The sequence below is a fragment of the Streptomyces sp. GESEQ-4 genome (assembly GCF_017948455.1).
In the GTDB taxonomy this organism is placed as follows: domain Bacteria; phylum Actinomycetota; class Actinomycetes; order Streptomycetales; family Streptomycetaceae; genus Streptomyces.
In genome coordinates this window covers 1-114,307 of sequence record NZ_JAFFSU010000019.1, presented here as the reverse complement: position 1 = coordinate 114,307, position 114,307 = coordinate 1, and the positions used below count along the sequence as shown (strand labels likewise).

Annotated in this window: 100 protein-coding genes and 1 pseudogene (1 of these 101 cut by a window edge); 47 read left to right on the top strand and 54 right to left on the bottom strand. The window is 70.0% G+C overall.

Annotated elements, in window-relative coordinates:
- Positions 1 to 107 carry the 3' portion of a 2'-5' RNA ligase family protein gene (locus KCH48_RS30450; protein WP_210578166.1) on the top strand. 472 nt of this gene lie to the left of the window's left edge, so only the last 107 of its 579 coding nucleotides appear in the window; its start codon lies beyond the left edge, outside the window; it ends in the stop codon at positions 105 to 107.
- A 9-nt stretch (positions 108 to 116) separates the two neighbouring features.
- On the opposite strand, the gene KCH48_RS30445 is transcribed toward KCH48_RS30450, so the two are convergent.
- Positions 117 to 872, bottom strand: a complete 756-nt coding sequence (locus KCH48_RS30445; protein ID WP_210578164.1) for a decaprenylphospho-beta-D-erythro-pentofuranosid-2-ulose 2-reductase — start codon at positions 870 to 872, stop codon at positions 117 to 119.
- 19 nt (positions 873 to 891) lie between these two features.
- Positions 892 to 2,241 (bottom strand): FAD-binding oxidoreductase, encoded by a 1,350-nt coding sequence (locus KCH48_RS30440; protein WP_210578157.1) that lies wholly within the window; start codon positions 2,239 to 2,241, stop codon positions 892 to 894.
- A 148-nt stretch (positions 2,242 to 2,389) separates the two neighbouring features.
- Between KCH48_RS30440 and KCH48_RS30435 the strand changes: the two genes are divergently transcribed.
- From KCH48_RS30435 to KCH48_RS30420, 4 genes are read left to right on the top strand one after another with little or no spacing between them, the layout of a single operon-like run.
- On the top strand, positions 2,390 to 2,881 hold the full coding sequence (locus KCH48_RS30435) for a phosphatase PAP2 family protein (protein WP_210578293.1): 492 nt from the start codon (positions 2,390 to 2,392) through the stop codon (positions 2,879 to 2,881).
- The gene (locus KCH48_RS30430) at positions 2,874 to 3,878 is read left to right on the top strand and encodes a decaprenyl-phosphate phosphoribosyltransferase (protein WP_210578155.1); all 1,005 of its coding nucleotides are present in this window, start codon (positions 2,874 to 2,876) and stop codon (positions 3,876 to 3,878) included. Before KCH48_RS30435 ends, KCH48_RS30430 begins: the two co-directional genes overlap by 8 nt.
- Entirely contained in the window at positions 3,872 to 4,303 is a 432-nt protein-coding gene (locus tag KCH48_RS30425) for a GtrA family protein (protein ID WP_210578291.1), read from the top strand. Before KCH48_RS30430 ends, KCH48_RS30425 begins: the two co-directional genes overlap by 7 nt.
- Positions 4,291 to 5,199: a YihY/virulence factor BrkB family protein gene (locus KCH48_RS30420; protein ID WP_210578153.1), complete on the top strand. Its 909-nt coding sequence runs from the start codon at positions 4,291 to 4,293 to the stop codon at positions 5,197 to 5,199. The genes KCH48_RS30425 and KCH48_RS30420 overlap by 13 nt, the downstream gene beginning before the upstream one ends.
- Here KCH48_RS30420 and KCH48_RS30415 read toward each other — a convergent pair.
- A complete protein-coding gene (locus KCH48_RS30415) occupies positions 5,147 to 6,433 on the bottom strand; it encodes a D-alanyl-D-alanine carboxypeptidase family protein (protein ID WP_374104728.1) in 1,287 nt (428 codons plus the stop codon). The two genes, KCH48_RS30420 and KCH48_RS30415, sit on opposite strands and share 53 nt — an antisense overlap.
- A 91-nt stretch (positions 6,434 to 6,524) precedes the next feature.
- Here KCH48_RS30415 and KCH48_RS30410 point away from each other — a divergent pair, with 91 nt between their 5' ends.
- From KCH48_RS30410 to KCH48_RS30400, 3 genes are all read left to right on the top strand, one after another.
- The gene (locus KCH48_RS30410) at positions 6,525 to 6,767 is read left to right on the top strand and encodes an SCO4848 family membrane protein (RefSeq protein WP_210578149.1); all 243 of its coding nucleotides are present in this window, start codon (positions 6,525 to 6,527) and stop codon (positions 6,765 to 6,767) included.
- 45 nt (positions 6,768 to 6,812) lie between these two features.
- Positions 6,813 to 8,072 (top strand): metallophosphoesterase, encoded by a 1,260-nt coding sequence (locus KCH48_RS30405; protein WP_210578136.1) that lies wholly within the window; start codon positions 6,813 to 6,815, stop codon positions 8,070 to 8,072.
- Between the two features lie 216 nt (positions 8,073 to 8,288).
- Positions 8,289 to 8,690: an ATP-binding protein gene (locus tag KCH48_RS30400; RefSeq protein WP_210578134.1), complete on the top strand. Its 402-nt coding sequence runs from the start codon at positions 8,289 to 8,291 to the stop codon at positions 8,688 to 8,690.
- 42 nt (positions 8,691 to 8,732) lie between these two features.
- Here KCH48_RS30400 and KCH48_RS30395 read toward each other — a convergent pair whose 3' ends face one another.
- Together KCH48_RS30395 and KCH48_RS30390 are read right to left on the bottom strand one after the other, a co-directional pair.
- Positions 8,733 to 9,395, bottom strand: a complete 663-nt coding sequence (locus tag KCH48_RS30395) for a response regulator transcription factor (RefSeq protein WP_210578132.1) — start codon at positions 9,393 to 9,395, stop codon at positions 8,733 to 8,735.
- Positions 9,370 to 10,542 (bottom strand): sensor histidine kinase, encoded by a 1,173-nt coding sequence (locus tag KCH48_RS30390; RefSeq protein ID WP_210578130.1) that lies wholly within the window; start codon positions 10,540 to 10,542, stop codon positions 9,370 to 9,372. Before KCH48_RS30390 ends, KCH48_RS30395 begins: the two co-directional genes overlap by 26 nt.
- 175 nt (positions 10,543 to 10,717) lie before the next feature.
- Here KCH48_RS30390 and KCH48_RS30385 point away from each other — a divergent pair, with 175 nt between their 5' ends.
- A complete protein-coding gene (locus tag KCH48_RS30385) occupies positions 10,718 to 12,979 on the top strand; it encodes an MMPL family transporter (RefSeq protein ID WP_210578129.1) in 2,262 nt (753 codons plus the stop codon).
- 112 nt (positions 12,980 to 13,091) lie between these two features.
- On the opposite strand, the gene KCH48_RS30380 is transcribed toward KCH48_RS30385, so the two are convergent.
- Positions 13,092 to 14,549 carry an ATP-binding protein gene (locus KCH48_RS30380; protein ID WP_374104731.1) on the bottom strand — a complete coding sequence of 486 codons (1,458 nt, stop codon included), beginning with the start codon at positions 14,547 to 14,549 and terminating at the stop codon, positions 13,092 to 13,094.
- Positions 14,549 to 15,238 carry a response regulator transcription factor gene (locus KCH48_RS30375; RefSeq protein WP_210578125.1) on the bottom strand — a complete coding sequence of 230 codons (690 nt, stop codon included), beginning with the start codon at positions 15,236 to 15,238 and terminating at the stop codon, positions 14,549 to 14,551. Before KCH48_RS30375 ends, KCH48_RS30380 begins: the two co-directional genes overlap by 1 nt.
- Positions 15,239 to 15,407: 169 nt before the next feature.
- Here KCH48_RS30375 and KCH48_RS30370 point away from each other — a divergent pair, with 169 nt between their 5' ends.
- Complete coding sequence (locus KCH48_RS30370) at positions 15,408 to 17,810, top strand: MMPL family transporter (RefSeq protein ID WP_210578290.1); 2,403 nt, start codon at positions 15,408 to 15,410, stop codon at positions 17,808 to 17,810.
- On the opposite strand, the gene KCH48_RS30365 is transcribed toward KCH48_RS30370, so the two are convergent.
- The 8 genes and pseudogenes from KCH48_RS30365 to KCH48_RS30335 all read right to left on the bottom strand — a co-directional run bounded on the left by KCH48_RS30365 (position 17,803) and on the right by KCH48_RS30335 (position 25,873).
- Positions 17,803 to 18,411 carry a Uma2 family endonuclease gene (locus KCH48_RS30365; RefSeq protein WP_210578123.1) on the bottom strand — a complete coding sequence of 203 codons (609 nt, stop codon included), beginning with the start codon at positions 18,409 to 18,411 and terminating at the stop codon, positions 17,803 to 17,805. The two genes, KCH48_RS30370 and KCH48_RS30365, sit on opposite strands and share 8 nt — an antisense overlap.
- 90 nt (positions 18,412 to 18,501) lie before the next feature.
- Positions 18,502 to 19,251, bottom strand: coding sequence for a TetR/AcrR family transcriptional regulator (locus KCH48_RS30360; protein WP_210578121.1), 750 nt, complete (start codon positions 19,249 to 19,251; stop codon positions 18,502 to 18,504).
- Positions 19,252 to 19,262: 11 nt separating this feature from the next.
- The gene (locus KCH48_RS30355; protein ID WP_210578119.1) at positions 19,263 to 19,772 is read right to left on the bottom strand and encodes a thiol-disulfide oxidoreductase DCC family protein; all 510 of its coding nucleotides are present in this window, start codon (positions 19,770 to 19,772) and stop codon (positions 19,263 to 19,265) included.
- The gene (locus tag KCH48_RS30350; protein WP_210578111.1) at positions 19,769 to 20,164 is read right to left on the bottom strand and encodes a hypothetical protein; all 396 of its coding nucleotides are present in this window, start codon (positions 20,162 to 20,164) and stop codon (positions 19,769 to 19,771) included. Before KCH48_RS30350 ends, KCH48_RS30355 begins: the two co-directional genes overlap by 4 nt.
- Positions 20,165 to 20,277: 113 nt before the next feature.
- Positions 20,278 to 20,688, bottom strand: a complete 411-nt coding sequence (locus KCH48_RS30345) for a VOC family protein (RefSeq protein ID WP_210578110.1) — start codon at positions 20,686 to 20,688, stop codon at positions 20,278 to 20,280.
- Between the two features lie 196 nt (positions 20,689 to 20,884).
- On the bottom strand, positions 20,885 to 21,202 hold the full coding sequence (locus KCH48_RS42470; protein ID WP_307840990.1) for a transposase: 318 nt from the start codon (positions 21,200 to 21,202) through the stop codon (positions 20,885 to 20,887).
- 148 nt (positions 21,203 to 21,350) lie between these two features.
- Positions 21,351 to 21,665, bottom strand: a pseudogene (locus tag KCH48_RS42460) (RNA-guided endonuclease TnpB family protein); the annotation flags it as partial.
- Between the two features lie 728 nt (positions 21,666 to 22,393).
- A complete protein-coding gene (locus tag KCH48_RS30335; RefSeq protein WP_210578108.1) occupies positions 22,394 to 25,873 on the bottom strand; it encodes a DNRLRE domain-containing protein in 3,480 nt (1,159 codons plus the stop codon).
- 499 nt (positions 25,874 to 26,372) lie between these two features.
- Between KCH48_RS30335 and KCH48_RS30330 the strand changes: the two genes are divergently transcribed.
- Positions 26,373 to 33,101 (top strand): RHS repeat-associated core domain-containing protein, encoded by a 6,729-nt coding sequence (locus tag KCH48_RS30330; RefSeq protein ID WP_374104727.1) that lies wholly within the window; start codon positions 26,373 to 26,375, stop codon positions 33,099 to 33,101.
- 9 nt (positions 33,102 to 33,110) lie between these two features.
- The gene (locus tag KCH48_RS30325; RefSeq protein ID WP_210578106.1) at positions 33,111 to 34,055 is read left to right on the top strand and encodes a hypothetical protein; all 945 of its coding nucleotides are present in this window, start codon (positions 33,111 to 33,113) and stop codon (positions 34,053 to 34,055) included.
- Positions 34,056 to 34,128: 73 nt separating this feature from the next.
- Here KCH48_RS30325 and KCH48_RS30320 read toward each other — a convergent pair whose 3' ends face one another.
- Positions 34,129 to 34,350 carry a DUF397 domain-containing protein gene (locus tag KCH48_RS30320; RefSeq protein WP_210578104.1) on the bottom strand — a complete coding sequence of 74 codons (222 nt, stop codon included), beginning with the start codon at positions 34,348 to 34,350 and terminating at the stop codon, positions 34,129 to 34,131.
- Between the two features lie 10 nt (positions 34,351 to 34,360).
- Positions 34,361 to 35,212 (bottom strand): helix-turn-helix transcriptional regulator, encoded by an 852-nt coding sequence (locus tag KCH48_RS30315; protein WP_210578102.1) that lies wholly within the window; start codon positions 35,210 to 35,212, stop codon positions 34,361 to 34,363.
- 228 nt (positions 35,213 to 35,440) lie between these two features.
- On the opposite strand from KCH48_RS30315, the gene KCH48_RS30310 reads away from it, so the two are divergent.
- The gene (locus KCH48_RS30310) at positions 35,441 to 35,923 is read left to right on the top strand and encodes an ATP-binding protein (RefSeq protein WP_210578100.1); all 483 of its coding nucleotides are present in this window, start codon (positions 35,441 to 35,443) and stop codon (positions 35,921 to 35,923) included.
- 133 nt (positions 35,924 to 36,056) lie between these two features.
- On the opposite strand, the gene KCH48_RS30305 is transcribed toward KCH48_RS30310, so the two are convergent.
- The 5 genes from KCH48_RS30305 to KCH48_RS30285 form a co-directional block, all read right to left on the bottom strand.
- Positions 36,057 to 36,836 carry a succinate dehydrogenase iron-sulfur subunit gene (locus KCH48_RS30305; protein WP_210578098.1) on the bottom strand — a complete coding sequence of 260 codons (780 nt, stop codon included), beginning with the start codon at positions 36,834 to 36,836 and terminating at the stop codon, positions 36,057 to 36,059.
- Entirely contained in the window at positions 36,836 to 38,590 is a 1,755-nt protein-coding gene (sdhA, locus tag KCH48_RS30300) for a succinate dehydrogenase flavoprotein subunit (protein ID WP_210578096.1), read from the bottom strand. Before sdhA ends, KCH48_RS30305 begins: the two co-directional genes overlap by 1 nt.
- A gap of 19 nt (positions 38,591 to 38,609) precedes the next feature.
- Positions 38,610 to 39,092, bottom strand: a complete 483-nt coding sequence (locus tag KCH48_RS30295; RefSeq protein WP_210578095.1) for a succinate dehydrogenase hydrophobic membrane anchor subunit — start codon at positions 39,090 to 39,092, stop codon at positions 38,610 to 38,612.
- A 5-nt stretch (positions 39,093 to 39,097) separates the two neighbouring features.
- The gene (sdhC, locus tag KCH48_RS30290) at positions 39,098 to 39,478 is read right to left on the bottom strand and encodes a succinate dehydrogenase, cytochrome b556 subunit (protein WP_210578094.1); all 381 of its coding nucleotides are present in this window, start codon (positions 39,476 to 39,478) and stop codon (positions 39,098 to 39,100) included.
- Between the two features lie 179 nt (positions 39,479 to 39,657).
- Positions 39,658 to 40,218, bottom strand: coding sequence for a 2-oxo-4-hydroxy-4-carboxy-5-ureidoimidazoline decarboxylase (locus KCH48_RS30285; RefSeq protein WP_307840985.1), 561 nt, complete (start codon positions 40,216 to 40,218; stop codon positions 39,658 to 39,660).
- 202 nt (positions 40,219 to 40,420) lie between these two features.
- Here KCH48_RS30285 and KCH48_RS30280 point away from each other — a divergent pair, with 202 nt between their 5' ends.
- From KCH48_RS30280 to KCH48_RS30270, 3 genes are all read left to right on the top strand, one after another.
- On the top strand, positions 40,421 to 42,031 hold the full coding sequence (locus KCH48_RS30280; protein ID WP_210578286.1) for a glycoside hydrolase family 20 protein: 1,611 nt from the start codon (positions 40,421 to 40,423) through the stop codon (positions 42,029 to 42,031).
- Between the two features lie 121 nt (positions 42,032 to 42,152).
- Positions 42,153 to 42,656, top strand: a complete 504-nt coding sequence (locus KCH48_RS30275; RefSeq protein WP_210578284.1) for a hypothetical protein — start codon at positions 42,153 to 42,155, stop codon at positions 42,654 to 42,656.
- Positions 42,657 to 42,742: 86 nt separating this feature from the next.
- Complete coding sequence (locus tag KCH48_RS30270; protein WP_210578092.1) at positions 42,743 to 43,312, top strand: hypothetical protein; 570 nt, start codon at positions 42,743 to 42,745, stop codon at positions 43,310 to 43,312.
- Positions 43,313 to 43,321: 9 nt separating this feature from the next.
- On the opposite strand, the gene KCH48_RS30265 is transcribed toward KCH48_RS30270, so the two are convergent.
- Positions 43,322 to 43,816 carry a DUF1877 family protein gene (locus KCH48_RS30265; protein WP_210578091.1) on the bottom strand — a complete coding sequence of 165 codons (495 nt, stop codon included), beginning with the start codon at positions 43,814 to 43,816 and terminating at the stop codon, positions 43,322 to 43,324.
- A 165-nt stretch (positions 43,817 to 43,981) separates the two neighbouring features.
- Here KCH48_RS30265 and KCH48_RS30260 point away from each other — a divergent pair, with 165 nt between their 5' ends.
- From KCH48_RS30260 to KCH48_RS30230, 6 genes are all read left to right on the top strand, one after another.
- A complete protein-coding gene (locus tag KCH48_RS30260; protein ID WP_210578090.1) occupies positions 43,982 to 44,389 on the top strand; it encodes a hypothetical protein in 408 nt (135 codons plus the stop codon).
- 342 nt (positions 44,390 to 44,731) lie between these two features.
- A complete protein-coding gene (locus KCH48_RS30255; RefSeq protein ID WP_210578089.1) occupies positions 44,732 to 45,349 on the top strand; it encodes an RNA polymerase sigma factor in 618 nt (205 codons plus the stop codon).
- A gap of 60 nt (positions 45,350 to 45,409) precedes the next feature.
- A complete protein-coding gene (locus tag KCH48_RS30250; RefSeq protein ID WP_210578088.1) occupies positions 45,410 to 46,162 on the top strand; it encodes a hypothetical protein in 753 nt (250 codons plus the stop codon).
- An 83-nt stretch (positions 46,163 to 46,245) separates the two neighbouring features.
- The gene (locus tag KCH48_RS43505) at positions 46,246 to 46,767 is read left to right on the top strand and encodes a hypothetical protein (protein WP_246886135.1); all 522 of its coding nucleotides are present in this window, start codon (positions 46,246 to 46,248) and stop codon (positions 46,765 to 46,767) included.
- Positions 46,768 to 47,076: 309 nt separating this feature from the next.
- Positions 47,077 to 47,751 (top strand): RNA polymerase sigma factor, encoded by a 675-nt coding sequence (locus tag KCH48_RS30235; RefSeq protein ID WP_210578087.1) that lies wholly within the window; start codon positions 47,077 to 47,079, stop codon positions 47,749 to 47,751.
- Positions 47,751 to 48,821 (top strand): hypothetical protein, encoded by a 1,071-nt coding sequence (locus KCH48_RS30230; protein WP_210578086.1) that lies wholly within the window; start codon positions 47,751 to 47,753, stop codon positions 48,819 to 48,821. The genes KCH48_RS30235 and KCH48_RS30230 overlap by 1 nt, the downstream gene beginning before the upstream one ends.
- A 194-nt stretch (positions 48,822 to 49,015) precedes the next feature.
- Here the strand turns inward: KCH48_RS30230 and KCH48_RS30225 are convergent, their stop codons facing one another.
- Positions 49,016 to 49,837 (bottom strand): L,D-transpeptidase family protein, encoded by an 822-nt coding sequence (locus KCH48_RS30225; RefSeq protein WP_210578085.1) that lies wholly within the window; start codon positions 49,835 to 49,837, stop codon positions 49,016 to 49,018.
- Positions 49,838 to 49,971: 134 nt separating this feature from the next.
- Here KCH48_RS30225 and KCH48_RS30220 point away from each other — a divergent pair, with 134 nt between their 5' ends.
- Entirely contained in the window at positions 49,972 to 51,552 is a 1,581-nt protein-coding gene (locus KCH48_RS30220) for a methylmalonyl-CoA mutase (RefSeq protein ID WP_210578084.1), read from the top strand.
- Here the strand turns inward: KCH48_RS30220 and KCH48_RS30215 are convergent.
- Positions 51,528 to 53,105, bottom strand: coding sequence for an FAD-dependent oxidoreductase (locus KCH48_RS30215; RefSeq protein WP_246886109.1), 1,578 nt, complete (start codon positions 53,103 to 53,105; stop codon positions 51,528 to 51,530). The genes KCH48_RS30220 and KCH48_RS30215 overlap by 25 nt on opposite strands.
- A gap of 72 nt (positions 53,106 to 53,177) precedes the next feature.
- On the opposite strand from KCH48_RS30215, the gene KCH48_RS30205 reads away from it, so the two are divergent.
- Positions 53,178 to 53,828 carry a TetR/AcrR family transcriptional regulator gene (locus tag KCH48_RS30205; protein ID WP_210578083.1) on the top strand — a complete coding sequence of 217 codons (651 nt, stop codon included), beginning with the start codon at positions 53,178 to 53,180 and terminating at the stop codon, positions 53,826 to 53,828.
- Positions 53,829 to 53,909: 81 nt separating this feature from the next.
- Here the strand turns inward: KCH48_RS30205 and KCH48_RS30200 are convergent, their stop codons facing one another.
- Both KCH48_RS30200 and KCH48_RS30195 read right to left on the bottom strand, forming a co-directional pair.
- Positions 53,910 to 54,791, bottom strand: coding sequence for a class I SAM-dependent methyltransferase (locus KCH48_RS30200; protein WP_210578082.1), 882 nt, complete (start codon positions 54,789 to 54,791; stop codon positions 53,910 to 53,912).
- A 113-nt stretch (positions 54,792 to 54,904) separates the two neighbouring features.
- Positions 54,905 to 56,026: an acyltransferase gene (locus tag KCH48_RS30195; protein WP_210578081.1), complete on the bottom strand. Its 1,122-nt coding sequence runs from the start codon at positions 56,024 to 56,026 to the stop codon at positions 54,905 to 54,907.
- A 254-nt stretch (positions 56,027 to 56,280) separates the two neighbouring features.
- Here KCH48_RS30195 and KCH48_RS30190 point away from each other — a divergent pair, with 254 nt between their 5' ends.
- Positions 56,281 to 57,744, top strand: coding sequence for a glycosyltransferase family 29 protein (locus KCH48_RS30190; RefSeq protein WP_210578080.1), 1,464 nt, complete (start codon positions 56,281 to 56,283; stop codon positions 57,742 to 57,744).
- Positions 57,741 to 60,068 carry a glycosyltransferase gene (locus KCH48_RS30185; protein WP_210578079.1) on the top strand — a complete coding sequence of 776 codons (2,328 nt, stop codon included), beginning with the start codon at positions 57,741 to 57,743 and terminating at the stop codon, positions 60,066 to 60,068. The genes KCH48_RS30190 and KCH48_RS30185 overlap by 4 nt, the downstream gene beginning before the upstream one ends.
- 96 nt (positions 60,069 to 60,164) lie before the next feature.
- Here the strand turns inward: KCH48_RS30185 and KCH48_RS30180 are convergent, their stop codons facing one another.
- The 5 genes from KCH48_RS30180 to KCH48_RS30160 form a co-directional block, all read right to left on the bottom strand.
- The gene (locus tag KCH48_RS30180) at positions 60,165 to 60,611 is read right to left on the bottom strand and encodes a PIN domain-containing protein (RefSeq protein ID WP_210578078.1); all 447 of its coding nucleotides are present in this window, start codon (positions 60,609 to 60,611) and stop codon (positions 60,165 to 60,167) included.
- Positions 60,608 to 60,850: a type II toxin-antitoxin system Phd/YefM family antitoxin gene (locus KCH48_RS30175; protein WP_210578077.1), complete on the bottom strand. Its 243-nt coding sequence runs from the start codon at positions 60,848 to 60,850 to the stop codon at positions 60,608 to 60,610. The genes KCH48_RS30180 and KCH48_RS30175 overlap by 4 nt, the downstream gene beginning before the upstream one ends.
- 339 nt (positions 60,851 to 61,189) lie before the next feature.
- Complete coding sequence (locus tag KCH48_RS30170; protein ID WP_246886108.1) at positions 61,190 to 61,573, bottom strand: DUF6193 family natural product biosynthesis protein; 384 nt, start codon at positions 61,571 to 61,573, stop codon at positions 61,190 to 61,192.
- Between the two features lie 236 nt (positions 61,574 to 61,809).
- Positions 61,810 to 63,033, bottom strand: coding sequence for a hypothetical protein (locus KCH48_RS30165; protein ID WP_210578076.1), 1,224 nt, complete (start codon positions 63,031 to 63,033; stop codon positions 61,810 to 61,812).
- Positions 63,030 to 63,578: a SigE family RNA polymerase sigma factor gene (locus KCH48_RS30160; protein WP_210578075.1), complete on the bottom strand. Its 549-nt coding sequence runs from the start codon at positions 63,576 to 63,578 to the stop codon at positions 63,030 to 63,032. The genes KCH48_RS30165 and KCH48_RS30160 overlap by 4 nt, the downstream gene beginning before the upstream one ends.
- A 602-nt stretch (positions 63,579 to 64,180) precedes the next feature.
- Here KCH48_RS30160 and KCH48_RS30155 point away from each other — a divergent pair.
- Entirely contained in the window at positions 64,181 to 64,882 is a 702-nt protein-coding gene (locus tag KCH48_RS30155; RefSeq protein ID WP_307840984.1) for a class I SAM-dependent methyltransferase, read from the top strand.
- A 3-nt stretch (positions 64,883 to 64,885) separates the two neighbouring features.
- Here KCH48_RS30155 and KCH48_RS30150 read toward each other — a convergent pair whose 3' ends face one another.
- From KCH48_RS30150 to KCH48_RS30135, 4 genes are all read right to left on the bottom strand, one after another.
- Positions 64,886 to 66,454: a phospholipid carrier-dependent glycosyltransferase gene (locus KCH48_RS30150; protein WP_210578278.1), complete on the bottom strand. Its 1,569-nt coding sequence runs from the start codon at positions 66,452 to 66,454 to the stop codon at positions 64,886 to 64,888.
- A gap of 209 nt (positions 66,455 to 66,663) precedes the next feature.
- Positions 66,664 to 67,638 carry a class I SAM-dependent methyltransferase gene (locus tag KCH48_RS30145; protein ID WP_210578074.1) on the bottom strand — a complete coding sequence of 325 codons (975 nt, stop codon included), beginning with the start codon at positions 67,636 to 67,638 and terminating at the stop codon, positions 66,664 to 66,666.
- Positions 67,639 to 67,778: 140 nt separating this feature from the next.
- Positions 67,779 to 69,134 carry an alpha-2,8-polysialyltransferase family protein gene (locus tag KCH48_RS30140; protein ID WP_210578073.1) on the bottom strand — a complete coding sequence of 452 codons (1,356 nt, stop codon included), beginning with the start codon at positions 69,132 to 69,134 and terminating at the stop codon, positions 67,779 to 67,781.
- On the bottom strand, positions 69,134 to 70,120 hold the full coding sequence (locus KCH48_RS30135) for a glycosyltransferase family 2 protein (RefSeq protein WP_210578072.1): 987 nt from the start codon (positions 70,118 to 70,120) through the stop codon (positions 69,134 to 69,136). The genes KCH48_RS30140 and KCH48_RS30135 overlap by 1 nt, the downstream gene beginning before the upstream one ends.
- 198 nt (positions 70,121 to 70,318) lie before the next feature.
- Here KCH48_RS30135 and KCH48_RS30130 point away from each other — a divergent pair, with 198 nt between their 5' ends.
- The 4 genes from KCH48_RS30130 (at position 70,319) to KCH48_RS30115 (ending at position 75,150) form a co-directional block, all read left to right on the top strand.
- Complete coding sequence (locus KCH48_RS30130; protein ID WP_210578071.1) at positions 70,319 to 71,662, top strand: DUF6716 putative glycosyltransferase; 1,344 nt, start codon at positions 70,319 to 70,321, stop codon at positions 71,660 to 71,662.
- 107 nt (positions 71,663 to 71,769) lie between these two features.
- Positions 71,770 to 73,002 carry an N-acylneuraminate cytidylyltransferase gene (locus KCH48_RS30125; protein WP_210578070.1) on the top strand — a complete coding sequence of 411 codons (1,233 nt, stop codon included), beginning with the start codon at positions 71,770 to 71,772 and terminating at the stop codon, positions 73,000 to 73,002.
- Positions 73,003 to 73,010: 8 nt separating this feature from the next.
- On the top strand, positions 73,011 to 73,949 hold the full coding sequence (locus KCH48_RS30120; RefSeq protein ID WP_210578069.1) for an N-acetylneuraminate synthase family protein: 939 nt from the start codon (positions 73,011 to 73,013) through the stop codon (positions 73,947 to 73,949).
- A gap of 118 nt (positions 73,950 to 74,067) precedes the next feature.
- On the top strand, positions 74,068 to 75,150 hold the full coding sequence (locus tag KCH48_RS30115; RefSeq protein ID WP_210578068.1) for a hypothetical protein: 1,083 nt from the start codon (positions 74,068 to 74,070) through the stop codon (positions 75,148 to 75,150).
- Positions 75,151 to 75,179: 29 nt separating this feature from the next.
- Here the strand turns inward: KCH48_RS30115 and KCH48_RS30110 are convergent, their stop codons facing one another.
- Complete coding sequence (locus KCH48_RS30110) at positions 75,180 to 75,839, bottom strand: class I SAM-dependent methyltransferase (RefSeq protein WP_210578067.1); 660 nt, start codon at positions 75,837 to 75,839, stop codon at positions 75,180 to 75,182.
- Positions 75,840 to 76,344: 505 nt separating this feature from the next.
- Between KCH48_RS30110 and KCH48_RS30105 the strand changes: the two genes are divergently transcribed.
- From KCH48_RS30105 to KCH48_RS30070, 8 genes are all read left to right on the top strand, one after another.
- A complete protein-coding gene (locus KCH48_RS30105) occupies positions 76,345 to 77,565 on the top strand; it encodes a M20 family metallopeptidase (RefSeq protein WP_210578265.1) in 1,221 nt (406 codons plus the stop codon).
- Positions 77,566 to 77,901: 336 nt separating this feature from the next.
- Complete coding sequence (locus KCH48_RS30100) at positions 77,902 to 78,945, top strand: BMP family protein (protein ID WP_210578066.1); 1,044 nt, start codon at positions 77,902 to 77,904, stop codon at positions 78,943 to 78,945.
- A 742-nt stretch (positions 78,946 to 79,687) separates the two neighbouring features.
- Positions 79,688 to 80,734, top strand: a complete 1,047-nt coding sequence (locus tag KCH48_RS30095; protein ID WP_210578065.1) for a BMP family protein — start codon at positions 79,688 to 79,690, stop codon at positions 80,732 to 80,734.
- A 209-nt stretch (positions 80,735 to 80,943) separates the two neighbouring features.
- On the top strand, positions 80,944 to 82,503 hold the full coding sequence (locus KCH48_RS30090; protein WP_210578064.1) for an ABC transporter ATP-binding protein: 1,560 nt from the start codon (positions 80,944 to 80,946) through the stop codon (positions 82,501 to 82,503).
- Position 82,504: 1 nt separating this feature from the next.
- Positions 82,505 to 83,626, top strand: coding sequence for an ABC transporter permease (locus KCH48_RS30085; protein ID WP_210578063.1), 1,122 nt, complete (start codon positions 82,505 to 82,507; stop codon positions 83,624 to 83,626).
- Positions 83,623 to 84,897, top strand: a complete 1,275-nt coding sequence (locus tag KCH48_RS30080; protein ID WP_210578062.1) for an ABC transporter permease — start codon at positions 83,623 to 83,625, stop codon at positions 84,895 to 84,897. Before KCH48_RS30085 ends, KCH48_RS30080 begins: the two co-directional genes overlap by 4 nt.
- Positions 84,894 to 85,283, top strand: a complete 390-nt coding sequence (locus tag KCH48_RS30075; protein ID WP_210578061.1) for a cytidine deaminase — start codon at positions 84,894 to 84,896, stop codon at positions 85,281 to 85,283. The genes KCH48_RS30080 and KCH48_RS30075 overlap by 4 nt, the downstream gene beginning before the upstream one ends.
- A gap of 70 nt (positions 85,284 to 85,353) precedes the next feature.
- On the top strand, positions 85,354 to 86,646 hold the full coding sequence (locus KCH48_RS30070; RefSeq protein WP_210578060.1) for a thymidine phosphorylase: 1,293 nt from the start codon (positions 85,354 to 85,356) through the stop codon (positions 86,644 to 86,646).
- A 155-nt stretch (positions 86,647 to 86,801) separates the two neighbouring features.
- Here the strand turns inward: KCH48_RS30070 and KCH48_RS30065 are convergent, their stop codons facing one another.
- Complete coding sequence (locus KCH48_RS30065) at positions 86,802 to 87,725, bottom strand: AEC family transporter (protein ID WP_210578059.1); 924 nt, start codon at positions 87,723 to 87,725, stop codon at positions 86,802 to 86,804.
- Positions 87,726 to 87,902: 177 nt separating this feature from the next.
- Here KCH48_RS30065 and KCH48_RS30060 point away from each other — a divergent pair, with 177 nt between their 5' ends.
- Complete coding sequence (locus KCH48_RS30060) at positions 87,903 to 88,289, top strand: STAS domain-containing protein (RefSeq protein ID WP_210578263.1); 387 nt, start codon at positions 87,903 to 87,905, stop codon at positions 88,287 to 88,289.
- On the opposite strand, the gene KCH48_RS30055 is transcribed toward KCH48_RS30060, so the two are convergent.
- Both KCH48_RS30055 and KCH48_RS30050 read right to left on the bottom strand, forming a co-directional pair.
- Positions 88,173 to 89,189: a sigma-70 family RNA polymerase sigma factor gene (locus KCH48_RS30055; protein ID WP_210578058.1), complete on the bottom strand. Its 1,017-nt coding sequence runs from the start codon at positions 89,187 to 89,189 to the stop codon at positions 88,173 to 88,175. The two genes, KCH48_RS30060 and KCH48_RS30055, sit on opposite strands and share 117 nt — an antisense overlap.
- Positions 89,190 to 89,645: 456 nt before the next feature.
- Positions 89,646 to 90,932 (bottom strand): MFS transporter, encoded by a 1,287-nt coding sequence (locus tag KCH48_RS30050; protein WP_210578057.1) that lies wholly within the window; start codon positions 90,930 to 90,932, stop codon positions 89,646 to 89,648.
- Between the two features lie 62 nt (positions 90,933 to 90,994).
- Between KCH48_RS30050 and KCH48_RS30045 the strand changes: the two genes are divergently transcribed.
- Positions 90,995 to 91,966: a LysR family transcriptional regulator gene (locus KCH48_RS30045; protein ID WP_210578056.1), complete on the top strand. Its 972-nt coding sequence runs from the start codon at positions 90,995 to 90,997 to the stop codon at positions 91,964 to 91,966.
- 85 nt (positions 91,967 to 92,051) lie between these two features.
- Here the strand turns inward: KCH48_RS30045 and KCH48_RS30040 are convergent, their stop codons facing one another.
- Positions 92,052 to 92,813 carry an alpha/beta hydrolase gene (locus KCH48_RS30040; protein ID WP_210578055.1) on the bottom strand — a complete coding sequence of 254 codons (762 nt, stop codon included), beginning with the start codon at positions 92,811 to 92,813 and terminating at the stop codon, positions 92,052 to 92,054.
- A 113-nt stretch (positions 92,814 to 92,926) separates the two neighbouring features.
- On the opposite strand from KCH48_RS30040, the gene KCH48_RS30035 reads away from it, so the two are divergent.
- Both KCH48_RS30035 and KCH48_RS30030 read left to right on the top strand, forming a co-directional pair.
- Complete coding sequence (locus KCH48_RS30035; RefSeq protein ID WP_210578054.1) at positions 92,927 to 94,090, top strand: adenosine deaminase; 1,164 nt, start codon at positions 92,927 to 92,929, stop codon at positions 94,088 to 94,090.
- 156 nt (positions 94,091 to 94,246) lie between these two features.
- Positions 94,247 to 94,594 carry an ATP-binding protein gene (locus KCH48_RS30030; protein ID WP_210578053.1) on the top strand — a complete coding sequence of 116 codons (348 nt, stop codon included), beginning with the start codon at positions 94,247 to 94,249 and terminating at the stop codon, positions 94,592 to 94,594.
- 97 nt (positions 94,595 to 94,691) lie between these two features.
- Here KCH48_RS30030 and KCH48_RS30025 read toward each other — a convergent pair whose 3' ends face one another.
- The 5 genes from KCH48_RS30025 to afsQ1 form a co-directional block, all read right to left on the bottom strand.
- Positions 94,692 to 94,892, bottom strand: coding sequence for a PspC domain-containing protein (locus tag KCH48_RS30025; protein ID WP_210578052.1), 201 nt, complete (start codon positions 94,890 to 94,892; stop codon positions 94,692 to 94,694).
- Between the two features lie 91 nt (positions 94,893 to 94,983).
- Positions 94,984 to 95,535, bottom strand: coding sequence for a VanZ family protein (locus tag KCH48_RS30020; RefSeq protein ID WP_210578051.1), 552 nt, complete (start codon positions 95,533 to 95,535; stop codon positions 94,984 to 94,986).
- A 232-nt stretch (positions 95,536 to 95,767) separates the two neighbouring features.
- Positions 95,768 to 96,373 carry a hypothetical protein gene (locus KCH48_RS30015; RefSeq protein WP_210578050.1) on the bottom strand — a complete coding sequence of 202 codons (606 nt, stop codon included), beginning with the start codon at positions 96,371 to 96,373 and terminating at the stop codon, positions 95,768 to 95,770.
- Complete coding sequence (locus KCH48_RS30010) at positions 96,373 to 97,947, bottom strand: HAMP domain-containing sensor histidine kinase (RefSeq protein ID WP_210578049.1); 1,575 nt, start codon at positions 97,945 to 97,947, stop codon at positions 96,373 to 96,375. The genes KCH48_RS30015 and KCH48_RS30010 overlap by 1 nt, the downstream gene beginning before the upstream one ends.
- Positions 97,944 to 98,621, bottom strand: a complete 678-nt coding sequence (gene afsQ1 / locus KCH48_RS30005; RefSeq protein WP_159027094.1) for a two-component system response regulator AfsQ1 — start codon at positions 98,619 to 98,621, stop codon at positions 97,944 to 97,946. The genes KCH48_RS30010 and afsQ1 overlap by 4 nt, the downstream gene beginning before the upstream one ends.
- Before the next feature lie 243 nt (positions 98,622 to 98,864).
- On the opposite strand from afsQ1, the gene KCH48_RS30000 reads away from it, so the two are divergent.
- Positions 98,865 to 99,611, top strand: coding sequence for a SigE family RNA polymerase sigma factor (locus tag KCH48_RS30000; protein WP_210578048.1), 747 nt, complete (start codon positions 98,865 to 98,867; stop codon positions 99,609 to 99,611).
- Between the two features lie 193 nt (positions 99,612 to 99,804).
- On the opposite strand, the gene KCH48_RS29995 is transcribed toward KCH48_RS30000, so the two are convergent.
- Entirely contained in the window at positions 99,805 to 100,458 is a 654-nt protein-coding gene (locus KCH48_RS29995) for a uridine kinase (protein ID WP_246886105.1), read from the bottom strand.
- Between the two features lie 293 nt (positions 100,459 to 100,751).
- Between KCH48_RS29995 and KCH48_RS29990 the strand changes: the two genes are divergently transcribed.
- Positions 100,752 to 101,432, top strand: a complete 681-nt coding sequence (locus tag KCH48_RS29990; RefSeq protein WP_210578046.1) for a hypothetical protein — start codon at positions 100,752 to 100,754, stop codon at positions 101,430 to 101,432.
- Complete coding sequence (locus KCH48_RS29985; protein WP_210578045.1) at positions 101,429 to 102,883, top strand: PQQ-binding-like beta-propeller repeat protein; 1,455 nt, start codon at positions 101,429 to 101,431, stop codon at positions 102,881 to 102,883. The genes KCH48_RS29990 and KCH48_RS29985 overlap by 4 nt, the downstream gene beginning before the upstream one ends.
- A 51-nt stretch (positions 102,884 to 102,934) precedes the next feature.
- On the opposite strand, the gene KCH48_RS29980 is transcribed toward KCH48_RS29985, so the two are convergent.
- From KCH48_RS29980 to deoC, 3 genes are read right to left on the bottom strand one after another with little or no spacing between them, the layout of a single operon-like run.
- On the bottom strand, positions 102,935 to 103,834 hold the full coding sequence (locus tag KCH48_RS29980) for an aldehyde dehydrogenase (RefSeq protein ID WP_210578044.1): 900 nt from the start codon (positions 103,832 to 103,834) through the stop codon (positions 102,935 to 102,937).
- Positions 103,824 to 105,257 carry an aldehyde dehydrogenase family protein gene (locus tag KCH48_RS29975; RefSeq protein ID WP_210578043.1) on the bottom strand — a complete coding sequence of 478 codons (1,434 nt, stop codon included), beginning with the start codon at positions 105,255 to 105,257 and terminating at the stop codon, positions 103,824 to 103,826. Before KCH48_RS29975 ends, KCH48_RS29980 begins: the two co-directional genes overlap by 11 nt.
- A gap of 6 nt (positions 105,258 to 105,263) precedes the next feature.
- Positions 105,264 to 106,214: a deoxyribose-phosphate aldolase gene (gene deoC, locus KCH48_RS29970; RefSeq protein WP_210578262.1), complete on the bottom strand. Its 951-nt coding sequence runs from the start codon at positions 106,212 to 106,214 to the stop codon at positions 105,264 to 105,266.
- A gap of 226 nt (positions 106,215 to 106,440) precedes the next feature.
- Here deoC and KCH48_RS29965 point away from each other — a divergent pair, with 226 nt between their 5' ends.
- Positions 106,441 to 107,082, top strand: coding sequence for a PH domain-containing protein (locus tag KCH48_RS29965; protein WP_210578042.1), 642 nt, complete (start codon positions 106,441 to 106,443; stop codon positions 107,080 to 107,082).
- 72 nt (positions 107,083 to 107,154) lie between these two features.
- Here KCH48_RS29965 and KCH48_RS29960 read toward each other — a convergent pair whose 3' ends face one another.
- The 4 genes from KCH48_RS29960 to KCH48_RS29945 form a co-directional block, all read right to left on the bottom strand.
- On the bottom strand, positions 107,155 to 109,338 hold the full coding sequence (locus KCH48_RS29960; RefSeq protein WP_210578041.1) for a bifunctional serine/threonine-protein kinase/ABC transporter substrate-binding protein: 2,184 nt from the start codon (positions 109,336 to 109,338) through the stop codon (positions 107,155 to 107,157).
- 18 nt (positions 109,339 to 109,356) lie between these two features.
- Complete coding sequence (locus KCH48_RS29955; protein ID WP_210578260.1) at positions 109,357 to 111,513, bottom strand: bifunctional serine/threonine-protein kinase/ABC transporter substrate-binding protein; 2,157 nt, start codon at positions 111,511 to 111,513, stop codon at positions 109,357 to 109,359.
- The gene (locus tag KCH48_RS29950) at positions 111,513 to 112,214 is read right to left on the bottom strand and encodes a hypothetical protein (protein WP_210578040.1); all 702 of its coding nucleotides are present in this window, start codon (positions 112,212 to 112,214) and stop codon (positions 111,513 to 111,515) included. Before KCH48_RS29950 ends, KCH48_RS29955 begins: the two co-directional genes overlap by 1 nt.
- Positions 112,215 to 112,482: 268 nt before the next feature.
- Entirely contained in the window at positions 112,483 to 114,114 is a 1,632-nt protein-coding gene (locus tag KCH48_RS29945; RefSeq protein ID WP_210578039.1) for a phospho-sugar mutase, read from the bottom strand.
- Between the last annotated feature and the right edge of the window lie 193 nt (positions 114,115 to 114,307).

Below are 114,307 nucleotides of genomic sequence, written 5' to 3'. Positions count from 1 at the left end.
AGGGCGCCGACGGCGTATGGCGCAAGCTGCGCGAGTACTCCTTCGGCAGCGCGGTCGTACCACCGCAGCCGGGCCGCGCGGAGCGCGGCTCCCTGCCGGCTCGCTAGGGCTCGGCCCTAGATCGGCAGCCGCCGGAACACCGCACGCGGCACATGCCGCAGCGCCGACATCACCAGCCGCAGCGCGCCCGGCACCCACACCGTCTCCGAGCGCCGCCTCAGGCCCAGCTCGATGGCCGTCGCGACCGCCTCCGGAGTCGTGGCGAGCGGTGCCTCTTCCCGGCCGGCGGTCATCTTCGACCGTACGAACCCGGGGCGTACGACCATGACGTGCACGCCGGTGCCGTGGAGCGCGTCGCCCAGGCCCTGGGTGAAGGTGTCGAGGCCGGCCTTGCTGGAGCCGTAGATGAAGTTGGCGCGGCGGGCGCGTTCGCCGGCGACGGAGGAGAGCACGACCAGGGAGCCGTGGCCCTGGGTCTGCAACGCGCGCGCGGCGACGAGTGCCGAGGACACCGCGCCCGTGTAGTTGGTCTGCGCGACCCGTACCGCGGCGGCCGGGTCGCGTTCGTCGTGCGCCTGGTCGCCGAGGATGCCGAAGGCGAGCAGCACCATGTCGATGTCGCCCTCGGCGAAGACCTTGTCGAGCACCGTCTCGTGGGAGCCGGGGTCGAGCGCGTCGAAGGGGACGGTGTGCGCCTCGGCCCCCAGGGCGCGCAGTTCGGCGGCGGCCCCGTCGAGTGCGGGCGTCGGGCGGCCCGCCAGCCACACCGTGCGGGTGCGGCGGGCGATCAGGCGGCGCGCGGTGGCCAGCGCGATCTCGGACGTACCGCCGAGGACGAGCAGGGACTGAGGGAGGCCGAAGGCGTCCTTCACGACAGCTCCTAGAGGTTGCCTAGAGGGTGAGGCGGCGCGACAGGTCCGACACGAACACCCCGCGCGGATCCAACTGCGCACGCAGGGCGCGGAACTCGTCGAGCCTGGGGTACATCGAGGTGAGCAGTTCCGGACGCAGCCGGGAGTCCTTGGCCAGGTAGACGCGCCCGCCCGCCGCGGCCACCTCCTCGTCCAGTGCGTCGAGGAAGGCGCCGAGGCCGGGCAGCCCGGCCGGGATGTCCAGGGCCAGCGTCCAGCCGGGCACGGAGAAGGAGAGCCAGCCCGGGTCGGCGTCCCCGAACCGCTTGAGGACGGCGAGGAACGACGGGCAGCGGTGCTCGCGGATACGCCGCACGATCCGGCGCAGGGCGTCCTCCTGGCCGTATCCGACGACGAACTGGTACTGCACGAAGCCGCCGCGGCCGTAGACGCGGTTCCAGTGGGGGACGCCGTCGAGGGGGTGGAAGAAGGTGGAGAGCTTCTGCAGTTGACCGATACGCGCGCGTGGCGCCTTCCGGTACCAGAGCTCGTTGAACAGGCCCACGGTGGTGCGGTTGAGCAGCCCCTCCGGGAGGCAGGCTGGCGCGGGCGGCAACTGGGCGGGGCGGAAGGAAAGCGGGGCTCTACGCGCGCGTGCGGGCAGCGAGTCGAGTGGTGCGTGGTCGCCGCGGGTCAGCACCGCGCGGCCCGTCGCGGCGCCGCGTGCCAGGAGGTCGATCCAGGCGACCGAGTAGCGGTAGAGGTGGTCGGTCGCGGTCAGACGGGCCATCAGGTCGTCGAGGTCCGTGGCGCGTTCGGTGTCGACGGACATGAGGGAGGTCTGGACCGGCTGGAGCTGGACCGTCGCGGTCAGGATGACGCCGGTCAGGCCCATGCCGCCGGCCGTCGCGTCGAAGAGTGGGGTGTCGCGGCCGACGGTGCGGATCTCGCCGTCGGCGGTGAGGAGTTCCAGCGACAGGACGTGCCGGGTGAAGGAGCCGGACACATGGTGGTTCTTGCCGTGGATGTCGGCGCCGATCGCGCCGCCGACGGTCACCTGGCGGGTGCCGGGCGTGACGGGGACGAACCAGCCGAGCGGCAGCAGGACTTCCATCAGGCGGTGCAGCGAGACACCCGCGTCGCACAGGACGGTGCCGCCGTCGGCGTCGATGGCGTGGATCCGGTCCAGGCCCGTCATGTCGAGCACGGTCCCGCCGGCGTTCTGCGCCGCGTCCCCGTACGCCCGTCCCAGCCCCCTGGGGATGCCGCCGCGGACCCCGCAGCCCCGGACGGCCGCCGCGGCTTCCTCGTACGTCCGTGGGCGGATCAGCCGGGCGGCGGTGGGAGCGGTGCGGCCCCATCCCGTGACGGAAACGGTGTCGGCAGACATGCGGTGACCGTATAGCCGCGGCTTATCGCCCTGTTTCGTAACATTCCGTCACTCGCCGAAATGGGTGATTAATGGGATGTCGATCAATATTGCCGTAATTCCGGCAGGGGTGGCGTGAACAGTGAGTCCAGTGGACGACTTCGACACCATGGACGACCGAATCCTTTCCGCCTTCCATGCCTGCGGTGCGGATCCGCGCGTCGCGGGCGCCGCGCGCGCCCTGTCGTGGGCCGGTGAGCACGGTGCGCTGTGGATCGCGGCGGGTCTCGCCGGTGCGGCCGTGGACGGAGCGCGGCGCGGCGCCTGGTTGCGAGGCACAGCGCTCACCGCGGGCGCGCACGTCGCCAGCATGGGCGTGAAGCGCGTCGTACGCCGTGCGCGTCCCACGCATCTCGCGCCCCGCGTGCGCACCGCCGGCCGCCACTCCTTCCCGAGCTCGCACGCCACCTCGGCAGCCGCGGCCGCTATCGCCTACGGCGCACTCGGTGCCCCCCTCGTCCCCCCGCTCGCCGTCGCCATGTGCCTCTCCCGCCTGGTCGTCGGCGTGCACTACCCGTCCGACGTCGCGGCGGGGGCCGCCCTCGGGGCGCTGACGGCGCGGCTCGGGGCGCGCTGGATGCGAGGGAGCAGACATGACTGAGACGGCACCTCTCAGGACCTCCGCCGACGGCACCCGTCCCACCAAAGCCGCGCACTACCCGGACGGCGCGCGCCCCACCCCCAACGCACCCCCCACCTCCAACGCGCCCCCCAGACGCACCCTCCTCCGCGGCCTCCTCACGACCGCACGCCCCAAGCAGTGGGTCAAGAACGTCCTGGTCGTCGCCGCCCCCGCCGCCGCGGGGCAGTTGCTCGTGCCCGGCGCACTCACCCGCATCGCTCTGGTCTTCGCGCTGTTCACGGCCTGCGCCGCCGCCGTCTACCTGATCAACGACGCCCGCGACGCCGACGCCGACCGCGCCCACCCCACCAAGTGCCACCGCCCCGTCGCCGCCGGCCAGGTCCCCGTACCGGTCGCCTACGCCGTCGGCGGTGTCCTCGCCGTCCTCGCGCCCCTCGCGGCGGCCTGGCTCACCACGCCCGCCGTCGCGGCGCTGCTGACCGCGTACATCGGCATGCAACTGGCGTACTGCGTCAGCCTCAAGCACGTCCTGGTCGTCGACCTCGTCGTCGTCACCACCGGGTTCCTGATGCGCGCGATGGCCGGCGGGCTCGCGCTCGACATCCCCCTGTCGCGCTGGTTCCTGATCACCACCGGCTTCGGCGCGCTGTTCATGGTGTCCGCCAAGCGCTACTCCGAAGCCGTCCAGCTGGCCGGCACAGCGGGCGCCACGCGCGCGTTGCTCACCGAATACACCACCGGCTACCTGCGTTTCGTATGGCAGCTGGCGGCCGGCGTCGCCGTCCTCGGCTACTGCCTGTGGGCCCTCGAGGAGGGCGGCGTCCCCGACACCAGTGTCCTGCCGTGGCGGCAGCTGTCCATGGTCGCCTTCATCGTGGCGATCCTCCGCTACGCCGTCTTCGCCGACCGCGGCACCGCGGGCGAACCCGAGGACGTCGTCCTCCACGACCGCGCCCTCGCACTCATCGCGCTGGCCTGGCTGGCGATGTACGGCTTGGCGGTGGCCAACTGGTGAACCTCCCGCGCGGCCGTGAACTGCTGGGATTCGGCTCAGTGGGCCTCCTCGCCTACGCCGCCGACCTCGCCCTCTTCACCTGGCTGCGCGGCCCCGCCGGCATCGAACCGCTCACCGCCAAGGTGATCTCCTTCGTGGCCGGCTGCTCAGTGGCGTACATGGGCAACGCGTTCGGCACCTACCGGGCCACCAGACCGCGCGGACTGCGCCCGTACGCCGTGTTCTTCGCGGTGAACGCCGCGGGGGCGCTCGTCCAGCTCCTGTGCCTCGCCGTCAGCCACTACGGCCTCGGCTTCACCTCGCAGCGCGCGGACACCGTGTCCGGCGCGGGAATCGGCATGGCGATCGCCACTGTCCTGCGGTTTTGGGGCACTCGGACATTGGTCTTCCACAACAAGGGCAGAGTCGGATCATGGACTGGCTGAAAAAGCTCCCTGTCGTCGGGTCGCTGATGGCCCGATTGATGGTCACGCACGCGTGGCGCTCGTACGAGCGGCTGGACCGGGTGAAGTGGACGCGGCTCGCCGCCGCGATGACGTTCATCAGCTTCGTGGCGCTCTTCCCGCTGCTGACGGTGGCCGCCGCCGTCGCGGCGGCGACCCTCAGCGAATCCCGGCAGAACGAGCTGGAGGACAAGATCGCCGAGCAGGTGCCCGGCATCTCCGAGCAGCTCAACATCGACGGCCTGGTCGCCAACGCCGGCACCGTCGGCCTCATCGCCGGCGCCGTGCTGCTGTTCACCGGCATCGGCTGGGTCGGCTCGATGCGCGACTGTCTGCGCGCGGTGTGGGAGCTGCCCGACAGCGAGGAGAACCCGGTCCTGAGCAAGGCCAAGGACGCGGGCATCCTCGTAGGCCTCGGCGGCGCGCTCCTCGTGACGCTGGCCGCCTCCACCGTCGCCTCCGCGATGGTCGGCTGGATCACCGAGCGGATCGGCATCAAGGAGGGCGGCTGGGGCGGGGTCCTGCTGTACGTCGCCGCGTTCGCCGTCGCCGTCCTCGCGAACTTCCTCGTGCTCCTGTACGTCCTCACCCTGCTGCCCGGCGTCGAACCGTCCCGCCGCCGGCTGATGGTGGCCGCGTTGATCGGCGCGATCGGGTTCGAGCTGCTCAAGCTGCTGCTCAGCGGCTATATGCAGGGCGTGGCCGCGAAGAGCATGTACGGCGCGTTCGGCGTCCCCGTCGCCCTGCTGCTGTGGATCAACTTCACCTCGAAACTGGTCCTGTTCTGTGCCGCGTGGACGGCGACGGGGAGCAAGGAGGAAGAGCTCAGGGACGTGTCCGGCGACGTACCAGATCAGGCAGCGGCCACCGGCGGTTGACCAGGAACGCGCCCGCCGCGAGCAGCACCAGCACCCCGCCGGTGATCGCCAACGCGACCCCGACCCCGCCGGAACCGCTCTGGGCCGCCGCCCCCGTCACCGGCTTCGCGGACGCCGCGCTGTCCCCGGCGCCACCGGCCTCGCCGCCGTTCTCCCCCGGCTGGGCGCCGCCGGCCTGCGCCGCGCTCTTCGGGGGCACCAACTCGCCCACCGGGTCCACCTTCCCGGCCGCCTTGAACCCCCAGTCGAAGAGCGCGGCGGTCTCCTTGTAGACCTCGTTGGCCGCGTCCTTCTCCGGGTTCATGACGGTGACCAGCAGCACCTTGCCGTTGCGCTCGGCGACGCCGGTGAAGGTGGAGCCGGCGTTGGTGGTGTTGCCGTTCTTGACGCCCGCGATGCCCTGGTACTGGGCGAGGCCGCTGTCGCCGGTCAGCAGCCGGTTGGTGTTCTGGATCTCGAAGGTCTCGCGGACCTTCTTGCCCTTCTTGTTCTTCGTCGTCTTGCCCGGGAACTTCGCGGACACCGTGGAGCAGTACTCGCGGAAGTCCTTCTTCTGCAGCCCGGAGCGGGCGATCAGCGTCAGGTCGTACGCGGAGGAGACCTGCTCGGGGGCGTCGTAGCCGTCGGGGCTGACCACGTTCGTGTCGAGGGCCTGGAGCTCCTCGGCGTGCTCGTTCATCTCCTTGACGGTGTCCGCGACACCGTCGTTCATCGCGGACAGCACATGCACCGCGTCGTTGCCGGAGCGCAGGAAGACGCCGAGCCACAGGTCGTGGACCGTGTACGTCTCGCCCTCCTTGATCCCGACCAGGCTGGACCCGGAACCGATGTCGGCCAGGTCGCCGGGCACCACGGTGTGCTTCATGGTCTTCGGGAACTTCGGCAGCACGGTGTCCGCGAACAGCATCTTCAGGGTGCTCGCCGGGGGCAGCCGCCAGTGCGCGTTGTTCGCGGCCAGCACATCACCCGACTCGGCGTCGGAGACGATCCACGACCGCGCGGACAGATCCTTGGGGAGCACCGGCACCCCGCTCGCGAGATTGACCTGCGCCCCCGCCTTCCCGAGCCGGGCGCCGCCCACGGCCGACATGTTCGCCGGGGGAGTGACCGAGGGCGTCGGCTTCGGCGTCGGCTTGGGAGCCGCGAGAACCGGCGCGGCGGTCAGCGAAAGGGACAACAACGTGGCGGAAGTGACCAGCAGGGATCGCCTGGCGGTCTTCATGGGTGCGGACACGGTCGAGAACGTACCTGTCGCGGGCCGGGAAGTCCCACCGCCCGCCCCACCCCGGCGGCGGATCCGGACAGGCGGCGGCGATACTGAAGGCATGAAGCTCAGCCGCCCCGTCTCCTGGTTCCTGCTCGCCTTCGGGGTGTGGAGCTGGATCATCTGGATCACTTTCGTCAAGAACCTCGTCAAGGACGGCAGCGGGCTCGCGTTCGACGACGCGGGCGACCCGACCGCGTACTTCTGGGTGCACCTGCTGCTCGCCGTCGTTTCCTTCGTATTGGGGACGGTCGTCGGCGGCATCGGGTTGCGCGGAATTCGCGCACTGCGCCGAACGTCATAACTGACAAGCCGTACTGGACCGTCGACAACTGAGGGATACGACACCGTGGTCATCGTCTTCGCGCTCGTGGCGCTGCTCGTGCTGGGCGCGTTGGCGGCGGGCAACTGGTTCGTCTGGCGCCGCCTGTTCCGCGACACGACGCGCGGTCCTGGCCTGGTGCGGCGTACGGGCGCGGTGGTGATCGCGGGCGGCTGGACCCTGACGATCACGGCCTTCGTGGCCGAACGCTCCGGCGCCCCGTTCTGGCTCCAGCAGGTTCTGGCCTGGCCGGGCTTCCTGTGGCTGGCCCTGTCGATATATCTCCTTCTGGCCGTGCTGGCGGGTGAGGTCGTACGACCCCTGCTGCGGCGGTGGCTGGAGCGGCGGGCGTCCGCGGAAGTCGCCGTACCGCAGGCCGTACCGCAGGAGGAACCCGTACCTGTGGGTGCGCCGGCCGACCCGCCCGCACCGGAGCCCGTATCCCCCGAGGCCCCGCCCGCCCCCTCCCGCCGCCTCTTCGTCTCCCGAGTCATCGGCGGCGCCGCGGCCGCGGCCGCCGTCGGCACGGTCGGGGTCGGTACGTACGGCGTCCTGAACGGCCCGGGTGTGAAGCGGGTCACCGTCCCGCTGGCGAAACTCCCGCGCGCGGCGCACGGTTTCCGGATCGCCGTCGTCAGTGACATCCACCTGGGCCCGGTCCTCGGCCGGGGCTTCGCGCAGAAGGTCGTCGACACGATCAACGCGACCCAGCCCGATCTGATCGCGGTGGTCGGCGACCTGGTGGACGGCAGCGTCAAGGACCTGGGCCCGGCGGCGGCACCCCTGGCGCAGCTGAGGGCACGGCACGGCGCGTACTTCGTCACCGGCAACCACGAATACTTCTCCGGCGCCGAGCAGTGGATCGAGGAGGTGCGCCGGCTCGGCCTGCGCCCACTGGAGAACGCCCGTACGGAACTGACCCACTTCGACCTCGCGGGCGTCAACGACGTCTCGGGCGAGGACGAGGGCCAGGGCCCCGACTTCGCGAAGGCCCTCGGCGACCGGGACACGGCACGCGCGTGCGTGCTCCTCGCCCACCAGCCCGTCCAGATCCACGACGCCGTCGACCACGGCGTCGACCTCCAGCTCTCCGGCCACACCCACGGCGGCCAGCTCTGGCCCGGCAACCTCATCGCCGCCGCCGCCAACCCGACCCTCGCGGGCCTGGAGCGCTACGGCGACACCCAGCTCTACGTCTCCCGCGGCGCGGGCGCGTGGGGGCCGCCGACGCGGGTGGGCGCGCCGTCGGACATCACGGTGGTGCAGCTGGCGTCACGCCAGGCATGACGGCGGGCGCTTCGCGGATTGTGCCGGGTTGGGTCGTGAGTCGCCTGCGGGTGCGTCGTGGCTGGTCGCGCAGTTCCCCGCGCCCCTTGCGGCGCTGCTGAACCGGACATGGCTGGATCTGACGCGATCTCGTTGCCTTGTCTTGTGCGGGAGTGTCTCCGGGCAGCTTCTCTACACAGCACCATGTGACGGAGGTGTGTGGGATGAGGAGCAGACGTGGTGAGACGCAACTCCTTCCGGCTGCCCCGGCATCCGGCTTCCGTCGGTCTCGCCCGGCGGAGGGTGCGGGACCATCTGACCGACTGGGGACACGGCCCGCAGGACCCGGCGCTGGCCGACGCGGTCCTGCTGGTGTCCGAGCTGGCCACCAACGTCGTACGCCATGGTCCTTTGCTGGAACGGGAGTTCGAGGTGGCGGTGACCGCTCTCGCGGACGGCTCCTGTCTGATCGAGGTGTCGGACGAGGACCAGGCGGAGCCCCGGCCGCGCGTGGTGGGCGAGTGGGAGGAGACCGGCCGCGGACTCCATCTCGTGGAGAGCATCGCGGCGGCGTGGGGCGTGTGGAGCCGCGGCCGACATGGCAAGACCGTCTGGGCGCTGGTGCCGGCCGCCTCCTAGGGCGAGTATCGACTGCCGTCCCGGTTCCGGTCGGCACCCGGCTCAGGTTCCGGGGAGGATACGGCGCGTTTCGTAGGCCCACATCGCGATCTCGACCCGGTTGCGGGCGCCGAGTTTGGCCATCAGGCTGGCCAGATGCGTCTTCACCGTGCTGAGGCTGATGTGCAGTGCGTCGGCGATCTCGGTGTTGGTCAGCCCGCGGGCGACGGCGAGGAGCACCTGCTCCTCGCGGGCGGTGACGGGGGAGACCGGCTGGGCCACGGGCCGGCCGGCGGGCAGGTCCGCGAACGCCTGGAGCAGACGGACGGTGACGCTGGGCGCGATGAGCGCCTCACCGCCGGACGCCGACCGTACGGCCTGGGCCAGAAGGTCCGGTCCCGTGTCCTTGAGGAGGAATCCGCGGGCGCCGGCACGCAGCGCGCCGTAGACGTACTCGTCGAGGTCGAACGTGGTGATGACGACCACGGCCAGCGGGTCGGCGACGCCCGGGCCGGCGACCAGCCGGGTGGCCTCGAGCCCGTCGAGTACGGGCATGCGGATGTCGAACAGGCAGACGTCGGGGCGTAGTTCGCGGGCCAGACGTACCGCTTCCTGTCCGTCGGCGGCCTCGCCGACCACCTCGATGCCGGGCTGGGCGTTCAGCATGATCCGCAGCCCGGTGCGGATGATGGTCTGGTCGTCAGCGACGAGAACGCGAATGGACACCGTTCTCGCTCCTCGCGCTCGGCAGTTCGGCGTCGACATGCCAGCCCCGGTCGGTACCCGGGCCGGCTCGTAGTGTGCCGCCGAGCAGCGTCGCGCGCTCGCGCAATCCGGTAAGTCCGTATCCGTCGCGACCCCGGCCGGTGCGCCGGCCGTTGTCGCGCACGCTCACCCGCACCATGTGCCGTTCCGCGGCGACCCGGACGACGACCTCGGTCGCGTCGACCGCATGGCGCAGCGCGTTGGTCACCGACTCCTGCACGATCCGGTAGACGGCCGCGTCCACGGCCGGGGGCAGCGCGTCCAGCTCGCCGTCGAGCCCCAGGTCGACCCTGAGGCGACCACCCGGGGTGCGCACCAGGCGCTCCAGATCCGCGACTCCGGCAGGGGGCGCCAGCTCGGCGCCGACCCCGCGGTCGCGCAGCGCGGCGACCATGGCGCGCATTTCCTCCAGCGTGCGCGCCCCTTCCTCCTCGACCCCCTCCAGCGCATCGACGGCGGCGGACCGGTCGGGGCCCGCGAGCACCCGGCCCGCCTGGGCGATGATCACCATGGCCGACACGTGGTGGGCCACCGTGTCGTGCAGTTCCCGGGCGAGCTGCTCGCGCTCGCGGGAGCGCACCTGCTCCAACTGCCGCTCGCGAGCCGTCCCCCAGAACCGCACGGCAGCCCCGACCACGCCGGGCAGCAGCAGGAAGACGTAGCCCACGACCTTTTCGACGACCGGGCTCTCGTACGTGACGACACACAGCGCGCCGACCGCGAGGATCACCGCGCCGCCCAGCACGATCTCGCGTCCCGATCCCCACCGGAGCAGCGCGTACACCAGCACGAGCACGACCGCGCCGGTGTCCAGGCCGACGGGCTCGCGCGGTGCGGCGACGAGCGAGGCAACCGGAAGCAGGACTATCGAGCCGAACGCCAGCGTCACCATCGCCAGCGGGCGGGTCCGGCGCCACAGGAGCAGCAGGCACAGCCATACGGCGAACACCACCGCCACCGGCCGCCACACGACGTTCTCGCGCAGGGTGGCCTCCAGCGCCACACCGGCAAGGCCCGCGGCGAGCAGCGCCCAGTCCCGCCGCACCCGGGCGGGCGCGTCGGGCGGCCGGGGTTCGGTCCACAGGGTTCGCAGGTCGTCTCGGAGCACGGTTCTCAGCCTAGGGACCGCGGCGCGCAGCGCATCGGCCGAAAGGACGGGTCGTCACTCCACCCCGGGGCCGACGGATCCGCGGCCCGCGGGCCGATGCCGCGGAGCGCCGTGGCGACGAGCCTCGGCATCGGCGGCCGTACACGGACGGCCGACGAGGTGGTTGGAGGACCCGATGCTCTCGAAAGCCCTGTTGCGTCTGGGCGCAAGCGCCGCCCGCCATCCCTGGCGGGTGATCGCGGCATGGCTGATCGCCGCCACGCTCGCCGTCCTCGCCGCCGTCGCGTTCGGCGGGCGGACCGCGGACTCGTTGACCGCTCCGGGACTGGACTCCCGGCGGGCCGCGGAGCTGATCGAGCGGGCAGGCACCGGCCAGGAGGGGATGACCGCCCAAGTGGTCGTCACCCCCCTCGACGACGGTGCGACGTTCTTCGACGACGACGGCGCGCGCACCGCTCTCACGCGGCTGCGGGCCGAGGTGAAGCGGCTGCCGCACGTGCTCGGCACGAGCGACCCGGCGGGGGCGCTCGACGCGGGCGGGGACACCGCCGTGCGCGGCGGCCTCGTTTCGGCCGACGGGCGGATCGCGGTCGTCCGGGTGCAGTACCCCGACCAGAGCCGGCTGTCGGCCGAAGACCTCGACGCCCTCGTCGATCTCGGCGACCGGCTGCGCGCCGAGCTGCCGCTGCGCATCGAGATGGGCGGGAACCTCTTCTACGCCTTCTCCGGCTCCGACGGCGGAGCGAGCGAGCTGATCGGCCTCCTCGCCGCGGCCGCGATCCTGTTCCTGGCGTTCGGTTCGCTCGTCGCCGCCGCGCTGCCGATCGGCATGGCGGTCTTCGGGCTGACCGTCGGGGTCGCCACGATGACGGTACTGGCGGGGGTGACGGAGGTCCCCACCTTCGCACCGGTCCTGGGCAGCATGGTCGGGCTCGGAGTGGGCATCGACTACGCGCTGTTCGTGCTCGCCAGGCACCGGGAGTACCTCGCGTGCGGGCTCGATCCGCAGGCGGCGGCCGGACGAGCGGTGGCAACGGCGGGGCGGCCGGTGGTCTTCGCCGGCGGCACCGTCGTCGTGTCGATCCTCGGCCTGGCGGTCGCGAACGTGCCGTTCATGACGGTGGGCGGGATTGCCGTCTCGATGGTCGTCCTGACGATGGTGCTCGCGTCGGTGACGCTGCTGCCGGCCTTCTTCGGCGCGGCGGGCCCGCGCCTGGCCAGGGCCGGCCGGATCAGCCGGGCTCTGCAGACCAGGAAGCCGGGCCGACTCGCACGGCGGCGGGACCCGGCGGCAGGCGCCGCCCACGCCGCCGGGTGGCGTCGCTGGATCGGGCACGTCAGCCGGCACCCGGTGCCGTACGCGGTCGGCGCCGCGGCGCTGCTGCTGACGGCGACGCTGCCCGTGCTCGGCCTGCGCGTCGGCCTGCCCGACGACGGCTCACTGCCCCACAGCCGTACCGAGCGCCGGGCCTACGACCTCGTCGCCGAGGGATTCGGCCCGGGCATCAACGGTCCCCTCGTCATCGCCGCGGACCCCACCGGTGATCCGGGAGTGCTGGACCGACTCGTCGGGGCGGTCGCGGCGGATCCGGGCATCGCATCCGTCGCGCCGACGCACATCGATCCGGCCACCGGCATCGCGACCCTCGTGGTGTTCCCGACCACCAGCCCTCAGGACAAGGCCACGGCCGACACCATCGCCCGGCTGCGCACCGACGTGCTGCCCACGGCGATCGGGCACGGCCCGGCCAGGGCCCACGTCGGCGGCGCCGCCGCGAGCCTGTCCGATGTGGGCCAACGCACCAGCCAACGCCTGCCGGTGATCGTCGCCGCCGTGCTGGCGATGTCGTTCCTGCTGCTGATGCTGGTCTTCCGCTCGATACTCGTACCGCTGAAGGCGGTCCTGCTGAATCTGCTGAGCATCGGCGCGGCCTACGGCATCATGGTCGCGGTCTTCCAATGGGGCTGGGGAGGCGCACTCATCGGTCTGGAAGCGACGGTTCCGATCGTGTCGTTCATCCCGGCGTTCCTCTTCGCCATCCTGTTCGGCCTGTCGATGGACTACGAGGTGTTCCTCCTCTCCCGCGTACGCGAGGAGTACCTGCGCACCGGCGACAACGCCACGGCGATCGTCGAGGGCGTCTCGGGCACCGCCCGGATCATCACCTCGGCCGCCCTCATCATGGTGGCGGTCTTCCTGTCCTTCGCCGTCGCCGAGGACCCCTCCACCAAAATGTTCGGGCTCGGCCTGGCCACCGCGATCTTCATCGACGCCACGGTCGTACGCATGGTGCTGGTACCGGCGACCATGACACTCCTCGGCCGGACCAACTGGTGGCTGCCGAAGTGGCTGGACCGGATACTTCCCCGCGGCCCGGTCGGCACCGACGCGGAATCCACGGCTGAGGCCCCGCGTCCACGGCTGGTCGACCGTTGACCCGACTCCTGCCCACCCTTGGCGATCACGCCCTCGAACTTCGGGGTACGGGCCGTACTCGCCGATCGGCAGGTACGGCCCGATGAACTCCCCATCCGGATCACCCTGGGCGCTACGACGGTATGGGCGCCCGCACCGGCAGGGTGACCGTCACCGCAAGCCCCTCGCCCGGCGCCGTCAGCACCGCCACCTCGCCCCCGTGCGCCCGTACGACACCCTGCACGATCGCCATCCCCAGCCCGCTGCCCGCGCCGCCCCCGGCCCGGAAGAACCGGTCGAAGATCCGGGCCGCGTCCTCTTCCGCGAGCCCCGGCCCCTTGTCCTCGACGCGCAGCCGTACGACGCCGTCGCTCCGCTCCACGCCCAGCCGGACCGGCACATCGGCCGCCGTGTGCGTGCGTACGTTGCCCACCAGGTTGCCCAGCACCTGCCGCAGCCCCGACTCGTCGGCGCGCACAAGCAGGGAGCCGTCGGCGTCGACCCCGATCGGCCGGTCCGGCTGCTGCACCCGCAGATCCTCGGCCGCGTCGCGCACCAGGCGGCTCAAGTCGACGTTCCGGAACCGCAGTTCGGGCTGCTGGTCGAGACGGGCGAGGGTGAGCATTTCGTCGACGAGCCGCCCCATCCGGTCGGACTCCGTCATCACGCGCTCCCCGGCACGCTTCCGCTCGGCGGGATCGGTCAGCATCCCCCTGTCGAACAGCTGGAGATAGCCGCGTATCGCGGACAGCGGGGTGCGCAGCTCGTGCGACGCGTCGGCGACGAAGCGGCGCAGCTGGGCCGCGCTGCGTTCCCGTGTGAGATACGCCGACTCCACCTGGTGGAGCATGGAGTTGAGGGCGAGCCGCAGCTGCTCCACCTCCAGCGTGGCCTCCCGGCTGGACGGCACACGCCGGGTCAGGTCGCCCTCGGCGATCGCCGACGACGTCTCCACCATGTCCTCCAGCGGCCGCATCCGGCGGCTCACACTGAACATGGTCAGACAGGCGAGCAGCGCCAGCAGCATCGTGCCGAAGGCGAAGTCGAGCTTGAGCGCCTTGGCCATGCCTTCGTGCAGGGCTTCGGTGGAGGTGGCGATCAGCACGATCGTGCCGTCGGACAGCTTCGCCCCGACCATCCGGTACGACTCGTCCTCGACCCGCACGTCCTGCGGCTCCGTCTCGGCGGCGAGCGCGGCCGGGTCGTCCGTGGCCTCGGCGAGCTCCCGCTGCCGCTCCGTGGGCGCGAGCGGCCCGAGCGCCACGGGGTTGCCCTTGCCGTCGACAGCGACGAACACGGAGGCCGCCGTGTTGGGCAGCGCGTCGGTGTCGTCGGCGGTGAAGTTGTCGAGGGCGACGGCCAATTCGCCCAGCGACTTGATCTGCTCCATGTTGAACCCGGCGTTCTGCAGCGAGGCACGCTCGCCGACCAGCTCGGAGTCCACCTTGTCGAGCAGATAGTGCCGGGCGGTCATCAGGCTCACCGCGGTCGCCATGACGATGCCGAGCGCCAGCAGCGCCACGTTCGCCAGCGTCAGCTTGGCGCGCAGCGAGTGGATCCCGCCGCGCTTGCACCGAAACCGCCCGAGCATCATGCCAGTCCGTATCCGACGCCCCGCCGGGTGGTGATCACCGGCGCGCCCAGGGCGTCCAGCTTGCGCCGCAGATAGCTGATGTAGGTCTCCACGACGGTCGACTCGGGCGGGGTGTGCTCGTACTGCCAGACGTGGCGCAGGAGTTGCTCCTTGGGGACGATCCGGCCGCCGTTGCGCACCAGGAAGCGCAGCAGGGCGTACTCGGTGGGGGTGAGCTCGACCGTCCGGCCCGCGCGGTGCACGCAGTACGTCGTCTCGTCCAGCTCCAGATCGCCGTACCGCAGTGGTGGGCGCTGCGGGAGGACGTCCGACGACCGGGTGCGCCGCAGGACCGCCGTGATCCGTGCGACGACCTCGTCGATGTTGAACGGCTTGGTGATGTAGTCGTCGCCGAAGCCGAGGGCGCCGACTATCTCGGCGGGCGAGTCGCGCGCCGTGAGGAAGACCAGCGCCAAATCCGGCCGCGCGGCCCGCAGTTGGTGGCCCAGGGCCCGGCCGTCGCCGTCCGGCAGCATGACGTCGAGCAGGGCGGCGTCCGGCCGCGTCCGCTCGGCGAGCGTGAGTGCCTCACGGACGGTGCCCGCGATCATCACCTCGAACCGGTGGTAGCGCAGCGCTATGGCGAGGACGTCCGCGATGCTCTCCTCGTCCTCGACGACCAGCACAGTGCCTGGAGCCTTCGACATGTCCCCAGTATCGGCGCGGGCACTGACAACGGGGCCCGTTCCGGTCTTTGGAGTTCCTTGAGAGTCATGGGCGGGTCATGTCCACGCACGCGTGCCGCCGCCAATCCTGTTGCCCAGGACCTGGGGGACCAACCGAACCGAGCGACGAAGGAGCTTGAGCGTGGCGGCATTGGCACGCTGGTGCTATCGGCACCGGCTGGTGGTCCTGTTGCTGTGGGTGGGGGCACTGTTCGGCGTGAGCTTCGCGGGATCGGCCGCGGGCACGGACTACGCGAACGTCTTCTCCCTGCCCAACACGGACTCCAAAAAGGCGTACGACCTGATGGAGAAGGCGTTCCCGGAGAGTTCCGGCGACACCGACACGATCGTGTGGAAGGTCGACGAGGGCTCGGTGCGGGACGCGTCCGTGCAGTCCCGGATCGAGCCCGCGCTGAACGAGATCGCGGGCACGGAGGGGGTCGGCGAGGTCACCAGCCCGTACGCGGCTGAGGGCGGAGCCGCGCAGATCAGTGAGAACGGGCGGATCGCCTACGCCCAGGTCACCTTCACCGAGCAGGCGAACGCCGTACCCAAGGAGCTGGTGGAGGACGTCGTCGACACGGCGCAGAACGCCGAACGCGACGGCCTGCAGGTGGAGTTGGGCGGCCAGGCGATCACCCGGGTCCAGGAGGCGGCCCAGGGTACGTCCGAGCTGGTCGGCATCCTGGCGGCGGCCATCGTCCTCTTCCTCGCCTTCGGCGCGTTCTTCGCGATGCTGCTGCCGATCGTCGTGGCGGTCGTCGCGCTGGGCATCGGCCTGATGGGGACGGGACTGATCAGCCATGTAACGAACGTCCCCGATGTCGCCCCGCTGCTCGGCTCGTTGATCGGCCTGGGCGTGGGCATCGACTACGCGCTGTTCATCGTCACCCGGCACCGGCGCGGCATCCTGCGCGGGATGAAGCCGGAGGAGGCGGCGGTGAAGGCCCTCAACACCTCGGGACGTGCCGTGCTGTTCGCGGGCGGCACCGTGGTCATCGCCCTCGCCGGCATGCTGGTGATGAATCTGCGCTTCCTCGACGGCGTGGTCATCGCGACGTCCCTGACCGTCGTGCTGGGCGTGCTGGCCGCGGTCACCCTGCTGCCTGCGCTCCTCGGACTGCTCGGCATGCGGGTCCTCAGCCGCCGACAGCGGCGCCGGCTCGCCGCGGCGGGACCGGAGCCGGAGCACGCGAGCGGGCCGGCGGCGCGCTGGTCGGCGTACGTCGAACGCCGCCCCCGCTCCACCGCCGCCGTGGCCCTCCTCGTCATGGTCGGCCTCTCGATCCCCGTCCTGTCGATCCGGCTCGGCACCTCGGACCAGGGCAACCACAAGGAGTCGACGACGACCCGGCAGGCGTACGACCTGCTCGCCGAGGGCTTCGGGCCCGGCTTCAACGGACCGCTGCAGGTGGTGGTGGACGGCGAAGCCACGACGGGGCTCGTCTCGAGCATCGAGTCGACGGAGGGTGTGGCGGCGGTCGCCGCACTGCCGCCCGCGAACGGCGTCTCGGTGATCCAGGTGGTTCCGACCACGTCACCGCAGGATGTGGAGACCGACCGGCTGATCGACCGCCTGCGCGACGACGTCATCCCAGCGGCCGATGTCGAGGCGCACGTGGGCGGGGTGACGGCGGTGTCCAAGGACTTCGCGTCGGTGACCGCCGACCGCCTCCCGTACTTCATCGCGGCGATCATCACCCTCGGTTTCCTGCTGCTGATGGTGGCCTTCCGATCCTTGGTGGTGCCCCTGACGGCGGCGGTGATGAACCTCGTCGCGGCGGCCGCGTCCTTCGGCGTACTCGTGGCGATCTTCCAATGGGGCTGGGGCACCGAGATCCTCGGCCTCGGCAAGGAGGGCCCGATCGCCGCCTTCCTGCCGGTGATCATGCTGTCCCTGCTCTTCGGCCTCTCGATGGACTACCAGGTGTTCCTGGTGAGCCGGATGCACGAGGAGTGGGTGCACACCAAGGACAACGCGCGTGCGGTCCGCGTGGGCCTGGCGGAGACGAGCCGCGTCATCAACTGCGCGGCCCTGATCATGATGTGTGTCTTCAGCGCCTTCATCCTCAGCGGTGAGCTGGAGGCCGCGATGGCGGGCATCGGCCTCGCCGGGGCGGTCGCCCTCGACGCCTTCATCCTCCGCACCGCCCTGGTACCGGCCGCGATGCATCTGCTCGGCAACTCCAACTGGTGGTTGCCGGCCGGCCTGGAGAAGCGGCTGCCGCATCTGGCGGTGGAACCGCGTGAGGAAGAAACGGAGCCTGCCATGGAGAGTGCTGCCTCAGTCGTCCACGGCTTCATCCGCACGCCCGACGGCGAACCGATCCCGGGCGCGGCGGTGACGCTGCTCTCGAAGGGCGGCCGTCAGCTGGACCGGGTGACCTCTCTGGCCGACGGTTCATACATCCTGTCGGTCCCGGCGCCGGGGGCGTATCTCCTGGCGACGACCGCGGCTTCGTACGGGTCGCGGGCACGGCATGTGGTGGTGGAGGACGGGCCGTTGGTGTACGACGTGGAGTTGGCGGAGGGGGAGGTGGACGCGGTCAATTAGCCCTCGGCTGACCTGCCTTGAGGATTTCGTCGACGTTCAGGGTGACCTCGGCGCCGACGGAGTTCGGGAGGGTGACGATCTCGCCGGGGGAGTGCGGGCGGTGGTTTTCGTATCCGTCCCCGGTGGGATCGGTCAGTACGTGGAGGCGCTGGTGCTTGCGGTCGACGATCAAGTAGACCGGGATCTTGGCACCGGCGTAGGCCTTGACCTTGGTGCGCAGGTCAGTCTTCCAATTGCTGGAGGTGACCTCCAGAACGAGACGAAAGGCGATCGGGGCGTAGCAGTTGTTCTCGACGAGGTGTTCTTCGATGTCGGCATCGGCGATGACAAGGTCGGGGACGGCGTAGTCCTCAGGGCCATCGGGGAGCCAGAGGCCTACGCCTTGGAGTACCTCCGTTTCGCCATCGCCGAGACCGGCGGTCACGAAGGGGCGCATGAGCCTGCTCAGGGCTCGGGCGTGGGCGGCGTCAGGGGGCGGGGACACGAGGATCTGGCCTTCGATGATCTCGACGCGGTAGCCCGGATTGCGGTCCATGAGACGGTTTGCTTCCGCGATCAGCGGACGGTCTCCATGGGGCCGCTCGACGGATGCTGCTGACATCACGTGCCTCCCGTGGGCTGGTGTCGAGAGCATCATCGTAGGCAGGCCGGGCGCCCGATGTCCCCTTCGAACCCGTTCACCCGAAAGTGATCACTCGCCCTGCTGCCCCTTGCCGTCCCCCGGATCCGGCAGCACCTTCGTCATCCCCGGCAAGAAGTCCGTGAACAGCTCATGCACGTCCCGCACCAGGGGCCGCAGCACCCGGAACCGGGCCAGCGACACGCCGCGCGCGGTGAGCCGTGCCCCCCGCTCGGCCAGGCGATAGCTCCGCTCGCGTCCCTCGGTCCGGTCGAAGATCCAGTACAGGATGAGCCCCATCTGGGAGAGCCACATCAACTCGGGGAGGATGTCCCGCAGTTCCTCCGGGACCTTGGTCTTCGTAGCGCCGGAGAGTACCTCGCGGTGGACGGAGATGGCCTCCACGCGCGCGTGCTCCGACTCCGGGGAGAAGGGGCTGAGCGGGCTGTCGGGATCGGCGGCGTTCTTGAAGAACTGCACAGCGAACTCGTGGTACGGCTGTGCGACGTCGAGCCACGCCTTCAGGACGCCCGCGAGCCGCGCCTCCAGGCCCGTCTCCCGGTCCAGGACCTCCCGGACCGCCGCCTGGTGCTCGGCGGCGATCCGGTCGTAGAAGCCCTGGATCAGGTGTTCCTTGCCGGCGAAGTAGTAGTACGCGTTGCCGACGGAGACTCCGGCCTCCTGGGCGATGGCCCGCATGGTGGTCTTGTCGTACCCCCGCTCCTGGAAGAGCCGCATCGCCGTCTCCAGGATCACCGCGCGGGTCTGCTCGGACTTGCTCGGGGTACTGCCCTCATCGGGGCCGTCGTTGTTCGCAGGCACGGAACAAGAGCCTAATCAGCGGCGCAGGCACCGCTGTCGCACCCCGGCGGATCGTAGAACCACCCGAGCTTCGGCTCGTAGGTCCATCCGTCCGCGCGGCGGTACACGCTGCCGCCCCACTGGCCGCCCCCGCCCGTCTGACCACCGCCCCACTGGCTCCCGCGCCATTTGGCGGCGGCCAGCACCGCGCCCCTCGCCAGCCTCGACCCGGTCGGGGTGCTCAGCCGATGAGCGAGCGGCCGGTGCTCGCGCAGCGCCCACAGGACGACGATCCAGGCGGCGGTGTCGCGGTAGACCTGTCCGGAGTCGCCGACGACGGTGATCTCCTCGAGAGTCGCGCGGTGATCGAGCCCGGGAAACCGCCCCCGGGCCTCCCGCGATCCCGCCGGCACCATGTCCAGCGCCACCAGCTGCGGCTGCCGTATGAGCCAGTCGCGCAGGAAGGTGCACAGGGAGCACTCGGCGTCGTACAGGACGGTGAGCCGGCGGACCGGGATCCGGTCCGCCGTATCCACCGTCATGCCTGGACCCAGTCCTGCGGCGCGACCGGCGGCACCTGCTCCCGTTCCATGACGCCCCGCCGCCGTATCCGGTTGAGCACGTACACGTTGCCCAGGTGCATGACCCCGAGCACCAGCAGCACCACGCCGACCTTGGTCGACAGAGCCTCGAAGATCCCGCGGGTGTCCGCGATCGTCCCGTCGCCGCTGAGGTAGAGCGCGACGAACCCGAGGTTGACGAGGTAGAAGCCGACCACCAGGAGGTGGTTGACGGCGTCGGCGAGCTTCTCGTTGCCCTTCAGCACGTCGGCGAGGAAGATCCGCCCGTTCCGGCTGAGCGTGCGGGCCACCCAGACGGTGAGCGCGATGCTGACGAGCAGGTAGATGACGTAGGCGACGACCGTGCGGTCCATGCGCCTCCCCCTTCTTGAACGCGTTCAAAACGCTGACAGGAGAGACTGTAGACCTGCTTTTGAACGTGTTCAATCTGCTGGCGAGGGAGCTGCGTCACACCTTCCGCGTCACCTCAGGCCCTCCGTGCGAGCTCGGGCCGTTTCGTGTAGTCGGTGAGCCCGATGACGTTCCCCCACGGGTCGGCGACCTCGACGGTCCAGCCGGTGGCCCCGGAGAACGGCTCGTCGTGCAGGGCGATACCGGCACCGAGCAGTACTTGGGCGGCGATCTTGGCGTTCGGTACCTCCAGCCACACCTTGGGCGAGGGCCACGTCGGCGGCCGGTGCCCGAACTCCTCCTCGGCCCGCAACAGAATCCCCGGCGTCTCGCCCCCGACCTTCAGCAGCGCGATCCCGGCCTCGTCGAACCGGAACGCCACCGCGAACCCGGCCCGCTCATAGAAGTCGACGGCCTCACCGAGGTCCCCGACGGGCAGCAGCACATTGTCGAAACCGAGCAGCTCGTACGACTCGTCATCTGACATGACGTCAGAGTAAGGAGTGGCGCACCATTCCCGGCGGCAGCAGAGCCCGGGCCGACGGTGTGATCACCCGTTGAGGTCACCTTCTCGGCCGTGAACGGCCGAGCTTGTGTACTCGGTCGTTCACACCTTGTCGCGCTCCCGACTGCCCCCTACGACAGGACGGTCACGGGTCGCATCTCCCCACAATCCGGCCTGTTCAGGCCGATGCGAGGACGGGTGCGGTGACGAACACCCACGCCGAGCGCGCGCGGTCGCGCACGTTGACCCCGGCGACGTGATCGGCAGGCCCAGCGAGGCCGCACCGACGACAGGAGAAACGGTCCCGGTCGGGCCGGTTGGCCCGCTCGGTGTGCCCGCAGCGCGGGCAGCGCTGCGAGGTATAGGCCGCATCCACCTCCACAAACGGCACCCCGGCCCGGCGGGCCTTGTAGGCCAGGTGCTGCCCGAGCTGGTGGAACGGCCAGGAAGACAAGGTGCCCCGCTGGTCGCGGCGAAGCCGTGCCCGGTCCCGGATCCCGTCGAGCTGCTCGACGGCAATCCCGCGACCGGTGCTCCCCCACGCTCGGCTTCGCTCGCGCGGGAGGTGCCCCCATCGCGACGGACACGATCTCCTTCGAGATCCGGTGGTTCACATGGGTGGCATGGCGCTGCTCCTGCTTCGCCCGACGGGCCAGGCGGCGGGTGGCCGAACGGGTGCGCTTGGTCTGGAGTTCGGCGCGTTTGCGGGCCTGCCAGCGCCGGTAGCGGTTCAGCCGACGGCCCTGGTAGTTGGTGCCGTCGCTGGTGCTGGCGAGATTGACGATGCCGCGGTCCACACCGAACCAGTCGGCCGGCTCATACACCTCGGGATCGGGAATGTCGCAGGTCGCGATCAAAAACCACTTCCCGCCCCGCTGGACCAGATCGGACTCGCCCTTACGGTACTCGGCCAGCGTCTTGAGCTGGTCCGACGAGCCGGTGTAGCGGATGCCGCGCATCCGCCCGTCCACCGTCCAGATCGACACCGTCCGCGCGTCCGTCTGCCAGGACAGGCACCGGTCGTCGAACGGCTGCGCCGCCTCGGGCCGGAAAGTGACCGGCGAGCCGACCGCCTTGCGGTACCGCTTCGACTCGGGGCCGCCCAGCCGCCCGGCTTTGAGGCTCGCTGCGAGCGCGCCGTAGGCGTCCACGACCTTCTTCACCACCCGCACCGCGGGCTGTGCCGACAGCCCGAACGTGGCCTTGATGTCCGCGTAGACCAGTTTCTGCAGCCCGTTGCGGTCCTTGATGCCCGATTGGAAGGTGGTCCGGGAGACGTGGTCGGCGGCTCGGTTGCAGGCGCGCAAGGTCGCCTCCAGCGCCGCCGCCTGCTCCGGCGACGGCAACAGCTTCACCTGCACCACCAGCTTCACAGCCCCAAACCTTGGCAGCACATCGCACACCCGGGCGAACTTCGCACATCCTCACCCATCCGCGCGACCATCCAGCACACGCGTACGAATTCCCCGGCTCCGCCGCCGGACAGCAATGCGGGCACTCCGCGCCCGGCCATCGGACGCGGTGACGCTCCGCGTCACCGGTTCGAGATGCGAGTCCTCCCCGGCGTGAACGCCGGGGCATCCTCGCAAGGATCAGGTGAAGCGGCTTCCACGACTGCTCAAGGTCCTGACGGCGGGAACCCGCACCCGGCGTAGGAACGGCGCGGTGGCCGGGGCGGGTCTCCTCCTCAGCCGACCGCGATGCGCGCCTGCCACCACGTGGTGGGGCCGACGACCGCGGTCCCCGTGCTCGAGGTGGTGGCTCTGCCGCCGGGGTGGAAGCGGACGGATCCGTCGGACCGTACGGCCCAGATGTCGGGGATGTTGTCGTTGTTGGCGTCGGGTGTGCCTAGCAGGAAGGGCACATGGCTGACGGCCCAGCCGGAGGCGCTGTACTCCGTGTCGGTGCCGCCGGAGGAGTTGGCGGCGGTGGACAGGGAGTTGAGTTCGACTCCGCCGCCGCTCGCGGCGATGCCCTTGCGGAGGATGAGTCTGCCGGAGGCGGCGCTGCGGTACACGATGTCGGTGACGCCGTCGCTGGAGACGTCCTGGGCGAGGACGATGTCGCGGTCCGCCCAAGAGGAGGCGATCAGGCGTACGGCCTGGTCGACGGTTGCGCCGTGGTAGCCGGTGAAGGCCCACAACTCATCGTCTGTTCCAGCGGCGTTCTTGACGGTGGCGAAGAAGTCGGTGCGGCCGTCGCCGGTGGCATCCCCCGCGGCCACGATCTGTGTGAAGGCGGCCGGGCTGGGTGAGCCCGAGGGCAGCAGAATCTCCTGGCGTCGGTCGATGTTGACAGCACCGTAGCCGTCGCCGGGGTAGACCCAGAGCCTGCCGCCGACGCGGACGACGAGGTCCTGGAGGCCGTCGCCGCCGTAGATGTCGCCGTTGTGGGTGATCAGGGAGCCTTTGAAGTGGCCGTTCGGAGCGGCCACATACGGCGGTTGCTCGTCGTCGCCGTTGGGGTCCTTCTCGGGATTGGCCCGATAGGCGCCCGGCATGGAGTAGTCCAGGTCGCCGGTCCCCTTGGTGATGTCCTGGGCATCCGCCTGGGAGGGGTAGAGGGCAAGGTTGCCGGACTCGGTGACGGTCATGACGTCGGGCATCTGGTCGCCGGTGAAGTCGCCGGGCTTGTCTGCCTGGTCGCGCGGAGTGACGTAGAAGAGGTACTTGGTCGGTTCGGAGACGTTGTCGGCGCTGTCGACGGCGCGGACGAAGAGCACGTTGGGGCCGGCCGTGGGCGGCTTGGCATTGGTGATGGTGCCGCTGACACTGGTCGCCGTGCCGTTGGTGCGGGGCACTCTGCCGGTGTAGGTCGTGGAGTTGTAGCCGTACTCGTAGCGCACGACATCGGTGTTCAGAGCTCGGACGGTGAAGGAGCCGGCTGTGCCGAACTTGATGGTGGACCAGTTGGCGTCCTCGGCGCTGTTGCCGAAGCCGTTCTCGCTGCCGTCTGCATTGGGGAAGTCGGTGGATGACACCTTGGGCGGGCGGGGCGCGGTGGTGTCGAGGACGAACCGGCAGGGTGTCTTCGGGTACCAGCCGGAGGTGATGCCCGTGTCGTCGACCGCCCGCACTCGCCAGGAGTACGTGGCACCGGACTTGAGGCCGCTGGTGGAGAACCTCGGCGTGGTGCGCAGCGCGGTGTCGGTGTCGCCGCCCGCGGAGACCTTGCCGGTCGACTTCAGCAGGTCACCGGTGGTGTCCCACTTGCCCAGCTCCCACAGGTCGAAGTCGAAGTAGTCGAGGTTCTTGTCCTTGTCGGTGGCCTTGGCAGTGAAGGTCAGGTCACCGGAGCCCATGCGGACGTACGGCTTGGTGGTCGTGCACTTGCCGTCCGGGCCGAGGTCGAGGGAGTTGGCGACGATCGACGGCTTACGGTTGTAGACGAGTTCGAGCACAGGGGCGAAGTCGCCGTTCGCTTGGAACTTCTTCCAGGCGTACTGGGCGTTCTCGTCACGGGCGCGCAGGCCGAAGGTGATCATGTCCGCGCCCTTGTCGGCGCTCTTCTGGGCGCCGCTCTTCACGTCGAAGGTCTCGAAAGCGTCCCGGCAGCCGGACTTGTAGCCATGCGCGAAGCTCTTGGTGGCCAGTTTGTTGCCGTCGTGCAGTCCGGGCGCGTTCCTCCAGTTGGTGTGCGAGTTGATCTTGCCGGTGAGGTGGACGCTCATCGAGCGGGACTGGCATGACCAGGAGTATGTCTCCAGCATTCGCAGCTTGGCACTGGTGATCTTGGTGCCTTTGAGGCCCTTGTCGAAGGAGATGTTGAAGAACGACCGAGAGGTGCCCCAGGTGTCGGACTCGAAGCCGACGCGGGCCTCGTGGGTGCCGCCCTTGTTGAAGCCCTTGCCGTTGTAGAAGGTGGCGTTGGGGTGCCTGTTGTAGGCAGTGGTCCAGTTCTGGGTGTGCTTCTTGACCGAGGGGTCGATGAAGACCGGGTAGGTGGTCGCCGGGTCGTTCAGGAACTCCTGGTCGGGGGTGAGCGTCCACTGACCCGCGGTGATGTCGGCCTCGACGAGTTCGCCGCGCGAGTCGGGGGACGGGCCGTCCAGGGACGGCAGGCTCAGCGTCGCGGCGGAACCGGTCTGCGAGGGCGCCGGGGTCGGCTCCGCCGGTGCGGTCGGGAGAGGGGACTCCGAGACCGTCGGGGCGGGCCCGTCGCTGGCTGAGGGCAGGATCTCGACGTCGGTGTCACCCTGCTCATCCGACTCGACGGCCTCCTCCGAGGGGCTCGGGGTGTCCGAGGGGGACGCGCTCGCCGAGCCCGTAGGGTCCGGGGACTCGGGTGCGGTGGGCTGAGCGGTGGCGCCGACCGTGCCGTCGGTGACGGCCGGGGTGCCGCTGCTGTCCCACATGAAGGGGGTGGGGGAGACCGCCACCTCTTCGCTGTAGCCGTTCACGGCACTGACCATGCCGGTGATCGGGTTGAGCCGAAAGGTCAGTTCGGCCGAGTTCAGACCGTAGGCGAGCTGTTGCGCATGCGGGTCCGCGGCGGCCTCACGGGTTTTCACGACGACAACCTGGCCGAAGCCGTCGTCGTCGGCGGTCAGCACCAGGTCGCCGCCCGGGAAGATCTCCGGGTACAGGATTCGGTTGCCGTCGACGATGGGCGTGGGCACCGCGCCCGGCCAGGTCAGCTGGATCGAGTAGCCACCGCCGCCCACGTACAGCGTGACGAGCGGGGTTCCGGTGTCGGCGGTGGCGGTCTTCACAAGGGAGACGCGCCGCACAGCCGAGCGGTCGGCGCGCTGCTCGCCCCGGCCTTCGGACCCGGCCGAGAACACCATCCGGGTGTTGGTGGCTTTCGGCTCCCAACCCTCCTTTGTGCGATGGAGGTTGGGGTCGATCTTCTTCCACTCGCCGCCGACCTTGGCGCGGATCGGGGAGGAGTGCAGCCGCTTCTCCATCAGGCCGTCGGGGCGGGCCCACGTGGTGGAGGACGCGGTTCGCGCCGCCGTCACCTCGACCTTCTTCCCTTTCCGGGCGGCGGTGGTGATCGCGGCGGACTCGCTGACGGTCTGCGCCTGCCCGTCCCGGTTGGAAGCGTCGTGCGACCCGTCGCCGTCCAGCCGGAATCCGGCGTACACGATGCCGGTCGTGGCGATCGCGGTGGCGAGCAGCGTCGCGATGGCCCGACGGCCGGGCGTACGGCGCCAGTTGCGCGTCATCGGCCCAGTTCCCCTTCCCCAGATTCCCCGGAATGCAGGCGGACTGGGCAGAGCGCCCCCGCACGGCAGCCGATGATGACTCATGAAGGGGATGTAGTCACCCTGTGGGGAATGAGTGCATGTGGTGTGACTCCCTTCGAGGGCGGAATCACCTGGAAGCTGATGTGGCGGATCGGGCCGCGTCTGCCGACGGGCGCCCCATGTCAGAAATACGCGAATTGCCGCTAGAGCGGGGCAAGTTGGCGATGGATTTGAGCACTGGCGAGTAGCTTCGCTAAGAGAAGCGTAAAGAGTGGGCCGCTGTGCAAGATCTTGCGCTTATGAGCGCCTTACCTTCACTTCATAGCGTTACAGGTCATTACGTACCGTGACCATGGTCACATGATCGCGTCCTGTCTGGCGTTCCTTCACAGGGCGACCACAGAATCTCCGCTATCTGATAGTCACCGCGCGTGGTCCGTCACCGGTCCCGCTTCAAGTGGTCCGGGGGGACCCCGTCGTGTTCGGCAGACTTCCGCATGCCCGCCGCCGCATCGCGCGCACCGCGATACCGACCTTGGCAGCCGCGCTGATGGTGGGGCTGCTGCCCGCCCAGTCGTTCGCGCTGCCGCCCGACCCCAACCCGTCCTCCGACGAGACCGGGCGCGAGACGGTGGAGTTGGAGCAGCTGGAGAACGAAGTGCCCGTCGAGGGCGATGAGTTCTCCCCAGACTTGGAGACCCTGAAGGGCGCCATACCCAAGGATCTGCTCCAGGCGCCGACGGGCACCGTGACGCCGCCGTCCAACCTGACGGGTTCGGTGAGCTTCGGTGCCGCGACCGCGACACCGGCGTCGCTGCGCTCCTCTAACTCGGCCGCGCAGGCCGCACTCAAACCGGTGGGGTCACTGCCTGTCAGCCTGGGGCAGGCCCCCGGCCAGCCGGCGCCGAGCGGCACGTGGCAGGTCACCATCCCGGACCGTGCGTCCTCGGTCAGCCAGGGTGTGGACGGTGCCGTGGTGAAGGTCCAGGCACCCGCAACCGGCACGGTCCCGATCTCCGTGAAGCTGGACTACGCCAAGTTCGAGAGCCTGTACGGCGCCGACTGGGCCTCCCGGCTGCGCTTCGTACAGTTCCCCGACTGCTATCTGGACACGCCGGACGACGAGGCATGCCAGACGTACGAGGAGCTGGAGACCAGCAACGACACGGCCACGAAGTCCATCACCGCAACCGTCGACCCGGCAGCCGACGACGCGGTGACCCCCGCCTTGACGACGTCGTCGGCACCCACGAACTCCGGTGTGATCCAGGCGGCTTACCGGACGTCCACCTCGGCTACGCCCGCAGCCGCCTCCGGCAGCACCGCGGTCGTTGGCGCAGTCGACTCCGGCGCCGGCAACGGGGGCACCTTCAAGGCGACCCCCCTCGCCTCCGACGGCAAGTGGGAGTCGGGAGACGCGTCAGGCGCCTTCACCTGGTCGTATCCGCTGAACGTGCCGTCCGCGCCCGCAGGGCCCGCCCCCTCGGTTTCCTTCGAGTACAACTCGCAGACCGTGGACGGCCGTACGGCTGTCTCCTCGCCGCAGGCGTCCTGGATCGGCGAGGGCTGGTCCTACGACCCTGGCTCGATCGAGCGCCGCTATCGCTCCTGCAAGGACGACCGTAAGACGCTCACCTCCGGCACGCCCAACAACACCGCGAAGAAGGACAAGACGTCCGACCTGTGCTGGGTGTCGTACAACGCGGTGATGTCCCTGAACGGCAAGACCACCGAACTGGTCCGAGCCGCCGGCTCCGGCAGCGACCCCGAGACCGACACGGAGATCTACCGTCCGCAGCAGGACGACGGCACGCGCGTCGAGCACAAGGTGGGCGGTACCAACGGCGACAACAACGGTGAGTACTGGATCGTCACGACCCGGGACGGTGCGAAGTACTACTTCGGCCTGAACCGGGTCGGCGGCGGCCACGCCGACACCAACTCCGTCTCCACCGTTCCGGTCTTCGGCAACCACCCGGACGAACCCTGTCACGCCGCGGCCTTCGCCGACTCGCGCTGTGGTGCCAGCAAGCAGCAGGCCTGGCGCTGGGGCCTGGACAAGGTCGTTGACGTCCACGGCAACACGGTGATCGCCAACTGGAAGCAGGAGACGAACCACTACGCCGTCCGCAAGAAATTCAAGTCACCTGAGCAGTACGACCGTTACGCCTACCCGGCGTCGATCGAGTACGGCATGCGCAGCGACCTGACCAAGCCGTCCGCGACCGTCGAGTTCGGCGTCAAGCAGCGCTGCCTGAAGTCCGCCACCGCCTGCGACGCCGCCAACTTCGCCAAGACCGACGACCCGGGCGCGTACCGCCCCTGGTGGGACACGCCCGGCAACCTCAACTGCAAGTCCACGTCCAAGCTCTGCCCGCCGTTCCCCTCTTTCTGGACGCAGGTGCGTCTGGACACGGTGACCACGAAGGCCGCGCGCGCTGGACAGACCGGCCTGGGCCCGGTCGACAAGTACACGCTCCACCAGTCCTTCCCCGAGGACTGGTACGACACCGCGCCCGGCCTGTGGCTGAACTCCATCACCCGCACCGGCTATGCACCCGATGACACCACCGGCACCCTCCAGTCCAAGGACGGCATCAGCTTCTCGGCGTACACGGTGGGCTCCGAATCGCCGCTGAAGAATCGCCTCAGGGACCGTCAGCTGCCCAACCTGGTCCTCACCGGCAAGACCGACCAGCGCCCCGGCTTCACCCGTCCCCGTATCGGCACGGTCTCCACCGAGTACGGCGGCGACATCGAGGTCGAGTACAAGGGCGGCTGCGCGAGTGAGCCGGCCGAGGACAAGGGCAAGAGCAACGGCACCTGCTACCCGGTGCGTTGGTCGCCCGACGGCGATGAGAGAACACCGGCGAAGGCCTGGTTCAACAAGTACGTCGTCGACTCCGTGATCGAGACCGACAAGGTCGCCTCGCACGGCCAGTCGATCGTCACGCTCTACGAGTACTCGGGCTCGGCGTGGGCAAAGAGCGACGACGAGTTCACCCGCCCCGCGCTGCGCACGTACAGCGACTGGAAGGGATACCGGCAGGTCTCGGTCCGCAAGGGCGGCAAAAGCACCTCCCAGACAGGCGAGGTCAACGGCCAGTCGTACACAGTGACCCGCTATTTCCAGGGCACCGGTGGCGCCGTGCAGGACTCCACCAAGAAATACACGCTCCTCGCCGACGACGCACCGCAGTTCGCGGGCATGATCGCGGAAACCATCACTCACCTGGACTCCGACGGCAAGGTCAAAGAGCAGAACCTGACCTTCCCCTACTCCAAGCAAACCGCCTCGCGAGCCCGCGAGAACGAGGACGGCACCACCGCTGATCCCCTCCTAGCCCATCGCGTCGGCGTCACACGGACGGACGTGATCAAGAGGAGTCAGAATGACTCCACCTGGATCTCGTCGGTCCGGACCCGCACCACGGTCGACGACACCTACGGCCTACCCCTCCAGGTGGAAACGGCCGTCGTGAAGCCCAGCGGCACCTCCGAGACCCTCTCAGACCAGACCTGCACTACTACGTCGTACGTACACAACACCTCGGCCTGGCTGATCGGCCTTCCAAAGGAGCAGCGCGGAACGGGCACAACCTGCGCCGCCCAGGCCACAGCCGATCCGGCCACCAAGCTCAAGTCGTCCATACAGATCACCTACGACAATCTGACCCACGGCGCCGCGCCCACCAAAGGCCTGGTCACATCGGCGGCGCAGCTCGACGGCACCGGCACGGCGCACTCTTATATCGCGAAGACGACGTACGACCCGCTGGGCCGCGTCCGCACCGTCACGGCGCCGGGAACCGGCACCACCGAGACGAAATACACGCCCGGTGACGCGGGCGGCCCGGTCACCGAGACGAAGTCCATCAACTCCAAGGGCCACACCACAACGACTGCCTACGACCCGGGTCGCGGTCTGGCCCTGACGACCACCGATCCCAACGGCCGCGTCACGCGTAGCGAGTACGACGCCCTCGGCCGTCTGGTGAAGGGCTGGTCACCGTCGCGCTCGTCCGCCGGCCAGTCGCCGACCGTGCAGATCTCGTACCAGATGCCCGTGGCCACACCCAGCGAGAACCGGCCGGCCGCGGTCACGGTCCAGACGCTCAAAGACGATGGTTCGTACGGCCGATCAGTGACCCTGTACGACGGTCTCCAGCGCGAGGTTCAGCAGCAGACCGAGGCCCACGGCCCGGGCCGGATCATCGTGGACACCTTCTACAACGACCACGGCCTGGTCGACAAGAAGACCGGGAGCTACCTGGCGAAGGGCGAGCCGAGCACCGAACTGTTCGCGCCCCGGTCCGAGTCGCTGATCCCCAGCTGGACCAAGTACCGCTACGACGGCCTGGAGCGCGAAGTCCGCGCCTCGACGTACCACTCCGCCACCTACAAGTACGCCGCGTTCACCTACTACGGCGACACCAGCACGCTCGTGGACCCGGCGGGCTCCACGGCCCCCCGCACGCGGACCATCTACGACGCCCTCGGCCGTGTCACCTCCGTCAAGCACCTCAGCAAGACGAGCGGGGAAACCGGACGCACGACGACGTACGGGTACGACGCCAGGGGCTACCGCACCAAGGTCACCGACCCCGCCGGTAATGCCTGGTCCTACGTCTATGACGCCCGCGGCCGGGTCACCTCGTCCACGGACCCCGACACCGGCACAACCGACACCTGGTACGACGAGGCCGACCGCCCGAACCGTGTGAAGAACGCCCGCCAGCAGGAGCAGTTCACCGAGTACGACGTGCTGGGGCGGGTGCGGTACGTGCGGGAGGGGTCCGCCACTTCGACCCCGGTCAAGGAGTTCACGTACGACGACCTTCCCGGCGGAATCGGTATGCCGACCGAGTCGAAACGGCACACCGCGGACGGCGACTACATCAACCGCGTCACCGGATACGACGCCGAGTACCACGTCACCGGCAGCGAAACGGTCATCCCGCCGAACTCGATGACCACCGGCCTGTCCGGCACATACGCCTACAGCTACACCTACACGCCCACAGGCAAGCCCCTGTCCGTGACATTGCCCGCGAAGGGCGGCCTGGCAAGCGAGAAGGTCGTCACCCGCTACAACGGCGACGGCCTGGTGGAATCCACCTCTGGTCTGACCTGGTACACATCCGACGCCACTTACTCGCCCTACGGCGAGGTGCTGCGCACGGTCTCCGGCGCCCAGCCCTACCGGGTGTGGACGACGAACTTCGTCGACCCGCACACCGGCCGCCTCCAGCGCACGGTAACCGACCGCGAGACTGCGGGCCCGCACAGGATCACGGACGGCTACTACTCCTACGACGCGTCGGGCACGATCACCTCCAACGCCCGTAGCCTGGCCGGGACTTCGGGCAGCACTTGGGACACCCAGTGCTTCACCTACGACGTCATGGGCGAGCTGGTGCACGCCTGGACATCGAACATCACGCCGAACGGCAGCGGTACAGGCTGCAAGGCGGCCGATGGCACCACCTGGGGCCCTCGCACCAACTACGCGGTCTCCTCCGGCCCGGTCGCCGAAGCTCCCGACGAGTCCACTGACGCCAGCAGCCCCGACTCCACGCTGACGTCGACGCTCGCGGCTGCGGCTCCGGACACTGCCACGGTGTCCACGGGTGGCACTGCCTACCGCCAGTCGCACACCTACGACTGGATCGGCAACCGTGCCACGCTGACCGAGCACGACCCGGTGGATGCGACGAAGAACCTCACGTTCACGTACGGCTACGGCAAGACGGTCACGGGCAACGGCACGACCCCGTCGTACAAGACCCAGCCGCACACGATGACGTCGATCGCCTCCTCGCCGTCGGGCAAGGGCAGCGTGTACACGTACGACGCGACGGGCAACACCGAGGTCCGGGATCTGTACAACACGACCCAGAACCTGGTCTGGACACCGGAGAACAAGCTCGACTCGATCACCGACGACGGCAAGAAGACGACGTACGTCTACGACGCCGCTGGCAACCGCATCCTGGAGAAGTCGTCCACCGGCTCCACCCTGTACCTGGGTGAGACGGAACTAACGACGGACGCGACGGGCACGATCACCCGGGCATCGCGGTCCTACGCACAGCCCGGTGCGCCCACGGTGGTCCGCACCACAACCAACGGGGCGACGACGGGCCACAAGCTCGGCGTCCTGCTCGCCGACCACCTCGGCACTGCCAACACGTCCGTGGACATCGCCGCTGGCCAGGCTGTCACCCGGCGCTCCTTCAAGCCGTACGGCGAGATCCGTGGGAGCAAGCCGACGGCGTGGCCGAACAAGCGCAGCTACCTGGGCGTCGGCATCGACGACGCGGCCACTGGCCTGACGCATATCGGGGCGCGTGAGTACGACCAGGCGACGGGCCGCTTTCTGTCGGCGGACCCGATCATCGACATCGCCGAGCCGTTGCAGATGAACGGGTATGCCTACAGCAACAACAGCCCGGTAAGCAAGAGTGACCCCACCGGTCTGTGCCCGAAGGACATCTGCGACGGATACGGCCAGAACACCGACACGCCGTCCGACACCAAGGCCACCGGTGGGGGCACGACGTCGGAGGACAAAAAGGGCCGGGACCCCGCCGAGATGCGCGAGGACACCATCCGTCACAACGCGGCGGTGAAGGCCGTTGCGGCCTACCTGAGGGCCCTGTACTGGATGACCCCGCAGGTGCAGGTGCTTACCGAGTACACGATCAAGGGGGCAGGAAAGAAGAAGGGCACCGACGGTCGCGCGGACATCGTCGTCATCTGGGACGACTACGTATTCATCTGGGAAGTGAAATCGGCCAAAACGGCCGAGCTGGACGGGCCGGCCACGCTCGACCGCTACATCAGAGGGCTTCAGAAGGAGCAACGCCAGTTCGGCAGAACCGTGCGGCGTGGCCATGAACTCCCTCAGATCGCGACCATGGATCCGTTGAATCCGAGGCAGCAACTGGTCGCACAATCGACACGGTCGCGACTTGGTTCCCCACGCACTGGGGAGCAGTACCAAGGAGTCGTTGGCTGGTGGACACGCAAGCAGTCCAACAAGACTCCCAGGGGGCATGAACCGGCGACTGTCCACGCCCCGGTCAGTATCCAGGTCTGGCAGCCCACCCCCGAGCAGCAGAAGCAAATCGCATGGTCAGCCCTGGCCGCGGGCGGCCTCTATGTGCTCGGCAAGATGATGACCAGCCCGTTCGGCCTTGAGTAGGGTGAGCGCGTGGATATGCTTCATTCCATCAACGCCAACATCTCGCACGGACTGGTGATCGAACTGACCGTGTTCGACGCCGATCAGGCCCAGCTGTCCGAGTGCGCGGTCCAGTGGCTCACGGAAGGCGTGCGGGAGCTTACGGGCAGCGACGTCCTGGGAGCGGTAGGACCGTACCGGATCTCCAGCAAGGGCTTTGCGCGTTTCCCCGCCATGAGCCCGCGCAGCGGGTCCAACCGGTGGGGGTGCGTTACAGCGGCGCCGCAGGACTCGTTCGAGGTGCGCTACAACCCCTACACCCAGGACGTCCTGCCGTGGCTGAGGCAAGTTGTCGACGACCGGGCCGAGTCGGTCTCCGTGACGAGCGGAGTGTTCACGCAGGACGGGGAGATCGGCAACCCGGATGTCTCGGTCTCGGCCGTGTTCGACGAGGAGCTTCCAGAGTATGTGAAGTTGGTTGTGCACCTGGACGAGCGAGAACTGCTCGACCCCGAGAGCGCACCGGCTGTGCAGGACGGCCTCTTGCGCTCCGTCCGGTGGGCCTGCGACCGATACGACGTGGTCTTCGGGCATGTCTCCTATCGGCATGCCGTCGGGGAGACTGAGCTGGAGCGCTTCCTCAGGGGCTACGACGGCGACCCGACGACCAACACGCCTCGCTGGCGCTCGCACTTGCGTGGCTACTCCTGGCTCATGGTCATCCCCGCTGAGATTGCCGATGTGCTGGGCGGGGCTGACGCCCTGCGGTCCTCGGGCGCCTTCCATTCCGTTGCTGTCCTGCCCAACGGGGCGGTGCTGCTCCAGGCCACCCCGTCGTTCCGGGAGTACCATGGCGCGGCCGTGGCGAACGTCCATCGTGTGGTGCGGGACGTGCTGATCAGCGGTGAGTTCCGTAGCACGGCCTCCATGCCGCCCGGCCTGCCACCGACCCACATGGTCGTCTTGCCGGACTGAACGACCGGAGTCCGGCACTGCGAAGAACCCTGCCACCAGCGCGAAACCGAGAGAGGCGGATCCTTGATCATGCCTACTGGCGTCGGGAAGCAGCCCGGCGCGCGCCCGTCGTGGCTGGCCGGTGGGGCTTGAGAGCGGATATCAGCGCGCCGAGTTGGCGGGCGCCGATGGTGAGGATCGTTTCGGGGGCATCGCTTTCGCGGAGGAGGATCGTTCCCGTGGGGGCGGTGGCGACGTACACGCAGGCAGAGCCTTCCTCGCTGTAGGTGGACTTCTGCCAGTTCAGTTCGGTCACGGCTCGTCTTTCAGATGTCTTGGGCGATGCGGCGGATGAGGTCCCGGGAAGCGGCGGGCTTCAGCGTCACCGCCTCCATCCGATCGAGGACGACTCGGTACTTCTCCAATTGTCCTACGGCATCGATGAGTTGGCTGCCATGAGCGCCGTCGACCTCGACGGTGTCGAGGGCCGGTACCGGTCCCTGGAAGTAGTCCACGCCATGGCCGGTCGTCGGGAACGATGTGCCGTCGAACGGGATCACTCGGAGGGTGATGTTGGACTGCTCGCTCGCCTCGGCGAGATGCTTCAGCTGAGACCTGGCCACGTCCCGGCCGCCGAACTGCATGCGCAGGGCGGCCTCGTGGACGATCGCGGTGTACGGCGTGGGCTGTTCGCGGTGGAGGATGGCCTGGCGCTTGATGCGGTGGGAGATGCGGTACTCGATCTCGTGCGGATGCAGGGCCGGGACGGCCTCTCGGAAGAGCGCGCGGGCGTGTTCCGGTGTCTGGAGCAGGCCGGGGATGTTGATGACCTGGGTCACGCGCAGGGCAGCGGCGTGGTGCTCCATCTCGGCGAGGTCGAGGAGCCGGGGCGGGAGGGTGTCGCGGTACTCCTCCCACCAGCCGCGGGTGCGGTCGGCCGCCATGTCGGCGAGGGCGTCGACCAGGGGCTGGTCGGTGCAGCCGTAGATGTGGGCGAGGGTGCGGACGCGGTCGGCGCTCACGCCGAAGCGGTTGGCCTCGATGTTGCTCATCTGTCCCTGCGTGGTGCCCAGGGCGCGGGCCGCCTCGGCGGCGGTCATGCCGGCGCGCTCTCGCATTCGGCGCAATTCGACGCCGATGCGGAGGCGGCGCGCCGACGGTGCGCTCCTTGGTGCCATGCCCTCGCTCCGTTCCGTACACCGACGCGGGCAGTAACCCACACGGAGTAAATAGCTGAAGGCTTTGCTAGATCTTGCAAAACCTTCAGCTTCGCCAGTCTACGGTGAGTCCCGAACCGCTCAACTGGCCCAGCCCATAAGCCGGAAGCGCACCGCACCACTCGCGCGGCATTGCCACCGCCGAACTGAGTCGAGCGAACCAAGTCCCCCCCACCGCAGGAGACGTTCATGGTCACCGTATCCCCGTCGCCGTGCGAAGCATCGCCACCTTGGGCGTACGCCCTCCAACTGCCCCACGACGCACGTGCCGTGCGCATCGCCCGTGTCACTCTCCATGCCGTTCTCTCCGGTCACGGCATGACTCAACTACTGGACTCTGCCGAGCTGTTGACCTCGGAGCTCGTCACCAATGCCTACCGTCACTCCGCCGGTCCCGCGACTCTCCGTCTGCGCGGCGTGGGCCGAAACCGTCTGCGGGTGAGCGTCTGGGACACCAACCCTCACATCCCTCCCCCGTTCGACAAGGGGCCGGGCACTCTGGCTGCTGTCCCGGCAGAGGCTGTCGGCGGGCGCGGGCTGTTCCTCGTATGCCATTACGCGGACGCATGGGGTGGCTGTTTGCTCGGGGACGGCCTCTTCGGCGTGGGTGGGAAGCTGCTCTGGTGTGAGGTCGGGCCGTCGGCCGGGAGCGGCGTGCGGGTCGCCGCGTGAGCGTCCTCCCGGCCGCCTCTGTCGTACATGCCCGGCACGAGGATCCGGAAATCGGCCACTACTGACCGCCCAACGCCAGAGGGCCCCGTTCCCGAAGCGACGGAAACCGGGCCCTCAAGTCAGGCGGAGAAGGTCAGAAGCGGCGCGTGATCAGCGCCTTCTTGACCTCCGCGATCGCCTTCGTGACCTCGATGCCGCGCGGGCAGGCGTCCGTGCAGTTGAAGGTCGTGCGGCAGCGCCAGACGCCGTCCTTGTCGTTGAGGATCTCCAGGCGTTGCTCGCCCGCTTCGTCGCGCGAGTCGAAGATGAAGCGGTGGGCGTTCACGATCGCCGCCGGGCCGAAGTACTGGCCGTCGTTCCAGAAGACCGGGCAGGAGGAGGTGCAGGCGGCGCAGAGGATGCACTTCGTGGTGTCGTCGAAGCGTTCGCGGTCCTCGGCGGTCTGCAGGCGCTCGCGCGTCGGCTCGTTCGTGTCCTTCGTGATGAGGAAGGGCATGACGTCGCGGTAGGCCTGGAAGAACGGCTCCATGTCGACGACCAGGTCCTTGAGGACCGTCAGGCCCTTGATGGGCTCGACCGTGATCGGCTTCTCGGGGCTGAGGTCCTTGATCAGGGTCTTGCAGGCCAGCCGGTTCTTGCCGTTGATCCGCATCGCGTCGGAGCCGCAGATGCCGTGGGCGCAGGAGCGGCGGAAGGTGAGCGTGCCGTCCAGTTCCCACTTGATCTTGTGGAGGGCGTCGAGGACGCGCTCCTTCGGGTCGATCTCCACCTGGAAGTCTTCCCAGGCCGCTTCCGCCGAGACCTCGGAGTTGAAGCGGCGGATGCGGAAGGTGGCCGTGATGTACGGGGAGTCGGCGAAGCCGGGCTCAGGCGTGCCGGCCGCGTCCGCCTTGTCCAGGGTCGGGGTTGCCATCAGTACTTACGCTCCATCGGCTGGTAGCGGGTCTGGACGACCGGCTTGTAGTCGAGACGAATGGACTCCGTGCCGTCGTCGCCCACCTCGCGGTACGCCATGGTGTGGCGCATGAAGTTGACGTCGTCGCGGTTCGGGTAGTCCTCGCGGTAGTGACCGCCGCGGGACTCCTTGCGGGCCAGGGCGGAGACCGCCATGACCTCGGCCAGGTCCAGGAGGTTGCCGAGTTCGATGGCTTCCAGCAGGTCCGTGTTGAACCGCTTGCCCTTGTCCTGGATCGAGACGTTCTTGTAGCGCTCGCGCAGCTCCGCGATCTTCTCGACCGCCGTCTTGATCGTCTGCTCGGTGCGGAACACCATGACGTTCGCGTCCATGGTCTCCTGCAGCTCGCGCCGCAGGGTCGACACCCGCTCCGTGCCGGTGGAGGAGCGCAGATGCTCGACCTGCTCGACGACCAGCGAAGCCGGGTCCTCGGGCAGCTCGACGTGGCCGACCGTCTGCGAGTAGTCGGCGGCGGCGATGCCGGCCCGCTTGCCGAACACGTTGATGTCCAGCAGCGAGTTGGTGCCGAGGCGGTTCGCGCCGTGGACGGAGACGCAGGCGACCTCGCCCGCGGCGTACAGGCCGGGGACGACCGTCGTGTTGTCGGCCAGCACCTCACCCTCGACGTTCGTCGGGATGCCGCCCATCGCGTAGTGCGCGGTGGGCTGGATCGGGATCGGGTCCGTGTACGGCTCGATGCCCAGGTAGGTGCGGGCGAACTCGGTGATGTCGGGCAGCTTGGCGTCCAGCTGCTCCGGCGGGAGGTGGGTGAGGTCCAGGTAGACGTGGTCGCCCTCGGGACCGCAGCCGCGGCCCTCGCGGATCTCGGTGTAGATCGACCGCGATACGACGTCACGCGACGCCAGGTCCTTCATCACCGGCGCGTACTTCTCCATGAAGCGCTCGCCGTCCTTGTTGCGGAGGATGCCGCCCTCACCGCGGGCGCCCTCCGTCAGCAGGATGCCCATGCGCCAGATGCCGGTCGGGTGGAACTGGAAGAACTCCATGTCCTCCAGCGGCAGCCCGCGACGGTAGACCGCCGCCTGGCCGTCACCCGTCAGCGTGTGCGCGTTCGACGTCACCTTGAAGAACTTGCCGCAGCCGCCGGACGCGTAGATCACGGCCTTCGCCTGGAAGACGTGGATCTCGCCGGTCGCCAGCTCGTACGCCACGACGCCGGCCGACCGCTTCACGCCGTCGACCTCGGTGATCAGCTGGTCGAGGACGTAGAACTCGTTGTAGAACTCCACGCCCTCCTTCACGCAGTTCTGGTAGAGCGTCTGGAGGATCATGTGGCCGGTGCGGTCGGCCGCGTAGCAGGAGCGGCGGACCGGGGCCTCGCCGTGGTTCCGGCTGTGACCGCCGAAGCGGCGCTGGTCGATCGTGCCGTTCGGCGTGCGGTTGAACGGCAGGCCCATCTTCTCCAGGTCGAGGACCGAGTCGATGGCCTCCTTCGCCAGGATCTCGGCGGCGTCCTGGTCGACCAGGTAGTCACCGCCCTTGACCGTGTCGAAGGTGTGCCACTCCCAGTTGTCCTCCTCCACGTTGGCCAGCGCGGCGGCCATGCCGCCCTGCGCGGCGCCCGTGTGGGAGCGGGTCGGGTAGAGCTTGGTCAGCACCGCGGTCCGGCTGCGCTTCGTCGACTCGATGGCGGCGCGCATGCCGGCGCCACCCGCGCCGACGATGACTGTGTCGTACTTGTGGATCTTCATTGGTCTCGTAGCCCCGGATCTAGCGGATGTTCGGGTCGAAGGTGAAGATCACCAGCGTGCCCAGCAGGATGGTGAACACCGTGGCGGTGTAGAGCAGGCCCTTCAGCCACAGCCGGGTGTTCGCGCGCTCCGCGTAGTCGTTGATGACCGTGCGCAGGCCATTGGCGCCGTGCAGCATCGCCAGCCACAGCATCAGCAGGTCCCAGACCTGCCAGAAGGGGCTGGCCCAGCGGCCGGCCACGAAGGCGAAGCCGATCTTCGACACGCCGCCGTCCAGCACGAGCTGGATCAGCAGGTGGCCGAGGACCAGGACGACCAGCACCACGCCGGACAGGCGCATGAACAGCCAGGCGGCCATCTCGAAGTTGCCCCGCGTGGACTTCGGGGTCTTCTTGGTCCGCTTGCGCGGGGCTTCGATCAGCGGCGCCGGGTTGTCGACGCTGTAGAGGGACTCGCCCTCTACGGGGCCGATACCGGCGGCGGTCTTTTCGGTGGTGGACATGCGCGTCAGCTCCCGAACAGTTCACGAGCGGCGTGACCGAGGACGGGGTAGATCGCCCCGACCATCAGTACGAGCCACAGGCCGACGACGGACCAGAGCATCTGCTTCTGGTAGCGCGGACCCTTGGACCAGAAGTCGACGGCGATGACACGCAGGCCGTTGAGCGCGTGGAAGAGGATGGCGGCGACGAGGCCGTACTCCAGCAGCGCGACGAGCGGCGTCTTGTACGTGGCCACGACGTCGTCGTAGGCCTCGGGAGAGACACGGACGAGAGCGGTGTCCAGCACGTGAACGAACAGGAAGAAGAAAATGAGGACGCCGGTGACTCGATGAGCCACCCAGGACCACATTCCTTCCCGGCCGCGGTACAGCGTTCCAGCCGGCACGGAAGTTCCTCCGGGAGCGGGGATTGGGGCCGCGCCGGCTTGTGTGGTCGGTCGGGCCCGGCCGGGTACGGTCCACCGGCCCCCAGCATCGTAGCGACGGTTGCCTGCGGTGCTTACGCCGGGCCCGTTGATGTGATCAATGTGGCAGGCGAACGGGCTATTGGGGGTGGTGTGTGCGGTTATGTGCCGGGTGCGGGTGTGTGGGGGCTGGTCGCGCAGTTCCCCGCGCCCCTGACGGCGTCCCTCAACCGTCCCCTGGCCAGTCTCCGGAGTTCCTCTGCTGCCACTACTCGTTCCTCTTCCGGATCGTTTGTCAATCGTGACCGGATTCCCTCCAGGATCTGGTCGAGGACTTCGCTGGGTGGCAGGTGGTCGACACAGATGACGAACGCGTGTCCGAATCGTGCCTCGTATGCGGCATGTGCGGCACGCAGTGCGGTGTGAGCGGCCGAGTACGTTCCGTCGGGGAGTTCAGGAAGCGTTTCTGCTGCCAGGGCCGCTGCCAGGTCCGCCGCTGTCAGGTCGTACGCCGCTTCGTCGGCGGCGGCGAGGAGGGACTCGAGGTCCGGGTAGGGGCGGTGGTCGGCTACCCGGTGGGCCCAGCGGGGGCTGTGGAGGCAGGTGAGAAGGGTGTGGAGGACGTCTTCCAGGGGGGCCGTGTTGAAGTGGTCCAGTGGGGAAGACGTGTCCCGGGTCTGCTCGGGTATGGCGACTTGGCCAGTGAGGTGTGTGGGCGTCACGTGATTCGGCAGGGGATGGTGTGAGAGATGTGCCACCACGTTATCGAGATCGGACATGACGTGTCCGACGGATGCCCGAATTTCACCCGCACGGGAGAGTTTCGGAACGCGTGGTGGACGGATGTCGCACGGCTCAGGGCCTAGGTTGGCGCCCGTGAGTCAGCACAGGCGCAGGATCTCGGCATGGACGGACAGGCGGCGGATGCTGGTCGCGGCGGCGACCGTGGTGGCGGTCGGGCTGGCTCTCGGGATCTGGGCGGCCGCGGGGGACGAGGGCGGGCCGGGGGAGGGTTCGGCCTCCAGGCTTCCCGCAGCCGGTACCACTACGACATCGGCGGCGGCCCCGTCGGAGACTCCCAGTCCCCGTCCCAGCCCGAGCCGCACCTACCCGCTGTCGAAGACGCCCCGCACCATCCCCGCCGTCCGCGCGCACACTCCCGCCCGTGGGCCCGGCTGGAAGCCGGCGCGCGGTCACCGGGTGGTCGTGAACGACGCGGAGCTCGTCGACGAGGGGCGGCTGCTCGCGGGTGAGCTGGGGCTGTCGTACGCGGGGGAGAAGGACGACGTGCGCGCCGGGGACGTACGGCTGGCGCTGAACGACGACGAGGGCGCGGATCCGGAGTCGTACGCCATGACCGTGCGTGGCGGGCGGGTGAACATCAGCGGGCCCGCCGACTCGGGCGTGTTCTACGGCACCCGGACGCTCAAGCAGGCGGTGCGCGGCGGCGGTACGGCGCCGGAGGGCGTCGTACGCGATGAGCCGGCGAAGCCGCAGCGGGGGCTGATGCTCGACATCGCCCGCAAGCACTTCACGGCCGGCTGGATCGAGGACCGGGTGCGTGAGCTGGCGGACCTGAAGTTCAACCAGCTGGGGCTGCACTTCTCGGACGACCAGGGGTTCCGGATCGAGTCCGACAGCCATCCGGAGATCGTGTCCAAGGAGCATCTGACCAAGGCGCAGGTGAAGAAGATCGTCGAGCTGGCGGAGCGGCTGCATGTGACGGTCGTGCCCGAGATCGACTCTCCGGGGCATCTCGGTGCCGTGATCGCCGCCCATCCCGAGCTGCAGCTGCGCAGCGCGCAGGGAGCGGCGCCGCGGGGTGCGATCGACATCTCCAAGGACGAGGCCGGCACCATCGTCGACGATCTGTTGAACGAGTACGCGGATCTCTTTCCCGGCGGCTACTGGCATCTCGGCGGCGACGAATACGCGGCGCTGACGTCGGACAACCCCGAGGCCGCCTATCCGCAGCTGGCTTCCGCCGCGACCGAGGCGTACGGCTCCGGCGCCACCGTCGCCGACCTCGCCACCGGCTGGCTCAACGACCGCGCCGACACGATCCGTACGCACGACCGGACGATGCGGGCGTGGAACGACGGCTTCTACGCCGGTACGTCCGTCGAGGCGGCCGAGGATCTCCAGGTCGCCTACTGGACGGGCAAGGAGATCGGGGCGCGGCTGCCGGTGGAGTATCTGAGCGCCGGGCGCGACCTCGTCAACTACAACGACGAGTTCCTGTACTACGTCCTCGGGCAGCCGCAGACCTTCGTCTATCCGACGGGGCAGCGGATCTACGAGCAGTGGACGCCGCGGGTGGTGCGCGGTACGCAGGCGGTTCCGGTGCGGTACGAGGACCAGATCCTCGGCGGCTCCTTCGCCGTGTGGTGCGATCTCGCTGACTCGCAGACCCAGGACCAGGTCGCGGCCGGGATCCGGATGCCGCTGGCGGCGACCGTGCAGAAGCTGTGGAACCCGGGCCGGCCGCAGCTGTCCTGGGCGGAGTTCAAGGCGTTGGCCGAGCGGCTGGACTGACGCCTGGAGTTGTGCGGACACGCTCGAATTGTCCGGTGCTGCTGCGAACTCCCGTACGACTGTGATGTATTCGGCCGACTGTGATGTTTTCGGCGTGAGCCGAAGCCAGGAGGGGGCCGGGATGGGTTTCTGGGGGTACTTCGTCGTGGGGCGCAGCGAGCGGCCGCTCGAGGAGCTGGCGGCGCTGTCCAGCGCGAAGGGGATGAGCTTACGGGCGTCCGCGCCCGGGGGCTGGCAGGTGTGGGAGTACCCGAGCGGGGACGGCGACGTCGGGAGCATGAACGCGCTGGCCCAGGAGAGCGGGGCGCCCGCGCTGTTCGGATACGTCATGGACAGCGAGTGTGTCGTCATCGAGGCGGCGGGGCCGGAGAGCGGGGCGTGGTCGACCTGCCTCGCGCGGGGCGCGATGGCCGGGTACCTCGGCGCCGACGAAGAGGGGCTCATGCTGGAGGACTACTTCCTCGAGCCGCGTGACGCCGCCGAGCGGGCCGTCGCCTGGGCCGCGGAGGCCGGGCACGAGGTGTCCGACGGGCCGTTGCTGGACGTTCTCACCTCCGATGCCGATCCGTTGGCCGAAAATCTATTCTTCCGTATGCTCGACCGGCTCGGCGTCGTCCCGCTGTGACACTCCCGGGCCGTCGCACGCAGTAAGGGGAAGTGCGGGCTCCGTAAAGGTGGGAGCCCCGCGAAGCCCCGCAGAGGGAGGCGTGGATGAGCCTGGTGGAACTGATCGCGCAGGCCGACGAACGCGGCCTGGCCGCCAGCGGGTTGGCCTGTTTGGATCGCTGCGTACCGCTGCTGGGCGGTGACGACGAGGTGCTGCGGCCGCTGTGGGGGAACCTCGCGGACGGCGGGGACAGCGCCGCGTGGGGCGAACTGCTGGAGCAGGCGCGCGGGAAGCTGGGCATCGCGGACGTCATGGACGACGCGGAGGTCGAGGACGAGGCCGCGCTGCTCGTCCGGCGCATGCTGGCCGCCGCCCCGGCCGTCCGGTCCGCCGCCGAGGCGCGGATGTGGGCCGACGCCTGCTCCGTCGCCGCGCTGCAGATCCACCGGCTCCTCGACGTCGCCGACGACGCCGACTCGCTCGACGCCCGCCGCGAGGGCCGTACGGAGGGCATGCCGCCGCTCGTCGCCGCCGAACTGCGCCGCCAGGTCGCCGTCCTGGAGCTGCTCGCCGGGCATGGCGCGAGCGGTCTGCGCCATGCCCTGGAGGTGTCGACGGAGGGGCGGCGCGTGCTGCGCGCGGTCGTGTCGCGGCGGGCGCGGGGGCGGCGCTGAGCGTTCGGCTCAGGTGACCAGCCACTTCACCACCGCGTCGCCGTACTCCGCCGTGCGGGCGTAGAACGCGGTCAGATCGCGGTGGGACGCCGCGAAGACGCCGTGGACCTCCGGCTCCGTGTCCGGTCCGCCGTACCGCGGCAGCAGCTTGTCGCGCACCGGCCGCCACAGAGCGTCGAAGTCGGCACCCGTGAGGAACGCGGCGACCCGGGCCACCTGCGCCGCGGTCAGCACCAGGAACGGCGGCCTGTCCGGCTCGGGATGGAGCACCGGTCGGCCGCCCAGGACCACATGGGCCCAGGGTCCCTCCTCGGCGTGGTGCGGGGGCGTGCAGGCGTAGAGGAGCTGGTGGTCGAGGTAGTGCTGGTCCAGCATTTCCTCGCGGTGCCGGTCGAGGCGCCGGCGCACGGTGTCCCAGTCGTCCTCGAAGAGCTTCTGCTGCCAGGTGGCGCTGTTGCGCAGGGCCGCGGGTGGTACGGCGCGCAAGTGGAAGTACATGCTCATCGGTGACAAGAGCGCACGGACTCCCCGAATCGTCACTGGGGCGTCAACCCGTCGTGCTGAGCGAATCCTGTGCGGGTAGTGCAGGCGGTGGGGCGGTCCTGCGCCGGTCTCGCGCAGTGGCCCGATCCGCGTGACGAAATACTCGCTGACCTCGCTTTCCCGAATGTGACGACACAGCAGACGACACAGCGGGAGAGCAGGCCCCAGGCCGCGGCGAAGCCGGTGCGGTGGGCGGCGGACGCGGTGGCGACCATGCGCGAGGGCGCGCGGCTGCGGCTCGACTACTCGGCGCAGAGCCTGTGGCGCGTCGACCGGATGATCGAGGAACTGCGCCGCGAGGAAACGCCGTTCACCGCCGTGGAGACCATGCTGCGCGGCTTCGGCGCGTACGCCGGTGAGGTGGTCGTCCGGCAGACCGGCGCCGAGTGGTGGGCGGGCGGCGGCGACCACTGGGTCCGCACGCCCGACGGCCGGCTGTGGGACCCGATCGACGAGGCCCGGCGCTGCTTCGCCGGGGACGGCTCGCTGCGGCTGCTGTGCCGGGACGCCACCCGCACAACGGCACGCCACTGACCGGCCGGGGCCCTGCCCACCGCACAGGATCCCGGCGGACCGCCTTGCTTACGGCGCCAGCGTCTGGCCCGGCTGGCCGGCCGTCGGCGTGCCCAGCGCGGACTTGCTGACCCCGGCCGTCGACGAGTAGCCCAGGCCCGCGCTCGGCGTCCTTACAGCGCCTGGCGATCTGTGAACATCACGGGACGGGGATGGGCCCTGCGTCACTCCCGTCACCGGTGGGACGCCGGGGGTGCTGTGACACTTCTGTGAAGCCCGGCGCTGATGACCGTGGGGGCTGTTCGCGTAAGCGGTGACGTCGCGCGCGGTCCGCCGCGGACTCGGTGCGAACGAGGACAGTTCTTGGGCCAGGGAAAGGAACCCCGCCGCGTGCAGGCGTACGACGGGGAACTGGGCGCGGCCGTCGCGCGGGCCCAGGACGGTGACGAGGCCGCCTTCGCGGTCGCGTACCGGATCGTGCAGCCCGGACTGCTCGGCTATCTGCGCGGGATCGTCGGCGACGACGCGGAGGACGTGGCCTCGGACGCGTGGCTGGAGATCGCCCGGGACCTCGGGCGGTTCAAGGGCGACGGGGCCGGGTTCCGGGGCTGGACGGCGACCATCGCCCGGCACCGGGCGCTGGACCATCTGCGCCGGCAGAGGGTGCGGCCCCGGTCGACGGCGACGGAGCAGGACGTACTGGATCTGCCCTCCGCGCACAGCACGCACGACCAGGCGCTGGAGGCCATCTCCACCGAGCACGCCTTGGAGCTGGTCCGCGGACTGCCGCGCGAGCAGGCCGAGGCCGTACTGCTGCGGGTGGTGGTCGGCCTCGACGGCCCCGCCGCCGCCCGCGTCCTGGGCAAGCGGCCCGGCGCGGTGCGCACCGCCGCGTACCGGGGGCTGAAGCGCCTGGCGCAGCAGCTGGGAGTCGAGGGTGTGACGGATGACGGCTCCCGGACGCTGGGGGAGTCGACATGAGCGATGACGCCGGCGGGCCGCCGGACAGGCCGGAGGGCCGGACGAGGAACGGGATCGGACATGGGTGAACGGCAGCGCGGAGACCGGGCCGCATCCGGCCGTCGGGGAGCGCGACCGGGCGACGCCGTGTCCGGACCCGGGCACGCGGCGTCCGGACCCGGGCGGGCACGCGACGGGGCCGGACTGGAGGCGCTGCTGGCCGCCGCGATGCGCGAAGGTGATGTCGACGCGGCGGGCGAGCAGCGAGCCGTGGCCGCGTTCCGGGCCGCCCGGGACGCCGGTGAGCACCGGGCCCGCACCCGTCGCCGCGACGACTGGCGGCCCCGGGAGCAGCGCGGCGTGCAGCGCTCTCTGAAGGCCACGCTCTCCCTCTTCCTCGCGAGCCTCACCCTGGGCGGCGTCGCGGTCGCCGCGATCGGCACGGTCGGTACGTCCTCCGACGGCGCCGACGACGGCCACCGGCGCCCGCCCGCCTCGTCCGGCCCGACCGAAGCACCGGCCGCCGGTCCTTCGGCGCCTTCGTCGACGGAGTCCGTACGTCCGGACCGTCCCGCCACCGCCCAGGACACCGAGGCGCACTGCCGCGCCTACGAGCACGTCAAGGGCAACGGCAAGGCCCTGGAGTCGACCGCCTGGCAGCGGCTGATCGCGGCGGCGGGCGGTCAGCGGAACGTTGCCGCGTACTGCGCCCGGCAGCTGACCGACAGCAAGAAGGGCAACGCCGATAAGACAGACAAGGCGGATAAGGCCGACAAGAACGGTAAGAACGGCGCTCAGGCCGGGGCCGGCAACCCCAAGGGGAAGAAGGAGTAACCGGGACAGCTGGGGTCGGGGTCAGGCGCCTTGATCTTTACTGTCCTGGACAGGTGCTGGACCCTTGACCTCTAGTGCTGTCAGTGCCCGTTGATAACGTGACATGCCATCAGGTCGGCGAGCAGCGGTTGGCCGAGGCGCTCGACGACATCGAGGGGCGGGCCTTCACGCGGTGGCACTCGCTGCGGTACGGCAGCATCTCGCCGACGCTGATCCGGGCCATGGCGGACGAACTGCTCGACCATGTCGCCGCGCGAACGGTGACGGAGCCGGGGCTCGACGCCGCGGCCGGCACGGTCGCCGTCACCGCCGCGGAGTCTGCTGGGATCGCCGGACGCGCCGCGCGGCATGCCATTCGGGAGGGCTGTCAACCCAGTCGATCAGGCTTCCTGTACACGGTGGTCGTCGTGACTGAGGTCACGCCGCGTCTTGCTGAGGTCGAGGCGGATGCGCAGGCTCACCGGGCCGGTTGTGTCGATGCCGGTGTCATCAACCAGGGCCTGCTCTACCTGGCGTGGCTGATGGACCATCGCGCCGAGTTTGAACCGCCGACTTATATGGCAGGAGCAGCAAGCGCCGGACGCGCTGGTCACGGCGACGGGTAACACCCCACATCACCGCAGGTCAGAGGGGGAGCTGTCGCGGAGACGGCCGGGGCCGCCACCCCCCACAGGAGAGGCCCCGGCCGTCGCGCGGCACGGGCCGCGCGGCGGCCCGTATCTCCTACAGCGCCATGAGTGCGTTTTCTGTCACACCTCGCGCCGTCCCGCGGTGGTTGCATCTTGTACGGTCATGGACGAGCAGCGGTTTCAGGTCGTAACGTGCCTTTCGCGCCGGACGGGGAAGGTGACTGATCACGTGAGCGACGGCCGAGAAGCCGCGGCCGGCTACTGACCATCGACCGAGGAATGCGGGTGCTGGGGGACGACGCGGAGCTGACTGCCGCGGTGCTTGCGGCACAGGACGGGGACGAGACCGCGTTCCGGACTGTGTACCGCGCGGTGCACCCGCGGCTCCTCGGGTACGTCCGGACACTCGTCGGCGAGTACGACGCCGAGGACGTCGCCTCCGAGGCCTGGCTGCAGATAGCCCGTGACCTGGAGCGGTTCAGCGGGGACGCGGACCGCTTCCGCGGCTGGGCCGCCCGGATCGCCCGCAACCGCGCGCTGGACCACATACGGATGCGCGGTCGGCGCCCCGCGATCGGCGGCGACGAGACCGAGCTGACCGGGAAGGCCGCCGAGTCCGACACGGCCGGCGAGGCGATCGAGGCGCTGGCCACGGACAGCACGCTCTCGCTCATCGCCCGGCTGCCGCAGGACCAGGCCGAGGCGGTCGTGCTGCGCGTGGTGGTGGGCCTCGACGCCAAGACCGCCGCGGAGACCCTCGGCAAGCGTCCGGGGGCGGTGCGTACGGCCGCGCACCGGGGCCTGAAGCGGCTCGCCGAACTGCTCGGCGCCCCTCCGGAGGCGGATCCGGAATCGATCGGCGGGCTCGACGCGCTGCCGCCGCAGAGAGAACCGCACGACCATGCGGTGACGTCCGCGAGTGTGACGCATACGCGTCCGCGGACGCAGAAGGACATGTGATGGCCGACGAGCAGTACAGATGGCTGGACCGCGAAACGGCGGAACTCCTCCTGCGCGGTGAGTCATTGGAAGCTGTCGACCCCGCCGACCAGGACCGGGCCGTCCGGCTCGCCGAAACCCTCAGTGCGCTGTCCGCCGTACCCCCGCAGACCGACGACGCCGAACTCCCCGGTGAGGCCGCCGCGCTGGCCGCGTTCCGCAAGGTGCGCGCCGAGAAGGGCGAGCCGGCGGTCGTCTTCGGCGGTGCCCGGCACGGGGCCGCCGACGCGGGCCTGGTCCGGATCGGCGCCCCCGCTCGCCCCGACGGGCGCCCCCGCTGGGCCCGCCCGTTGCGCCTGGGCCTGGCCGCCTCGGTGGCCGCCGTCATGGTCGGCGGCGTCGCCGCCGCGGCCGGAACCGGGCTCCTGCCCACCCCGTTCGACGCCGACGAACCAGTGCCCGGCGCCTCCGTCTCGGCCTCCGTGAGCCCCGACCGCCCCCTGGCGTCGACCCCGCCGAAGGACACCCCGGACGGCGGAAACGGAATGCCCGAGCCGAGCGGCTCCCCGAGCGGCCCGGCCGTCGGCGCACCCCCGCAGAACACCCACCCCGGCGGCGAGGCCCCCGAGGAGACCCCCGGCACCGAGCGCAAGGGCGACGGCTTCCGCAACTGGTGGGGCTCCGTCACCGATGCCTGCCGCGACGTGCGCGCCGGCAAGGAACTGCCCCCCGACCGCCGACGCGCGCTGGAGGGCATGGCGGGCGGCTCCGGGCGCGTGACGAAGTACTGCAAGGCCGTCCTGAACGCGTCCGACGGCGACGACGGGGCCGGCGACTTTGACGACCGCTCCGGCAGGGACAGGGGCGACACCAGGGACGACGAGCAGGACCGAGGCGGTGACGACGACGCCGGTGGCATAGCGCCCGGCGACACCGGGGACGACGACCCCCAGCAGCCCGGCCTCACGTCAGTGCAGCCGAAGCGGGCGACGACCTCCCCGAAGACGGAACCGACCCCGTCCCCTCCCGCGCCGACGCCCAGCCCCTCGTACAGCGCCCTCGGCTCCCCCGAGCCTGATTCAAGCCTCTGACCTGCGATTTTGCCCGCGCTAGAGCTTCTCGCGCGGCGAGCGTGACATTTTCGGCCGCCCTGGCGCAGTAATGAATGAGCCGACTGGTCATCGGCCGACGCACAGAGCCGGGGTTCCCCCCGTACCTACGGCTCGTGCACTGGCGCGGGCGGGACACGTTCCCCCGGTCCCGCCCGCGCCCCACACACCGCTTCTCACCAGTGGACGACGACCTTGTCGCCGTTCCTCACCTGCGTGAACAGCTGCGCGATCGCCGCCTCGTCCCGTACGTTGACGCAGCCGTGCGAGGCCCCGGCGTAACCGGTGGCCGCGAAGTCCGACGAGTAGTGCACCGCCTGGCCGCCGCTGAAGAACATCGCGTACGGCATCGGCGAGTCATAGAGCGTCGACACGTGATGCCGCGACTTCCAGTAGACGCTGAACACACCTTCCCGGGTGGGCGTGTACTGCGAGCCGAACCGCACCGGCACCGTCAGGACGGTCCGCCCGTCGATCATCCAGCGCAGGGTCCGGCTCGTCTTGCTGATGCACAGCACCCGGCCGGTCATGCAGCGCGTGTCGGGCGCGTCGGGCGGCTGGCCGCCCATCAGATACAGGTCCCAGTGGCCCGGCTCCCGCGTCATGTCCAGCAGCCGCTGCCAGGTGACGGCGTCGGTCTTCCCGGTCGTCGGCAGTCCGCGCTTGCCCTGGAACCCCTTGACCGCCTGCTCGGTCAGGTCGTCGTACGTCCCCGTCGGCCCGTCGAACAGCCAGGCGACCTGCCGCAGCCGGGCCTGCAGCTCACGCACGTCCCGCCCGGTGTCGCCGGGCTTCCACAGGACCTTGGGCGGGGTGGGGGACGGTGTGGACGGCTTGGCGCCGGGGGTGGAGCCGGACTTGTCGTCGTCGGCCGCCGGCGTACGGGAGAGCTCTATGCGCACCGGCGGCGGCTGTCCGCCCTCCGAGCCCGCGGCCTGCACCGTGCACCCGGTCAGCACGCACACTCCGGCGAGCGCGCCTGCCCACGATCTCTCCATGCTCCTGTTACGCATCCAGTCCCCGTCGTCTCACTGCCGAGCTGTATGTCACCTGAGATGTTCCCCGCGGGTGACGGGTTGCGAACTTGGCGGCATGGTGGTGACCGGGGCCGAGCAACGCGGGAGGCATACGCATGACGCGCGAGTCGGAGTCCGGACTGCCCATCGAGCCGGTGTACGGGCCGTCGGCGCTCGACGGCTGGGACCCGGCGCGCCAGCTGGGCGAGCCGGGGTCGTACCCCTTCACCCGGGGCGTGTACCCGTCCATGTACACGGGCCGCCCGTGGACCATGCGCCAGTACGCCGGTTTCGGCACGGCGGCCGAGTCCAACGCCCGCTACCGGGACCTGATCGCCCACGGCACGACCGGACTCTCGGTCGCCTTCGACCTGCCCACCCAGATGGGCCACGACTCCGATGCTCCGATCGCGCACGGCGAGGTCGGCAAGGTGGGCGTGGCGATCGACTCGGTCGACGACATGCGGGTGCTGTTCGGCGGGATCCCGCTGGACCAGGTCTCCACGTCCATGACGATCAACGCGCCCGCGGCCCTGCTGCTGCTCCTGTACCAGCTGGTGGCGGAGGAGCAGGGGGTGAGCGCCGAGAAGCTCACTGGCACGATCCAGAACGACGTACTGAAGGAGTACATCGCGCGCGGGACGTACATCTTCCCGCCGAAGCCCTCCCTGCGGCTGACCGCGGACATCTTCAAGTACTGCCGCGCCGAGATCCCCAGGTGGAACACCATCTCGATCTCCGGCTACCACATGGCCGAAGCGGGCGCCTCACCCGTGCAGGAGATCGCTTTCACCCTGGCGGACGGTATCGAGTACGTCCGTACGGCCGTAGCGGCGGGCATGGACGTCGACGACTTCGCGCCCCGTCTGTCCTTCTTCTTCGTGGCGCGTACGACGCTCCTGGAGGAGGTCGCCAAGTTCCGCGCGGCACGCAGGATCTGGGCCCGGGTGATGCGGGACGAGTTCGGCGCGCGGAACCCCAAGTCGCTGATGCTGCGCTTCCACACCCAGACGGCGGGCGTGCAACTCACCGCCCAGCAGCCCGAGCTGAACCTGGTCCGCGTCGCCGTCCAGGCCCTGTCCGCGGTGCTCGGCGGCACCCAGTCCCTGCACACCAACTCCTTCGACGAGGCGATCGCGCTGCCGACGGACAAGAGCGCGCGCCTGGCCCTGCGGACCCAGCAGGTGCTGGCCCACGAGACGGACGTGACGGCGACCGTGGACCCCTTCGCCGGCTCATACGTGATCGAGAAGATGACGGACGAGGTCGAGGTTGCGGCCGTCGAACTGATGACGAAGGTCGAGGAGTTGGGCGGCGCCGTCAACGCCATCGAGCGGAGCTTCCAGAAGGGCGAGATCGAGCGCAACGCGTACCGGATCGCCCAGGAGACGGACTCCGGCGAGCGGGTCGTCGTAGGCGTCAACCGCTTCCGCCTCGACGAGGAGGAGCCGTACGAGCCGCTGCGGGTGGATCCGGCGATCGAGCGCCAGCAGGTGGAACGTCTCGCCAAGCTGCGGGCGGAGCGGGACCAGCGGGCGGTGGACTCGGCCCTCGCGGCTCTGAAGAAGGCCGCCGAGGGCCCGGACAACGTCCTGTACCCGATGAAGGAGGCGCTGCGGGCCCGGGCGACGGTGGGGGAGGTGTGCAACGCGCTGCGGGAGGTCTGGGGCGCTTATGTGCCGAGCGACGCGTTCTGAGCGGCCTGGCCGACGCGGGCCAGGTAGTCCGTGAGCCCGGCCGCCCCGTCACCAGCCCACCCCACATAACCGTCCGGCCGTACGAGAAACAGCCCGGTCCCGTACGTCCCCAGCCGCGCCCCGCCGACGACCCGTACCGGCTCCGGAACCCGAGGGGCCGGAGTGCCGATGGCCAGCAGCGTCCAGTGCGGCCCTCGGAATGCGTCAAACAGCCGTACGCCGTCCAGCGTGCCGTCGGGTGCGCGGTCGCCCGCCCGCACCGGGCCCGGGGCGTCACGGGTCTCCCTCGTCAGCGTCGAGTCCCGGTAGCCGAGCCCGAGTTGCTGGGTCGCCGCGCCACGCCGTACCTCCCCGCGGTGCACGCTCGTCGACAGCCCCAGCATGTCCGCGGCGACGGCCCGCCGCTCCTCCTCGTAGGTGTCGAGCAACGTCTCTGCCGCCCCGTCCCGTAGCACCGCACCCAGCTTCCACCCCAGGTTGTACGCGTCCTGCACGCTGGTGTTGAGCCCCTGTCCGCCGGCCGGCGAGTGGACGTGCGCCGCGTCTCCCGCGAGGAAGACCCGGCCGTCGCGGAAGCGGTCCGCGAGGGCCGCTCGCGGGCGGAAGTCCGAGGCCCAGCGCACTTCGGTCACATCGACGGGGGCCAGGTGCGAGCGGGCGGCGACGAGTTCGCGGATGCCGTCGAGGGACAGGTCGGGATCGGTGCCCTCGGGGAAGCGGGCGGTCAGCTGGAAGTCCTCGGTGCCGGCGAGCGGGCAGATCGCGAGGTAGTCCGCGCCCTCGCGCGGCGGGAAGATGTGCCAGTTGTCGCGGTCCAGGCCGGTGATCCGTACGTCCGCCACGAGCATCGGACTCGGATCCACCGTCTCCCCGGTCATACCGATGCCCAGCGCCCGGCGCACGGCCGAGCGGCCCCCGTCGGCGGCGACGAGGTAACGGGCCCGGATCTGCTCCCCCGAGGCGAAGCGCGCGGTCACGCCCACCGCATCCTGCTCGACGGACACGACCTCACGACCGAACTCGACCGGTCCGCCTGAGCGGCCTTGGCTGAGTCGGCTGCGCTTCGGCCGCGCCCTGAAGGGCGCGGGGCCGTATCGATATGCGGCTCCGCCGCGCGGGCGCGACCAGCCCCCACCGGCCTGCATCTGATCGACGGACGATCGTGGCGCATCCAGCGGAGCGCTCAGTTCCGCCAGCCGGGCGAACAGGATCTCCTGGGTGCGCCACTGCGGCACCATCCACGGCGCGGTGTACGGCGCGTCCTCCGTAGGCTCGGCCGCGTCGAACATGTGATGCTCGCCCATCCGTCGGCCGTCCTGCCAGATCATCCCGACCGGATAGCCGCCGCCGGCCGCCCGGATCGCGTCCAGCACGCCCAGGTCGTCGAAGACCTCCATCGTGCGCGGCTGCATGCCCTTGCCCCGCGACCCCGGGAACAGCCGGTCCGCCCGCTCCACCACCAGGGCGTCCACGCCACGCCGGGCCAGGTCCACGCTGAGGGCCAGTCCGGTGGGGCCGGCGCCGACGATCAGTACGTCCGTGGAAACAGTCATGATCCACTCTCCTTAACGCTGTTAAGTGCCGTCGCCGACGAGAGTGCCCTTAACGCTGTTAAGCTGTCAAGCGTGAGCACGGAACGCCGAGCGCCCCTCGACCGCAAGCGGGTCGCGGACACCGCCCTGAAGCTCCTGAACGAGGTCGGTCTGGACGGCCTGACCCTGCGCGCCATCGCCAGGGAGCTGGACGTCAAGGCGCCCGCCCTGTACTGGCACTTCAAGGACAAACAGGCGCTGCTCGACGAGATGGCGACGGAGATGTACCGCCGGATGGCCGCCGGGACGTCACTCGATCCCGGGGACACCTGGCAGGAGCGGCTGCTGAAGTCCAACCGCGGTCTGCGCACGGAGCTGCTCCGCTACCGCGACGGCGCCAAGGTGTTCAGCGGCTCACGCTTCACCGCGTTGGAGCACGCCGACCAGATGGAGGAGAACCTGAGCCTGTTCACGGCCGCCGGGTTCACCCTCCCCCAGGCGGTCCGCGCGACCCAGACGACGTACCTCTACACCCTCGGCTTCGTCACCGAGGAACAGGGCGTCGAGCCACTGCCGGGCGAGCGCCGCGAGGGCTTCGACGTAACAGAACGCGCCCGCCTGATGGCCGACTACCCTCTGTCGGCCAAGGCGGGCGCGGAACTCTTCCAGGATTACGACCAGCACTTCGAGGAGGGCCTGGCCCTGATCATTGAGGGAATCGAGGCGAGCTACGGAGTCGCCTGAGGGTCAGCGCCCCAAAGGGGCGCGGGGAACTGCGCGACCAGCCACAACGGCGCCGCACCCGAACAACGACCCAGCGCGGCACTACCCGCGGAGCCTACGCACCGCCCGCGTGACGATCGGCGGCAGCAGATCCCGCCCGATGCGCCGGGCAAGCGAGGGCCGGCGCTTGGGGGCGGGGGGAGCCACCGGCTCGGGCTCCTGGTAATAGCGCGAGCGCGGAAAGTCCGGCGCCTGCATCCCCTTCTTCGCCCGGGTCCGCACCAGCCGATGCCCCGCGGCCTCCTGGACGCTCAGCCCGACATCCGTGCGCTCTCGGATCATGGTGAGCAGCTCCTCCTGCACGGCCTCGGGATCGCCCCACGTGCCGTACAGCTTCTGCGTGCTGAGGCAGATCGGGCGCAGCCCGCGGTTGAGGACGGCCTCCCACGTGGCGACCGAGACGCCCGGGGTGTGCTCGGAGCGGAAGTCGTCGAGCACGACGATGCCGTCCGGCAGCAGCAGCTCGTGCGCGGCGCCGATGTCGTCGCGCACATGCTCGTACAGGTGCGAGGCGTCGATGTGGAGGAAGCGGCAGCTGCCGGGGTCGACCTCTTTCGAGATCAGGGAGCTGGGGCCCTGGATCACCTTCGGGAGGACGTCGTGGAAGGCGAGGTAGTTCCGCTCGAAGGCCTGCCGGGTGAGGGAACCGTACGACTTGTTGTGCTCGGCCCGGTTCGCGCCGTCGGGAGCGTCGCTCTCGAACAGGTCGCACACCGTGAACCTCTCGCCGTCCCGCAGGTGCTCACCCAGCAGGATCGCGCTCTTGCCCATGAAGACGCCGAGTTCCACCAGGTCTCCGGGCTGCCCCAGTCTTTCCTGCCGGTCCAGGAACCAGGTGAAGAGCATCTGGTCCAGTGGGGGGAACCAGCCAGGGACGTCCTTGAGTTCTCCGGGGTCCGCGGAGATCTGCTGTGGGTTTGCCATGAAGCGAGCCTGCTCAATCGATGCCGGGCAATCTGTCAGCCGACTGAACGTCAGGTGAACAAAGTCCTCCAAACGGACAGCCTTGCGGCCACCAGCGTAGGGGGACGAGCCCGTCAGCGCGTCTTGGCGAGCGCGTTGCGCAGCCGCGGTGTGAGTGGCTTCTCGACGAAGCGGTGCAGCAGCCAGGCCAGCAGCAGCATCGAAGCGATCGTCAGGATGAACGTCAGCCCCGACGATACGTACATCTCCCTGTGGAGCGCGTGTATCACCACCCAGCCGAGGTGCTCGTGGACCAGGTAGAAGGGGTACGTGAGGGCTCCGGCCACGGTCAGCCAGTGCCAGTTCGCCCAGTTCAGCCAGCCCAGCGCGATCGCGGCGACGGCCACGAAGCCGAACGTCACGATGGCCACGATCACCAGCTGGGAGCGGTTGGCGAAGGCGTCCGGGCTGGGCGCGCGCCACAGGCTCTCCACCACGGTGTGCTGCCCGACCAGCCAGCTCACCGCCACGATGCCCCAGCCGTAGACGTCCTTGCGGTCGCGGTGGATGAGGTAGAGGCCGACGCCGCCGATGAAGAAGGGCGCGTACTCGGGCATCAGCACGATGTCGAGGAATGGTTCCTTCGCGCCCTTCGCGATCGCCGCCAGCAGCGTCCAGCCCGCGCAGAACATGACCACCCGCTGCCGGGTCGCCCCCGGCAGGACGACGCACAGCGCGAACAGCGCGTAGAAGCGGACCTCGGCCCACAGGGTCCAGCAGACGCCCAGCACCCGGTCCACGCCCAGCGGATACTGAAGCATCGTCATGTTGACCAGGGTCTCGCTCGGCGACAGCGCCTTGTAGGTGACCATCGGCAGGGCGAACACGGCCGTCACTATCAGGATCGCGGCCCAGTACGCGGGCATCAGCCGGGAGACGCGGGAGGCGAAGAACGACTTCAGGGGCCGGCCCCAGCCGCTCATGCAGATCACGAAGCCGCTGATGACGAAGAAGATCTGGACGCCGAGACAGCCGTACGAGAAGAATTCGTGGAGGGTGGGGAACTGGTGCTTGGCCGAGCCGCCCCAGGCGGTGGTGACCTCTCCGCCCCGGCCGCCGTAGTGGTAGGCGGCCACCATCAGGGCGGCGACCAGCCGCAGGCCGTCGAGGGCGCGCAGTCGGGGTCCGTGGGGTTTCGTCCGTTCTGGCTTCCGGTCCGGGACCGGGGCCGTCTCGGACGCGGGTCGGACGGTCATGCTGGTCACGAAAATCCCCTCGACGGGCTCTCCTGTGGGTGGCCCCAGCACATTAGTCCGAATCACAGACTAGCCTTGGTTGACGCGGCTACGATTATCCGTCTGGTTGCAGGGAGTTCACCTTCAGGTCGTTTTGACTTCCTAATTTTTTCCTCCATCCCCCCACGGATACGTAAACGGTTTCAAGATCCCCCCACTTGCCTGTACACGGCAGCAAACATGAAGCATTGGCTTGGCAAAAAAACAGGAGCGCCATGACGAGGGTCCAGAACAGACGGGCACGTGCGCGTGGGGGGGAGCTGGACGACTGCTTGCGCGCGTGCGCTGTACACAGCGGCAAACTCGTCGGAAGCATCGACCGCCGCCGCATCGAGCTCTCCGAGCAGTTGCGGAAGCTACTGGTGGTGTGGGGAACAACACCCGCCACGGCGGCGCCCGCCCCCGCGTCCGGTGCCACAGCGCTGCTCAAGCGCGCGGTCAAGGGCTCGGCGGCGGTCCCCAGCGGCGGCATGGCCCCTGAACTGCTCGACGCCCTGCTCGCCGTGGCCAACCAGGCGCTCAAGTGCGGCTACGACGACGAGCTCGACCTCGCCCTGGTGATCAGCGACACCGTGCTGGCCCACCGCAAGAACTCCCGCGCCGGCTGGCGGCTGCGTGCCCGCCTGCTGGAGGCCCTCGGCGAGGAGACCGAGGCGCGGGAGGCGTACGAGCGCTACCTCGGCCTCACCGACGAGGACGGCTTCGGCGTCACCGCGAAGATCGCCGGCCTGAAGGTCGCCGCCGACCGCGAGCGGCAACTGCTGGAGCTGCTGAAGCGTCAGGTCCCGGGCGCCCAGGCGTTCGCCCGCGGCAACCCCACCGAGACCTGGGCCGAGGGCCTCACCGCCCACGCCCTCGGCGACTGGGCCGCGGCCGAGCCCCGCATGGTCGGCGCGCTGCTCGCGCTGGCGGACGACGGCGCCCCCGTCGCCGACCGCCAGGACCTGTTCAGCCAGTACCTGGACCTGCGTATCGCCGTCGACAGCGATGTCACCGCGCTCACCGAGGTGCTCGAGCTCTACGCCGAGCAGCGCCGCAGCCGGATGCGCGGCCCGGTCGCCGACCCGTCGATCGGCGGGGTGAAGTGGATCAGCCTCGGCGAGTTCCGCAACCGGATCGCCGGCAAGTCCGTCTGTCTGATCGCCAACTCCGGCCGGGTCGGCGCCAGTTCGATGGGCGCCGAGATCGACGCGTACGACATCGTGGTGCGCTTCAACTCGTACAAGATCGACCCGAAGCACACCGGCAGCCGCACCGACATCCACGCCACGATCCACAAGCACGGCTTCAACTGGGACAAGCCGGTCGACACCCGGCTCGTCTTCGGCGGAATCTCCGGCGACTGGAAGTGGTCGCTGCGCAACCGGCTGGTGCCCGGCGCGCAGACCCACCTCGGCGACGAGTCGCTGCGCTGGCCCGTGCGCAACATCGGCCGGCTCTCCAGCGACCAGTGGTCCGGCATCCCGACCACCGGCTTCAACATGCTGTTCCTGCTGGACTTCCTGGACGTCAGCCCCACCCTGGACCTGATCGGCTTCGACTTCTACGAGAGCGGCGCCTACCGCGTCCAGGAAGCGATGAAGCTCGCCATCACGTCCGTCCACGAGTACACCAGCGAGAAGGCATGGGTCATGGAGCGGGCCCAGAGCGTGACCGACATGAGGATATCCCTGCGATGACGACCACTTCCCTGACCGGGGCCCCCACCGAGGCAACGCACTCCGCGGCCGACCTCACCGGCAAGCGGCGGATCGCCTTCGCGTCCTACGTCGACGAGAACTACCTGCCCGGCTTCCTCGTCCTGCTGCGCAGCCTCGCGCTGTCCAACCCGAGCGTGTGCGAGGACTTCGTCGTCCTCTACGACGATCTGCGCCCCGGCTCGATCGCCAAGATCCGCGCCCTGCACCCGCGCATCGTGCTGCGCCGCGTCAACGACGCGCACTACGACTCGTACAAGAAGGGCGACCAGGACAACTACCTGGTCCGCAAGGCGTACTTCATCCTCGACGTCTTCCGGATGCGTGAGTACGACACCGTCATCACGCTCGACACCGACATGGTCGTCCTCGGCGACCTCGGTGAACTCCTCAAGCTCCGCCATGGCCTGGCGGCCGTGTCGCAATTCTTCTACGGGCAGCACAAGCTCAACTCGGGCCTGCTGGTCATCCAGCGCGAGTACCTGAGCGACGAGTTCTGCGCCAGGATCGACGCGACCGGACGCAGCGGCGACTACGAGCTGGACAAGCACGACCAGGGCATCCTGAACGCCGTCCTCGACGGCGACTTCGTCCGCCTCGACGCGCGCTACAACTTCGTCAAGCGGCGGCTCTCCGGCGACCAGCCCGTCCCCGAGGACACCGCGATCCTGCACTTCACGGGCCGTCACAAGCCGTGGCAGGGCGGCGAGTCGGGGTACAGCCTGGCCGAGGAGAAGTGGCGCGAGTACGAGCTGGACGACGCCGACTTCCACGCCGCCTACCTCTCCTCCTCCGGCGGCCTCCACCACGACCTGGTCGTGCACTACGGCACCCCGCACGTCGCCCGCACCGGCGACGTCGAGACCGCCCGCAAGGTGGCCGCCGCGCACATCGCGACCGGCAACTACCAGGACGCCGTGGACATCCTGGAAAGCGTCCGCATCCCGCTCGACGCGGCCTGGCCGCACGAGGTGCTCGGCCACGCCCTGATGAGCGTCTCCCGCTACGACGAGGCCAAGGCGCAGCTGCTGCTGGCGACGGCCGCCCCCAACCGGGCCGCCACCGCCTACGCCCGGCTCGCCCAGATGGCCTGGGTGCACGGCGACAACGCCTCGGCGCTGAAGTACGCGACGAGCGGCCTGTCCGTCGACATCACCCACCGCTCCAGCCGCCTGTGGGCGCAGCGCGCGTCCGCCGTCCCCTCGCAGGAGCAGGGCTCCGCCGAGGACCAGCTCGCGCACGTCGCCTTCTACATGGACCGGCAGGGCAACGCGGGCGACAAGCTGCTCCCGGAGAGCGTCCGCAGCGCCTTCGGGCCGGACACCGGCTCCCGCCGCTGGCACTCCGTGCACGCCCACCGGCTGTTCGACGAGGCCGCGCTGGAGCGCGTCAACGCCCGCCGCGGTCTGGTCATCGGCGGTGGCGGCCTGTTCATCCCGGACACCATGCCGAACGGCAACAGCGCCTGGCAGTGGAACGTCCCTGACGACCTGATGCGCCGCATCGACGTCCCGATCGCGGTGTACGCCGTCGGCTTCAACGCCTTCGACGGACAGTCCTACCGGGCCAACCGCTTCCGCGACTCGCTCCGCCTGCTGGTCGAGAAGTCCTCCTTCTTCGGGCTGCGCAACCACGGCTCGATCGAGAAGGTGCGGTCCATGCTCCCGGCCCACCTGCACGACAAGGTGCGTTTCCAGCCGTGCCCGACCACGGTGACGCGCCAGCTCGTACCCGGCTGGCAGGACCCGGCGACCCGCGACGACACCATCCTGATCAACGCCGCCTACGACCGCGCGGGCCTGCGCTTCGGCCATGACTACGCTTACTTCCTGGCCCAAATGGCGAAGGCGGTCCGGGACTTGGGCGACCTGGCCGAAGTCCAGTGCGTGGCCCACTCGCTCGACGACGAGAAGATCGTCTTCGACCTGCGCCGCGAGCACGGCATCTCGATGCCCGTCATCCCGATGTACGACTTCGACAACGACGGCATCCGGGACCTCTACGCCCGCACCAAGCTCGTGATCGGCATGCGCGGCCACGCGGGAATGATCCCGTTCGGCTGCGGCACACCCATCATCAGCCTGATCTCCCACCCGAAGATGGCGTACTTCCTCCGCGACATCGAACGCCCCGAGTGGGGCGTCTCCGTCCACGACCGCAACCTCGCCGCGGTGCTGGTCGAGCGCTCCAAGGACCTGCTCAAGGACCACGCGGCGACGGTTGCCGACGTACACGGCCGGCAGCAGGAACTGTGGAAGGTCACCGAGGCGAACGCGGCGGATCTGCGCGCGATCCTCGGCGGCTGATCCATGGCGGACGCCCTCGTGTCCTCGTAGAGGATGTCGACGACGCTCCCGCGGCCTTCAGGCCGCGGGAGCGCGTCCGCTCTGCCCTTGCATGCGCTACATGTCGTCAGGGAGCAGCCGGAACGCGTCGTGCCCGGTCAGTGGACGGACCATACGGAAGTGCTGGTCCGAGGTGAACACGACGGCAGTTCGATACGCCGCGGCCAGGGCGACGTTCATGGCGTCAGCCATTCCGATGCCTGTGCCGCCGTCTGCGTCCGCATACCCTTCCGCGACAGCGATGGCGGAGCTGAGGTGGGGGCCGACTGACGGCACTTCGAATCGGCGAGTGGCGACGTTGCGTTCGATGAACCGCGCAGCCGCCAGAGCCTTTCGGGCTCCGGCTCTCGACGTGATCAAGTAGTCCAACTCGGCCAGCACCAGCGGGGAGATGATGAGGTGGCTGATGGTGGCGAGAGCCTTCTTGTGCGCCTCGTGGCCGGTGAGCTTCGGGTCGAGGAGCCGGTAGAGAGCATTGGTGTCAGCGACGGCGACCAGACTCAAGACCCCATCCCCTTGAGCGTGTCCTCGATCTCCTCATCGGTCAGGTCGGGAAGCCCGAGGGCGGGGAGTTCAATCTCGCCCATCGGGTCGGTGGGGTACGGAGGCACGTCGTCCTCGGAGATGGGCACGACACGTGCGACGGCCACGCCATTCTTGGTGACGGTGACCGTCTCGCCGCGAGCCGCCGCGGCGAGGATCTGCGAGGACTTCTGGTTGAAGTCACGGGCGGTAGCTTCCATGTATTACATGTTACTACATGGCGGGCGTGGGCAGCACTGAACGCCGGAACCTCGCCCGAGCCGGGCACGTCCCGCATGACCATCCAGACCTTGACCATCGAGACCTGGGGAGTGGGCCCCGGCGGGGAACGTGTCGGCTGGACCCGGCGGCCTACGGTCCGGCGATCCCGGCCCCGGAGCGGGGCGCTGACTCGCTCGCTGTCCCGCGCCGGGTATGGCCGGCGCGGCCGCTGGCGGCAGTCCAAGATGGCCGTCCGTCCTTGTCCATGCCCCTGGCGGCGGGGTGGCGGCCCCGTGGCGCCGATCTTCCAGCCGAACTCTTCTCTGGTGGCCCGCATCTCAGCTCGCGTGGCGGCCTTCGTGGGCCGCGAGTTCCTCGGGGGTGCCCACGAAGGCAGGCCCGCAGCCCTCCGGCAGGCGCTCGACCACCAGAGCGACAGCTTCCTCGGCAGTCGCCACCCGGCCCACCGACTCGTTCCGGGAGGGACCCCAGACGCAGTAGGTCCCTCCGTACTCGGACAGGATGAAGGGGATGTCCCAGGTCCACCGCCCTCTGGTGCAGCGGCTGAAGTGCAGCTCCGCCATCCCGGTCCAGACGAACAGCTGCCGAAGCCGCGGTTCCGCGTAGGCCAGGTCCAGCAACTCGGCCCGTACGCGCCCGTCGTCCCGCACTTTCTGCCAGCTCGCCGCTACGATCGCGTCCCGCTCCGCATCTCTGTCCATGAGCCCATCACGTCCCCTCGGTCATGCCTTGGTGCGCTCCAGTGCATCGGCACCGCAGAGGATGACGGAGCCGACCGACGAACCTGCCGAGAGCCACCCATGGTGGCGGTGCAGGCGCTGCAGACCGCCCTGGGCCTCCCGGCGGGCCGGAACGCGGACCGCTTCTGGCGGCGGATGAGGCGGGCGTGCGGGCCCGTGGCCTGTGACAGCCTCTGGCCCGTACGCCCGCGATGGTGCTATCGCCGCGCGGTGATCACCGGTGTCCAGTTGCCGGATGCCGTGCTGGAGTCGCCGCGTACGCCGGACAGCGGCTGCGTCTGCTCACTGTCGACCGTGACGAGGAGTAGCCGGTGGTGGCTCGGGTCGTTGCCGTTGCACTGCCCGGGATCGCAGCCCCAGGCGATCAGGCGCTTGTCGTCCACCCACGCGATCAGGCGCTCGGCGGGCATCACCGCGACCTGCTCGCCGGTCTTCGCGTCCACGATCCTCGACTTCACCGCGACCCGCTTTCCATCAGGGGACAGCCCGGCCTCGTAGTAGCTCACATACCTGTCGGCCACCGGCTGCCGGGCATGCCCGCCCCGCAGGTCGTAGTACATCCGGCCCAGATCGCTCGGCTCCCAGACGAGGCCGGGGTCACCGGCGCTGAAGCTGAGGTCCTCGCGCCCGCCGAAGCCCTGCATCTTGCCCTCGGTGTCCGAAGGGCGGTCGGCGAACTCGGCCGTGCCGGACTCCACGTCGATGACGTAGAAGCCGGTGCGTACCGACAGGTCTCCGTTCTCCACCACCTGGCCCGGCACGGGCTCCAGCGCCTCCTCCGCTCGGCCCACGTCCGACTCGACCAGCGGCATGCGGTCCGGGTTCGCCGAGTACGCCGTGGCGAGCAGCCGCTTGCCGTCAGCCGAATACGAGACTCCGGCCACCCCCTTGTCCACCGGGATCCAGTGCGCGACCTCCATCGTCGCCAGATCGAGGATGCCGATTCGCCGGACAGGGAAGTCCCGCTCCAGCACGGCCGCTGTCTGCATCCCCGGGGCCACGGCGATCCAGCCCCAGCGGGTCTTCTCGTAGCGCCCGGTGTTCGGGTTGTACAGGCGCCAGACCGGGGTGGTGATCTGCTCCTTGCCCGGCAGCATCTCGGTGTGCTCCTCGCGGTACGCCGACACCGCCACGTCGCCGGCTGCGATCAGTTCCCGCGGCGGGGACTGGCCGGGCCGGGCGACCACGTCGTCCTGCGGGATCTCCACGGCGGGCCGGGGATCCCCGGGCCCGGACTCGATCAGGGGCACGGCCACGGCGATGGCCAAAATCGCCGCGACGGTCGTGATCACCCCCGCGTAGCGGCGGGTGCGGCGGCGGGCGCGGGTGCGCAGCACCCGGTCGGCGAGGCCGGGCCGCGGCGCGGCCGCTTCCTCGGCCATGCCGCGCAGCGAGTCACGCAGCAGTTCTTCTACGTTCACGGTCCGACCTCCGAGAGGCTCTGCGGGCTCTCGCCCGGTGCGAAGGCGGAGAGTTCGGGGGCCATGGAGCGCAGCTTGCCCAGCGCGCGGTACGTGGTGCTGCGGACCGTGCCCACCGAGCAGCCGAGCAACTCGGCCACGTCGCCTTCGGGCAGGTCCTCGTAATAGCGCAGCACCAGCATGGTCCGCTGCCGCGTGGTGAGCCGCCGCATCGCCCGGCCGACGATCAGGCGCAGCTCCACCGCGTCCGCGGTGTCACCGCCGCCGTGGCCGGTGCGGGTCTCGGGCAGCTCGGCCACGCTCTGCTCCCGTGACGGCCACTTCAGCCGCCACCACCCGATCTGCTGGCGGTAGAGGATCTGGCGGACGTACACCTCCGGTTCCTCGATCCGCTGCCAGTGTCCGGCGGCCTTGATCAGGGCGTTCTGCAGCAGGTCCTCGGCCGCTCCGCGGTCCCCGCCGCTGAGCAGCAGCGAGAGCCTGAGCAGCACGGCGGATCTGCTTTCCACGAACTCGCGGAAGCTGTCCTCACTCGCCTGGTCCATCGCCCACCCCCCTCCGTCGATGATGTGCAGCACCGGTACTGACCCTGAAGACGCCTGCGGAAGCGCGGCACTATGCGTCGAAGGTGACTTCACCTGCCGAGCCACGGAGTTCGAATGCAGTGAACCTTTTCCAACGTGGCTGCGGCGCAGGCGAGTTGGGCTACTCCCCGGCCATCTGACGCGATGAAGCTCCTGGTAGACGAGTTCACGACCAAGATCGCTAGCTCGCCCAGGAGCTCTACCCGCTGGCGGCGCCTGGCGGCCTCCCGCCGGGATCAAGGGCTGCGCGCTTGGCTCCGTAGACATGTCGGCTCGTGTCGCTGGCGTGATGAAGTCGGGTGCCTTCCTGATGGCTTGGACCGGCAAAAAAGGGGGGGATGGAACGCGATGAGCCGGATCCGTTCGTCCATCGAGTGCGCAGCGAGATCCATTTGGGAGGCGGTGGAGTTCTGCGGCATCAACAAGATCATTCCGGTGCACTCCCAACCATCTCAGCTGGTGCAATTTGCTGCTGGACCTCGCCGCCCCGACCCTCCGGCCCCGTGATTCTTTGCCGCTGACTCCGGGGGCACCGCTCGGTCGGCGTGTCGCACAATGGTGCGGTGATCGACGATGCTTCGCCGACAGCGGCCCAACTGCCGCCCCAGTTGGTCCAGGACGACGAGTTGACCGGCCATTCCGTAGTGGCCAACAACGTCATGAACCGTGAGCGGGTCCTGACGGGCGTCAACAGCTACGGTCGCGAACTCGGCTTCGACCCCGCCGAGTTCCTGAACAGCCACGGCCCCATCCCGGCCTGGCTGGACATGTGCAGCGGAGAAGGGCTTGCCCTCCACGAGGCGGCGCGGCGGCTCCCGGAGGCCACCATCACGGGCGTGGACCTGGTCGGCCCGCTGCTGCCGCCCGCGCTGCCCGACGGTCTCGAACTCATCACCGCAGACCTCGGCCGTTGGTCCCCAGAGCGCCGCTATGACCTGATCACCTGTGTCCACGGGCTGCACTACATCGGTGACCGGCTCTCCCTGCTGGCGCGGGCCGCCTCGTGGCTCACCGAGACCGGCCTGCTGGTCGCCCATCTCGACCCCTCGACGCTGCGGCACCCCGACGGCAGCGACCTCTCCCGGCCGGTCCTGCGGGCATTGCGCGCCGCCGGCTTCCACTACTCGGCCCGCGACCACCGCCTCAGCCTGCGCGGCGGGCGTCCCGTCACCCTGCCCTTCACCTACCTCGGCGCCGACCCGCAGGCCGGCCCCAACTACACGGGCCAGCCGGCCGTCGCGTCGTACTACCGCCCCGACTGCTGAGCATCAGGGCCGGCGATAGATCCGGATCGAGTGCCCGACCTCGTCCACCGCGCTGCTGCTGTCGATCAGCGCGGCCAGCGGGGCCTCCGCTGTGGCGGCCGCGGTGTCCGACACGACGAGCAGTCCGCGGACCTTGTCCGGGGAGACGGTCATGGGGTCGGAGGCGTGGATGCCGTAGTAGGAGGGCTCGCCGCTGCCCTTGTAGACCAGCCAGACAGTCTCGCGCGGGTAGCGGTGACGCAGGCGGTCGGCGAGCCTGGCGAGGTCCTGGCCCCAGTCGACGTTCGAGTCGTGCAGCCACAGGTGGCTCTTCGCAGGCCCGCCGAACGCCTCGTTCGCATACGGCAGGTAGTACGGGTACGTGCTGAGTGAGCTGACGCCGACGAACGCGACGAGCGTCGCCGTGACGGCGTACGCCCACCGCCGCCGGACGGCGATCACGGCCGCCGCCGCGACGGCGAGGAAGAACGGTACGAAGATCGCGTACCGGACGCCGAGGTCGCGGTCGCCGGTCATGGCCGCGGCGAGCAGAACGACCGTGGGAAGCAGCACGTACGGGACCGCGGGTCGCAGTTGCCGGATCGCGCAAAGAGCCACGGCACCGGCCGCCCACAGGGCGAGCATGCCGAGCGGCGTCTTCACCAGCAGGGCGGCCGGCAGGTAGTACCAGAGCGCGCCGTTGTAGGGCCGGCCGTAGAGGAAGCCCTCCCGCACCACGGTCTCCCCCTTGCCGAACTGGAGCAGCATCCCGTCCCGGTACTCGCGGGGGAACGGCAGCAGGTCGGCGGCGAGGGCCCGCAGCCCGTGCACCTTGGGCATATCGGCGGGCGCGGTCCAGTGCAGCCGCGGGTCGACGACGAGGTAGGTGGCCCACACCACGGCGACCGCGATCAGCGCCATCCCGGCCGCCCACGCGACGGCGAGTGCGAGCGGCTGTGCCCTGCGGCGCGGGGCGTGCCGGGGTGCGCGCCGGGCTGCCAGGACGGACAGTACGGCGAGGAGGAGCACCACGGGAACAGCCGGCAGCGTGGTCATCTTGGTGGCCAGGGCCGCGCCGAGCGCGGCCCCCGCCAGTGGGAGGTACAGCCCCGGTCGCCGGCGGGCCCGCCAGGTGAGCCAGACCGACGTCAGCACGAAGCCCGCCGCGGGCACGTCGAGGGCGGCCAGTGACCCGTGGGCGATGACATCGGGCGAGAAGGCGTACAACGCGAGCGCCGCCAGGGCGCCTGCGCGGCCGGTGAGGTCGCGGGCGAACGCGCAGACGACCAGCCCGAACAGCAGCGTCAGCACGATCATCGGCGTACGGGCCCACAGCATCAGCCGCTGCGCGTCGTTGCCGGTCTCGAACAGCAGATGGCGTCCGAGCCTGCTCTGGTCACCGCGGAAGCCCTGCTTGAGATGCGGGTCGGCGACGAGCACACCGGTCGCGATGACGAGCTTGCCCAGCGGCGGATGCTCCGGGTTGTAGCGCAGGCTGTGCTCTTTGAGATAGACCGTGGCCGTGCCGACGTACACCGGCTCGTCGGTGGTCGGGGACTGTTCCTTGGCCGTGGTGACCATCGCCACCGCCATCTGGGCGAGGAGCGCCACGACGGCGAGCACGAACACCAGCTGTCGGTGCCGGCGCAACGCCGTGAAGCGCTCCCCGGGTCTTCGGGGCCGCCCGTCGCGCTCGGTGGCGCTGTCGGCGGTTTCCGTCTGTGCGGCCCCAGAACCCGGCCCGGCGGCGCGCGTTCGCACCGCCGGGCCCTGGACCGGTCTTCGGCCGCTCCGGGCAGTTCTCACCCCTTGCGGACCAGCTTCTTCAGTCTCGACATCGTCGACACCTTGGGCGCGCTCTCGTACGCCTTCTTCAGCTGCGCGAAGTGGTCGGCGCGGGTGCGGCTGAGGTACTCGTCGGTCTGCAGCGGCCTGGCGATCGACCAGGCCCTCTTGTGCTGGCCGTCGTAGTGGCAGACGAACGCCTTGGAGAACTCCAGCACGGACTTGAAGGGGATGCCGCCGGTGTGGTCGCGGTCGACGCGGTCCTGGACGGCGGAGATCAGCTTCAGCTTCTCGTCGACCGTGTAGGCGTCCTCGGTGATCCGGTGCATCACGTCCGTGGGGATCGGCTTGGTCACCTCGAAGGCGAGCGTGGAGCGGATCGGCGGGCCCGCGATCTCGATGTACGGCAGCAGGGCGCCCGTGCTGTGGTGCAGCCAGGGCAGACGCGGTCCCGCGAAGTCCTGGTGGAGGACGACCGTGCCGGGCTGCATGCGGCTCAGGAACCGCTCCGACACGCACTTGAAGACCTTGGCGGTCTTGGCTATGTCGATGTGCAGGAACTCGACCGGGCTGGTGTCCGACGGGTCCGAGGTCTGCCACAGGTCCCCGGCGTGGATCTCCAGGAAGGGAAGGAAGGGTTCCAGCCGGCCCTTGAAGTCGTTCAGGAACGAGTCGTCGTCCTCCGGCTTGTGCCCGGAGTCGAAGAACTTCTCCGTGGCGTACGTGCCCTTGCCGACCCGGAAGAAGTCGTACGCGTGCAGCCGTCCCGTCTTCGCGTCGAAGGCCGGGTTCTCCTGGAGGCCCATCGCGAGCGCGTACGTCGATCCGCCGCCGCCGGAGCCCAGTTCGACGATCCGGCCCTTGCCGGTGAGGTGATGCCGCCCCACGAGGTAGAGGAACTGCAGCTCCCACTGGCTGCACTGCGTGTAGGGCAGGTTGTCCGGCAGCTTGACGCTGTCGAACATGGAGTAGAGCCGGCCGAGCGTCGTCATGAATGCCTCACGGTGTTCGAATCAGGCGGTGCCCGTGATCCTAGAGTTCACGGGCACCGCCTCACCATGGAATCGGCGGAGTAGCTGGGTGGCCTATCGGTGTTTGGCTGACATTGGCTCCGCGTTCACTCCTGATTCGCTCAGCGCTTCACGGCCTTCTTCAGCGCCCGGGCCTTGCGCACCACCCGGCGTGCCGTCGCGTTGCGGGGCAGGAAGGACAGCCGCTCCGGGATGCCGCCGGGCAGGCCGAGCGAGGTGAGCCGCTTGCGCTTGAAGTAGCGCTGGGTGCGGGGGCCGAAGTGCTCGGAGAGGTAGCGCTCGGCGACCGGGCGCAGGCTCGCGTAGATCTGCGGCTGCATGGTGAACCCTATGGCGGTGACCAGGGCCCACAGGGTGTCCGCGGGGACGGTCTCCTCGCCCTTGCGGTTCTCCAGGTCCGGGAGGACCGCGTCGGCCAGCACCGCGGGGACGCGGTTGCTGTTCTGGTACGGCGTCAGCCGCTCCAGGAGCGGCTCGGTGCCGATGCGGGCGACCGGGAGGTCGTAGAACGCGGAGGCGGTGAACAGCGCCGTCGAGAAGCAGCCGACGACCAGTCCGGGCCGGGACTTCTCGAACAGCACCTCGGCGAGGACCGGCGTGTCCAGGACGGTGAGGTCGACGCCGAGCTTCTCGGCCTCGGTCTCCAGGATCCGGCTGTAGCGGGCCGGTGCGGTGGGGTGCGGCTTGAAGACGATCGAGCGGTGCCCGCGCGCCACGGCTCCGCGCATCATCCGCACGTGCAGCTCCTCTTCCTCCTTGGGGGAGAGGATGTTCAGCGCGGACAGGTACTGGCCGAGCAGCAGCGCCGCGTTGTCCGGCAGGACCGGCAACTCCGGTACGACACCGCCGAGTCCGCTGAGCACCTTCAGAAACGCGGGCGCCGGCACGACCTGCGCCGGGACGTCGAACTCGGTCAGCAGCATCGGCGTCAGACCGGGCACCAGGTCCAGGTGCAGCAGGCGCCGTACCCGCGTGCCGACCAGCGGGTCCAGCTTGTTGCGGGTGGGGCCGTAGCTCATCAGGCCGTCGGCGTAGACGTCGATCGGGGCGCCGGTGAACAGCTGGGCCAGGGTGAGCGCCGGGCTGACCTGGATGGACTCCAGGACCAGCTCCACCCGGTCCTCGCCCAGGTCCCACAGCAGCCGCAGATAGCGCTCGAACAACGGGATGTCGTCCGGGCGCGGCGTCCAGGCGCCGGGGTGGAAGGGCTTGATGGCCTCGTTGTAGGACAGCACGCCGTCGAAGTGGTCGCGCAGCGACTCGAAGCCCGGCATCTCGTCGACGGCCGGCGTGGTCTCCGGTGTCCCGGCGTTGTTGAACACCAGCAGCAGCCGGCGGTCCGCCTCGGCGAAGCAGTCCGAGTCGATCGCGGCGGCCAGGGTGGCCGCTCCGTACAGCGTCGAGGCGCAGAAGATCTGCGTCGTGCGGGAGGACGTCGTAGGGGAGGACGAGGACATCAGGCGGCCGCCTTCGCAGTGTTGACCCGGCGTCGCAGCCGCCGCAGCTTGCTGGCCCGGCGCAGGTCCATGGTGTCGAGCACATCGACGAGCTGGTCCTGCGGCATGCGCTTGATCGCCGCCGCGGAACGGATCCGCAGCTGCTTGGCCACCTCCGGCTCGAACTTGTCGATCTCGGACAGGTGGTGGGCGATGATCGCGCAGTACGTCCGCACCGCCTTCGGCAGCAGCCGCTCGGCGTCCCGGTCGGCCGCCGTCTCCTCAATCACCTGGTCGAAGGCACGGATGAAGTCGAGTTGACGGACGTCACCGATCTGAGTGAGAGAGGAAGCGACCCCGCGCCGGTAGAAGACGCCCAGCAGACCGACGACGGCGAACGACTCCGCCTCGCGGTGCAGCTTCCAGATCCACGGCCGGTCCTCGGCGGTGCGCAGTCCGTGGGTGAAGTGCAGCACTCCCTTGTCCAGCAGACGGCGGTGGTAGGCGCCGGCCCAGGCGTAGGCGTAGTCGACGGAGGTCGTGCGGTCGACGGGGAGGATCGCCTCGCGCGGGTCGAGCACCTCGTTACGGCGGCCGTGGGGGTGCCTGTGCACCGAGCGGGCGCGGGCGGTGGCCTGGACGTGGTCCGTCCGGATGAAGTCGCAGCCCAGCTCCTCGATGGCCGAGACCAGGTCGGAGAGGTAGCCGGGGGCGATCCAGTCGTCGCCGTCGAGGAAGGTCAGATATTCGCCGGTCGCCGCGTCGAGGCCCGTGTTGCGTGCGGTGGCCAGCCCTCCGTTCTCCTCGTGGCGGATGACGCGCACCTGGGCGACGTCCGAGAGTTCCTCGGCGGCCCGTTCGAGAATCGCGGGGGTTTCGTCCTTGGATTTGTCGTCTACCAGGATGAACTCGAAGTCGCGCCTGGCGTTCGCGCGCAGGCTTCTGAGCATGTCGGGGGCGTATTGCTGCACGTTGTAGAACGGCACGATCACGGAAAGCTTTGGCACCTGCGAAAGCCTAGAGGGCTCACCGGCGGCAGAACTTTCTGGTGATCGTACTACAGGTGAACTCAGTGTGTCGGAACGGTGCATACCAAGTACTTCCGCAGGTCTGACGGGCCAGTTCGGTTGTCGTGGTGCTGTTGTTAACCTTTTGTTGAGTCGCGGTTGGGCTATACATAGGAAATGCTTCCTAGCGTCTTCGACGTGCCAGCAAGTACCAGCAAGCCCCCGCGGATCGCCGTGCTCGCGGACTCCGACACCCGCTGGAAATGGGGTGCTTTGACCGCGGGTCGTATCGCTCCGGGCCCGTCCATGGAAACCGGACCGCGAGGCGACACGCAAGTTGCCCCTGCCCTGAGCGGATTTCTGCTACGCGGCCGGGCCACGCCAACCGCCCGCCAGCTGGCGGAAGTCGGCGTCCAGGCCGACTCCCTGCGGGAGGTCACAGCGGTCGAGTTCCTGCGTGCCATGGACCAGGAGGAGTACGACATCGTTGTGCTCGCCCTGGTCGGCGGCGGTGTCCAGGCGATGCTGCACGGCCTCAAGCGGATCTGGGAGGGACGCCCCAAGCGTCCCGTCGTCGTCACCGGCTATGTCGGCGTCGTCTACGAGAAGCTCGCCGACGGCCTGCTGCTGCGGCACGGCGCGGACCTCGTCCTCGCCAACTCCCGCCAGGACGCGGACCGTTTCCGGGGGGTTTACGACGGTGTGGGCGCCGACTCCTCGTCGGTCACCGAAGTCGCCCTGCCGTTCCTGGGCGGCGCGGCCTACACGGGTGAACACGAGCCGTACACCGTGGTGTTCGCCGCGCAGCCCTCGGTCCCGGAGAGCCGCAAGGACCGTACGTACCTGCTGGACCGGCTGATTCAGCACGCCCGCAAGCACCCCGAGCGCGAGGTGCTGCTCAAGCTGCGCTCCAAGCCGGGCGAACACACCACGCACATCGAGGAGTTGCCCTACCAGAAGCTGGCGCAGAAGACCGATCTGCCCGCCAACTTCCGCCTGGTGTACGGGCACATGGGCGAGGTTCTCGACCGCACCGACCTGATGGTCACGATCAGTTCCACGGCGGCGCTGGAAGCCCTGCACCGACGCATCCCCACGGTCATCCTCACCGACCTGGGTGTACGCGAGACGCTCGGCAATCACCATTTCGTGGGGTCCGGCTGCCTCGCCTCCTGGGACCAGCTCGACGAGGGACACCGGCCCACCCCGGACGAGGAGTGGGTGTCCCGGCAGGGCGTCGCGGCCGACGGCACCTACGAGACCGCGTTCGACGCGGCTCGCGAACGGATCGCCAAGCTGCTTTCCTCGGCCGAACTGCCGCCCCTCACGCCGTACTACACACCGGCTACCGCGCCCGGCTACCTGCCCGGCATACTCGCCCGCCACCACCTCGGCCCGGACGGCAGTCCGCTGCCCGGTGCGCCCGCCGCCGACAAGGAGCCCGGACCGGTCCGGCAGGTCGTGCGCCGGGCGGCGCGCGGCGCCTACCGGCACGGCGTCCAGCGGGTCGCGCCCGTGATCCGGCGCATGGGGGAGCTGTGAGCGGCCCGGCCGGGGCGCCGGGACGCGTCCCGTACCCCTCGCGAGCACATGCGGGGCCTTCGCAGGGCAACCATGGCCCTTCGCAAGAAGTCCAAGGAGTTATGTCCATGACCAACTTGCCAGCAGACCGAGGCGCTACGGTGCGCAGAGTGCTCGCGGTGATCCCCGCGCGCGGCGGCTCCAAGGGCGTGCCCGCGAAGAACCTCGCCCCGGTCGGGGGCGTGCCGCTGGTGGCCCGCGCGGTGCGCGAGTGCCGTGCCGCGCGACTGGTGACCGACGTCGTCGTCTCCACGGACGACCAGGCGATCGCGGCCGCGGCCCGCCAGGCGGGCGCCGAGGTCGTGCTCCGCCCGGCCGCCATCGCCGGCGACACGGCGACCTCCGAGGCCGCCGTGCTGCACGCCATGGACGCGCACGAGGCGCTGCACGGGTCCTCGGTGGACGTGGTGATGCTGGTGCAGTGCACCAGCCCGTTCCTCGCCCGGGAGGACGTGGACGGCGTCGCCGCGGCGATCCTCGACAACGGCGCGGACACCGCGGTGACCGTGGCCGCGTTCCACGGGTTCATCTGGCGGGACGGCGACGAGGGCGCCGAGGACGGCGGCCACGGCGTCAACCACGACAAGTCCTTCCGCCCGCGCCGCCAGGACCGCCCCCAGGACTTCCTGGAGACCGGCGCCGCCTACGCGATGGACGCGGCCGGCTTCCGCAAGCACCAGCACCGCTTCTTCGGCCGCACCGAGCTGGTCCGCACGGACCCCGCCCGCGTGCTGGAGATCGACGACCACCACGAGCTGGCGCGGGCCCGGGCGCTCGCCCCCCTCTTCGACGCGGACCGTCCCGGTGCGCTGCCGACCGCCGCCGACATCGACGCGGTCGTCCTCGACTTCGACGGCACCCAGACCGATGACCGGGTGCTGATCGACTCCGACGGAAAGGAGTTCGTCTCCGTGCACCGCGGAGACGGCCTCGGCATCGCGGCCCTGCGCAAGTCGGGCCTGAAGATGCTGATCCTGTCCACGGAGCAGAACCCGGTCGTCGCCGCCCGGGCCCGGAAGCTGCAGATTCCGGTCCTGCACGGCATCGACCGGAAAGACCTCGCGCTGAAGCAGTGGTGCGAGGAGCAGGGCATCGCGCCTGAGCGCGTGCTCTACGTCGGCAACGACGTCAACGACCTCCCGTGCTTCGCCCTCGTGGGCTGGCCCGTGGCGGTCGCGAGCGCCCACGACGTCGTGCGCGGCGCCGCACGCGCGGTCACCACCATCCCGGGTGGCGACGGCGCGATCCGAGAGATCGCCAGCTGGATCCTCGGCCCCTCTCTCGATTCCCTCACCAAGTAAGGAAACCCATGAGCACCAACACCCGCATCCGTTCGTTCGGTTCGCGCGAGGTCGGCCCCGGTAAGCCCGTCTACGTCTGCGGCGAGATCGGCATCAACCACAACGGTGACCTGGAGAACGCCTTCAAGCTGATCGACGTGGCCGCCGAGGCCGGCTGTGACGCGGTGAAGTTCCAGAAGCGCACCCCGGAGATCTGCACCCCGCGCGACCAGTGGGACATCGAGCGCGACACCCCCTGGGGCCGGATGACGTACATCGACTACCGCCACCGCGTGGAGTTCGGCGAGGACGAGTACCGCCAGATCGACGAGTACTGCAAGTCCAAGAACATCGCCTGGTTCGCCTCCCCGTGGGACACCGAGGCCGTCGCCTTCCTCGAGAAGTTCAACGTCCCCGCCCACAAGGTCGCCTCCGCGTCCCTCACCGACGACGAGCTGCTGAAGGCGCTGCGCGCCACCGGCCGCGCGGTCATCCTCTCCACCGGTATGTCGACGCCGAAGCAGATCCGCCACGCGGTCGAGGTCCTCGGCTCGGACAACATCCTCATGTGCCACGCCACGTCGACGTACCCGGCGAAGGCCGAGGAGCTCAACCTCCGCGTGATCAACACGCTGGAGAAGGAGTACCCGAACGTCCCGATCGGCTACTCCGGCCACGAGACCGGCCTGCAGACCACGCTGGCCGCGGTCGCCCTCGGCGCGGTGTTCGTCGAGCGCCACATCACCCTGGACCGCGCGATGTGGGGCTCCGACCAGGCCGCCTCCGTCGAGCCGCAGGGCCTCACCCGCCTCGTCCGTGACATCCGCACCATCGAGGCCTCCCTCGGTGACGGTGTGAAGAAGGTCTACGAGTCCGAGCTGGGCCCGATGAAGAAGCTGCGCCGCGTCAACGGCGTCGTCGCCGAGGCGGAGATCGCCGCCGCCGCGGGCGAGCCGGTCCAGGTCTGATCCCCCTCAGACAGCGATTCGGGGCGGACACCGGCCGGTGTCCGCCCCGAACGCCCCCCAGAACGCTTAGAGTTCGCAGCGCGCACACAGCGCCTTACGACGGGACGGTCGTTCGCCGATGAGCCCCCGTGCCGGGTCAGCCGGCCTGAAGACTCTCGCTTTCGTGGAGAGTCCGGTACAGCTCCTGAACGTGCTGGAGTGGGCGCATGCCCAGGCTCCGCACACCCAGGAGGGCCCCGACGCGGGGCTCACCCTGGTGGTCCTGTCCCCGATCGACCCGATGACCCGCGGTCAGCTGCGGCGCATGTCCGAGCTGGCCCGCCAGGAGGGCCACGAGGTCCGCTGGGAAGAGGCGCGGGGCGGTGCTATGGCGCCGTTCCAGACCATCGGCGGTCTGACGGGCGTGCTCCGCCGGGCCGACCGGATCGTCCTGGGCGATCCCTTCTCCCGTTACGTCCAGCTGCTGCTGACCATCACCAAGGCACGCGACCTGGTGGTCGTCGACGACGGCACGGCGACGATGGAGTTCGTCGCCCAGCTGGCCAGCGGTGAGCGCCTGGTGCGCTGGCACCGCAAGGGCGGCCGCCCCGGGCCCAGGGACCTGATCTTCGCCCCGGTGTCGTCCTCGGCCCGCCGCCGCCTCACGCCCAGCGAGAAGCGCCGGGTGGAGATCTTCTCGTCCATGCCGATGGGGGAGACCCCGGCCGGAGTGACGGTCACCGCGAACACCTTCGCCTGGACCCGCTTCCGCTTCGGCCCGCCCCGGATCACCAAGGGCGCGGACATGGTCGGCACCTCGCTGGTGGAGACCGGCGTGGTGGACGGCGACAGCTATCTGGAGGCCGTCCGCTCCCTCGCCAAGGCCCACGGCGCCACCCGCTACTTCGCCCACCGCCGGGAGGGCACGGAGAAGCTCCACCGGCTGGCCGTCGAGACGGGACTGGAGATCGTACGACCGGACCTTCCGCTGGAGCTGATCGCCCGCCGCGGGCCCATCGGCCGGACGATCCTCAGCTTCCCCTCCACCGTCGTCCACACCCTTCCCCTCGCCTTGTCCGGCACGGAGGTCCGCGTCGCCGTGTGCGACATCGACCCCGCCTGGCTGACGGAGAACGCCTCCCCCCGCGCGCAGGGCTTCCTGTCCGGGGTGACGGGGACGGCACGGGACGTGCACCGGCTGTCGGCGGTCACGGTGGTGTGAGGGCGGCGGTCGGCGCCGGCCCGTGTGCGCTACGCCGGTTTGCGGGCCAGGAGGAACGCGCGGGGGCGGCTCTCGTCCTCGTGGGGTTCGCGGACGACGCGTGCGCGGGCGTCGAGGCCCGCCTTGGTCAGGTGGTCGGTCACCGTCTCCGGGGTGCGCCAGTGGCAGTCGAGCGCGATCTGCTGTCCGAAGCGTTCCGTGAGGTGTTCGGAGCTGTCGTGGTCGCCGGTCTGGAAGGCGAGCAGCACATGGCCGCCGGGGACCAGGACGCGATGGAACTCCGCGAACGTCGTCGGCAGATGATCGTCGGGGACGTGGATCAGCGAGTAGAGCGCGACGATGCCGCCCAGGGTCTCGTCCGGAAGGTCCAGCGACGTCATCGAGCCCACGTGGAAACGGAGTTCGGGGTACGTCCGGGAGGCCAGCGCCACCATGCGCGGCGACAGGTCGATGCCGAACACCGGCAGCCCGAGGTCGTTCAGGCGGGCGGTCACGGCACCCGGGCCGCTGCCGATGTCGGCCACGGGATGCGGCGCGGCGCCCTTCACCAGGTCGGCGAAGCCGGTGAGCAGGGCCCGGTCCAGGGGCAGGTCGGCCAGATGGTCGGCGTGACGGTCGCTGTACGGGCCCGCTATGGCGTCGTACGAGGTCCGGGTCGCGTGGAGGAAAGCGGGGGTTTCGGGGTTCACGGGGCGCACGCTAGTGGGGGCGGGCGGGGTCGGGGGGCCGGTTTGGCTGACCGCTGCTTGTCCGGTGCCGGTTGTTTCCCGGCTGCCCGGTTGCCGGTCGCGTTCCGGCTGCCCGTTTGCCGGTCGCGGGTGGGCTTGGTGAGTGCGTGCCTGGTGGGGGCCTGGTCGCGGGGGTGTGGAGTGTCGGTTGTGCGCCGGGTGGAGCCGTGGTCGGGGGGCCGTGGGGGCGCGGTCGGGGCGCAGGTCGGGCGGGGTGTGCCGGGCTCGGGCCGCCGTTCCGACAGGTGAACAGAACCGCCGGGGGCGCGGTGGGCGTGGTATCCGTGGAGAGTGGGTAACCGGTATCTCATGATCCACTCGGCCGGAAGTCGGGCGAGTTTACCCATCTCAGTCGAAAGCCATGCGTCTGGCGGCCAGATTTTCTTCCCCTAACAGGTTGAACTTTTGTTGATCGTGGGTCAGTTGGCCACCCGGGCGTCCTACCCTTCAGAGGGTGAAGCAACTGATGTCACTGGAGTCCGAGGCCGATCTCCCCGGGGAAGCCGTGCTCGCCGGCACGCTGCCCGAGGCGCTGCGTGCCGAACTCGTCGCCTTCCGGCGCGACTTGCACATGCACCCGGAGCTGGGCAACCAGGAGTTCCGCACCACCGCGGCCATCAAGGCACGGCTCGAGAAGGCAGGCCTCGCCCCGCGAGTGCTCGCCATCGGGACCGGGCTCGTCTGCGACATCGGTGACCTGGACGGCGTACGCCCCATGCTCGCGCTGCGCGCCGACATCGACGCGCTGCCCATTCCGGACACGAAGAGTGAGTGCTCGTTCCGCTCGACGGTGCCCGACCGGGCGCATGCGTGCGGGCACGATGTGCATACGACCGTCGTGCTGGGCGCCGGGCTCGTGCTGGCCGAGCTGCACCGGCAGGGGAAGCTGCCGCGGCCCGTGCGGCTGCTGTTCCAGCCCGCCGAGGAGGTGCTGCCCGGGGGTGCCGCCGATGCCATCGAGTGCGGCGTGCTGGACGGGGTGGGGCAGATCATCGCCGTGCACTGCGATCCGCGCGTGGACGCCGGGCGGATCGGGCTGCGGGCCGGGGCGATCACGTCCGCTTGTGATCGGCTGGAGATCGCTCTGGACGGGCCGGGTGGGCATACGGCTCGGCCTCATCTGACGACTGATTTGGTCACTGCGGCGGCTCGTGTGATCACCGATGTGCCCGCTCTTGTTTCGCGGCGCGTCGATTCGCGTAGTGGGCTCGCCGTGACCTGGGGGCGGGTCGAGTCCGGGCATGCTCCGAACGTCATTCCGCAGCACGCCGAACTGTCCGGGACCGTGCGGTGCCTGGACATCGAGGCGTGGCGGCAGGCGCCGGACATCGTGCATGCGGCGATCGACGAGATCGCCAATCTGTACCGGGCCAAGTCCGAGATCAACTACGTGCGGGGCGTGCCGCCCGTCGTCAACGACGCGGGCGTCACCGAGCTGCTGCGGGACGCCATGGTCGCGCGGCGTGGTGCCGAGGCTGTGGAGGACACCGAGCAGTCTCTCGGGGGCGAGGACTTCTCCTGGTATCTGGAGCATGTGCCGGGGGCCATGGCGCGGCTCGGGGTGCGGACGCCGGGGGAGCGGACCGTGCGCGATCTGCATCAGGGGGACTTCGACGCCGACGAGTCGGCGATCACGGTGGGGGTGGAGCTGTTCACCGCGGCCGCGTTGCTTGAGGGCGGGGCGTAGGTGGGGCGTAGGTGGGGCGTAGGCGGGGTGTAGGGCGCGCGCCTGGTGGTTCGTTCCGGTTGCGGACGGGGGATCGCGGGGGCAGCCTGAGCGCATGGCGTGCATGTCCGGGTGCCATCACGCTGACGGCACCCCCGGTGCACGGAGCGTGCGGGACCCATGGGGTGCGGTGTCCCCAAGAACACCTTTCGATCCGGTGGTTCACAAGGACGTAACCGGCCATCGGCACGAATGGATAACGGCCACGCGGAACCCCGTTCCCAGGAGGGTCTACGCGCGTTACTCTGCGCCGAACTCAGCACCCACTGCGGGGCTTGGAGAATGGGGAACTTCACGATGCGTCGGATATCCAAACTGACCCGCGTCGCGGTGGGGGTCGCGTCGCTCGCACTCGCCGCGACCGCATGCGGTGGCACCAGCAGTGACAGTGGTGACGAGGCCAAGGAGGATCTGGGTCTCGCCATCGCGTACGACATCGGCGGCAAGGGCGACCAGTCCTTCAACGACGCCGCGTACGCGGGCCTGCAGAAGGCTCAGAAGGAGTTCGGCTACAAGACGGACGACGTCGAGCCGACCGAGGGCGAGACCGATGCGGACAAGGAGCAGCGGCTGTCCTCACTGGCCAAGCAGGGCTACAACCCCGTGATCGGCATCGGGTTCGCCTACGGTCCCGCGATGGAGGCCGTGGCCTCGAAGTACCCGGACACCACGTTCGGCATCGTGGACTCGGTCGTCGAGGGCGACAATGTCGCGTCTCTCGTCTTCGCCGAGGAGCAGGCCTCCTACCTCGCCGGTGTCGCCGCGGCGAAGGCGACGAAGACCAACACGGTTGGCTTTGTCGGCGGTGTCGACATCCCGCTGATCCACAAGTTCGAGGCCGGCTACAAGCAGGGCGTCGCGGAGACCAACCCGAAGGTCAAGGTCGTCTCGCAGTATCTGACGCAGACGGCCGAGGAGGGTGGCTTCTCCAGCCCGGACAAGGGCAAGGCCGCGGCCGAGGGGCAGATCGAGAAGAAGGCCGATGTCGTCTACCAGGCTGCCGGGCTGTCCGGGCAGGGTGTGATCGAGGCTGCGGCGAAGGCCAAGGTGTGGGCGATCGGGGTCGACTCCGACCAGTACAAGCAGGCGGCGCTGGCGCAGTACAAGAACTACATCCTGACGTCGGCTCTGAAGGATGTCGGCGGGGCGGTGTACGCGCTGTCGAAGTCGGTCGAGGACGGTAAGCCGCTGACGGGTGTCCAGACCTTCGACCTGAAGGTGAACGGCGTCGGTCTCGCCGAGAGCAACCCGGAGTTCGCGAAGATCGCGGGTCTGTCGGATGCGGTGGCCAAGGCGAAGGCGGCGATCATCGACGGGTCCATCAAGGTCAAGACCGAGTAGTCGGCGGTCGGGGTGACGTGGAGCGGGCTGGCAGCCGGTTGGGTGCCGGCCCGCTTCGCGTTGTGTGGGGGATGCCTCCCGGCGGGAGGCGCGGGTGGGTGGGGGTGCGCGTAGCGCCTGCTGTGGGGGGTGGGTCGGGGCCGGGGTGGGGGGTGTCCGTCCTCGGTCGGGCGGTTGCCGCTTCTCCGCAGGCACCCCGCGCTGACGCCCGCCGCTGCGGGCGGACACCCCCCACCCCGTCCCCTTCCCGCCGCGCGCGACTGCGGCAGCACGGTGGCACGCCGTCCAGCTGCGGGCAGTCGTGCGGCTGCACGGCAGGCGGCCGTACCGTCCCGTCCGGCTGCGGGCAGGCGGGTGCCCTCCCGGCAGGCGGTTGCATCGTCCCGCCCACGAGTTGCCGCTCCGCCCAGCTGCGAGCTGCCGTCCCGCCCAGCTGCGGGCATGCGTGCCGCCTGGGGCGGCACGGGTGGGCGCAGGCGGCGCCCCGTCAGCGCCGGGCTGCGTGACCCACCCCCGGCCGGCACCGAGGCGCGGCGCCCCGTCAGCGCCGGGCTGGGCGACCGACCCCCGGCCGGCGTCAACTCGCGGCACCCGTCAGCGCCGCCCTCCGCGAAGCGCAGGGCACGGGCGGGTAACAAGGTGGACAGAAGGGGTTTTCAGGCTTGTCTACGCGCGTTAATCTGCGGCGAAGCCAGCGCCGTAGCCGATCCGTCCGGCGCTCGTACGACAGGAGCACCACAACATGCGCCGGGTTTCCCGCCTCGCGGTCGCGGGCGCAGCGACCGCCTCCCTCGCCCTCGTTCTGTCCGCCTGTGGCGGTACGTCCACCTCCGCGTCGTCGGAGTCGGACGGCGACAAGGGTCTCGCCATCGCGTACGACGTCGGCGGCAAGGGCGACCAGTCCTTCAACGACGCCGCGTACGCGGGGCTGGAGAAGGCGAAGAAGGAGTTCGGGTACGAGACGGACGACGTCGAGCCCACGGACGGGGAGACGGACGCCGACAAGGCTCAGCGGCTGGCCTCGCTGGCGAAGCAGGGGTACAACCCGGTGGTTGGGGTTGGGTACGCGTACGCGCCGGCTGTGAAGGAGGTCGCCGAGAAGTATCCGGACACGACGTTCGGCATCGTCGACGACTCCCAGGTCCAGGCGGACAACGTCGCCGACCTGGTGTTCTCCGAGGAGGAGGCCTCCTACCTCGCCGGTGTGGCGGCCGCCAAGAGCACCAAGACCAACACCGTGGGCTTTGTGGGTGGTGTGGATATTCCGTTGATCCACAAGTTCCAGGCCGGCTTCGCGCAGGGCGTCAAGGACACCGACCCGAAGGTCAAGGTTCTGTCGCAGTATCTGACGCAGACCGCGGAGGAAGGCGGCTTCTCCAGCCCCGACAAGGGCAAGTCGGCCGCCGAGGGGCAGATCGAGAAGAAGGCCGATGTTGTGTATGCGGCTGCTGGTCTGTCGGGTCAGGGTGTGATCGAAGCCGCCGCCGCCAACAAGGTGTGGGCGATCGGTGTCGACTCCGACCAGTACAAGCAGGCGGCGCTCGCCACGTACAAGGAATCGATCCTGACCTCGGCGACGAAGGACGTCGCCAAGGCGGTCTACAACCTGGCGAAGTCGGTCGAAGACGGTAAGCCGGAGACCGGTATCGTTCGTGGCGATCTGAAGAGCGGCGAGGTCGGTCTCGCGGACTCCAACCCGAAGTTCGCGGACGACGCCGCCCTCCAGGAAGCCATCCAGACGGCCAAGGAGAAGATCATCAGCGGCGAGATCAAGGTCAAGTCCAGCTGAATATCGAGACCCTGAGCAGCGTGTAACCGCGGGGTTACGTCCGCTCAACGGGGTACGGGGAGGCTTCTCCCCGTACCCCGTTGTCAGCGATGCGTCGGCCCCTTTGAATGCCGTAGGGGCGCTACGCGCGTAGACGACCCCCGTCCCCAGGAGAGTGCGCCATCAACGCGTCCAGCAGCCCTCCGGCCGGCGCGGCGGTCAACGGTCAGGTGACCGCCGTCGAGCTCGCCGGGATCACAAAGCGTTTCCCGGGCGTCGTGGCCAACCACGACATCCACCTCACCGTCCGCAAGGGCACCGTCCACGCCCTCGTCGGAGAGAACGGCGCCGGCAAGTCGACGCTGATGAAGATCCTCTACGGCATGCAGAAGCCGGACGAGGGCACCATCGCGATCGACGGCGAGCAGGTCAGCTTCGGCAGTCCCGCCGACGCCATCGCCCGCGGCATCGGCATGGTGCACCAGCACTTCATGCTCGCCGACAATCTGACGGTTCTTGAGAACGTCGTGTTGGGCAGCGAGAAGCTGTACGGCATTGGGGGCAAGGCCCGGAAGAAGATCAAGGAGATTTCCGAGCGGTATGGGCTGGGGGTGCGGCCCGATGTGCTCGTGGAGGAACTCGGTGTCGCCGCTCGGCAGCGGGTGGAGATTCTGAAGGTCCTGTATCGGGGTGCGACCACTCTGATTCTCGATGAGCCGACCGCCGTGCTCGTGCCGCAGGAAGTCGACGCTCTGTTCGACAACCTGCGTGAGCTGCGGGCCGAGGGGCTGTCGGTCATCTTCATCTCGCACAAGCTGGGCGAGGTGCTGTCGGTCGCCGACGAGATCACCGTCATCCGGCGGGGGACCACCGTGGGGACCGCTGTTCCCGCCGAGACCACCTCGCGTCAGCTCGCCGAGATGATGGTCGGCAGCGAGCTGCCCACGCCGGAGACCGCCGAGTCGACCGTCACCGACCGTCCGGTCATCAGCGTGGAGAAGCTGCGGCTGGAGGCGTTCGGGGGCAAGGCGCTGCTCGACGACATCACCTTCACCATTCACGCCGGTGAGGTGCTCGGTATCGCCGGTGTCGAGGGCAACGGGCAGACCGAGCTGGTCGATGCTCTTATTGGGCTCAAGGCCGCCGACTCCGGGACCATCACGCTGGCGGAGGAAGAGATCACCGGCTGGACGACGCGTAAGCGCCGTGAGCAGGGGATTGGGTATATCCCCGAGGACCGCCATCGGCATGGGCTGCTCCTGGAGGCCCCCCTCTGGGAGAACCGCATCCTCGGGCACGTCACCGAGAAGCCGAACGCCAAGGGCGTATGGCTCGATCCGAAGGCCGCGCAGGAGGACACGCGCCGGATCGTCGAGGCGTACGACGTCCGCACCCCCGGCATCGACGTCACCGCCTCCTCCCTGTCCGGCGGCAACCAGCAGAAGCTGATCGTCGGCCGCGAGATGACCCACAAGCCGCGCTTCCTCATCGCCTCCCACCCCACCCGTGGCGTGGACGTCGGTGCGCAGGCCGCCATCTGGGATCACATTCGCGAGGCGCGGAGGGAGGGGCTTGCGGTGCTGTTGATCTCCGCCGATCTGGACGAGCTGATCGGCCTGTCCGACACCCTCCGCGTGATCTACAACGGCAAGCTGGTCGCCGACGCCGATCCGGCCACCATCACCCCGGAGGAGCTCGGCTCGGCCATGACCGGTGCGGCCACCGGTCATCTGGAGCACGAGGAAACCCCCGAAGACGCCCCCGAGCCCGGCGAAGACGAGGCCCGCTGAAATGAAGAAGTTCGACAAGGAGCGCGTGCTCCTCGCGGTGGCCGGACCGGTCATCGCGCTCGCCGTGGCCTTCGCGCTGAGCTCGATCGTGCTGATCGCCTCGGGCAAGAACCCGGTCGAGCCGTTCACGATCATGTTCGAGCAGATCGGGTTCTCCGACATCCAGGTCCTGGTCATCAACCAGGCCTCGATGTACTACATCGCGGCGCTCGCGGTGGCCATCGGCTTCCGGATGAACCTGTTCAACATCGGCGTCGACGGCCAGTACCAGCTCGCCGCCATGATGGCCGCGATCGTCGGCGCCCACGCCAATCTGCCGGCCGCCCTGCAGATCCCGCTGCTCCTCCTGACCGCCGTCTGCACCGGCGCTTTCTGGTCCGGTATCGCCGGTGTCCTCAAGGTCACCCGGGGCGTCAGCGAGGTCGTCGCGACGATCATGCTGAACGCGATCGCCACCTCCGTCATCGCCTACCTGTGGCTGCCCAACGTCTTCGGCGTGAAGGTCGGCAACAACAACACCACCGGCGAGATGCACGAGTCCGGCTGGGTGCCGGGCATCGACATGGGCGACGCGGGCGAGATCTACGGCCTGGTGATCCTCGCCGTGGTGCTCGGCATCGCCTTCTGGGTCACCCTCAACCGCACCCGGTTCGGCTTCGACCTGCGCGCCTCCGGCGCCTCGGAGACCGCCGCCGCGGCCAGCGGTGTCGATCCCAAGCGCATGGTGCTCACCGCCATGCTGCTCTCCGGCGGCCTCGCCGGTCTCGCGGGCCTGCCGATCCTGCTCGGCGACGCCCACACCTACAACCTCAACTTCCCCACCGGCATCGGCTTCCTCGGTATCGGCATCGCCCTGCTCGGCCGCAACAGCCCGGTCGGCATCGCCTTCGCCGCCCTGCTGTGGGCCTGGCTCGACAAAGCCTCGCCCGAGCTGGACTTCCACGACTACGACAAGGAGATCGCGGTCATCATGCAGGGCCTGATCGTGCTCTCGGTCGTCGTCTCCTATGAAGCCGTACGCGAATGGGGTCTGCGCCGCCAGCAGCGCCGCGTCGGCGCTGAACTGGCCGCCGGTCACGTCCTCGGCGCCACCAACACCACGAAGGAGGTGGCTGGCCGATGACCGCCCCCATCTCGGCGACCGACGTCAACCAGCCCACGCTGCAGCCCGCGGCGCCGACCGGCCGCCGCCTGTCGTGGCCCGTCGTGCTGCTGATCATCGCCGGAGCCCTGGCGCTGACCTCGATCGTCCGCATCATCACCGGCGCCGACGGCATCACCAACGTCAGCCAGATGTCCACCGCGCTCCAGCTCGCCGTGCCGATCGGCCTCGCCGGTCTCGGCGGTCTGTGGGCCGAGCGCGCGGGCGTCGTCAACATCGGCCTCGAGGGCATGATGATCCTCGGCACCTGGTTCGGCGCCTGGGCCGGATTCCAGTGGGGCCCGTGGACCGGTGTCCTCGTCGGCATCATCGGCGGCTGCGTCGGCGGTCTGCTGCACGCCCTCGTCACCATCACCTTCAACGTCAACCACATCGTCTCCGGTGTGGCCATCAACATCCTCGCCCTGGGCGCCACCCGCTATCTCGCGCCCCTCGCCTTCGAGGGCCACGAGGGCGGCTCCGCCAAGCAGTCCCCGGCGGTCGACTCGCTCGGCAACTTCACGGTGCCGGGTCTCTCCGACGGCCTGCGGGACCTCAACGAAAAGGGCTGGTTCTTCATCTCCGACGTCGCCGGACTGCTCGGCGGCCTGATCACCAACGTCTCCTGGCTGACCCTGATCGCCGTCGCGCTGATCCCCGCCACCTGGTGGATCCTGTGGCGTACGGCGTTCGGTCTGCGGCTGCGGTCCTGCGGTGAGAACCCGGTCGCGGCCGAGTCGCTCGGTGTGAACGTCTACAAGTACAAGTACCTGGCCGTCATCATCTCGGGCGGTCTGGCGGGCCTCGGTGGCGTGTTCCTCTCCACCGTCGCCAACCCCTTCTATCTGGAGGGCCAGGTCAGCGGTCGCGGCTACATCGGCCTCGCCGCGATGATCTTCGGCAACTGGATGCCGGGCGGACTCGCCATCGGCGCGGGCCTGTTCGGCTACACCGACAGCCTCAACCTGCGCGGCGGCTCCGAGAACGTCCACGCGCTGCTGCTGCTCGGCGCGCTGCTGCTGCTCATCGGCGCGATCTGGATGGCCGTACGCAAGAAGTACGTCCAGGCGGTCATCACGCTGATCGTCGGCGGCCTGGTGTTCGCCTGGTACGCCGGCACCAACGAGGTCCCCAACCAGGTCGTCTCGGCCACGCCGTACGTCATCACGCTGATCGTCCTCGCGCTGTCCGCCCAGAGGCTGCGCATGCCGAGGGCGAACGGCATGCCGTACCGGAAGGGACAAGGCAAGTGACCGTCGACTGGGAGGCCCTGCGGTCGGTGGCGAGGGACGCCATGTCCCATGCGTACGCCCCCTACTCGGGCTACCCGGTCGGCGTCGCCGCCCTGGTCGACGACGGCCGCACCGTCTCCGGCTGCAATGTCGAGAACGCCTCCTACGGGCTCGGGCTGTGCGCCGAGTGCGGGCTGGTCTCGGAGCTGCAACGCACCGGCGGCGGCCGGCTGACGCACTTCACCTGCGTCGACGGCAAGGGCGACATCCTCGTCCCGTGCGGCCGCTGCCGGCAGCTGCTGTACGAGTTCGGCGGACCGGACCTGCTGATGGAGACACCGGCGGGAATCCTGCCGCTGTCGGAGATGCTGCCGCAGGCTTTCGGGCCCGGGCACCTCACGAAGTAACTCCCGTGCGGCCCCTCTGATCCGGATCGGAGGGGCCGCGCACTTTCTTGCTCTTTTCGGAAGGAACGCCATGGCTGCTTTGTCGACGGATGCCATCTCCGTCATCCGTACCAAGCGGGACCGCGGTGAACTCAGCGACGTGCAGATCGACTGGGTCATCGACGCGTACACCCGCGGGGAGGTCGCCGACGAGCAGATGTCCGCGCTCGCGATGGCGATCCTGCTCAACGGCATGAACCGCCGGGAGATCGCCCGCTGGACGGCCGCGATGATCGCCTCCGGCGAGCGCATGGACTTCTCGACGCTGTCCCGTCCGACGGCCGACAAGCACTCGACGGGCGGGGTGGGTGACAAGATCACGCTGCCGCTCGCTCCTCTGGTCGCGGCGTGTGGGGCCGCTGTCCCTCAGCTGTCGGGCCGCGGGCTCGGCCACACCGGCGGCACGCTGGACAAGCTGGAGTCGATCCCCGGCTGGCGGGCGCTGCTCTCGAACGAGGAGATGCTGTCCGTGCTGGACGGTGCCGGCGCGGTGATCTGCGCGGCGGGCGACGGTCTGGCTCCGGCGGACAAGAAGCTGTACGCCCTGCGCGATGTGACCGGCACGGTCGAGGCGATCCCCCTGATCGCCTCCTCGATCATGTCGAAGAAGATCGCGGAGGGCACGGGCTCGCTCGTCCTGGACGTCAAGGTCGGCACGGGCGCGTTCATGAAGACGATCGAGGACGCGCGGGAACTGGCGTCGACGATGGTGGGCCTCGGGACCGACCACGGTGTGAAGACGGTGGCGCTCCTGACGGACATGTCGACGCCGCTGGGCCTGACGGCGGGCAATGCCCTGGAGGTGCGCGAGTCGGTGGAGGTGCTGGCGGGCGGCGGACCGGCGGATGTGGTGGAGCTGACTCTGGCGCTGGCCCGCGAAATGCTGGACGCGGCGGGCATCCGCGACACCGACCCGGCGAAGGCCCTGGCCGACGGCTCCGCGATGGACGTCTGGCGGCGCATGATCGCGGCGCAGGGCGGCGACCCGGACGCGGAACTGCCGGTGGCGCGCGAGCAGCACGTGGTGAAGGCGAGCGCCTCCGGCGTCCTGACCCGCCTCGACGCCTACGACATCGGCGTCGCCGCCTGGCGCCTCGGCGCGGGGCGTGCCCGCAAGGAGGACCCGGTCCAGGCGGGCGCGGGCGTGGAACTGCACGCCAAGCCGGGAGACACGGTGACCGAGGGCCAGCCCCTGCTGACCCTGCACACGGACACACCGGAACGCTTCGCGTACGCCCTGGAGGCGGTGGAGGGTTCGTACGACGTCTCGGCGGCGGGGACGGACTTCAAGGCGTCGCCGGTGGTGCGGGAGCGTATTGCCTGACGCGCCTGAGCGCTCCGCTGGAAGTGCCGTGGCGGGCCGTCGATAGTCTGCGGCACCATCGTGGCTGGTCGCGCAGTTCCCCGCGCCCCTTCGGGCGCGCCACGCCCTAAAGGGGCCGGAACCTTCGGGCTCCGGCCCCTTTCGCCTGCTCGCCCTCAGCCGAGCAGGGTCGCGACCAGCACCAGGACCGGTACCGAGAGCGCCGTCGACAGCAGGATCGAGTCGCGTGCGAGTCGCTCGGCCACTCGGTATCTCGACGCGTAGGTGAAGAGGTTCTGCGCGGCCGGGAGTGCCGATGTGACCACCACGTCGAGGAGTTGGGCGCCGTGGAGGCCGAAGGCGCCGGCCGCGAGTGCCCAGGCCGCCGCGGGCTGGCCCACCGACTTCAGCGCCACCGACAGCAGGACCAGATGGCGGTCCGGGCCCCGGCCGGGCATCGTGCTGCCGCACAGGGAGATGCCGAAGGCGAGCAGGACGGCGGGGACCGACATGTTGCCGATCAGGGTCACGGGGTCCATGACGGGGGCCGGGACGCGGAGGCCGGTCGCCGAGACCGCGACGCCGGCCAGTGAACCCAGGGCGATCGGATTGCGCAGCGGCGTCAGGAGTCTCAGCCACAGCGGCTCCTTGCCGTCCCGGGCGGTCGACAGGTCCAGCACCGTCAGCGCGACGGGCGTCAGCAGCAGAAGCTGGAACAGCAGCACCGGCGCCACCAGCGAGGCGTCGCCCAGGACGTACACCGCGATCGGGATGCCGAGGTTGCCTGAGTTGACGTAGCTGGAGCACAGCGCGCCGATCGTCGTACGCCCCAGGCCCCAGCCGCGTACGGCACCCACCGCGATGAACACGCCCGCCGCCGCTGCCGTGCTCAGCGCGGTCACCAGCAGGCGGCTGGAGAAGACCACCGACAGGTCGGTCTGCGCGAGGGTGGTGAACAGCAACGCCGGGGACGCCACGTGGAAGGCCAGCTTGGTCAGTACCTCGCGGCCATGCTCGCCGAGGTGGCCGCGGCGGCCGAGCACATAGCCCACCGCGATGACGACCGCGATCACCGCGAAGCCCGTCAGCACCCCCTGCACAGCGCCTCCTCAGCGGTGAGGAAGCCGTGGGGTATCGCCGGAGGTGCTGATTCATGGAGCATGCACCCAACCCTCCGGGGAAGGCGGGACGCAGGTCAATGTGATCCTTCGCGGGCCGCGCGCGGGTGTACGGCAGCCTGCGGTGCGGGTGTGCGGCACGTTGAGCGCGGCGCCCCGATGAGTTACGCCCGCCCGCCCGGTCTACCGCTCGTGGACGCCATGACACCCGCAGTACTCGTGCTGACCGGCCCCGTCACCAGGGACGAGGTGACAGGGCTGTGCGACGACGTGCGGGCGCTGCTGGAGGCGACGGAGACCGGCGTCGTGGTGTGCGACGTCGGCGGGCTCGGACCGCCGGGGCTCGGCACCGTCGACCTGCTGGCCCGGCTGGAACTCGCCGCCCGGCGGGCCGGAGGCCGGATCCGGCTCCGCGATCCAGCCCCCGCCCTACACGCCCTTCTCGACCTGGTCGGCCTCCGCTTCGACATGGAGGGGCAGCCCGAACAGCGGGAACCAGCGTTCGGTGTCCAGGAAGCAGTGGAACCCGGTGATCCGGCCGTCTGATATCTCCAGGACCTGCACCGCCCACGGGGTGAAGCCGCCCTTCTCCGGGTCCGGCTTGTACTGGGCGAAGCCCGGCAGGCCGTTGACCTGGACCGGCACCAGATGGGAGCCGGCGCACGGGGCGCCGAGCGTCGTCATGAAGCCGGTGATGTCCTTGACGCCGGTCAGCCACAGGTCGAACGGCGGCATCGTCATGATCGCGTCCTCGTGCAGCAACGCCGTCAGGGCCGTCATGTCATAGCCCTCGAACGCCGCGACATAGCGCTCCAGGAGCTTCTGCTGCTCCTCGTCCAGCGGGTCGGAGACGGTGGCGTCCGCACCCGGCTGCTCCCGCTCCGCGAGCGTCGCCCGCGCCCGCTGCAGCGCGCTGTTGACCGACGCGACCGTCGTGCCGAGCAGTTCGGCGACCTCGCTCGCCTTCCAGGCCAGGACCTCGCGCAGGATCAGCACCGCGCGCTGCTTGGGCGGGAGTTGCTGGAGGGCGGCCATGAACGCGAGCCGCACGGACTCCTTGGCGATGGCCGCCTCCGCCGGGTCGGCGGTGGTGGGGAGCACGCGGGCGTCCGGCATCGGCTCCAGCCAGGTGTTGTCCGGGCGGGGGGAGAGGGCGGCCTGGGCGAGGGGGGTGGAGTCGGTGAGGTCCATCGGCCGGGCGCGTTTGTTGCCCGCCGTGAGCATGTCCAGGCAGACGTTCGTCGCGATTCTGTAGAGCCACGAGCGGACGCTGGAGCGGCCTTCGAACTTGTCGTAGCTGCGCCAGGCTCGGATGAGGGTGTCCTGCACCGCGTCCTCCGCCTCGAAGCTCGAGCCCAGCATGCGGTAGCAGTAGCCGGTCAGCTCGGTCCGGTGTGCTTCGAGCTTGGTGTCCAGGTCTGTTGTCGTCGTCGTGATGTCGGTCATCGATCGTCCACCCACCCCTGTGGCCGTGCCTGTGTCGTACGCCTCATTGCGTCCAGCACTTCGGAAGCTACCGCAGGGGACTGACAATGGCGTGCGGAGTGGATGAACGTGCAGGTCAGGAGAGTTCGCCCCCGCCGCCCCTACCCGTCCCATCCCTGGGGGCTGCGCCCCCAGACCCCCGCTATCGGCCTGAACGGCCTCGTCCTCAAACGCCGGACGGGCTGAAATGCACGCACCGGCGCTGAGAAGCGCGCCCCCAGCGGGTGGGTGGGGGTTGGGGATGGCGGTTCTCGTCTTTCGAACGCCGGACGGGCTGAAAAACCAGCCCCTCCGGCGTTTGAGGAGCGGGGTACAGGGGGCGGAGCCCCCTGGCGGGGTCGAAGGGGCGGAGCCCCTGGGGGATGGGACGGGTAGGGGCGGCGGGGGCGAGGAAACTCCGTTGCCGGGCCCGGCGTCTCAGTGCGCCGTCGCCGGGTCCCGTCGTGCGGTGACCCTTGCCGCTGCCACGGATCCGAACACCGTGATCGTGACGACTCCCAGCACCGCCAGCAGTCCGACCCCCACCGTCCCGGCCCAGCCCCCCGCGTGGAAGGCGACCGCTCCGGCCGTGCTGCCCGCGCTGGAGCCGATGTAATACGCCGACTGGTACAGGGCCGAAGCCTGGGCGCGGCCCGTGGTCGCCGTCTTGCTGACCGCCGAGGACGCCACCGCGTGGCCCGCGAAGAAGCCTGCCGTGATGAGGACCAGGCCGAGCAGGACCAGGGGGAGGGAGTCCGCGATGGACAGCAGGAGGCCCGTCGCCGTCGTGCCGCCGGCCAGGTACAGCGCACCCCTGCGCCCCAGCCGGCCCACCAGGCGCCCGGCCGTGGACGCCGACACCGTGCCGACCAGGTAGACCAGGAAGATGGAGCCGACGATGCCCTGCGGGAGGCTGAACGGCTGCTCGGTCAGGCGGTAGCCGATCACCGTGTACACGCCGCCGAAGACGGTCATGAACAGCGCGCCGATCGCGTACAGACGGCACAGCAGCGGGTCGGCGAGGTGATCGCGCACCGTGCGGGCCAGCACCCGGGGCCGCAGCGAGCCCTGCCGGAAGTGCTTCGGGGAGGGAAGCAGCAGGCGGAACGCCACCGCGCAGGCCACGGCGAGCGCGCCGATCACGCCCACCGCGACCCGCCAGCCCCACTCCTGCGCGACCCACCCGGTGATGACCCGGCCGCTCATCCCGCCGACGCTGTTGCCCGCGACGAACAGACCGATGGCGGTCACCAGCGCCCTGGGCCGGACCTCCTCCGCCAGATACGCCGTCGCGGAGGCCGGAAGCCCTGCCAGCGCCGCGCCCTGCAACGCCCGCAGCGCGACCAGCGCGGGCAGCGAAGGGGCGAACGGGACCAGCATCCCGACCGTCACCGCCACCACCAGCGACGCCGTCATCACCGTACGACGGCCATAACGCTCCGACAGCGCGCTCATCGGAAGGACGAACAGCGCCAGACCACCCGTCGCCGCCGCCACCGTCCAGCTCGCGTCGCTCGCCGTCACACCGAACTCGCCGGAGATCAGGGGGAGGAGGGCCTGCGTGGAGTACAGCAGCGCGAAGGTCGCCACGCCCGCGAGGAACAGGGCGAAGCTCATCCGGCGGTAGCCGGGCCCGCCCGGAGCCATACGGGAGTCGGAGGAGACGGCGGGAACAACGGAGTCGGCGCCCACGGTGGTGGACGCCTCGGTACTGGCAGCAGGCATGCCTCGAACGTAAAGACCCCGCACTCATCCGTCCAATGCATGGAATCGGCATAATCGTTCCCATGGTGCATCAGCAGAGGTCACAGGCCCGCCTGTCACCGTCCAGTGACACAGAAGACATGACAGACATGACAGACATGACGATGCTGCTCGCTCCCCGCCTCGCCTACTTCGCCGGCGTCGCGCGGACCGAGCATGTGACCCGGGCCGCGCAGGAGATGAATGTCCCGCAGTCCACCCTCTCCCGTGCCATGGTCCGCCTCGAACAGGACCTGGGCGTCGACCTGTTCGCCCGCCGCGGTCGTACGGTGTCCCTGACCCCCGCCGGCCGCACCTTCCTCACCTCCGTCGAGCGCGCCCTCGCCGAGATCGAGCGCGCCGCCGACGAGGTGCGCGCCGACGCCGATCCGGCCGCCGGCAAGGTCGCGTTCGGGTTCCTGCACACCATGGGGTGGGAGACCGTCCCCGGCCTCATCAGCGCCTTCCGCGCCGACCATCCCCGCGTCCGCTTCAGCCTCGTCCAGAACTACGGCGAGGCGATGATCGAGCGGCTGCGCGCGGGAGAACTCGACCTCTGTCTCACCTCACCCGTCCCCGACGCCCCCGACCTCGTAGCCCGCCGCCTCGACGAACAGAAGCTCCGCCTCGTCGTCCCCGCCGACCACCGCCTCGCCACCCGCAAACGCATCCGCCTCGCCGAGGCCGCCGACGAAACCTTCGTCACCCTCGAACCCGGCTACGGCCTCCGCCGCATCACCGACGACCTCTGCAAGGAGGCCGGCTTCAAGCCCCGAATCGCCTTCGAGGGAGAGGAGGCGGAGACTCTGCGCGGGCTCGTCGCCGCCGGGCTGGGGGTGGCACTCCTCCCGCCGCCGGCAGTGCCGCGCCCGGGCGTCGTAGAACTGACGGTCACAGCCCCAAGAGCAGCACGAGAAATCGGCGTGGCGTGGCTCGACGGCCACCCGGACACCCCCCCAGTGGCGGCGTTCAAGAGGTTCCTGCTGTCAAAGAGAGGGAACTTGCTCCCCACCTAGCCGCATCGCCCCTCAGGGGCGCGGGGAACTGCGCGACCAGCCACAACGAACCCGCAGCCCGAAGCCCACCCACACCCCCGCGGCGCTACCGCCTCAAAGACCGACCGAACCCTGAAGCCAACGGCATGCGCAACCCCAAAGGCGGCGGAGCCGCAAACGCATCCTCAACCGGCCGCGAAAACGCTCGCCCGAACAACACCCCCATGACGAAGTCCTCCGCAAGAGACAGGACTTCATCCCGATGCTGCTGCAAGCCATGACGATCGGAGTGCACTTCGAACCGGCACACGTCCCGGTTGGACTTCTTCGCCCGCTCCGCGAGCCGGAACGACAACTCAGGGTCCGTGCGCTCGTCGTTCGTGCCGTGCACGATCATCACCCGCCGCCCGGCGAGCTGCTTCACCGGTTCGGGCGGCGCGGCCACGTCGTCCTCCGGCAGCCAAGGGCCGAGCGCCAGTACGGAGTTGACGGTGTCGTGCCCGGCCGCGCGCAGGGCCGCCCGGCCGCCCATGTCGATGCCGGCGAGGCAGACGGGGACGTCGCCGTAGCGTCGTACGACCTCGCTGGCCGCCCAGGACGCGTCGCGGGCGAGATGCGCCTCGCTGCCGTTCCAGCCGCGGTAGCGGTAGTGCACGACGTGGGTCACGAGCCCCTCGTCGCGGCCCGCGCGTGCCAGACGGCGGCCCAACGCCCGTACGGACGCGGCTGCCAGCATCGGGGAGGGCCGGCGGCCGGAGACCTCGTCGCCGCCGGGGAGCAGCAGCACCGCCCCGCCGACCGCCGTCGGCTCCGGGCCGAGCGTCCTCCCCAGCCGGGCCGTGCGAACCGGCGTCGCTTGCTGTGCCATGACAGAACAGTGTCAGAAGTGGGGGTGTACGCGACCCTGCCGCACGGTCACCGTTGCGTATCGACGGATTCGCGCGACGCGCGATCTACGCGCGTAGGAGTTAGAGTGCGAAAATGACGAGCCAGACTGCCCCGATGGGAAACACACCGAGCTCGGACCAGATCCGCCGGGCACCGAAGGTTCTGCTGCACGACCACCTCGACGGCGGGCTGCGCCCCGGCACGATCGTCGACCTCGCCCGTGCTTCGGGCTACTCCCAACTGCCCGAGACCGACCCGGACAAGCTCGGCGTCTGGTTCCGGGAATCCGCCGACTCCGGTTCCCTGGAGCGGTACTTGGAGACCTTCTCCCACACCGTCGGCGTCATGCAGACCCGTGAGGCGCTCGTCCGGGTCGCCGCCGAGTGCGCCGAGGACCTCGCCGAGGACGGTGTCGTGTACGCGGAGGTGCGGTACGCGCCCGAGCAGCACCTTGAAGGCGGGCTCACCCTCGAAGAGGTCGTCGAGGCCGTCAACGAGGGCTTCCGGGAAGGCGAGCGGACCGCCCGCGCGAACGGCCACCGCATCCGCGTCGGCGCCCTGCTCACCGCCATGCGGCACGCCGCCCGCGCTCTGGAGATCGCCGAACTCGCCAACCGTTACCGCGACTTGGGCGTCGTCGGCTTCGACATCGCCGGCGCCGAGGCCGGCTACCCGCCCACCCGGCACCTGGACGCCTTCGAGTACCTCAAGCGCGAGAACAACCACTTCACCATCCACGCCGGCGAGGCCTTCGGGCTGCCGTCCATCTGGCAGGCCCTCCAGTGGTGCGGCGCCGACCGGCTCGGACACGGGGTGCGGATCATCGACGACATCCAGGTGCACGCCGACGGCTCGGTGAAGCTCGGGCGGCTCGCCTCGTACGTACGGGACAAGCGCGTCCCGCTGGAGCTGTGCCCCAGCTCCAATCTGCAGACCGGCGCGGCGGCGTCGTACGCCGAGCACCCCATCGGGCTGCTGCGGCGGCTGCATTTCCGGGCCACGGTGAACACCGACAATAGGCTGATGTCCCACACCAGTATGAGCCGGGAATTCGAGCACCTAGTCGAGGCATTCGGGTACACCCTCGACGACATGCAATGGTTCTCGGTCAATGCTATGAAGTCAGCATTCATTCCTTTCGATGAACGGCTGGCGATGATCAATGACGTCATCAAGCCGGGATACGCCGAGCTGAAGTCCGAATGGCTGTTCCGTGAAAACGCTTCCACCAGCGGTTCTACGGCATCCGAGGGCTGATCGGGGGTTGATCTCGGACTGTTTCGGGGCGTCAGCGCACACGAAATTCTGACGGAATTCACAACCCGCCCGCATTTCGGTGTTTGCGGTGGGCGGCGGGGGGTGTTTACGGTTGTGAACATATCCCCGTCGGCCCTATTCAAGGACGCATTCACGATGAAGCAGTCTGCTGCCAAGACCCTCGGTGTCGCCGCGCTCGGTGCCGCCTTCGCCGCAGCCGGAACCGGCGCCGCGCACGCCGCCCCGGCCGTCGTTCCGGACACCGGGTCGGTGGTGAACACCGCAAAGATGGTCACCGCGGCGCTGCCGGCGGAGGACGTCTCCAAGACCCTGCCGGCCGGCGAGAAGGAGCGCGGCGTCGAGGGGGCGTACGTGCTCACCCCGGTCACCGGCCCCACCCTCGCCGGATGGGCCCTGGCCCAGGGCCTCACCTCCCCGGCCTCCCTGCTGCTCGGCGGGATGCCGGTGCAGGCCGTGCCGGTCCAGGCGGTGCCGGTGGGCTGAGCCAAGCCCACGAAGCGCGCCGGTGGGGCGCACCCCGTTACTCGGGGTGCGCCCCATCGGCGTTGATGCGCAAGGCGCTTACCAGTGCGCCAGGGGCTTACCAGGACGCGCGGGCCTTCCCCTCCGAGGGTAGGAAGATCCACAGCGCGATGTAGAGCAGGAACTGCGGGCCCGGCAGCAGACAGGACAGGACGAAGATCACGCGCATCGTGGTCGCGGAGGTGCCGAAGCGCCGTGCCAGCGCAGCGCACACTCCGCCGATCATGCGGCCGTTGGTGGGGCGGGCAAGGGCGGTCATTGCGGCTCCTTCGTGAGCGTTGGTGTGAGGCCCTCTGTGGTGGCCTCGTCTGTCTTCAACGCTACGGCGACGAAGGGGGCAAAGCGTCGCTCTACGGTGCGATCCCGACCCTGGGAATCGTCGGGGTGCGACCCTGAGCCGGCTCCTCCTGGCGGACGGTCGTACGCCGTTTGCGCTCGGTCCTGCGGCGGAGCGCCAGGCGGCCCGCCGGGACCAGCGTCAGATGCGCGAGGGCGACGCCCACCGTGTTCAGCAGGAGCGAGTCGACGTCGACGATCTGGCCGGGCACGCCGGTCTGCAGGAGTTCGATGCCGAGCGAGATCAGGGCGCCCGCGGTGATCGTACGGACCAGGGAGCCGAGCGGGGAGGCGAGGAGTCTGCCGTGGGCCAGCGGGAGCAGCACGCCCAGCGGCGCGAGGAGCGCGAGCCCCTCGCCGATGCGCCGGGCCGCCTCCGGCCAGCCCAGCGCCAGATCGGCGCGGATGCCGGCGAACGGACGCAGATTGGCGGGCATCACCCAGGGGACGTCCAGCGGACGCAGCGTGAGCCAGGCGACGAACGCGAGGTGTGCGGCGAGGAGGACACCCCCTGCCACACGGATGCGAATCGCGGCGCCGCCGCCGATGGAGCCTTCACGCTGCACGCCCCCCTAGACGCGGCCCTCTGCACGATCGGTTCCGCAATGTCGACACACAGATGTATGAGGCATGCGACACACCCCTTTTTTCGAGGCTCGGTTCGCCTCCGGGGCGCCAAAGCCTGTGTCGAGAGGCCGATCGTGCTCGACCCTTCGGGCCTCCGCGCGTTCGGCCTCTCGACACAGGCGCGCCCCTTCGGCTCACTCGCCGGTCGGGACAGTGGCCCTGCGGATCGGGCTACTCGCCGCCCGTGACCCCCGTCGAAGGCGGCGCCTGCGTGCCCGGCCTCGAGCGGACCTCGGCGGTGCACTCGTAGCGCTGTACGGGCTCGGTGTCCGGGCCGCCGAGGATGACCGAGCCGTCGCCCTCGGCCGCGGCGGAGTCGGAGAGGGTGCAGACGGTCTGTGCGAGGGCGTAGGAGGTGAGGTCCTCGGGCGGGGTGCTCAGCCGCAGCGCGTCCTCCGGGTCGCCGGGGCGCGGGCCGTCGACGGTCATGCCGCCGCGTACATCGGTGGTGTACCCGGCCTCCTTCTCGGCCGCCGACGGAGTCTGCGCCAGCTCGTCGAGGAGTTCCTGCGCCACCAGCACCCGCCGCTCGGAGTCCACGGCGCCGTCGGGCACCCGTACGGTCCGGTCGACGGCCACCAGGGACGACCGGCACAGCAGGAAGACCTGGACCGGCAGCCCGCGCGAGGCCTGCGTCGAGACGTCCTGCTCGGTCTGCGCGCACTGCACACGCGACGGCGCGGGCCCGAAGTCCGTCGGCACCTCGGTGGCCCGGATCCCGCACCCGGCCAGCAGCACGGCGAGCACGGGAACGGCCGCCCATCGGCGTACGGTCATCAGGCCTCGCCCTCCGCGCGCTTGCCGTTCTTCTTCTCGTCGGTCTCCTGCGCCGTCAGCTCCGACGCGTCCCGCGGCAGCGACAGCGTGAACACCGCACCGCCCTCGGGGGAGTTGGCGGCGGTGATCGCGCCGCCGTGGATGTGCGCGCTCTCCATGGCGATGGACAGGCCGAGCCCGCTGCCTTCGGAGCGCGGCCGGGAGGCGCTCGCCTTGTAGAAGCGGTCGAAGACGTGCGGCAGGACGTCCTCGGGGATGCCGGGCCCGTGGTCGCGCACCTCGATGACGACGTCCTCGACGGCCTCACGCACCGACACCTGCACCGGCGACCCGCCGTGCTTGAGCGCGTTGCCGATCAGGTTCGCCATGATCACGTCCAGGCGGCGCGGGTCGAGCCGGGCGTGGATGCCGCGCTCGGCGTTCAGCTCCACCGCGTCCAGCCAGGCCCGCGCGTCGATGCAGGCGGTGATCTGGTCGGCGATGTCGACGTCGTCCAGGACGAGCCGAGCGGTGCCCGCGTCGAAGCGGGTGACCTCCATCAGGTTCTCGACCAGGTCGTTCAGCCGCCGCGTCTCACTGACGACGAGCCGTACGGCGGGCTCGATCATCGGGTCCATCGACCCGGACTCCGCCTCCAGCTCCTCCTCCAGGATCTCCGTCACGGCGGTGATCGCGGTGAGCGGCGTACGGAGTTCATGGCTCATGTCCGCGACGAACCGCCGGGACGAGTCCTCCCGCGCGGCCATCTCGGCGACCCGCTTCTCCAGCGCTTCTGCCGCGTCGTTGAACGTCCTTGACAGATCGGCCAGTTCATCGGTCCCGGACACCCTCAGCCGGGTGTCCAGCTTGCCCTCGCCGAGCCGCCGGGCGGCGACCCCGAGCCGGTGCACGGGCTTGAGTACGGTCGTGGCGGCGGCCTGCGCGAGCAGCGCGGAGCCGATCAGCGCCAGGCCCGTGGCGATCCCCAGCGACCAGGCGAGGGAGTTGAGGTCCTTCGCCTCCGGCTCCAGCGACTTGAGCATGTAGCCGGTCGGCCCGCCGCCGATCACCTTCGTGCCGGCCACCAGATAAGGGGTGCCGTCCTCGACGGTGCGCTGCCAGTACAGGTGGTACGCGTACTTGTTGTTCGCGTTGACCTCCTGCTCCTTGTTCACCGCCGTACGCAGCGACTTGGGCACGTCCTGGAGCGCGAAGCCGTCCAGGGCGCCGGAGTTGCCGTACACCGTCCGGCCGTTGTCGTCCTGGGCGACGAGCAGCACGCTGAAGCGCTGGCTGCTGTTCGCCATCTGGCCCGCGGTGTGCTGCAGTTCGTCCTGGGTGGGGTGCTCGGGCAGGGCGCCCGCGCGGTTCTGCATCTCCTGCTGGAAGTCGGCCAGCACGGCGTCCTGGGTGCGGGTGAGCACCGCCTCGCGGTTGAGCCAGTACGCGATCGCGGACGCGGACACCGCGGCGGTCAGCGCGACCAGACCGAAGACGACGACCAGCCGCAGCCGCAGACTGGTGAAACGCAGCCGGGCCACCTGTCGTGCGCGTGCCGCGGCCCAGCCGCGGAAGCCCCCGTGCGCTGGTGTCACTGAGGACTGTCCAGCCGGTAGCCGACGCCGCGCACCGTCCGGATCAGCGTCGGGGACGACGGCACGTCCTCCACCTTCGCCCGCAGCCGCTGCACACAGGCGTCCACCAGCCGTGAGTCACCGAGGTAGTCGTGCTCCCACACCAGCCGCAGCAGCTGCTGCCGGGACAGCGCCTGACCGGGCCGCCGGCTCAGCTCGAGGAGCAGCCGCAGCTCGGTCGGCGTGAGCTGGAGATCCTCGCCGTTCTTCGTCACGGTCATCGCCGCCCGGTCGATCACCAGGCTGCCGAAGGTCGCCGCATCGTTCGCCTCCCGCTCCCCGCGCCGCAGCACGGCCCGGATCCGGGCGTCGAGCACCCGTCCCTGCACGGGTTTGACGACATAGTCGTCCGCGCCGGACTCCAGCCCGACGACGATGTCGATGTCGTCACTGCGCGCGGTGAGCAGGATGATCGGCAGCTGGTCCGTGCGCCGGATGCGCCGGCACACCTCGAAGCCGTCGATGCCGGGCAGCATCACGTCCAGCACGATCAGGTCCGGCCGCTGCTCGCGCAAGAGCTTCAGACCGTCCTCACCGGTGGCAGCGGTGGCAACCCGATGTCCCTGGCGCGTCAGTGACAGCTCCAGGGCCGTACGGATGGCGTCGTCGTCCTCGATCAGCAACAGGGAAGGCACGCGCTCATTCTGGCCCATGCGGGGCTGGGGTTTCGACACTTGTACGGGTCCGTGCACGTAGCGCTGTTTTCCGTGATCGGACTGTGAGGTACCTGTCACAGGCCCCTGTGACAGGTCTGTGACAGTCGGCGGACACGGCCATGAAGTCGGCTCGGCAAGCTTTTGGGCACAGGCAAGGAAGCGAGGCCGCAGACCAGGCCGAGCGAGAACGAACACCGGGAAGTCCACGACGGGGGGCGCGAGATGAACACGCTGCACAGCACGAGCGCAAGCGCAGTTGTCACGCGTCTGCACGACGTGAACGGGGGCCGGGGTTCCGAGAAGTCCGGTGCCGTGAGCGGGCGGGGGTGCGCTCGCGGCACCGGGCGTCAGCACACCGCGTACATGACGGTGGTTGACGGTCTCACGGGGGAAACACACGGGGGAACCGCGTACGGGGAGGACTCGGGGGAGCGTCGGCGCTCGCTGTCGGAGGCGGAGTTCACCGCCTACGTCCAGGAGCGCCGCGCCTCCCTGTACGCAACCGCCTACCACCTCACCGGCGACCGCTTCGAGGCCGAGGACCTGCTGCAGAGTGCGCTGTTCTCGACGTACCGGGCGTGGGACCGGATCAGTGACAAGGCCGCGGTCGGGGGCTACCTCCGCCGCACCATGACCAACCTGCACATCAGCGCGTGGCGCCGCCGCAAGCTGAACGAATACCCGACCGAGGAACTGCCGGAGACGCCCGGCGACACGGACGCGATGCGCGGCACGGAACTGCGCGCGGTCCTGTGGCAGGCGCTGGCCCGGCTGCCCGAACTCCAGCGGACGATGCTGGTCCTCCGTTACTACGAGGGCCGCACCGACCCGGAGATCGCGGAGATCCTCGACATCAGTGTCGGCACGGTGAAGTCCAGCATCTGGCGCTCCCTGCGCCGGCTGCGCGAGGACGAGGTCCTCAGCTTCGGCCGTGACGAGGAGGAGTCCTTCGGGGAGCTTGTCGCCTGAAGGTCTGGGGGGAAGCAAGTAACGGGGTAGCACGGGGGAACGGTTCCGGGGGGAACCAACGGGGTCACGGGGGAAGCACCACGGGGATCACGGGGGAGCACAAAAGGAGCGGGACTGGTGGGCCGGGGGGTCCGTCCAGTCCCGCTTTCGTGCGTGCGGCATTCGTGTGTGCGGTACGAGGCCTCGACCGCGCCTAGACGGCCGTACGAGCCGTCGCGCACCGCCCGGCCGCCGCGTCCGCCAGCCGCCCCATCGCCTCGTCGCGGTCGCAGGCGTACGCGCCCAGCGCGGTCTGCCGGGCCACGATGGACCGCTCGGCGCGCATCAGCCGCCAGCCCCGCCGCAGCAGGAACGGCACGGACTTGCGCCCCTCCTTGAGGTCCCGCAGGAAACGGCGCCGGAAGGTCCTGACCGGTCCGCGGCTCAGACACAGCGCGTCGGCCAGGACGCCGAGCTCACGGCAGCGTGTGACGATCTCGGCGGCGAAGATGCCCTCCGCGATGAACAGCGGGGTGCGCCCGATGTCGACGGTCTCCGCGCCGGTGCGGGCGCTGCGGGCGATGTCGTACAGCGGGACGTCCGTACGACCCGTGCGGCACAGCTCCGCGATGGCGGCGACGGCGGTGTCCGCGTCCCAGGAGTCGGGATGGTCCCAGTCGATGTCGGAGCTCCCGAGGACCTGCGGCAGCGTCGGGTCGTCGCCCTCCTTGTAGAAGTCGTCGAGCCGCAGCACCGGAAGGCCGGAGCGGGCGGCGAGCAGGGACTTGCCGGAGCCGGAGGGGCCGCAGAGCAGCACGACTCGCGTCGGTATGGCGGGTTGGGAGCTCACGGGAGACCAGTGTGGCATTCACTTGCCGTTCATCGAAGCCCGCGGGTCGGCTTTACCGCGTGCGTCACACCTCGACCACCCTTCGTGCCGATCCGCTCACGAACGGGTGATCTCCTCGCGATCGCGGCGGCCGCGGCGGCGGGCGTCAGTACGCTCGCGCCGAATCGATGGCCAACTGGCCGCAACTGTGCTGCGAGGTCCCTGATTTGAGCACTCCCGCCCCCTCACGCATCGCGAGATCACGGAGCCGTATCCGCGCGGTTGCCCGCCGGCCGGTCACGAAGAGAGTCCTTGAGGGCTCCGCGCTCGCGATGGTCGCCGCCACCACCAGTGTGCTGTTCGGCTGGCTGCCCAATCCGTGGGAGCAGGCGCCCGAGGCGAAGGTGACGGTCGAGGCGGCCGACGTGCGGGAACTGGAGGTGGAGCACGTCGAAAAGTCGTTGGCCACGGGTGAGCAGACCGCCAAGTATCCGCTCACGACTCCGGCCGTGGCGGTCACCCTCAAGAACGGCGGCGACCTCGCGGCCGTGATCACCGAGGCACGGATCACCTTCAAGGAGATCCGCAGGCTGGACCCGTGCGCTGCCGTCGGCGGAGACCTCGTGGTCACCGGTACGTACACCTATCGCGTCCCCTCGGACGTGACCGCCGGCGCCAAGGAGACCGTGCCGGTGCGCTTCGAGGTGAAACCCCGGCGGGGAGACACGCTCGCCATCACCTTCGGCACCGAGAAGCCGATCTCCAACTCCAGCCCGGTATGGCTCTACCGCGTGACCCTCGAGCTCAAGGAGTCCGACGCCGAGGTATTCACGCCGGTGACGGGGGAATTCTCGTTCGCTTCGAACTCCGACAGGCTCGGCGCGTTCGGGGAGTGGACATGCCGGGACTCGATCGTCAACGACTTCATGGCGGGGCGGAAAGCGGGCGACGGCAGTGTGACGCCGGCGCTGCGGGAGCTGTACGCCAAGACTCGCGCCCGGTCCGGCGAATGAACCGCCGTACCGTTCTGTTCGCGGCGGCGGCACTCGGCGGGGTCGGCGGAGGGCTGCTGTGGCGCGAGCGGAGAGACGTATCCCCGGTATCCGACGACCCGAAGGTCCTTGAGCCGCCGCCCAGTTCACCGAAGCCTTCGCGGACTGCCGCTCCCCCCAGAACAAGGTCGTGGCCGATCGCCCTGCCGCTGAACCACAAGGCAGTCGTACGTGCCGGCGCATCCTTGTTCGTCGCCCGGGAGGGCGGGAGCATCTGGGCCTACAGCGCCCGAACCGGTGCCGAGAAGTGGCGCTTCCAGCCGACCGGCCTCGGTGCCCGGCGGGCCGGTGACCCGCATGCCGACGCGTCGGACATCGTGGAGCAGGACCCGCCGGTCAGTGGAGGGAAACTCCTGTTCACCTCCCTGTACTGGACGGCCGGCGAGGACGCGAACGTGGAGTTCTCGGACGCCTGGGGCGGAGTGGTCATGGCCCTGGAGGCGGATACGGGGCGTGAGGTGTGGCGCCGTAAGGTCGGCCATCCGGCGGATCTGGCGGTCAGCGGAGACCTGCTGCTGTTCAGACCCAGGCTCGGCATGCTGGGCACAGCGACCGACGTCCTGCATGCCGTCGATGGGGAGACCGGCGCGGAAGTATGGGAGTTCTCGCACCCCACCCATGACATCCAGAGCTTTCTTCCCCACCGGGACGCGGTGATCGTCTCCCGGCTGGAAGGAGCCCTGGTGACCGGTCTGCAGCCCGGCACCGGAAGGGCGATCTGGCATCGCGACGTGCGGGACGGTCTCTTCGGAGACCCCTTTCAGGTCGCCGGCGACGTCGTCCTGCTCTTCGACTGGTCGATCGGCGACGCCAACGATCCGGAGTCCAGCACCACCGCCTACGTGAGTTGTGCCGTGGCGGCGACGGGCAAGGTCCTCTGGCACCGCGAATTTCCACGGTCGAGTCAGGACAGACCCTTCGTTCACGAGGGAGCCGTGATCCTGCATGCCGACGGCCACGTCCTCGCGCTGGACCCCACCAGCGGAACGACGAAATGGACCTACCCGCTTCCGGCATACGGGCAGCCGGTCGCCCTGCGCGTGGCGAACGGCCTGGTTCTCACCCGGGACACTGCCGAGGACCGGCTGACCTCGGAGATCAACGCGGGGACGGGGAAGGACCCCACACACTCACGCGTCGTCGCACTCGCCGCCGGGACCGGAAAGAAGCAGTGGGAGGTCGAGGTCCCGGGCTGGCCCGTCGAGGCGATCACGGTGAAGGACGGGATCGCGGTCCTGTCCGATCATCTCTCCCTGCGCGCCGTGGACGTCAGGCGACGGAGCACGCTGTGGAAGAGGCCCCGGGCCGACAACGCCGAAGTGGACGGCGGGTTCCTCCGGATCGAGGGCGAGGCGATCGAGGGCGAGGCGATCGACCTCGTGCACCTGTGCACGGGAGCCACCGTGCGCTGACGACCGGGACGGAGACGTACCGGGGCCCTTGGGGACCCCGGTACGAGGTGCTCAGTACGACGAGCCGGACGCGCCCAGCGATCCCGTCGGGTGCCAGACCGTCTTCGTCTCCAGGAAGGCCGTCAGGCGCTCGGTGCCCGGGGTCGCCGTGTAATCCACAGGCTGTGGACGCAGGACGCGCTTGAGGTTGTCGGCCGCCGCGATCTCCAGTTCCTTCGCGAGTACGTCATCGGCACCCGCGAGGTCGATCGCGTTGACGTCCTGGTGCGCGGCCAGGGGCGCCGCGATCTCCGCCGTACGGCCGGAGAGGACGTTGACGACACCGCCGGGAACGTCGGAGGTGGCCAGCACTTCGCCCAGCGACAGGGCGGGCAGCGGGGACTTCTCGCTCGCCACCACGATCGCCGTGTTGCCGGTCGCGATCACCGGGGCGACGACCGAGACCAGGCCCAGGAAGGACGACTCCTGGGGGGCGAGGACGGCGACGACGCCTGTCGGCTCGGGCGAGGAGAGGTTGAAGAACGGGCCCGCGACCGGGTTGCCGCCGCCGACCACCTGGGCGATCTTGTCGGTCCAGCCCGCGTACCAGACCCAGCGGTCGATCGTGGCGTCCACGACCCCCGCCGCCTTGGACTTGGAGAGTCCTTCGGCGTCGGCCACTTCGCGGGTGAACTGCTCGCGGCGGCCCTCCAGCATCTCCGCGACGCGGTAGAGGATCTGGCCGCGGTTGTACGCGGTCGCGCCGGACCAGCCGCCGAAGGCCTTGCGGGCGGCGACCACCGCGTCCCGGGCGTCCTTGCGGGAGGAGAGCGGCGCGTTGGCCAGCCACTTGCCCTTCGAGTCCGTCACCTCGTACACCCGGCCGCTCTCGGAACGCGGGAACTTCCCGCCGACGTACAGCTTGTAGGTCTTGAAGACGCTGAGTCGCTGCTGCTCGGACTTATCGGACATCGAGGTACGCCTCCAGGCCGTGGCGGCCGCCCTCGCGGCCGAAGCCCGACTCCTTGTAGCCGCCGAAGGGCGAGGTCGGGTCGAACTTGTTGAACGTGTTGGACCAGATCACGCCCGCGCGGAGCTTGTTCGCCACCGCCAGGATCCGTGAACCCTTCTCGGTCCAGATGCCCGCCGACAGCCCGTACGGCGTGTTGTTGGCCTTGGCGACCGCCTCGTCCGGGGTGCGGAAGGAGAGGACGGACAGCACCGGGCCGAAGATCTCGTCGCGGGCGACGGTGTGGGCCTGCGTGACGTTCATGAAGAGCGTCGGGGCGAACCAGTAGCCCGAGGAGGGGAGTTCGCACGGCGCGGACCAGCGCTCGGCGCCCTCCGCCTCGCCCAACTCGACCAGGGACGTGATGCGCGAGAGCTGTTCGGCCGAGTTGATCGCGCCGATGTCCGTGTTCTTGTCCAGCGGGTCACCGAGGCGCAGCGTCGACAGACGCCGCTTCAGGGACTCCAACAGCTCGTCCTGGATGGACTCCTGCACCAGCAGTCGGCTGCCCGCGCAGCACACCTGACCCTGGTTGAAGAAGATCCCGTTGACGATCCCCTCCACCGCCTGGTCGATCGGAGCGTCGTCGAAGACGATGTTCGCGCCCTTGCCGCCGAGTTCGAGGGTGAGCTTCTTCTTCGAGCCGGCGACCGTGCGGGCGATCTCCTTGCCGACCGCGGTGGAGCCGGTGAAGGCCACCTTGTTCACGTCCGGGTGGGCCACCAGGAACGCGCCCGTGTCGCCGTATCCCGGAAGGATGTTGACGACGCCCTTGGGCAGACCGGCCTGGCGGCAGATGTCGGCGAAGAACAGGGCGGAGAGCGGGGTCGTCTCGGCGGGCTTCAGCACCACCGTGTTGCCCGTCGCCAGCGCCGGGGCGATCTTCCACGCCAGCATCAGCAGCGGGAAGTTCCAGGGGATGACCTGGCCGGCGACGCCCAGCGGCCGGGGGGCGGCACCGAAGCCGGCGTGCTCCAGCTTGTCCGCCCAGCCCGCGTAGTAGAAGAAGTGCGCCGCTACGAGGGGAAGGTCGGCGTCCCTCGTCTCCTTGATGGGCTTGCCGTTGTCCAGCGTCTCCAGGACGGCGAGTTCGCGGGCGCGCTCCTGGATGATGCGGGCGATACGGAAGAGGTACTTGGCGCGCTCGGAGCCGGGCAGCGCGGCCCACTTCTCGAAGGCCTTGCGGGCGGCCTTCACAGCCCGGTCGACATCCTCGGTACCGGCCTGGGCGACCTCGGAGAGGACCTCTTCGGTGGACGGCGAGACCGTCTTGAAGACCTTGCCGTCGGCCGCCTCCACGAACTCGCCGTCGATGAACAGGCCGTAGGACGGGGCGATGTCGACGATCGAGCGGGACTCGGGTGCGGGTGCGTACTCAAAAGCCATGATGGATCAGTCCACCGTCACGTAGTCGGGACCGGAGTAGCGGCCGGTGGCCAGCTTCTGACGCTGCATCAGCAGATCGTTCAGAAGCGAGGACGCGCCGAAGCGGAACCAGTGGTTGTCCAGCCAGTCCTCCCCGGCGGTCTCGTTGACCAGGACGAGAAACTTGATCGCGTCCTTGGACGTACGGATGCCGCCGGCGGGCTTCACGCCCACCTGCACGCCGGTCTGGGCGCGGAAGTCGCGCACGGCCTCCAGCATGAGGAGCGTGTTCGCGGGGGTGGCGTTGACGGCGACCTTGCCGGTCGAGGTCTTGATGAAGTCGGCACCCGCCAGCATGCCGAGCCAGCTCGCGCGCCGGATGTTGTCGTACGTCGACAGCTCGCCGGTCTCGAAGATGACCTTCAGGCGGGCGCTCGCCCCGCAGGCCTCCTTCACGGCGACGATCTCGTCGTACACCTTCATGTAGTTCCCCGCGAGGAAGGCCCCGCGGTCGATGACCATGTCGATCTCGTCGGCGCCCGCGGCGATGGCTTCCCGCACGTCGGCCAGCTTGACGACGATCGGCGCGCGGCCCGCCGGGAAGGCGGTGGCGACCGAGGCGACCTTGACCGTGGAACCGGCGACGGCCGCCTTCGCGGCGGGCACCATGTCGGGGTAGACGCAGACCGCGGCCGTGGCGGGAGCCGTACGGTCGGTCGGGTCGGGGCGGACCGCCTTGGCGCCGAGCGCCCGGACCTTGCCCGGGGTGTCCGCGCCTTCCAGCGTCGTCAGGTCGACCATCGAGATGGCGAGGTCGATGGCGTACGCCTTCGCGGTCGTCTTGATGGAACGGGTACCGAGCGAGGCGGCACGCGCCTCCAGGCCGACCGCGTCGACGCCGGGCAGCCCATGGAGGAACCGACGCAGCGTGCTCTCGGAGGCCGCCACGTCCGTGAGGGTGTGTGCAGTGGTGGGCATGGTCACCAGACGAGCATATCTACGCGCGTAGCGGCTGTACACCCCGAGAAGCGGTTCCTTGTCAGGAACGAGCAGGGGTTCCTTGTCGGGAAGGGGAGCTGTCCCACCTAGGGGCGCGGGGAACTGCGCGACAAGCCACAACGGACCCGCACTCGCCATCAAGCAGATCCCCTACGGCGCCTAGGCGCACAAAACCCGATCGCCACGCTGAGGCAGAATCAAAGGCATGACCACCCCGGACCCCGAGAACAAGGACCGCGTCTTCCGATCAAGCGGCGGCATCGCAGGCGGCGTCCTCCTGCTGGGCCTCGTCGCCTGGCTCGGCATCGACGCCCTGTTCCAGGGCAACGGCCGCACCCCCTGGCTGGCCCTCGCCGCGATGATCCTCGTCGTCCCGCTGATCGTCGCCTTCACCGTGCGCCCCGCCGTGTACGCGAACGAGGACCGCCTCCGCATCCGCAACCCCTTCCGTGTGATCGTGCTGCCGTGGGGGCAGGTCGCGTCGTTGCGGTCGGGCTACTCGAACGAGGTCGTCGACCGGTCCGGCAAGAAGTTCCAGCTCTGGGCCATCCCGGTCTCGCTGCGCGCCCGCAAGAAGGCGGCCCGGCGCGAGGCACGCGCGATGGCGAGCGGCGAGGACACCACGCGTGGCCTCGTGCGGGGTGGTCTCCGCAACGTGCCGGATGGTCCGACCCGGGCGGCGAGCGACCAGGCCATGGACGATCTGCGGGAGCTGCAGGAGGGTCGGGGTGCGGCGGAGACCGCGCAGGGCGAGGGCGTGGGCGTGGTCGTGCGCTGGGCGTACGAGATCGTGGGCCCCGCGGCGGCGGGCGCGATTCTGCTGGCGATTCTGCTGGCGGTGGGCTGACGGGGGATCGCCCGCCGACCGGATGCCACCCCGAAGACCAAGCTCCCGGACCCGTCCGCCGTCACCGACTGCTCATCGCACCTGGTCGTACCGCCCCAGGAACCGGAAACCCCCGCCCCTGGCCCGGTAGAGGAAGCTCGCGTTCTCCTGTTCCAGGGAGTGCGTGGGCGTCTCGCTGAAGCGGATCGGTTTGGCCACGCCGTCGTGGGCGGTGCGGAAGAGGCGTTCGGCGACCTGGCCGGGCTCGAGATCCGCGCCGCCCCCGAGTGCGTCGAGGGTGCGGGCGATCAGGCCGACGGCGTCGTACGCCTCGGCGGCCCAGCGTCCGGGTGCCTGGCCGTAGCGTTTCCGGTAGGCGCTGGTGAACGCCCTGGACGCCTTGGTGCCCACCGATCGCGGTTCGGTGTACGGGGCTTCGAACATCCAGCCCTCGGCCGCGTCACCCGCCCCCGTGAGGAAGGCCGGCCGCATGACGGGCTCGAATCCCATGCGCGGACCGGTGAATCCGGCCGCTGACAGGGCCTTGGCGCAGGCCGCGGCCCGGATCGGGGAGACCCCGGCGTACACGAGGGCTTGCGGGTCGGTGGCCAGGGCCTCGGTGACGGCCGGGCGGAAGTCGTCGGTGCCGGCCGCCACGGGGTGGATGGTGACTGTGCCCTCGCTGGGCGGAGACTCACCGATGTAGCGGCTGAGGTTCCAGGCCCTCTCTCCCGCGGCCCGGTCCTCGATGACGGCGGTACGACGCACCGAGTGCGCCCGGGTCAGGTAAGCGATGACCGGCAGGGCGCGCTCGGACCCCGATGCCCTGGTCTGGCACAGGGAGCGCCGCAGGGCGTCGGTCGGCAGTCCGGCCTCGTCGGCGTCGACCGACACGAGCACGAACGCTGTCGACGCGGCCGCGTAGAGCGGGCCGGCGGCGCGGGCGGCGGTGGCCGTGGTGGGGCCGATGACCGCACGTGCGGCGGTGTCGGCGAGCAGGCTGCGGGCCGCGTCCTTGGCCCGTGCGGTCTCGCCCCGGTCGTCGTACGTGGTCAGGGTCAGGCGGAAGGAGGCGTCCGCCTGTGCGTTGTGGAGGGCGACGGCGAGGCGGGCCCCTCGCTCCTGCGCCGTACCGGTGCTCTTCTGAGGCCCTGTCAGGTCGGCCTGGAAACCGATCGTGTGCGTCGGCACCTTGCGGGGCGTACCGGCCGTCGGCGTGGTGTCCCGTCGGTTCAGCAGTACGGCCGCTCCGGTACCCGCGGCCGCGACCGCCGCCCCGCCGATCGCGAGCACGCGGCGACGGGGCAGCCTCCTTACCGGCTCCGAGGGTGAGACCGACGGAGCAGTGGGAGTGGGCGGGCGTGGCGGCGGGTTGAGGGCGCGCGAAGAACGGTCGGCCACCAGCCGCAGCACCTCGGGCGGCAGCCAGTCACCGCTCGGCGTCTCGTCGGTCCGGCCGGTTGTCGCCTCAAGCGCGGCACCGAGTTCGGCGGCCGTGGGCCGGTCCCCGGGGGCCTTGGCGAGGCAGCCGGTGATCGCCGCCCGCAGCGGTCGCGGGAGGTGACGGTCGAGGCCCGTGAGGTCGGGGGGTTCGTGGACGGTGCGGTAGAGGATCGCCGCCGCCGTGCCGGTGCCGAACGGCCGACGACCGGTGGCCGCGTACGCCAGCACGCAGCCGAGTGAGAAGACATCGCTGGGCGGCCCCACCTCGCCCTCGTGGGGCCGGGCCTGTTCGGGGGAGAGATAGCCGGGGGTGCCGATGATCACGTCGGGGGCGGTCAGGGCGGTGGTGCCGGCGCCCTGGGCGATCCCGAAGTCGATCAACCGGGGTCCGTCACGGGTGAGCAGGATGTTGCCGGGTTTGACGTCGCGGTGGACCATGCCCGCCGCGTGCACCTCGGCCAGCGCCCGCGCCAGCCGCGCGCCGAGTACGGCGACGGTGTGCGCGGGGAGCGGACCGTGTCCGTCGACCGCCTCGGTCAGCGACGGGCCGGGCACGAACGCGGTGGCGAGCCACGGCTCGCGCGCCTCGGTGTCGGCGGCCGTCACCGGGACCACCCAGCGGGCGGTGAGCGCGGTGGCCAGCTGGACCTCGCGGCGGAAGCGCGCCCGGAAGGCGGGATCCGCGGCGTGCTCGGCGCGGATCATCTTCACGGCGACGAGTGCCCCGTCGGCGGCGCGGGCCAGGTAGACCGTGCCCATGCCGCCGGCCCCGAGCCGGGCGAGCAGCCGGTGCCCGCCGAGGGACTCGGGGTCCTCGGCCCGCAGCGCCCGCATCCCCTGCTCCCGCCGCCGTCAGGACGCGGACAGCTTGCCGACGTAGGCGAACCGGCCGCCGTCGACCCGGTAGTGGTGGGTCTGCTGCATGGTGAGTTCTCCGCTCTTGTCGAACGCGTACGTCGTGGTCAGGCCCTTGAAGCCGGCCGTGGTCAGGGCCTTGGCGACCTGGGCGCGGCTGGGGCGTCGGCCGCCGCCCGCGGCCAGGGCGGTGAGCCGGTCGACGACCAGGCGGGCGGTGTCGTACGCCTCCGGGGCCCAGATGCCCGGCGCGCCGCCGTAGCGCTTGCGGTAGGCGGTGGCGAAGGTACGCACGAGTGTGGCATCCGGGCTGATGTACGGGGTGATGGTCTGCCAGCCGTCGGCCGCACCGCCCGCCGCGGTGACGAAGGACGCGGTGGCCGTGGGCGCGTCCAGGAACCGCGGTCCCGCGAAGCGCCGTTCGGCCAGGGCGCGGGCGACCGTGGCGGCGCGCTCGGGGGTGCCGGTGCAGAAGAAGCCGTCGATGCCGTGGGCGAGCATGTCGGCGACCACCACCGACGCGTCCGGCGCGGCGGCGGGCACGACCCTGGCGTACAGGGCGACCTGGCGGGCGCGGGCCGTGTCGCGGACGATCTGCGCGGACTCCATGCCGGTGATCCGCCCCGCCCGGTCGATCAGCAGGCCCGGTCGGCGGGAACCCTGGGCGGCGAGGGCGACGACGGTGTTGTAGACGGTGAACGCGGCCATGGGCGCGGCCCGGAAGTACCCCTTCGGCTCGGCCAGCAGGGCCGACTGCGCGGCGGTGAAGGAGAGTTCCGACACGGTCAGCACCGGCAGGCCGGCGGCCTCGTAGACCTCCAGGGCGGCCTGCGTCGAGGTGTAGCCGGTGGGGCCGAGGACGGCGAGCACATCGGCGTCGCCGGCCAGCTGCCGGGCCGCCCGCTGCGCCCGCGCCGGCTCGCCCCGGTCGTCCACCGCCCGGAGGGTGAGGGTGAACGGCTTGTCCTTGCGGGAGTTGAACTGCTCCACGGCCAGCCGGGCGGCACGCTCCTGTGCCCTCCCGGCCTCCTTCTGCGGTCCGCTCAGGTCCGCGTGGACGCCCAGGATCCAGCGCGGGCCGGTGGACCGTGACGCCGGATCCTTCTCGTCGTCGCCTCCCAGCGCCGCCCACAGGGCCGCGCCGCCGCCCGCCGCGAGGACCGCCGCGCCGCCGGCGGCCAGTGCCAGGACCCGGCGGCGCCCCGGCCTTCCGGCTCCGGTGTCCGGCCCGGCCCCGGCGGAGAGCTCGGTCGGTTCGATGCCGGGCAGGGCCAGCATCTCGGCGGACCGGTCGGTGACCATGGCGACCACCGCGTCCGGCAGCCAGTCGATGGAATCGGCCGGGGCGTCCTCCACCAGCGCCGTGTCCACCTCGGCCGCCGTGGGCCGCGCGGCGGGCTCCTTGTCCAGGCACCGCTCCAGCAGCGCGCGCAGTTCCGCGTCGTCGATGCCGTCCAGTTCCGGCGCGTCATGGACGGTGCGGTACAGCAGCGCGTCCGCGGTGCCGGTGCCGAACGGCGGTCGGCCGGTGGCGGCGTACACCAGCACGCAGCCGAGGGAGAACACATCACTCGCCGGCCCGACCTCCAAGGCCCGCGCCTGCTCGGGGGAGAGGAAACCGGGCGTGCCCACCACCACGCTGTCCGAGGTCAGTTCGGTCTCCTCGGCCGCCGTGGGCCGCGCGATACCGAAGTCGATCAGCCGGGGTCCGTCGAGGGCGAGCAGGATGTTGCCGGGTTTGACGTCCCGGTGCACCAGACCGGCGTCGTGCACCGAGGCCAGGGCCCGCGCCAGCACTTTGCCCAGGACCCGCACCGCGCGCGTCGGCAGCGGCCCGCAGTCCGCGACCGCCTCGGCCAGTGAAGGACCCGGCACGAACGCCGTGGCCAGCCACGGCGCGTCGGCTTCGGTGTCGTCGCCCAGCACCGGCACGACCCACGGGCTGTCCACCCGCCGGGCGGAGACCACTTCGCGGCGGAACCGCGCCCGGAACTCCGCCTGACCGGCGTACTCCGGCTGGATCACCTTCACCGCGGCCAGGTCCCCGGCCTCGGTGCGGGCCAGGTAGACCACGCCCATGCCGCCCGCGCCCAGCCGTCCCAGCAGCCGGTGGCCACCGAGGCGGGACGGATCGGAGGGAAGCAGCCGCTCCATCACGCACCCCCCTTCGGGCGCCCGATCTCCGCCTGCGCTCGCACCACCATCTTGGCCAGGGCCTCCTGGACAAGGGGCCACAGCTCGGCCGCCTCGCGTCCCCGGCCCCCGCACACGGAGGTACTGGCCACCACGGGGCCCAGCGAGGCCTGGTCCCACCGGTACGGGTACGGCCCGCCGCGAGTGTCACTCACGCACAGCCCCGTCTCCCCCAACGACTCGTCGCTGTAGCTGTTGTTGCCCTCGCCCCACGCGTACGCGGTCGAGGACAGTCCCGTCAGCCGCTCACCCGGCCGCAGGAGCTGCTCCTCGCAATCGAGCACCTCTTCCAGCACTCCGGCCTGCTCCCAGGCAGCGTCCAGCGCCGTACGGTGCACGGTGACCGTGGCCGACAGCCGCACCGACCCCTTGCCGTCCCCGGCGGGCACTTCGAAGTACCGGGTCAGCGTGGCCAGTACGTCCGCGGGCAGTTCCCTGAGCTGCCAGGCGCAGCTGTCGCCGAGCACCGCCCAGCGGCCGGGGTCGCTCTCGTACGGCGTCGCCCGCACGACCCCCGGCCCGAACAGCTCCGGTCCGGCGATCACCTTCCCGATCAGCGCCCGCGCCTGGTCCGTGGTCCTCGGCTGCTTCGCGGGGGCCGTCGCAGCGGCCGGCGAGGGCGCGGGCTGCGTGCCGTCGCGTGTGCTCGTGTCCGCGGACACCTGAGCCTCCCCGCCGCTCCCGCCGCCGGTGCAGCCGACCACCAGTAACCCGCACATCACCAAGGCCCCGCAGATACGCCGGGTTCTCGCACACGCCACGATCCCGCCCCCTGTCCCGTGCTCGCCATGCCCCGCGCCTGTACCGATGCCACTGAGACACGCGGCGGTTCCCCGGACTACCGTTTTAACAACGCTGCCCGGGCCTGGTAACACCCTTGCCACATACGCAAGTTGTCACCGCGGCAGGGCTAGAGCGGGCGGGTACGGCTCAGATGCCGGCCGCCGCGGAAAGGTCCCGTTTGATGGCGTCCAGCAGCTCGGCGGCCTTCGCGCGGGCCTCCGGCAGCCCGTCGTGCGTGGCGACCGGCACGACGACCTCCAGGTAGCACTTCAGCTTCGGTTCCGTGCCGCTGGGGCGTACGACGACCCGGGCGCCGTCGAGCGTGTAGCGCAGGCCGTCCGTGGGCGGCAGCCTGTCCGTGCCCCGCGTCAGGTCCTCGGCCTCGGTGATGGCCAGTCCCGCCAGCTCGGTCGGCGGCTGCTCGCGCAGGCGCCGCATGGCGTCCGCGATGACCGACAGGTCCTCGACCCGGACGGAGAGCTGGTCGGTGGCGTGCAGGCCGTGCTCCACGGCGAGGTCGTCGAGCAGGTCCAGGAGCGTGCGGCCGTGCTCCTTGAGCTCGGACGCCAGCTCGGTGATCAGGAGGGCCGCGGTGATGCCGTCCTTGTCGCGTACGCCGTCGGGGTCGACGCAGTAGCCGAGGGCCTCTTCATAGCCGTAGCGCAGACCGTCCACGCGGGCGATCCACTTGAAGCCGGTGAGCGTCTCCTCGTACGGCAGTCCCGCCTTCTTGGCGATCCGCCCGAGCAGGGACGACGACACGATCGACTCGGCGAACGTGCCCTGTGCGCCGCGCCGGACGAGGTGGGCGGCGAGGAGGGAGCCGACCTCGTCGCCGCGGAGCATGCGCCAGTCGGCGCCGTCTCTGACGGCGACCGCGCACCGGTCGGCGTCGGGGTCGTTGGCGATGATCAGGTCCGGCTCGGTCTCGCGGGCCTTGGCGAAGGCCAGGTCCATCGCGCCGGGCTCTTCCGGGTTGGGGAAGGCGACGGTCGGGAAGTCCGGGTCGGGCTCGGCCTGCTCGGCGACGAGCACCGGCCGGGGGAAGCCGGCGCGGGCGAACGCGGCCAGCAGGACGTCCTTGCCGACGCCGTGCATCGCCGTGTAGACGGTGCGGGCGGTGCGCGGGGACCCGGCCGTCAGGACGGCGTCCGTGCGGGCGAGGTAGGCGTCGAGGACGGCGTCGTCGAGCGTCTCCCAGCCGGAGTCGGGGCGGGGGACGTCGGCGAGGGCGGCGATCGCGTCGATCTCGGCCGCGATCTCGGCGTCCGCCGGCGGGACGATCTGTGAGCCGTCGCCGAGGTACACCTTGTAGCCGTTGTCGCGGGGCGGGTTGTGGCTGGCGGTGACCTCCACACCGGCGACCGCGCCCAGGTGCCGTATGGCGTAGGCGAGGACGGGGGTGGGGAGGGGGCGGGGCAGGACGGCCGCGCGCAGGCCCGCGCCGGTCATCACGGCGGCGGTGTCGCGGGCGAAGTCGGCGGACTTGTGGCGGGCGTCGTAGCCGACGACGACGAGGCCGCCGGCCTGACCGTTCTTCTTCAGGTACGCGGCGAGGCCCGCCGCCGCGCGGATCACGACCGAGCGGTTCATGCGCATCGGGCCCGCGCCCAGCTCACCGCGCAGACCGGCCGTACCGAACTGGAGGGTGCCCGCGAAACGCTCGGCTAGCGCCGTGACGTCCCCCGCCTCGATGAGCTTGCCGAGCTCGTCGCGGGTCTCCGCGTCGGGGTCCTCGGCGAGCCACGCCTGGGCCCGGGCGATGAGATCGTCGTGCACGTCGGATACCTCTCGTTGTGTCCGTACGGTGTCGGGTGCGGGCTCAATTTCTCTCGCCCCCGCCGCCCCTACCCGTCCCATCCTGAAGGGGCTCCGCCCCTTCGACCCCGCCAGGGGGCTCTGCCCCCTGGACCCCCGCTCCTCAAACGCCGGAGGGGCTGGACCTTCCGCGCCGGTCGGCATCATTTAGCCC

Excerpts from the sequence above, each read along its gene's own strand:
- KCH48_RS30040 (WP_210578055.1), bottom strand. The coding sequence starts at position 92,813 with ATGGCACAGCAAGCGACGCCGGTTCGCACGGCCCGGCTGGGGAGGACG.
- KCH48_RS30350 (WP_210578111.1), bottom strand. The coding sequence starts at position 20,164 with ATGGACCGCACGGTCGTCGCCTACGTCATCTACCTGCTCGTCAGCATC.
- KCH48_RS30175 (WP_210578077.1), bottom strand. The coding sequence starts at position 60,850 with ATGGAAGCTACCGCCCGTGACTTCAACCAGAAGTCCTCGCAGATCCTC.
- KCH48_RS30085 (WP_210578063.1), top strand. The coding sequence starts at position 82,505 with ATGAAGAAGTTCGACAAGGAGCGCGTGCTCCTCGCGGTGGCCGGACCG.
- KCH48_RS29965 (WP_210578042.1), top strand. The coding sequence starts at position 106,441 with ATGACCACCCCGGACCCCGAGAACAAGGACCGCGTCTTCCGATCAAGC.
- KCH48_RS30310 (WP_210578100.1), top strand. The coding sequence starts at position 35,441 with ATGGTCACCGTATCCCCGTCGCCGTGCGAAGCATCGCCACCTTGGGCG.
- KCH48_RS30125 (WP_210578070.1), top strand. The coding sequence starts at position 71,770 with ATGACCAACTTGCCAGCAGACCGAGGCGCTACGGTGCGCAGAGTGCTC.
- KCH48_RS30440 (WP_210578157.1), bottom strand. The coding sequence starts at position 2,241 with ATGTCTGCCGACACCGTTTCCGTCACGGGATGGGGCCGCACCGCTCCC.
- KCH48_RS30185 (WP_210578079.1), top strand. The coding sequence starts at position 57,741 with ATGACGACCACTTCCCTGACCGGGGCCCCCACCGAGGCAACGCACTCC.
- KCH48_RS30140 (WP_210578073.1), bottom strand. The coding sequence starts at position 69,134 with ATGTCCTCGTCCTCCCCTACGACGTCCTCCCGCACGACGCAGATCTTC.
- KCH48_RS30170 (WP_246886108.1), bottom strand. The coding sequence starts at position 61,573 with ATGGACAGAGATGCGGAGCGGGACGCGATCGTAGCGGCGAGCTGGCAG.
- KCH48_RS29960 (WP_210578041.1), bottom strand. The coding sequence starts at position 109,338 with ATGCGGGCGCTGCGGGCCGAGGACCCCGAGTCCCTCGGCGGGCACCGG.
- KCH48_RS30345 (WP_210578110.1), bottom strand. The coding sequence starts at position 20,688 with ATGTCAGATGACGAGTCGTACGAGCTGCTCGGTTTCGACAATGTGCTG.
- KCH48_RS30060 (WP_210578263.1), top strand. The coding sequence starts at position 87,903 with ATGAGTTACGCCCGCCCGCCCGGTCTACCGCTCGTGGACGCCATGACA.
- KCH48_RS30035 (WP_210578054.1), top strand. The coding sequence starts at position 92,927 with ATGACGAGCCAGACTGCCCCGATGGGAAACACACCGAGCTCGGACCAG.
- KCH48_RS30375 (WP_210578125.1), bottom strand. The coding sequence starts at position 15,238 with ATGTCGAAGGCTCCAGGCACTGTGCTGGTCGTCGAGGACGAGGAGAGC.
- KCH48_RS29975 (WP_210578043.1), bottom strand. The coding sequence starts at position 105,257 with ATGGCTTTTGAGTACGCACCCGCACCCGAGTCCCGCTCGATCGTCGAC.
- KCH48_RS30265 (WP_210578091.1), bottom strand. The coding sequence starts at position 43,816 with ATGAGCATGTACTTCCACTTGCGCGCCGTACCACCCGCGGCCCTGCGC.
- KCH48_RS30070 (WP_210578060.1), top strand. The coding sequence starts at position 85,354 with ATGGCTGCTTTGTCGACGGATGCCATCTCCGTCATCCGTACCAAGCGG.
- KCH48_RS30305 (WP_210578098.1), bottom strand. The coding sequence starts at position 36,836 with ATGGCAACCCCGACCCTGGACAAGGCGGACGCGGCCGGCACGCCTGAG.
- sdhA (WP_210578096.1), bottom strand. The coding sequence starts at position 38,590 with ATGAAGATCCACAAGTACGACACAGTCATCGTCGGCGCGGGTGGCGCC.
- KCH48_RS30230 (WP_210578086.1), top strand. The coding sequence starts at position 47,751 with ATGGCCGACGAGCAGTACAGATGGCTGGACCGCGAAACGGCGGAACTC.
- KCH48_RS30315 (WP_210578102.1), bottom strand. The coding sequence starts at position 35,212 with ATGGCACCAAGGAGCGCACCGTCGGCGCGCCGCCTCCGCATCGGCGTC.
- KCH48_RS30195 (WP_210578081.1), bottom strand. The coding sequence starts at position 56,026 with ATGACCGTCCGACCCGCGTCCGAGACGGCCCCGGTCCCGGACCGGAAG.
- KCH48_RS30380 (WP_374104731.1), bottom strand. The coding sequence starts at position 14,549 with ATGCTCGGGCGGTTTCGGTGCAAGCGCGGCGGGATCCACTCGCTGCGC.
- KCH48_RS30055 (WP_210578058.1), bottom strand. The coding sequence starts at position 89,189 with ATGACCGACATCACGACGACGACAACAGACCTGGACACCAAGCTCGAA.
- KCH48_RS30430 (WP_210578155.1), top strand. The coding sequence starts at position 2,874 with ATGACTGAGACGGCACCTCTCAGGACCTCCGCCGACGGCACCCGTCCC.
- KCH48_RS30295 (WP_210578095.1), bottom strand. The coding sequence starts at position 39,092 with ATGTCCACCACCGAAAAGACCGCCGCCGGTATCGGCCCCGTAGAGGGC.
- KCH48_RS30095 (WP_210578065.1), top strand. The coding sequence starts at position 79,688 with ATGCGCCGGGTTTCCCGCCTCGCGGTCGCGGGCGCAGCGACCGCCTCC.
- KCH48_RS30100 (WP_210578066.1), top strand. The coding sequence starts at position 77,902 with ATGCGTCGGATATCCAAACTGACCCGCGTCGCGGTGGGGGTCGCGTCG.
- KCH48_RS30365 (WP_210578123.1), bottom strand. The coding sequence starts at position 18,411 with ATGTCAGCAGCATCCGTCGAGCGGCCCCATGGAGACCGTCCGCTGATC.
- KCH48_RS30115 (WP_210578068.1), top strand. The coding sequence starts at position 74,068 with ATGAGCCCCCGTGCCGGGTCAGCCGGCCTGAAGACTCTCGCTTTCGTG.
- KCH48_RS30000 (WP_210578048.1), top strand. The coding sequence starts at position 98,865 with ATGAACACGCTGCACAGCACGAGCGCAAGCGCAGTTGTCACGCGTCTG.
- KCH48_RS30355 (WP_210578119.1), bottom strand. The coding sequence starts at position 19,772 with ATGACGGTGGATACGGCGGACCGGATCCCGGTCCGCCGGCTCACCGTC.
- KCH48_RS30190 (WP_210578080.1), top strand. The coding sequence starts at position 56,281 with ATGACGAGGGTCCAGAACAGACGGGCACGTGCGCGTGGGGGGGAGCTG.
- KCH48_RS30275 (WP_210578284.1), top strand. The coding sequence starts at position 42,153 with ATGGGTTTCTGGGGGTACTTCGTCGTGGGGCGCAGCGAGCGGCCGCTC.
- KCH48_RS29955 (WP_210578260.1), bottom strand. The coding sequence starts at position 111,513 with ATGGAGCGGCTGCTTCCCTCCGATCCGTCCCGCCTCGGTGGCCACCGG.
- KCH48_RS30150 (WP_210578278.1), bottom strand. The coding sequence starts at position 66,454 with ATGGCGGTGGCGATGGTCACCACGGCCAAGGAACAGTCCCCGACCACC.
- KCH48_RS30385 (WP_210578129.1), top strand. The coding sequence starts at position 10,718 with ATGCTCTCGAAAGCCCTGTTGCGTCTGGGCGCAAGCGCCGCCCGCCAT.
- deoC (WP_210578262.1), bottom strand. The coding sequence starts at position 106,214 with ATGCCCACCACTGCACACACCCTCACGGACGTGGCGGCCTCCGAGAGC.
- KCH48_RS30025 (WP_210578052.1), bottom strand. The coding sequence starts at position 94,892 with ATGACCGCCCTTGCCCGCCCCACCAACGGCCGCATGATCGGCGGAGTG.
- KCH48_RS30215 (WP_246886109.1), bottom strand. The coding sequence starts at position 53,105 with ATGACTGTTTCCACGGACGTACTGATCGTCGGCGCCGGCCCCACCGGA.
- KCH48_RS30410 (WP_210578149.1), top strand. The coding sequence starts at position 6,525 with ATGAAGCTCAGCCGCCCCGTCTCCTGGTTCCTGCTCGCCTTCGGGGTG.
- KCH48_RS30120 (WP_210578069.1), top strand. The coding sequence starts at position 73,011 with ATGAGCACCAACACCCGCATCCGTTCGTTCGGTTCGCGCGAGGTCGGC.
- KCH48_RS30050 (WP_210578057.1), bottom strand. The coding sequence starts at position 90,932 with ATGCCTGCTGCCAGTACCGAGGCGTCCACCACCGTGGGCGCCGACTCC.
- KCH48_RS30335 (WP_210578108.1), bottom strand. The coding sequence starts at position 25,873 with ATGACGCGCAACTGGCGCCGTACGCCCGGCCGTCGGGCCATCGCGACG.
- KCH48_RS30220 (WP_210578084.1), top strand. The coding sequence starts at position 49,972 with ATGACGCGCGAGTCGGAGTCCGGACTGCCCATCGAGCCGGTGTACGGG.
- KCH48_RS30435 (WP_210578293.1), top strand. The coding sequence starts at position 2,390 with ATGGACGACCGAATCCTTTCCGCCTTCCATGCCTGCGGTGCGGATCCG.
- KCH48_RS30105 (WP_210578265.1), top strand. The coding sequence starts at position 76,345 with ATGTCACTGGAGTCCGAGGCCGATCTCCCCGGGGAAGCCGTGCTCGCC.
- KCH48_RS30250 (WP_210578088.1), top strand. The coding sequence starts at position 45,410 with ATGGGTGAACGGCAGCGCGGAGACCGGGCCGCATCCGGCCGTCGGGGA.
- KCH48_RS30225 (WP_210578085.1), bottom strand. The coding sequence starts at position 49,837 with ATGGAGAGATCGTGGGCAGGCGCGCTCGCCGGAGTGTGCGTGCTGACC.
- KCH48_RS29980 (WP_210578044.1), bottom strand. The coding sequence starts at position 103,834 with ATGTCCGATAAGTCCGAGCAGCAGCGACTCAGCGTCTTCAAGACCTAC.
- KCH48_RS29985 (WP_210578045.1), top strand. The coding sequence starts at position 101,429 with ATGAACCGCCGTACCGTTCTGTTCGCGGCGGCGGCACTCGGCGGGGTC.
- KCH48_RS30145 (WP_210578074.1), bottom strand. The coding sequence starts at position 67,638 with ATGACGACGCTCGGCCGGCTCTACTCCATGTTCGACAGCGTCAAGCTG.
- KCH48_RS29990 (WP_210578046.1), top strand. The coding sequence starts at position 100,752 with ATGGTCGCCGCCACCACCAGTGTGCTGTTCGGCTGGCTGCCCAATCCG.
- KCH48_RS30280 (WP_210578286.1), top strand. The coding sequence starts at position 40,421 with ATGCTGGTCGCGGCGGCGACCGTGGTGGCGGTCGGGCTGGCTCTCGGG.
- KCH48_RS30160 (WP_210578075.1), bottom strand. The coding sequence starts at position 63,578 with ATGGACCAGGCGAGTGAGGACAGCTTCCGCGAGTTCGTGGAAAGCAGA.
- KCH48_RS30030 (WP_210578053.1), top strand. The coding sequence starts at position 94,247 with ATGAAGCAGTCTGCTGCCAAGACCCTCGGTGTCGCCGCGCTCGGTGCC.
- KCH48_RS30420 (WP_210578153.1), top strand. The coding sequence starts at position 4,291 with ATGGACTGGCTGAAAAAGCTCCCTGTCGTCGGGTCGCTGATGGCCCGA.
- KCH48_RS30045 (WP_210578056.1), top strand. The coding sequence starts at position 90,995 with ATGGTGCATCAGCAGAGGTCACAGGCCCGCCTGTCACCGTCCAGTGAC.
- KCH48_RS30270 (WP_210578092.1), top strand. The coding sequence starts at position 42,743 with ATGAGCCTGGTGGAACTGATCGCGCAGGCCGACGAACGCGGCCTGGCC.
- KCH48_RS29995 (WP_246886105.1), bottom strand. The coding sequence starts at position 100,458 with ATGCCACACTGGTCTCCCGTGAGCTCCCAACCCGCCATACCGACGCGA.
- KCH48_RS30080 (WP_210578062.1), top strand. The coding sequence starts at position 83,623 with ATGACCGCCCCCATCTCGGCGACCGACGTCAACCAGCCCACGCTGCAG.
- KCH48_RS30200 (WP_210578082.1), bottom strand. The coding sequence starts at position 54,791 with ATGGCAAACCCACAGCAGATCTCCGCGGACCCCGGAGAACTCAAGGAC.
- KCH48_RS30015 (WP_210578050.1), bottom strand. The coding sequence starts at position 96,373 with ATGACCGTACGCCGATGGGCGGCCGTTCCCGTGCTCGCCGTGCTGCTG.